The organism is Pilimelia anulata, assembly GCF_014647895.1.
Classification (GTDB): domain Bacteria; phylum Actinomycetota; class Actinomycetes; order Mycobacteriales; family Micromonosporaceae; genus Pilimelia; species Pilimelia anulata.
In genome coordinates, this window is record NZ_BMQB01000002.1 from 400,836 (window position 1) to 516,178 (window position 115,343).

Sequence of the window (115,343 nt, forward strand, 5' to 3'; positions counted from 1 at the left end):
GCCGGGCGACCTGGAGCCGCTCGTCCGCGGCGTTGGCCGCCGTACCCGGCAGGGCCTTGACGTCGATGCGCGCGCGCTTTCTCATGGCCGCTCCCAGAAGCCGGGGCCGATCGCCACCTTGAAGTCGGAGGTGGCCACGAAGTAACCCTCGTTGTCGACGGTGATGTGCAGCATGGGCAGCCGCCGGGTCGCCGGGCCGAAGACCGGCTTGGCGTTGTCCGTGACCAGGAACTGCGACTGGTGGCACGGGCAGAGCAGGCGGTTGGTCTGCTGCTCGAACAGGCTCGCCGGGCAGCCGGCGTGCGTGCAGATCTTCGAGTACGCCACGAAGTCGCCCCAGGTGGCGCCGACGTTCGTGCCGGTGAGGTTGGCGCGCAGGTCGGCCATGTCGTCCGGGCGCAGGTGGATCAGCAGCGTGGGCGAGTCGGCGTGCTTGTTGGTGTGCCCGTCGGGCACGCCGGGGAACACGGTGAGCTGCCCGCCGGCGCTGACCTCCTCGGGACGGATCGGCGTGCCGTCCTCCCGGGTCAGCCGGATGCCCGGCCCCCAGGCGGTCGTCATCAGCGGGCTGCCCTTGCCGTTGCGCGGCTTGTGCGGGTCCTTGATCAGCCCGCCGACCAGCGGCGCCGCCGCGGCCAGGCCGACCGGCGCGACGCCGGCCAGCAGCGACAGGCCGAGCAGCGGCCGCCGCTTCAGCCCCATCTCGTCGCCGATGTACAGCAGGGTGTCGGTCGCCGCCGAGCGGTCGTGCGGGCTGGACGGCCCGTCGTGCCGCTCCTGGATCGCCACCTCGTGCGGGATCAGCTTCTTGCCCCAGATCATGATCCCGAAGCCGGTGGCGACGAGCCCCAGGCCGAGCGTCAGGCCCAGGAACGGGGTGTACAGGTTGTGCAGGAGGCTGTCCCGGTCGTACTCCCAGGGCCACCAGATGTACGCCACCAGGAACGCCGTGCCGAGCGCGCCGGTGCTGAGGAAGCAGCCGGCGACGATCCGCTGGAGCCGGCGCTCGCCCTTGGTGCCGGGCGCCGGGAACGGCGGCTCGTAGTGGACGATCTCGACGCCGTCCTCGCGCGCCGCGGCGACGACCCGCTCGAAGCGCGAGCGCTCCTCCGGGTCGGCCAGGCCGGGCGAGCCGTGCGGATTGTCGATGGTCGTGGTCATGACTTCCCCGCAATCCACAGGGTCGTGAAGATCAGTGCGGTCATCCCGAGCAGGAAGATCGCCAGGCCCTCGGTGACCGGGCCGAGCTTGCCCAGGCCCCAGCCGCCGGGCTCCTGCGCCTTCAGCGTGTGGACGTACGCGATGATCTCCTTCTTCTGCTCCGGCGTGAGCTGGTTGTCACCGAAGACCGGCATGTTCTGCGGGCCGGTGAGCATCGCCGCGTAGAGCTGCCGGTCGGTGGCCGGCTCCAGGTTCGGCGCGAACTTGCCGGAGGACAGCGCCCCGCCGCCGGCGGCGTTGGCGTGGCAGGAGGCGCAGTTGATCCGGAACAGCACGCCGCCGCGGGCCATCGCCGCGGCCTGCTGCTCGTCGGTGCCGGTCAGCTCCATCGAGCCGGCGGGGATCTGCGGCCCGCCGCCCAGCTCCTGGATGTACTGGCCGAGCTGCTGCGTCTGGTCGTACGTGAAGTGCGGCTTCTTCCGCCACGCCTGGGCCTCCTGGCGGGCCATCGGCATCCGGCCGCTGCCCACCTGGAACTCCACCGAGGCCGAGCCCACGCCGATCAGGCTGGGGCCCTTGCCGGCGACGCCCTGGGCGTCCGGGCCGTGGCAGGAGGTGCAGTTCGTGTCGAACAGCGCCTTGCCCTCCTTGGCGGCCGGGCTGAGGCTGGCGGCGTCCTTGGCGGCGTCGGCGGCGGTACCGGGGGCGAAGCCCGCGTAGACCCCGCCGGCCAGGGCGAGCGCCGCGAGGATCCGGAGCACGGTGCCGACCCGGCGCCGCGCGCGGCTCGCGGCCGCCGTCCCGGCGGCGCGCCGCGCCCGCCCCCACCTCGCCGGCGGCGCGACGCCGCGCCCCGGGTTGTCAGAAGTCATCGCCTGGATCTCCTGGGTTGTGGCCGCTGGCGGCCGCTTGATCTCGGACTGCGGGTGGCCCCGGTGGGGCGGGCGCCGGCTACTTCAGCCAATAGATCATGAAGTAGAGGGCGATCCACACGACGTCGACGAAGTGCCAGTAGTAGGACACGACGATCGCCGACGTGGCCTGCGCCGGGGTGAACCGGCCCATGGTCGTCCGGATCATGTAAATGATGAACGCCACGAGGCCGCCGGACACGTGCAGACCGTGGAACCCGGTCGTCAGGTAGAAGACCGACCCGTAGCCGTCCCCGTTGATCTTGATGCCCTCGTGCACCAGGTGGCGGTACTCGTTCGCCTGGCCGAGCACGAAGATCAGACCCATCACGAAGGTGAGGGTGAACCAGCGGCGCAGCGCGTGCACGTCGCCCTTCTCCGCCGCGAAGACCCCGAACTGGCACGTCACGCTGGACGCCACCAGGATGACGGTGAAGGTCGTCGCATACGGGATGTTCAGGACTTCCGTGCGTTCTGCCCACAATTCGGGCGAAGCGCCGCGGATGAAGAAGTACATCGCGAACAGCGCTGCGAAGAACATCAGTTCGCTGGAGAGCCACACAATGGTCCCGACGCTGACCATGTTCGGGCGGGTCAGCGAATGGATCCGGCTCTGATCAATGGTGGTCGAGGCCGCAGTCACGCGGTCATTATTGCCCCCGATCATCCCGTCGCGTCGCCGGGGTCGGAACCCGGCGCGTCATCGAGACCTGATCGTGGGCCATCCGGCCGGCCGGAGTAGCCTCCCCGACGTGTGGAGCCCGGAGCAGGTACCCCCGCCGTTCACGGTCGCCCGGATCGTCACGGGAGCGCGCCCCGACGGGTGGCTCGCGCTGGGCCTCGTGCTCGCCGCCGGGCTGTACCTGTACGGCGTGTACCGACTGCGCGCCCGCGGCGACCGCTGGCCGCCCGGCCGCACGCTGTGCTTCCTCCTGCCGGGCCTCGGTGGCATCGCCGCGGTCACGCTCAGTGGCCTCGGCGCGTACGACACCACGCTGCTCTCGGTGCACATGATCCAGCACATGGTGCTGTCGATGGTCGCGCCGATCTTCCTCGCGCTCGGCGCCCCGGTGACGCTCGCGCTGCGGACCCTGCCCGTGCGGCCGCGCAAGCGGCTGCTCGCGGTCCTGCACAGCCGGGTCGCCCGGGTGCTGACGTTCCCGCTGGTCGCTTTCGCCCTGTTCGTGGTGAATCCGTTCGCGCTGTACTTCTCCGACCTCTACGCGCTCACCCTGCGGAACCCGATCGCGCACGAATTCACCCACGCACACTTCATCCTCACCGGCTGCCTGTTCTTCTGGCCGCTGCTCGGGCTCGACCCGCTGCCCGGCCGCTGGCCGTACCCGGCCCGGGCGCTGCTGATGCTCCTTTCCGTGCCGTTCCACACCGTGCTCGGGCTCACCGTGATGCAGAGCGTGGCGCTGCTCGGCGGCGATTGGTACCCGTCCCTGCGGCTCGGCTGGGCCGACCCGTTCACCGACCAGCGGATCGCCGGCGGCGTCCTCTGGGCCGGCGGCGAGCTGGTCAGCGTGACCATGCTCGCCGTGCTGGTGGCGCAGTGGGTCCGCCAGTCCCGCCGGGAGGAGCGCCGGATCGACCGGGAGCTGGACCGGGCCGAGGCCCGGGCCGCCGCCGCGGCCGGCTGACCGGGGTGCCCGGCCGGGCGGTGCCGGCGGCGGTACGATCGGCGGGCACCGTCACCGAAGCCGGACCGGGGAGCACCGACCGTGACTGATCGCCTGAACACCGTGCTGCTGTACAGCGACGACCCCGCGGTCCGGGAGCAGATGCGCCTGGCGATCGGCGCCCGGCCCGCGCCGGACCTGGCGGTCGAGTTCGTCGAGGCCGGCACGTACGTCGACTGCATCACCCTGATGGACACCTACGAGGTCGACCTCATGCTGCTCGACGGCGAGGCCGCCCCCGCCGGCGGCCTGGGCATCGCCCGGCAGGTCCGGGACGAGTTCCCGGCGCCCCCGCCGATCGTCGTCGCCATCGCCCGGGCCGCCGACAAGTGGCTCGCCGCGTACGCCGAGGTCGACGCGACCCTGCGGCTGCCGCTCGACCCGCTGACCACCGGCCGGACCGTCGCCGCCCTGCTGCGCGGCGAGCCGGCCGCGCTGCCCGACGCCGGGCCGGGCGCCGACCCGGCCGTACCGGGCGCCGGTGGCGCCCTGCCCGCCTGACGCCGATGACCGCGCGCACCTGGCCCGGGCTGCTCACCGCGCTGCTCGCCGGCACGCCGCTGTCCGCGGACGACACCGCGTGGGCGATGGGCGAGATCGTCTCCGGGGCGGCCAGCCCGGCCCGGTTCGCCGCGTTCGCCATGGCCCTGCGGGCCAAGGGCGAGACCGCCGAGGAGCTGGGCGGCCTGGTCGCCGCCATGCTCGCGCACGCGGTCGCCGTCGAGCTGGACGAGCCCGTCCGCGCCGCCGCCGTCGACGTCGTCGGCACCGGCGGCGACCGGGCGCACACCGTCAACATCTCCACGATGGCCGCGATCGTCGCCGCCGGCGCCGGCGCCACCGTGGTCAAGCACGGCAACCGGGCCGCCTCCTCGCTGTGCGGCACCGCCGACGTGCTGGAGTACCTCGGGCTGCCGCTCGACCTCGGCCCGGACGCCGTCCGGCACACCGTCGCCGAGGCCGGGATCGGCTTCTGCATGGCCGCCCGGTTCCACCCCGGCATGCGGCACGTCGCGCCGGTCCGGCGCGAGCTGGGCGTACCGACGGCGTTCAACTTCCTCGGCCCGCTCACCAACCCGGCCCGCCCGCGGTCCGGCGCGATCGGCTGCTTCGACGCCCGGATGGCGCCGCTGATGGCGGCGGTGTTCGCCGCCCGCGGCGACTCGGTCCTGGTGGTCCGCGGCGAGGACGGCCTGGACGAGATCAGCACCGCCGCCCCCACCCGGGTCTGGGCCACCGCCGGCGGCGCGGTCACCCCGCTGCTGCTGGACACCGTCGACCTCGGCCTGGCCCGCAGCGCCGCCGGCGACCTGCGCGGCGGCGACGCCGCGTTCAACGCCGACGTGCTGCGCCGGGTGCTGGCCGGCGAGGCGGGCCCGGTCCGGGACGCGGTCCTGGTCAACGCCGCGGCCGCGCTGGTCGCCCGGGACGGCCTGTCGGACGTGTCCGCGGCCGGGCTGCGCACCGCGCTGGCGCACGCGCTGGCGGTCGCGGCGGAGGCGATCGACTCCGGGTCGGCGACGACCGCGCTGGACCGGTGGCTGGCCGTGGCCCGCACCGCCGCGCCCGCCGGCGCCCCCGCGACCCCCTGACCGGCCGGCGCGCCGCGCGCGGCACGCCGGCGGTCCCTGACTCCGGCGCCCGCGACCCGGCGACGGCCGGACGGTCAGGGGTGCGCCGTGGGCGGTGTCAGGGCGTCGGCGCGGGGGTCAGCGGCGGGGCCGGGACCGTGGCGCCGTCCGGCAGCCGGATCGCGTCGGCGAGCCGCTCGCCCGCCGCCACCTCCGCCCCCGGCCACACCACCACCCGGGTCGCCGTACCCCGGACCGTCGCCCCCGCCCCCACCACGCTGTCGGTCACCGCGCCCGGCACCGCCGCGCCGGCCGCGACGATGCTGCCGCCGGCCCGGGCCACGGCGTCGAGGTTCGCCGCGAGGTAGTCGCGCGGGGTGCCGCAGTCGAGGTACCGCCCGGCGTACGGGACGCAGTCCAGCTCCCCGTCGGCCTCCGCCGGCCGCCACACCTCCCGCCACAGCTCGCCCGGTGTGTCGGGCAGCGCCCGGACCCGGTCCCACGGCAGCAGCGAGAACCCGGCGAACCGCCACGGCCCGAACTCGCCCGCGCCCCCCGCCGGCGCGGGCCGGACGAGCAGCCGCACCCGCCGCCCGTCCCAGCCGTCGAGCAGGGCCGCGACGTCCGCCCCGGCGGGCGCGGCGGCGGCCAGGTACGCGTCGGCGTTGCCGACCAGCACCCCGCGCCCGTCCACCCAGCCGCGCAGCCGGGCCAGCGCCCCGCCGGTGCCCAGCGGCCCGTCCGGCTCGACCGACAGCCGCGCCCGGTCGCCGACGTGCGCGACGACCCGGTCGGCGAGGTACGAGGCGTTCACCGCCACCGCGGCCGGGCCGGCGAGGCCGAGCGCGGCGAGCCGGTCCAGGGCCCGGTCCAGCAGCGGGACGTTGCCGACCGGGCAGAGCGCTTTGGGTACGGTCGCGGTCAGCGGCCGCAGTCGCACGCCGAGGCCGGCGGCGAGGACCACCGCACAGATCACGCGCCCTCCCCGCGCCCGCCGACCCCCGACCCGCCCGCGGCCGGTTCGTCCGCGGCGGGGGCGGCCGGGCCGAGGCCGAAGTGGCCGAGGAGGCGGGCCGTCGCCTTCGTCAGCGGCGGCAGCCGGTCGGTGTGCTGCCAGGCGGCCTCCCACACCTCCGCGCCGTCCACCACCGGCGTGACCCCGGCGGCCCGCACCTCGGCCTCGAACACCAGGTCGATCCAGCCGCGCGGGTGGACCAGCGCGTTCGGTACCGCCTGCCGGAGCTGCTCCGGCCGCAGGTGGATGCCGGTCTCCTCGGCCAGTTCCCGGAGCGCGCCGAGCCGCGGCTCCTCCCGCTTCTCCAGCAGTCCGGCGGGCAGCGTCCAGCCCCGGCCGGGCGGCTGGCGCAGCATCAGCAGCCGGTGCGGGTCGTCGGCGTCGCGCAGCAGCACCACCGCGCCGACGACGTACGTGCGCACCCGCAGCCGGACCAGCCGGTTGCGCAGCGGGACGGGCAGCCGGTAGAAGACGCCGTACAGCGCACCGCGCAGCGCGCGCCGCAGGCCGGACCGGGGCGACGGGGAGGCATCGGACACGCCGCCAGGCTATGCCACCCCACCCACGCCCGGCCGACGCCACCGACCCCGATCACCCGCCGATCGAGGTCCGGAGTGGACACCCACCCACCAAACCATGATCAACAAGAGCCGGTACACCTCCACACGGGTCAGGCGGACTTGCCGTGGAAGACCACCAGGCGTTCGGCGAAGCCGGCGCCGAAGGAGGCCAGGATCAGCAGCGGGAGGGCGTGGGTGCCCGGGAAGGAGAGGATGCCGCCGCGGTGGGCCAGGTACACCGTCAGCGCCGCCACCGCCCCCACGAACAGCCGGGTCACCGTCGCCGTGAACGACCCCAGTTGCAGCACCACCGACGTCTGCGGGTCGACGGCGAGGCGCTGGATGGCGCTGGTCACCGCCCCGAGCATCCCGGCCACCAGCACGCCGCCGATGACCCGCCCGGACACCAGGATGTCGCCGGGCTGGCGGACGTCGCCCCAGGCCACCGCCGCGCCGACGCCGAGCAGCACGATTCCGATGATCAGCAGCCAGACCCGGCGGGTGGCGCTGACCCGCAGCGTGTGGTGGCCGAGGTCGTAGTGGTTGTTGCGCAGGCGCAGCGCCTGGAGCAGCAGGACGCGGTCGCTGGCCCGGGTCGGCATGCCGTACCCCGGCACCGGGTCGCCCGGCGGCGGGACCGCGCCCGGCGGGGTGACGTGGTCGAGCAGGTCGGCGATCGCCTTCTGCCGCCAGCCGCTGATCTCGCCGTGGTCGATCTGCTGACGCAGCACGACGATGGCGGCGTTGACCTCGTCGTCGGTGTACGTGGAGGTGACCAGGTCGTCGGCGGCGTTGAGCAGGGCCCAGCCGATCTCCAGCGAGCGGCTGTCCTCGGCCCGGCTGAGCTGGGCCAGCGCGGCGCTGAGCCGCTCGGCGTCGGCCGGGCCGGGGCCGGGCTCGCCGGGGCCGCCGGGGGTCGGCGGGCCGACCCGCAGCCGTACCTCGACCCGGGCCCGGCTGGCGAGGACGGCGCGGCGCAGCCGCTCCCGGCGGCCGCGCTGCGGGTCGAGGGTCCGCGGTCGGCCGGGGCGTACGCGCGGCGGCTGCTGCTCGACCATCCGGCACCCCGATGCGAGGAAGTCTTGTGTTCGGGTGCACCGAAGATAGCACCGGGGGTGCGGCGCCCGGCCGGATTCGCGGCGGGCCCGCTCAGGCGGCGGGCGGTCCCTGGTCGACCATCGTGATCAGCCGGTCGGCGACGTCCGCCGCGGACCGCTGCTCGTCCACGATCGCCACCAGCAGCGTCTCGTGGTCGGGGTAGCCGAGCTGCCCGGCGAGCTGGCGCAGCGGGTCGTCGTCGACCAGGCCGCGGTCCCGGCGGCGCAGCTCGCGGAACAGCTCGCCGCGCCCCAGCCGGACCTTGTCGGCGATCGCCACCGCCGCGTCGTCGTCGGTGAACCAGCGCTGGATCTGCCGCTGCGCCGCCCCGGACCGGGTGAAGCTCAGCCACTCCCGCCGCGGCCCGCGCGGCACCGGCCGCCCCTGCGGGGCGTCCATCTCGGTGAAGATCTCCACCAGGTCGCCGTCGGCCAGCGGCGAGGACAGCGGCGCCAGCCGGCCGTTGACCCGGGCGGCCAGGCACGACTCGCCGGTCTCGGGGCTCAGCTCGTACGCGACGTCGACCGGCGTGGCGCCCTCCGGCAGGTGCAGCGTCGCGCCGTGCGCGAACACCTTCACCTGCGCCTCGGCGAGGTCGCAGCGCAGCGAGTCGAGGAACTGGCCGGTGTCGGCGGTCTCCTGCTGCCAGTCCAGCACCCGGCGCAGCCAGGCCAGCGCCTCCTCGGCGCCGGCGTCGTGGTCGGCCGGGTTGGGGTACCGGAAGCCGGCGGCGATGCCGTACTCGGCCGTGCGGTGCATCGCGGTGGTCCGGATGAGGATCTCCACCACGTGGTTGTCCGGGCCGATCACGGTGGTGTGCAGCGAGCGGTACAGGTTGTGCTTCGGCGCGGCGATGAAGTCCTTGAACCGGCCCGCCACCGGCCGCCACATCCCGTGCACCGCGCCCAGGGCGGCGTAACAGTCGGCGTCGTCGCCGTCCACCACGACCGCCACCCGGGGCAGCACGTGCGGCTCCCGGTGGCCCTCCTTGCGGGTGTCCTGCCAGATCGAGTACAGGTGCCGCGGCCGCGGCCGCACGTCCGCGGCGAGCCGCTGCCGGCGCAGCGTGCGCCGGGTGCTGGCGATGACCGTCTCCAGCATCGCCGAGCCGTCCTGCCGGGCGGTGGCGTACTCGCCGATCAGCCCGTACGCCTCCGGGTCGAGGTGCTGGAGGACCGCGTCCTCCAGGTCCCGCTTGAGCGCCTGGATGCCGAGCCGCTCGCACAGCGGCACCAGCACGTCCTGGGTGTCCCGGGCGATCCGGGCCCGGGAGGCGGGGGAGCGGACGCCGAGCGTGCGCATGTTGTGCAGCCGGTCGGCCAGCTTGATGATCAGCACCCGGACGTCCCGGCCCGCCGCGATGATCAGCTTCCGGACGGTCTCGCCCTTGGCCGCCTTGCCGTAGAAGACCTTGTCGAACTTCGTCACGCCGTCGACCAGGTGCGCGATCTCCTGGCCGAAGTCGTCGCGCAGCGCGTGCAGCGTGTAGTCGGTGTCCTCGACCGTGTCGTGCAGCAGCGCGGCGACCAGCGTGGTCGTGTCCATGCCCAGCTCGGCGAGGATCTGGGCGACCGCGAGCGGGTGGGTGATGAACGGCTCGCCGCTCTTGCGGAACTGCCCGCGGTGCGCGCTCTCGGCGATCACGTACCCGCGGCGCAGCACGCTCGCGTCCATGTACGGGTGGATCGCCCGGTGCGCCCGTAGCAGCGCGCCGACCGGGTCGACCGGTCGGCGCGGGCGGGCGTGGGCGAGCAGCGAGCGCAGCCGGCGCCCGACCCCCGGCACGAGGGCGCCCGGGTGGGGCATCCGGCCGAGCGGAGTTCCGCTCCCGGCATCGAGGTCCATCGGCGTCACCTCTCTCGCCGCCGGCTTTACCCGCCCGGGGGTGGCCCGGGCGCGCCGGGTGTCCGCGCACAGTGGCACGGACAACACAGTAATTCGGACAAGTCTGTCAGAAGAACACCGTGGTATCAGGGTAATCAGCAGACCGTTAGCCAAACGGCCACAAGCTCGTGCGTGATCGGCTCGGGCCGGATCGCTGCTCGGCGGACTCCGAACCGGGGTGAGCAGCGCATTCAGCTCGCGTCGGCGGACCGGCTGGCCACCTCAGCCTGCGCCAGCAGCGCGGCGAACCGGGCGGCGCCACGCGCGGGCAGCGCCCAAGGGGTGGACACCCGAACGAGTCGGGTGCGCGGCCGTTCCAGCCAGTGCAGGATCCGTTCGGTCTCCTCCGCGGTCGCCGCCGGCACCGGGCCGTCGCCCGGCTCGACCGTCTCGGCGGTGGCCAGCAGCAGGTCGATCGTCGGCTGTGGATGGACCCGCGGCGGCGACCCGCCGGCGGCGGCCAGCCGCCCGTACCGGACCACGGCCAGCTCCCAGCCGCCGCCGGCCGCCGGGTGCGCGGCGACCAGCTCGGCGATGCCGGTGACCGCGGCGAGCCGCTGCAGCCGGGTGGTGGCGCGCAGCAGCGCCGACAGCCGCCCGCGGACGGCCGCGGCCTCCTCGTACCGCTGGGCGGCCGACAGCGTCGCAATCCGGGCCAGCAGCACCTCGACCAGCGGGCCGGGGTCGCCGACGGTCGCCTCGCGCAGCGGCGCCACCGCCGCGGCGGCGTACTGCTCGGGGGTGACCCGGTGCAGGCACGGCGCCGGGCAGCGGCCCAGCTCGGCCAGCGCGCACGCCGCGCTCGGGGTGCGCGCCGACAGCCGCTGCGCGCACGGCCGCAGCGGCAGCGCCTCGCGGACCGCCTCGGCCACCCGCTCGGCGGCCCGGGTCGACGGGAACGGGCCGAGGCAGCTATCGGGCGTGCCGCGGCGCTGCCGGACCACGGACAGCCGCGGGTACGGCTCGTCGGTCACCCGCAGCCACACCGTCCGCTGCGGGTGCTTGGACCGCCGGTTGTACGGCGGCGCGTGCGCGGCGATCAGCCGCAGCTCGCGCACCTCGGCCTCCAGCGCGTGCGCGCACACCACCGCCTCGACCCGGACGGCGGCGGCGAGCATCTCGTCGACCCGCGGCCGCCGCTCGGCGGCGGTGAAGTACGTGCGCACCCGGCCGGCGATGTCCCGGGACGTGCCGACGTACAGCGGGCGGTCGTCGGCGGCCCGGAACAGGTACACGCCGGGGGCGCGGGGCAGGCCGTCGGCGAGGTGCCGCTGCCGCTGCCGGACCGGCGACACGGCGCGCCCGAACGCGATCGCCCCGCCGACGGTGTCGACGCCGAACCCGCCCAGCCGCTCGCACAGCGCGTGCAGCAGGTCCACGGTGGCCTCCGCGTCGGCCAGCGCCCTGTGCGTGGGCTGGTGCGGCAGCCGCAGGTACCGGGCCAGCGTGCCGAGCTTGCGGTCGGGCACCTCGTCGCGGGTGAACACCCGGCGCGACAGCGGCAGCGTGTCGAGCACCGGCGGGGACGGCCAGGCGTACCCGTGCCGGGTGCAGGCCGCCCGCAGATAGCCCAGGTCGTACGGCGCGTTGTGCGCGACCACGACCGCGCCGCGCAGGAACTCCAGCAGGCCGGGCAGCACGGCCGGCAGCCGCGGCGCGGCGGACACCATCGCGGTGGTGATCCCGGTCAGCACGGTCACCAGCGGTGGGATCGGCAGCCCGGGGTCGACCAGCGTGGCGAACGTGCCCAGCCGCTGCCCGCCGCGGATCTTGACCGCGCCGATCTCGGTGACGCCGCCGTCGGCCGCGGTGCCGCCGGTGGTCTCCAGGTCGAGGACGACGAAGGTGGCGTCGCGCAGCGGCAGGGTGCGCGGGTCGGCGTCGCCGTCGGCGAGCGGGCCGCCCAGCGTCGGCTGCTCGTACCGCGGCTGCTGGTACCGCGGCTGCCCGCCGGGGAGCGGATCGGGCCGCGGCGGGTCGGTCGAGGATGGCGGATATGGGCCCGGGACGTGCGCGTTATCCGGCATGCCCGGACGGTACGGGCACGGTACGACATCGACAGCCGCCGGTGCGCGCCGCGGCGATTCGATCTCAGCGCCCGATCCGCCGCGCGGCAACGCCCGCGACGGTGACAGACTGGACGGATGGTGTCGCCGCAGCCCGACGGGACCGCGGACCGGCCGGCGCCGGCCGCGGCGGAGCCGGTGCTGCCCGAACCCGTGCGGCAGCGCACGGTCGCCCTGGTCGCGGCCGTCCTGCCGCACCTGCCGGCCGGCGACCTGCCCGCGCCGCTGCGCCGGGTCGCGCAGTTCGCCGCCGCCCGCCGGGCCAAGCTCGGCGGCGCCGCCATCGCCACGCAGCTCGCCGGCGACGCCGCGTTCCGGACCGCGGTCGCCGAGCCCGTCCGGGAGGCCGGCGGCGAGCTGGCCGCCGCGGTCGCCGGCGGCGCCGCGCCCGGCGCGGCCGACCCGGTCGAGGTGGCCGCGCTGGCGTACCTGCTGCGGCCCGCCGGCTGGCGGGGCATGGTCGCGGCGGCCGGCGTCGCGGTCGACGCCGAGGCGCGCAGCGCCGAGGTGGCCGCCGCGGTCCGCGAGGCCCGGCAGGAGACCGCCCGGGCCCAGCACGAGCGGGCGGTGGCCCGGGTCGAGGCGGACAAGCTGCGCGACGAGCTGGCCCGGCTGCGCGACGAGCTGAACGGGCTGCGCGAGGAGCACCGGCGGGCCGGCCGGGCGCTGCGCGAGGCCGAGCAGGAGCGGCAGCGCGCGGACGGGCTGCTCGCCACCGAGCGGGGCCGGCACGCCCGGTCCGCCGCCGACCACGAGGCGGAGCTGCGCCGGCTGCGCGGGAAGCTGGCCGAGGCGCAGTCCGCCGCCGGTACCGCCCGGCAGGCCGCCCGGGACGCCCGGACGGCGAACGAGGCCCGGCTGTGGCTGCTGCTGGAGACCCTCGGCCAGACCGCCGTCGGCCTGCGCCGCGAGCTGGGCCTCGAACCGCCCGGCCAGCTCCCCGCCGACGCCGTCGCCGAGGCGCACGCCGACCGGCCCGGCGCCGCGGGGGAGCGGGCCAAGGCCCGCGACGCCGACGACCCCGGCCGCCTCGACGAACTGCTCGCGCTGCCCCGGGTGCACCTGGTGGTGGACGGCTACAACGTGACCAAGCGCGGGTACGGCGAGCTGTCCCTGGAGCGGCAGCGGCAGCGGCTGATCACCGGCCTGACCGGCCTGGCCGCCCGCACCCGGGCCGAGGTCACGCTGGTCTTCGACGGCGCCGACCGGGTGCCCGGCCTGGCCACCCCGCCGCGCGGGGTGCGGGTGCTGTTCTCCCGTAAGGGGGAGACCGCCGACGAGCTGATCCGCCGGCTGGTCCGCGCCGAGCCGGCCGGGCGGCCCGTGGTGGTGGTCTCGTCCGACCGGGAGGTCGCCGACGGGATCCGCCGGCACGGCGCGTACCCGGCCGCCGCCGACGCGCTGCTGCGCCTGCTCGGGCGGAGCTGACGGTACGGTCGGGGGCGGTCCCGCGCCGGCGGTGCCGCGGTACCCGGGAGGTGGAATGACGTCGCGCACATGGGCGGTGCTCACCCTGATCGCACTGGTGGTCGGGCTGGCCCTCGCCGTGGCCCTGCTCACCCCGTGGCACCGCGTGCCCGCCCCGCGGGCCGACCAGCTCGCCGCGCTGCGCGACCTGCCGGCCGACCAGGTCGACCGCGGGCGGGCGTTCGCCGCGGCGCTGCGGCCCGGCCGGTACCTGACGATGGGCCTGGGCCTCGCCGTCGCGCTGGTCCTCGGCCTCACCCCGCTCGGCGCGCACCTGGTCGAGCTGCTGGCCCGCCCGTTCGGCGGCGCCTGGTGGGCCCGGGTGCTGTGCGGCGGGCTCGGCGTCCTGCTGGTCGCCGACGTGGTCACCCTGCCGCTGGCGGCGTGGCGGCAGTCGATCCTGGTCCGGTACGGCATCTCCACCCAGGACTGGGGGAGCTGGCTCGTCGACGTGCTCAAGGGGTACGGCGTCGCCGCCGTCCTCGGCCTGGTGGTGCTGTTCGGCTGGTTCGGCCTGCTCCGGCTCGCCCCGCGCTGGTGGTGGGCGTTCGGCGCCGGCGGCGCGGCCGCGCTGGTGGTGGTCTTCTCGTTCGTGCTGCCGGTGCTCGTCGAGCCGGTCTTCAACCGGTTCACCCCGATGCCGGCCTCGCCGCTGCGCACCGAGCTGATGGCGCTCGCCGAGCGGGACGGCGTCCCGGTCCGGGAGGTGCTGGTCGCCGACGCGTCCCGGCGCACCCGGGCGGTCAACGCGTACGTCTCCGGGCTCGGCCCGACCCGCCGGATCGTCGTCTACGACACCCTGCTGCGCGAGGCCCCGCCGGCCGAGATCGTCGCGGTCGCCGCGCACGAGCTGGGCCACGCCGAGGACCGGGACGTGCTGTCCGCGACCGTCACCGGCGCGCTGGCGGCCGCCGCGGGCGTGGTGCTGCTGTACCTGCTCGGGAGCTGGACCGGGCTGCTGCGCGCGGCGGGCGTGGACGGGCTCGGCGACCCGCGCGCGGTCGGCCTGCTGCTCGCCCTGACCGCCGTCGCGGGGCTGCTGCTCGGGCCGGTGCAGGCGTACGCGTCCCGGCGGATCGAGGCCCGGGCCGACGCGCACGCGCTGGCGCTGACCGGCGACCCGGCGGCGTACGAGGCGATGCAGCGCCGGCTGGCCGGGGTGAACCTGTCCGACCCCGACCCGCCGTACTGGGAGCACGCCCTGTTCGGCAGCCACCCGACGACGGTCGAGCGGATCGCCGCCGCCCGCGCGTACGCCCGGGGGCAGCGGTGAGGACGCTGCTGGTCACCAACGACTTCCCGCCGCGGCCCGGCGGCATCCAGGCGTTCGTGCACCAGCTCGCGCTGCGGCAGCCGCCCGGCGACGTGGTCGTGTACGCGTCGACCTCGCCGGGCGCCGCGGCGTTCGACGCCGCCCAGCCGTTCGACGTGGTCCGCGAGCGCACCGGGATGCTGCTGCCCACCCCGGCGGTGGCCCGGCGGGCGGCGGCGCTGGCCCGGGCCCGCGGCTGCACCGCGGTCTGGTTCGGCGCGGCCGCGCCGCTCGGCCTGCTCGCGCACGGCCTGCGCCGGCGCGCCGGCGTCGCGCGGGCCGTTGCGCTCACCCACGGCCACGAGGTCGGCTGGGCGGCGCTGCCGGGCGCCCGGGCGCTGCTGCGCCGGATCGCCCGCGGCGCGGACGTCGTGACGTACCTCGGCGAGTACACCCGCCGCCGGCTCACCCCGGCCATCGGCGACCTGACCGCCCTGCGCCGGCTCGCCCCCGGCGTGGACGTGGACGTGTTCCACCCCGGCGTGGACGGGGAGGCGGTGCGCCGCCGGCACGGGCTGGCCGACCGGCCCGTCGTGGTGTGCGTGTCCCGGCTGGTCCCGCGCAAGGGGCAGGACGCGCTGATCCGCGCGCTGCCGGCCATCCGCCGCCGGGTGCCGGGTGCGGCGCTGCTGCTGGTCGGCGGCGGCCCGTACCGGCCGGCACTGGCGCGGCTGGCCCGCGAGGCCGGGGTGGCCGCCGACGTGGTGTTCACCGGGGCGGTGCCGTGGGTCGAGCTGCCGGCGCACTACCGGGCCGGCGACGTATACGCGATGCCCTGCCGCACCCGCCGCCGCGGCCTGGACGTGGAGGGGCTGGGGATTGTCTACCTGGAGGCGTCCGCGGTCGGCCTGCCCGTGGTGGCCGGCGACTCCGGCGGCGCCCCGGACGCCGTCCGGGAGGGGGAGACCGGGCACGTGGTGAACGGCCGGGACGTGCCCGCGCTGGCCGACCGGGTCGGCGCGCTGCTGGCCGACCCGCCGCTGGCGGGCAAGCTCGGCGCGGCGGGCCGCGACTGGGTCACCCGGGACTGGACGTGGGACGCCCAGGCCGCCCGCCTGCGCACGCTACTGGCGCGCACCCCGGCGACCTGAGCCGCGGCGGATCCGGGCCCCGCCGCCGGGTCCGGGCCGCGGACCGGCGGCGGGGCCGCGACGCGTCAGAACTTCGGCGCGTCGGGCGCTTCCAGCAGCCCCAGCTTCAGGGCGGTCATCAGGGCCTGGGCCCGGTTGGCGGCGCCCAGCTTCTCGTACAGCTTCGAGATGTGCGTCTTCGCCGTCGACTCACTGACGAAGAGCTGCTTGGCGATGCCGGCCACGCTCATGCCGTCGGCCAGCAGCCGGAGCACCTGGCCCTCGCGCGGGGAGAGCTGCGGGCCGGCCGGGGCCAGCCGCCGCTTCATCGCGTCCGCCAGGTCGGCGGCGGTGAACGCGCTCGGCGCCGACGCCGCGTGCCGGGCCGCGGCCACGACCTCGTCGGCCGGGGCGGTCTTCGGCACGAAGGCGCTCGCCCCTGCCTCCAGCGCGCCGAAGAGCTGGTCGTCGCCGGCGTACATGGTCAGCACCACGATGCCCATGGTCGCGCTGTTCTTGCGGAGCTGCCGGGTCGCCTCCAGGCCGCTGCCGTCGGGCAGGCGCAGATCCATGATCACCACATCGGGCTGCAGGGCGCCGGCCTGCCGGACGCCCTCGGCCGCGGTGGCGGCCTCGCCGACCACCTCGAAGTCCTTGTCCCGCTCGAAAGCGTGGCGCAGACCCTTGCGGATCAGGTCGTGGTCGTCGACCAGGAGGATCTTCGTGCGCGTCCCCGGCGGCGGCCCCGGCGGACCCGCGGGCGGGGTTGGGCTCGTCGTCATGCTCCATTACTCCGTTTCTGCTGCGTTCACGCTATCGCGCACGCTATCGCGTCGGGGCGGAGTTCCTACTACTACCGCAACACTTGTGCCGTTCGGGTCGCGCGGGGTGATCTCCAGGCGCCCCCGTACGCGATTCGTCCGCTCCCGCATGATGGTCAGTCCGTACCGGCCGTCGGGGCGGCGCTCCGGCAGCCCCTTGCCGTCATCGGCGATCTCGATCCGCGCGTACGGCGGATCAACCTCGCAGGTCACCCAGAGGTTGCTCGCGGCGGCGTGTTTGCGCGCGTTCGTGATGGCCTCCTGGCCGATCCGCAGCAGCTCGGCCTCCGTCGCCGCGGGGAGGCGGTTGGTCGATTCGTCGAGGGACAGGTGCACCCGCAGGCCGGCCGACGCGCCCACGGTCCGGGCGTACTCCGCCAGCGCCGCCGCGAGGCCCCCGTGCCGGTCCACCTCGCTGCGCAGCTCGAACAGGCTCAACCGTAGCTCGGTGATCACCCGGGTGACCTCGCCGCGCAGCATCCGCAGGGTGTCGGCGGTGTCGTCGCTGTTCGGGCCCTCCGGGAGCGTCGCCAGGGCGTTGTCGATGCCGTACCCGACGATCACCAGCTCCTGCGCCACCCCGTCGTGGATCTCCCGGGCCAGCCGCTGCCGCTCCTCGTTCGTCGCGATCGACCGGACCTCGTCGAACAGCAGCGCCGCCTCCAGCCGCAGCGCGGCCGGCGCGGTGATCGCGGTGACCCGGTCGACGACGTCGCTCGGGTACGCCCCCGACACCGCCGCCTCGATCACCATCAGGCCGACCGTCCGGACGCCGGCGATCAGCGGGACGATCAGCGCCGAGACGTCGCCGCCGGCGTGCGAGCGGGTCTGCGACCGGGCGGAGGTCTGCGGCTGCTGGCTCGCCCACGCCTCGGCCAGCGCCGAGTCGGAGTCGATCGTGGCCTCCCACTCGGCCCGGTCCACCCCGGACTCGGTGAGCACGACCAGCCGGCCGCCGCCGCTCGCGGTGAGCACGGCGGCCCGGTCGGTGCGGGCGACGTTCTTGACGTCGTCGAGCATGTGCTCGGCGATGCTGCCGGGGTCCAGCGTGGCGCCGGGGAGCTGCCGGGCGACGCTGCGGAGCTGGGTGAGCAGCCGGGTCGCCTCCTCGTACGGGGCCGGCTGCGGCGGGGCCGGCGGCTCCGGCGGGGTGCGCCCGGCGGCCACGGTCACGGCCGCGCCGGCCAGCGCGGCCAGCACGATGCCCTCGACGGCGGCGGCGAGGAACCAGCGGTCGCCGAGCAGCCGGCCGCCGTCCAGCGGGGTCAGCGCCCCGGCCAGGCCGAGGGCCAGGACCGCGGTGCCGAGCAGCGCCGCGGTCTCCCGGGTCCGGCCCAGCCGGGCGGCGGTCGAGACGGGCAGGCACAGGTACGGCAGCAGCAGCGCCGCCGCGAACCCCGCGCCCGGCGGCTCGGCCAGCAGTGACTGCCCGGCGAAGCCGGTGGCGGCGAACGCGACGATCAGCACCTCGGCGAACCGGCCGAGCGTGCCGAGCGGCTCCCGGTCCGGGACCACCGCCAGCGCGCCGCAGCCGGCCAGCAGGAGCAGCCAGATCAGCTCGCCGACGTCGGTGACCGCCCAGCCGAGGGCGGTGATCAACAGTAGGAGGACCAGCCGGGCCACGATGGGCAGGGCCGCGCCGGTGGGCGCCCCCGCCGCAGCGGTCGACGGCCGGTCACCGGGGCCGGGAAGTACGCGCACCCGTCGATCGTAGACGGCCGGGTGGTCGCTGCCGCGCACGTGCGGTCGCGCGCCGCGCCGCCCGGCCGCCGCCCGGCCCGTGCCCGGCCGCGCCCGGCGCCCGGGTCGCGCGCCCGCCGGGCGGCGGGGTCAGCGGCGGTACAGGGCGTCGACCTCGTCGGCGTACCGCTCCAGGACCAGGTTGCGCTTGACCTTCAGCGACGGGGTCAGCTCCCCGCCGGCCTCGGTGAAGTCGCGGGGCAGCACCCGGAACGTGCGGATCGACTCGGCCTGGGAGACCGTGGCGTTGACCGCGTCGATGGCCTCCTGCAGCGCGGCCCGCAGGGCCGCGTCCTCGCGCAGCTCGGCCACCGGCGTGCCCTCGGGCCGGCCGGCGGACCGCAGCCACGCCGGCAGCGCCTGCTCGTCGAGGGTGACCAGGGCCGAGATGAACGGCCGCCCGTCGCCGACGACGAGGCACTGGCTGACCAGCGCGTGCGCCCGCAGGCCGTCCTCCAGCGGGGCCGGGGCGACGTTCTTGCCGCCGGCCGTCACGATGATCTCCTTTTTCCGGCCGGTGATCCGCAGGTACCCGTCGGCGTCCAGGCCGCCCAGGTCGCCGGTGTGCAGCCAGCCGTCCGCCGACTTCGCCGCGGCGGTCGCCTCCGGGTTGTTCCAGTAGCCGCGGAACACGATCTCGCCGCCGATCAGGATCTCCCCGTCGTCGGCGATCCGGACGCCCACGCCGGGCAGCGGCCGGCCGACCGTGCCGATCCGGGTCGCCGCCGGCAGGTTCACCGAGGCCGCCGGGGAGGTCTCGGTCAGGCCGTACCCCTCGTAGATGGTCACGCCGACGCCGCGGAAGAAGTGGGCCAGCCGGGCGCCCAGCGGCGCGCCGCCGGACATCGCCGCGGTGCACCGGCCGCCCAGCGCGGCCCGCAGCTTGCCGTACACCAGCTTGTCGAACAGGGCGTGCTCGAGCCTGAGGACCGGGCCGGGGCCGCCGCGGTCGCGGGCCTCGCTGTACGCCACCGCCACCTTCTCGGCCCGGCCGAAGATCGCCGACTTGCCCTCGTCGGCGGCCTTCTGGGTGGCGGTGTTGTACACCTTCTCGAACACCCGCGGCACCGACAGCAGGAACGTCGGCCGGAAGTCGCGCATCGTCGCGGCCAGGTTCAGCAGGTCGGCCGTGTGGCCGAGCTGCGCCCGGGACTGGATGGCGCCGACCTGGATCAGCCGGGCGAACGCGTGCGCCAGCGGCAGGAACAGCAGCGTCCGCGCGTTCTCGTCGAACGTGCCGACCAGCAGCGGCAGGGCGTTGGCGATGTCGGCGTACATGTTGCGGTGGGTCAGCTCGCAGCCCTTGGGCCGCCCGGTGGTGCCGCTGGTGTAGATGATCGTGGCGAGGTCGTCCACGCCGGCCGCCGCCCGCCGCTCGTCCACCGCCCCGGCGGGCGTGTCGGCGCCGCGCCCGGCCAGCGCGACCAGGTCGCCGCCGTCGATCCGCCACACGTCGCGCAGGGCCGGCAGCGCGCCCCGGTCGACCAGGTCGGCGTGCGCGTCGGTCTCCACCACGCAGGCCACCGCGCCGGAGTCGCCGAGGATCCAGCCGACCTGGTCGGCGCTGGACGTCTCGTAGATCGGCACGGTCACCGCGCCGACCGCCCACAGCGCGTAGTCCACCAGCGTCCACTCGTACCGCGTGCGGCTCATCAGCCCCACCCGGTCGCCCGCCGCGACGCCGGCGGCGATCAGGCCGCGGGCCAGCGTCACGACGTCGGCGTGGAACTGGGCGCAGGTCACCGGCGTCCAGCCGCCGGCGGCGGCCGGGCGCAGGAGCTGCGGGTGGTCGGGGTACGCCTCGGCGTGCCGCCACACCGCGTCGGTCAGGTGCTCGTCGGGCCGGAACTCCACCAGCGGCGGAACGACGTACTCGCGCATGGGCCACCTCTCTGCCGGGCGTCCGACCTCGCGTACGCCCCCGACCGCGAGACTTCGCCTACCCCATCGGCGACGCCTGCCCCGACGGTAGCCGGATTCTGCCCCCGCTCGGGGTAGCCTGCCCAGCATGGCGGACTCCTCGACACAGACAATTCAGATCGCCGCCCCGGCGGAGCGGGTCACGAAGATCATCTGCGACTTCGCCGCGTACCCCCAGTGGGTCGGCGCGATGAAGCGGGCCGAGGTGCTCAGCGAGTACGAGGACGGCTACCCGCACGAGGTCCGGTTCGCGGTCGACGCGGGCATGGTCGCCGATGAGTACACCCTGGTGTACGAGTACGCCGAGGACCTGTCCCGGATCGAGTGGCACCTGGCCGCGCCGTCGGCGGTGCAGAAGAAGCAGACCGGCTCGTACGACATCGCCGCCCACCCGGACGGGACGACCAGCGTAACGTACACGCTCGCGGTCGACCTGGCGATGCCGATGCTGTCGATGTTCAAGGCCAAGGCCGAGCGCAAGATCCTGGACACCGCCCTGCGCGAGCTGAAGCGGCGGGCCGAGGCGTGAACGACTCCGCCGTCCGGCACGAGGCGCACCGGCTGGTCGCGACCGCGCTGGCGATGGTGGCCACCGCGGCCCAGCGGGTCGACGGGCTGGCCGAGGGCAACGCCTGCTGCGTCTGCCCGCTGTGCCGGGCGATCGCCGCGCTGCGCGACCCGAGCCCGGAGTTCGCCGAGCGGGTCGCGGGCGGCGCGGCGGACTTCGCGGCCGGGGTGACGAGCCTGCTGCGCAGCCTCGCCGACGCCGCGGACGCGGCGGGCGCGGACGCGGCGGGGGCCGGAGCGGCGGCGGGCGGTGCCGGCAGCGGCGGCGCGGGCGCGGCGCGGGGCGGGCGCGGCGCCGACGACGTCTGGCGCGCCGCCACCCGCCCCGACCCCGAATCACCGGCCGCCGCGGGCCCGGCCGGTACCGACCCGGCCCCGGCCGGCGCCGACCCGGCCGCCGCCGCGGGAGCCACCGATTCCCCGCCCGCCGCCGCTGCCCGCGGCACGGCGAACGGCAGCGGGGCGCCGGCGCGCAAGCCGATGGCGAAGAAGGCCGTGCGCAAGCCGATCCGCCGCCCGAGCGACCCCGGGCCCGCCGCGTGAGCCTCGCGATCGGCATCGACATCGGCGGTACCAAGATCGCCGCCGGCGTCGTCGACACCGCCGGCCGGCTGGTCGCGCGGCACCGCGCCCCCACCAGCACCGACGACCCGGACAAGCTGCGCGCGCAGGTCATCGACATCGCCGCCACGCTCGCCGCCGACCACCCGGTCACCGCGGTCGGCATCGGCGCCGCCGGCTGGATCGACGCGGACCGGTCCGTCGTCCGGTTCGGGCCGCACCTGCCCTGGCGGGACGAGCCGCTGCGGGACGCCGTCGCCGCCGCCCTCGGCCTGCCCGTCGTGGTGGAGAACGACGCGAACGTGGCCGCCTGGGCCGAGTACCGGTTCGGTGCCGGCGACGGCGACAGCATGGTCCTGCTCACCGTCGGCACCGGCGTCGGCGGCGGCCTCGTGCTGGACGGGCGGCTGTACCGCGGCGCCCACGGCATCGCCGCCGAACTGGGCCACGTCCGGGTGGTCCCGGAGGGGCGGGAGTGCCCGTGCGGCCGGCGCGGCTGCCTGGAGCGGTACGTCAGCGGCGGCGCCCTGGTCGCCGCCGCCCGGGCCGGCGCCACCGCCGAGCCCGACCGGGCCGCCGAGCTGCTGCGCCGGGCCGACGGCGCCGCCGCGGCGATCACCGGCCCGATGGTGACCGCGGCCGCGCTCGCCGACGACGACGTCGCCCGGGCGGCGTTCGCCGAGGTCGGCCACTGGCTCGGCCTGGCCTGCGCGGACCTGACCCAGGTCCTCGACCCCGGCCTGTTCGTCATCGGCGGCGGTGTGGTCGAGGCCGGCGACCTGCTGCTCGGCCCGGCCCGGGACGCGTACGCGGCGCAGCTCGGCCGGCGGGCGCAGTACCCGACGGCGCCCATCCGGGCCGCCGTCGCGGGCAACGACGCGGGGGTGATCGGCGCCGCGGACCTGGCCCGCGGCTGACCAGCGCGCACGGGAGGCGAGTCGTGTCCGGTACCGGGATCACCGTCATGTCGTACAACGTGCACACCCAGCGCGACGACCTCGCCGCGCTGGCCGCCACCGTCCGGGCGGTGGCGCCGGACGTCCTCATCATCCAGGAGGGGCCGCGGCGCTGGCGCTGGCGGACCAAGTGCGCCGCGCTCGCCCGCCGGGTCGGGATGGTCGTCGGCGGGGGCGGCCTGGACTCGCTGGGCAACGTCGTGCTGACCGGCCTGCGGGTCCGGGTGCGGGCGACCCGGTGCGTCCGGTACCCGCTCACGCCCGGCCGGCACCTGCGCGGCGCCTGCTTCGCCGAGTGCAGCGTCGGCGCGGCCCGGTTCACCGTCGCCGGCACCCACCTGTCCACCGACCCGGCCGAGCGGCCGGCCCAGGCCCGGCACTTCCTGCGCGCGGCCCGCGCCGTCGACACCCCGCTGATCGTCGGCGCCGACCTCAACGACGACCCGGGCGGGCCGGCGCACGCGCTGCTCACCGAGCGGTACGCCGACACCGCCGCCCGGGCCGGCGACGAGCGGCCCACGTACCCGGCCGCCGGCGCCACCCGCCGGATCGACGTGCTGCTGACCGACGACCGGCCGGCGCTGCTGCGGTACGCGGTCGTCGACACCCCGGACAGCCGGCGGGCCAGCGACCACTTCCCGATCGTGGCGACCTACGACCTGGCCTGACCCGGGCGCTGGACAGGCCGCGGCGGCGTCGGGACAATCCTCTGTGCACCGGCGCCGGCGCGGCGCCCACGAGGAGGACCGGTGAACAACGAGTCCGCGGTCGCCGACCGCGGTGGCGCGGTCTGCGTCGTCGGGGCGGGAGCCGCCGGCCTGGCCGCCGTGAAGAACCTGCGCGAGCACGGCTTCGACGTCGACTGCTACGAGCGGGAGACCGGCGTCGGCGGGCTGTGGAACTGGCGGCACGAGCGCAGCCCCGTCACGGCCGCCACGCACCTCATCTCGTCCCGGCCGATGACCGAGTTCCCCGACTTCCCGATGCCCGACCACTGGCCGGACTACCCGCACCACCGGCAGGCCCGGGAGTACCTGGAGCGGTACGCCACCCACTTCGAGCTGTCCCGCGACATCTGGTTCGGCACCGAGGTCACCTGGGTCAACCCCACGCCCGACCTGCGCTGGGACGTCACCACCGCCAGCACCGGCGGGGACGCGCCGGGCCGGGTCACCCGGTACGACGCCCTGGTGGTCGCCAACGGCCACCACTGGCACCCGGTCCGCCCGCACTACCCCGGCCAGGACGGCTACCCCGGCCGGGTGCTGCACGCCGGCGAGTGCAAGGAGCCGGACCGGCTGCGCGGCCTGCGCGTCCTCGTCGTCGGCGGCGGCAACAGCGCCGCCGACCTCGCCGTCGCGCTGGCCGGGCAGGCGGCGGCGTGCTGGTACTCGACCCGGCGCGGCTACTGGCTGTACCCCAAGTACCTGCACGGCCGCCCGGTCGACCAGGCCGGTGCCCGGCTGCGCGCCGCGCCGTTGCCGCGCCGCTGGCGGCAGCGGATCGCCGCCCGGATCCTGCACCGCGCGGTCGGCCCGCCCGAGCGGTACGGGCTGCCCCGCCCCGACCACCCGCCGCTGGCCGCCCACCCGACCGTGAACAGCCAGCTCCCGCACCACATCGGCCACGGCCTGATCACCCCGGTGCCGGACATCGAGCGGTTCGACGGGAAGGTCGTCCACCTGACCGACGGCCGCACCATCGACCCCGAGGTGGTCGTGCTGGCCACCGGCTACCGGCCCCGGTACGACTTCCTGCCCGGCAGCCTGCTCGGCGACGACGAGCGCCCGCGCCTCGGCCTGCACGTCTTCGCCCCCGAGCAGCCCACCCTCGCCGTCGTCGGGCTGCCGCAGACCGCCGGCGGGATGTGGCCCGGCATGCACTGGCAGAGCGTCGCCGTCGCCCGCTGGCTGCGGCTGTGGCACGCCGACCCGGTCCGCGCCGCGGCCGTCCGGCCGACGCTGTTCGCCGCCGGGGACTTCGCCGCGCCCACCGTGGACACCCCGCGGCACCACGCCGAGGTCGACCCGCACCGGTACCTGCTCGCCCTCCAGGCCCTGCTCGACCGCATGGCCGCCCCGGCGGCCGCCCGATGACCGGCCGCCCGGTCACCGGCCGCACCCGGCTGGTCCGGACCGGCGAGTGGGCCGACCCGGTACCGCCGCACGACCGCGACCTCGCCCACCGCGCCCCGCCCACCGCCGCCCCCGACCGGCCGCCGCTGCTCTGCCTGCCCGACCGCGGCCACGGCGCCGAGAGCTTCGCCGCCCGCTGGCTCGACCACGCGGCCGGGCGCGGCTACCCGGCGTACGCGCTCACCCCGCGCTCGCCCCGGCTGGCCGACGCGCGCGGCCTGCGGGTGCATGTGCACGACGCGGTCCAGGCGGCGGCGGGGCTGCCGCGCCGGGCGGTGCTGTTCGGGTACGGGCAGGGGGCGGTGGTGGCCCGGTACGCGCTCGCCCGGTATCCGGCGGCGGCCGCGGTGCTGCTCGCGCCGGCGCCGGTCGGCCGCTGGCGGCGGTGGCGGCTGGGCCCGCCGGAGGCGGTCGCCGGCCGGCCGGCGGTACTGGTCGCGGGCTGCCCGGACGACCCGGGCGCGTCGGCGGCGGGGCTGGCCGCGGCGGCGGGGGAGTACGGCCACGGCCCGCTGCTGTTCCCGGGGCGCAGCGCGGGCCTGCTGACGAGCGACGCGGGCCTGACGGCCCTGGACGCCATCCTCGACTGGCTCGACCACCACCGCTGACCCGGCGCGAGCGCCGTCCGCGGCGGCGGTCGCGGCGTCAGGCCACCCCGTGAGCCCGCGATCCGGTACCGGGTGTCATGCCGATCCTCGGGAGTCGGGCGACGGGATGCGCCCGCTGCTGTCGAATCAGCCGCTTCGGCGGGTGCCGTACTGGCGAGGGCTCTGCACCGTTCCGGAACGGCCGTGGACGCGGCTTGCGGCACCCCCGGCGCGGTTGGGGGTCGCCTTGCCCTTGGACCGACGTGCCGCCCGGTTCTCGAAGGGCTGGGGCTGATCCTCGGCTCCCGCCTCGGCGTCAGCGGTGGGATCGGCGTCGCCGACAGGGTCGGTCATCGGTGTCTCCTCGTGCCGTTCGGGATCGGACTCCACGCCGCGGATCCTCGGGCGCGACCGCCGCGGTAAGCAGAGGGTAACGCAGACCACCCCAGCCGGGCCGACTGCTCGGCAGCCGATCCCGCCATGGCCGAACCAGCGATGGTGCAGCGTCGAGCCCCATTGCGGCAGATCCCGAGGAGTGGGCCCCCGGTGCCGGCCGGTGGCTGCGGTTCGCGGCCGTACGATCGTGGCAGTGAGCCGGTCGGGTGAGCGGGGGCGTACGTTGAGCAGCATCAGGGTGTTGGTGTCGGGGGCGAGCATCGCGGGGCCGGCACTGGCCCACTGGCTGCGTCGGCGGGGGGCCGAGGTGACCGTGGTGGAGCGGGCACCGGAGCTGCGCCCCGGCGGGCAGGCGGTGGACGCGCGCGGGGTGGCCAGGGAGGTCATCGGCCGGATGGGCCTGGACGCGGCCGTCCGCGCGGCGTGCACCGACACCGCCGGCGCGTACACCGTGGACGTGGACGGGAACGTGCTGGAGACCCACCGCGCGGACGACCACGGCGGCGACGGGTACATCGCGGAGATCGAGATCCTGCGCGGGGACCTGTCGCGGGTGCTGTACGACGACACCCGCGACGGCGTCGAGTACGTCTTCGGCGACCGGATCGCCCAGCTCACCCCGGACACCGACGGGGTCGACGTGGCATTCGCCGGCGGCGACCGGCGGCGCTTCGACCTGGTTGTCGGGGCCGACGGGCTGCACTCGGCGCTGCGCGCGATGGTCTTCGGGCCGCATGACCGGTTCGTCCGCCGCCTCGGGCGGATGATGGCCTTCTACACCGTGCCCAACGAGTTCGGGCTGGACCGCTGGCTGATCGACCATCAGGACTCGGGGACCGGGCGCTCCGCCGGGCTGCGGCCCCTCCGGGACGCCACGCGGGCGATGGCCATGTTCTCGTTCCCGGCCGCCGGCCTCGATGTCGACCACCGCGACATCGCGGCCCAGAAGCGCCTGCTGCGCGAGCAGATGAACGACATGGGCTGGTTGACCCCGCGCCTCCTCGCCCACCTGGACGACACCCCGGACTTCTACCTGGACCAGGTTGCGCAGGTGGTGATGGAGCGCTGGTCGTGCGGCCGGGTCGGGCTGCTCGGGGACGCGGCGTTCAGCTCCTCGCCGCTGTCCGGGCAGGGCACCGGCCTGGCCCTGGTCGGCGCCTACCTGCTGGCCGGCGAGCTGGCCGCCGCCGGCTGGGATCCGGCGGCCGGGTTCGCCGCCCACGAACGGCGGATGCGCCCGTTCGTCGAGGCCAACCAGGAGATCGGCCGGCTGCACGCCCGCAGCCTCGACGTCGCGGGGCCGGAAGCCGCGCCCGATCCGCAGGAGTGGCCCGCCGACCTGATCGACCGCGCGATCAACGGCATCGAGCTGCCCGACTACCCGGGCGTGCCGGACTCCGCGACCCCAGCGGACCGCCGGTGACCCGATCGTTTCGAGCCGGTCAGTGCGTGGCGTCGGCGTAGCAGTCGACGACCCTGGCGTCGGTCGGGAACCGTACCGGCGTCGCGCCGAACAGCAACCCGGCCGCCTGCCGCCCGGCGGCCGACATCGCCGCGGTGACCGCCGCTGCTTCGTCGGCCGGGCAGTGCACGACGACCTCGTCGTGCTGGAAGAACACCAGCCGGGCCCGCATGCCCCACAACGCCGTACGCAGCGTGGCCAGCAGCGTCAGCGCCCACTCCGCGGCCGTGGCCTGGACGACGAAGTTGCGGGTGAACCGGCCCCGGGCCCGCGCCCGCGAGCGCGCGGCAGCACCGTCGGACTCCGACCCGACCGGACCCACCGGCTCGCCCGGGCCCCCGTCGAGCAGGTCCCGCGCGTCGGCCGACGGCGGCGGGCAGGTCCGCCCGAGCCAGGAGCGGACCAGGCCACCGGCCTCCCCGGTGCGCGCCGCGGCCTCCAGGAACTCCCACGCCACCGGATAGCCATGGCGCAGCGCGGCCAGCGCCGGTACCGCGGCCCCGCCGGTCTGGCCGTACATCGCTCCCAGCAGCGCCACCTTCGCCCTCGCCCGGTCCCCGCCGAACGCCCCGTCGGCGAGGGCGGCGTACAGGTCGCCGGACGCGCCCGCCGCGGCCAGCCGCTCGTCGCCGGAGATCGCGGCGAGGACCCGCGGCTCCAACTGCCCCGCGTCGGCCACGACCAGCCTCCAGCCGGGGTCGGCGACCACCGCCCGGCGGATCACCCGCGGGATCTGGAGCGCTCCACCGCCGCGGGTGGCCCACCGGCCCGAGACCACCCCGGCCGGTACGTACTCCGGCCGGAACCGGCCGTCGCGCACCCACGCGTCCAGCCACGACCAGCCGTGCGCCGTCCAGATCCGGTACCGCTCCTTGAAGTCCAGCAGCAGCGGCACCGCCGGGTGGTCGACGCCGCGCAGGACCCACGACCGCGTGTTGGCCACGGGGATACCGGCGCGCGCGAACGCGCGCACCACCTCGGCCGGCCGCTCCGGGTGCAGCGCACGCACCCCGAACGCCGCGGCGATCCGGGCACTCAGCTCGACCAGCCGGGCCGGCGGCCCGCCCACCGGCGACGGCGCGCCGAGCAGCTCCACCAACAGGTCGCGGTGCACGTCGGCCCGCCAGGGCAGCCCCTCGTGGCCCATCTCCGCGGCCACCAGCGCACCCGCCGACTCCGCGGCCGCCAGCAGCCGCAGCCGGCCCGGCTCCGGCCCGGCGGCCAGCCGGGCGACCTGGTCGCCGTACCCGGCAACGACGTCCGGCAAGGACCCGGCCACCGCGGGCGTGAACAGGGCCCCCTGCCCGCCACCCGGCGGCTCGGCCGCCCTGGCCGGCGGGTCGGCCGGTGCCGGGCGGCCGTCGCGCCGGGCCACCACCGCGGCGGCCGAACGCGGCTCGCCCCACCGGCCCGCGCACGCCAGCAGCAACCCCTCGACCAACTCCACATCGTGACAGCGGCCCACCCGGACACCGGCCCGCAGCAGCCCCGGGGCCACACCGGCGGCCGACGCCCACAGCCAGCGCGGCGCCGCGCGCGCCTCCCACTCCGCGACCGCCGCCGCGAGATCGGACACGGCAGCCGGCGACTCGGCAACGGCTCCGTCGGGCCCCAGCGGACACAGCTCACCGCCGCCGGAACCGTCGGGCGCCACCGCGATCAACACCCCACGATCATCCCCGCCGGGTACGACACCGCCGACCCCACGAAACGAGGAGGACCAGCGCCCGCAGTCTCGGCTTCTCCGCTCCGGGCGGGGCACCGTGCCGGCGGCGGCTCCACAGCACCCCGCGAAGCGTGAGCGGACTCACCGGAATGGCCGTTCGTGATGTTTGCCCCGTGCAACGCCGGTGCCGTAACGTTTTGGCTATCTGTTGAGTACGGGGAGTAACCCCACATCATCCCGTCAGCGCGTAGAACTGCGGCACGGGACTGCATGAGTCGCCGCCATCCAGGGCGACAGGGGTGCGACCCGGGCGCGTACCGGGGGTAGTAGCGATGGCGGCCTTCACCCTGATCCGACTCGGCGAGGCGGCCCTGATCTGGGCCGACCGTCCGCTGGACGGCGCCGCGGGTCCACAGCTCGACACCGCCCTACAGAACTTGCTCGACGAGGACGTGTCCACCCTCGTCATCGACCTCCTCCGGGTCTCTTCCCTGGACGCCGCCGCTGTGGAGGCGCTCGGAGAGGCCGCCGAGGACGCCGGCCACCTCGACCTCGCGATGCACTTGCGCCTCCCCGGCGGCCGGCACGCGGTGGTCCGGGAGAAGGCCGGGTTGCGGCAGGCGATCAACCAGGTGTACCCCTGCTTGGCGTGAGGACGCGCCGACGCGGCCGGCCGTCGACCCGCACGGTACCGGCGCGCCGGCCGCACCCGACCCCCACACGCGCGTCACGACCCGGGCCCCGGCCACGAGAACCGCTGGAGCGTGCGGCGTGCGCCCGACCCACCGCGTCGGTCGGGTGGCTCAGGGGAGGACGGCGTGGGCGCGGACCGGGAAGGTGCCCATGCCCGCCACCGCGACCGGGGCCGCCGTGAAGCGGAAGTCCCGCTCCGGCAGGGCCGCCAGGTTGGTCAGGTGCTCGACCACCGGGATGCCCGCGCCGAGCAGGACCGTGTGCGCCGGGCGGGTCCGGTCGGCCAGGTCGTCGATGTTCACCGAGTCGATGCCCACCAGCGCCGGCCGCCGCGCCACCAGCCAGGCCGTCGCCGCCGCGGTCAGGTACGGGTGGTCCGGCGCGCCGTACCCGTCCGTGCCCCAGTGCCGGTCCCAGCCCGTCCGGATCAGCACCGCCCGCCCGGCGATCGCGTCCTCGACCGCGGCGAACGCCGCCGGCGTCACCGCCCGGTCCCCGGTCGCCGACACGGTGAGGCCGGGCAGGTCGGCGAGCGCGGCCACCGGTACCGCGGCCAGGTCGGCGCCGTCGGCGTACCGGTGGAACGGCACGTCGACGTACGTGCCGGTGTTGGCGACCATGGAGATCCGGCCGATCTGGAACTCCGTCCCGGCCGGGTACACCTCCCGCGCCGCCGCCCGGGACAGGTGGTCGGTGATCTCCGGCCCCGGCAGCCCCGGGTGCGTGGTCATGCCCGCGCGGACGGGATGCGACAGGTCCACCACCGTGCGCCGCTGTTCGCTGCTCATCCACCCTCCCGACGCCGGAGCCACCACCACGGGCCGAGGCTACCGGCCGAAACGCGCCGACGGTCAGAAGTGGCGGTGGGTCGCCTCGCGGTGGGCGAACGCCGCGACGTACTCCGCCGCCCGCCGCGCCTGCTCCGCCGTCGGGGTGCGGCGCGGCGGCGCCGGCGGCTTGGCCGTGCTGTACAGCCAGTTGCGGAAGAACGCCGCCAGGTCCTTGCCGGACACCTCGGTGGCCAGCGCGATCAGGTCGGCGCTGGTGGCGTTGGCGTCCTTCTTCCGCTTCGCCCACTCGCGCAGCAGCGTGGAGAACGCGTCCTCGCCGATCGTCCGGCGCAGCGCGTGCAGGGTCATCGCGCCCTTGGTGTACACCGAGGAGCCGAACAGCCCGGCGACCTTCGGGTCGCCGGTGGCCGGGGACCAGTGGTCGGCGCTGGTCGGCTGCCGGTAGTACTGGTCGAACACCGCGTCCGCCGTGGTCCCGCCGTGCGCCTCGGCCCACATCCACTCCGCGTACGTGGCGAAGCCCTCGTTGAGCCAGATGTCCTTCCAGTCGTGCAGGGCGACGCTGTCGCCGTACCACTGGTGGGCGTTCTCGTGCACGACGACGGACAGGTCGTTGGCGCTGCCGGCGTACACCGGCCGGGTCTGGATCTCCAGCGCGAACGACAGGCCGGGGACGTTGCCGCCGGCGATGCCGCCCAGCGAGCCGAACGGGTACGGCCCGAACCGCTCGGCCAGGAAGTCCACCACCTCGGGCGTGCGGCGCAGCCCGGCCGACGGGGCGCCCTTGCTGGCCAGGACGACCGGCTTGCCCTTGTGGTCGCTCACGGTCAGGGTGAAGTCGCCCGCCGTGGCCGTGGTGAGGTACGTGGCCATCGGGCTCTCCTCGGCGTACCGGAAGGTGGTCCACCCGTCCGGCCCGACCTCGGTGCCCTTCGGCACGCCGTTGGCGATCGCGGTCTTGCCCTTCGGCACGGTGATCGCGAACGTGAACGTCGCCTTGTCGCGCGGGTGGTCGTTGCACGGGAACCAGGACGCCGCGCCCTCGGGCTGCCCGGTCACCACCACGCCGTCGCTCGTGCGGAACCAGCCGGACTTGCCGGTGTGCGGCATGTCGTACAGCTTCGGCACCCCGTGGTACCGCACCACCGTGGTGAAGGTCACCCCGCTGGCCAGGGCGGCGGCCGGCGTGACGGTCAGCTCGGCGCCGGTCCGGCTCGACCGCGCCTCCCGGCCGTCCACGGTGACCCCGTCGACGGTCAGGCCGTACAGGTCGAGGTTGAACGCCGACAGGTCCTGCGTCGCCCGGGCGGTGATCGTCGCGGTCGCGGTCAGGTTGTCGGTGGCCGTGTCGTACCGGGTGACCAGGTCGTAGTGGGCGACGTCGTAGCCGCCGTTGCCGTACCCCGGGTAGTAGGAGTCGCCGATGCCGGCGGCGCCCGGGCCGGGCCGGCGCGGGCCGGCGGCGGCCGGCGTGGCGGCGACCGCGGCGAGCAGGACGGCGGCGAGCAGGGCGGTGGGGCGCGGGCGGCGCATCGGGACCTCCGGTGGGTGATGACATCGGTACCGGCCGATCGGATCCTAGGGCCCGCGCCCGGCCGGCGGTAGTGCCGCGGCCGGTCCGGGCGCGCCGGCTCCCGAATCGTCCGATGCGCGCCAAGTCACGGCATGGGAAGCGGCGGCCGGTGCCCCGGCGGGTCCGGCTAGCGTGGCGCCCGTGACCACACCCTCCCTCGCGCGCCGCGCGCTGGCCGCCCTCGCCGGCCTCGCCGCGGCCCTCGCCCCCATCGGTAGCGCCCCGGCGGCCCCGCCCGCCGGCGGCTCCCTCGTCGGCGTGCTCACCGACCACGCGGGCACGCCCACCACCGGCCTGCGGATCTACGCCTTCCCGGAGCGGGATCCGCAGAACTACACCGGCCGCAGCTTCGTCGGCGCCGACGGCGCGTTCGCCGTCACCGACCTGCCGGCCGGCCGGTACAAGCTGATGATCGCTACCGGGTACGGCGTGTCCTGGTCCGACGGGCAGGTCAGCTTCGACGCCGCGACCGCGTACCCGGTGACCGCCGGCGCCGACACCCGGGCCGCCGCCCGGCTGCCCGAGCTGGCCACGGTGGAGGGCATCCTGGCCGACCGCCAGCAGCGCCCGGTCCCGGGCGCCACGGTCACCCTGCTGGACCCGGTGGCCACGTCGCTGACCTCGTCGTTCCCGGCGGCCGGCAGCACCGACGCGCTCGGCCGGTACGCGGTGCGGGCGATCCCCGTGCCGTACCGGGTGCAGTACCGGATCGACCGGCTCACCCAGTACCACCCGCGGCAGGGCGACCCGGCGAAGGCCAGGGTGCACCCGCTCGCGGCCGGGCAGCGGCTCACCCTGGACGAGCGGCTGCTCCAGCACGGCACGGTCGGCGGCCGGCTGCTCGCCGCCGGCGGCGGCCCGGCCCGCTCCGTCGAGGTGCAGTTGCGCGCCGACCGCACGCTGGTCGGCACCGCGCACACCGACGCCGACGGCCGGTACGAGCTGGGCCGCGTCTACACCGGCTCGTACCGCGTGTCGTTCCACTCGCCGACCACCGGCGTCCAGTGGGCGCCCGGCCGGATCGCCGCGGACAGGGCCAAGGGGTACACCGTCCGCGACGGCCAGCGCACCACTGTGGACGACACCCTGCTCACGCCGGGCGCGCTGCGCGGCCGGGTCCGGCTCGCCGACGGCGGCGACGCGGCCGGCGCGCCGGTGGAGCTGTACCGGGAGGGCGACGACGCCCCCGGCGCGGCCAACTTCATCCTGGTCCAGCGGACCCGCACCGACGCCGCCGGCGGGTACCGGTTCGACCCGGCCGTACCGGGCCGCTACTACCTCGCGTTCCCGCGCGGCGAGCGCGGCAGCCAGCTCCAGTGGGCGCCGCGCGGCACCGCCGCCCCGGCCGCGCCGAGCGCGGTGGTCCAGCCGGGCAGCACCACCACCGTGGACGAGCGGCTGCTGCCGATCGGCACGGTCACCGGCGCGCTGGCGTACGCCGACGGCCGCCCGGCCCGGCTGACCACGGTCCGGGTGCACGACGAGCAGAACGCCGTCCGCGCCACCGTGTACGCCGACGGCGACGGCCGGTTCACCGTCGACGCGCTGTTCCCCGGCCGGTACAAGCTGAGCTTCCAGCGGGGCGCCGGACCGGTCCAGTGGGCCGTCGGCAAGGCCACCGCCGAGGAGGCCGACTGGGTCGCCGTCGAGCCCGGCCGCACGGCCACCGTCCGCGACACCCTGCGCGGCTGACCGCGGTGCCCGGGTACGGCACTGCCGTACCCGGGCACCGGCCGGCTCAGACCGCCGCCACCGGCCCGGCCACCTGCGCCGCCCGGACCGCGCCGACCGCCGCCGGCGGGCCCGGCACCAGCGCGTCCAGGAACGCGCCCGCCCACGCCTGCAGGTCGTGCCCGGCGACCTGCGCCCGCAGCCCGGCCATCCGCCGCCGCCGCTCGTCGGCGCCGGCCCGGATCGCGCTGACCACCGTCCGCTTCAGCCCGGCCGTGTCGTGCGGGTTGACCAGGTACGCGTCGGCCAGCTCGGCCGCCGCCCCGGCGAACTCGCTCAGCACCAGCGCGCCGCCGCCGTCGGTGCGCGCGGCGACGAACTCCTTGGCCACCAGGTTCATCCCGTCCCGCAGCGGGGTGACCAGCATGACGTCGGCCGCCCGGTACAGCGCCGTCACCTCGACCCGGTCCAGCGGCCGGCTCAGGTAGTGGATCCGGGCGGCGCCGACCCGGCCGTACGCGCCGTTGATCCGCCCGACCTCGCGCTCGACCCGCTCGCGCAGCCGCTCGTAGTGCTCGACCCGCTCCCGGCTCGGCACGGTGACCTGCACGAACGTCGTGTCCGGCGAGGTGAGCACGCCGTCGGCGACCAGTTCCCGGTACGCCTTCAGCCGGTGCTCGATGCCCTTGGTGTAGTCCATCCGGTCCACGCTGAGCAGCAGCGTCCCCGGCTCGTGCAGGTCCCGGCGGATCTGCGCGGCCCGCTCGACCACCTCGGGCCGGTCGGCCAGCGCCTGCACCGCGGGCACGTCCACCGACACCGGGAACACGCCGGTCCGGACCCGCCGCCCGTCCACGGTCAGCGCGCCGACGCCGGAGTCCAGCCCGCACGCGTCGGCGACGGCGAGCCGGAAGTTGCGCACGGACCGCTCCCGCTGGAACCCGATCAGGTCCGCGCCGAGCAGCCCGTGCAGCAGCTCGGCGCGCCGGGGCAGCCGCATGAACAGCTCCGGCGGCGGGAACGGGATGTGCAGGAAGAAGCCGATCGTCAGGTCCGGCCGGCGCTCGCGCAGCAGCCCCGGTACGAGCTGCAGGTGGTAGTCCTGCACCCAGACCACGGCGTTCGGCTCGGCCACCTCGGCGGTCAGCTCGGCGAACCGCCGGTTCACCCGCTGGTACGCCTCCCACCAGCGCCGGTGGTGCGCGGGGTGCTCGACGGCGTCGTGGTACAGCGGCCACAGGGTCGCGTTGGCGTACCCCTCGTAGTGGTTGCGGAAGTCCTCCTCGGTCAGCGGCACCGGGCGGACCCGCAGCCCGCGGGTGTCCGGCGGGTCGGGGAGCGGCCCGGTGTGCCCGGACCAGCCGACCCAGGTCACCGGCGAGTCGCGCAGCCCGGCATGGCGGGGGGCGACGAGCACGCCGGTGCTGTGCTGCCAGTCGAACGCGCCCTCGGGGGCGACGGCCTCGTCGAACGGTAGCCGGTTGGTGACGACCACCAGGGATCTGCGCTGCACGCGTGCCTCCGTACCGGTCGGCGGCCGCGCGGCGGGGCACCCCCCGGCACCCCGTTCCACGGCCGTTGGTAACCCGAGGTTAGCGAGTCGTCACCGATAGCGCCGGTGCCCGGCGGCACCCTCACCACCACCGCGCTCCGTCCACAAGCCAGCCACCGGTGTGGGGTGGGGAGGCGCGGGTCAGACGACGGCGCCGTCGTCGGGGTCGCGGGGGTCGTCGTCGGTGCCCGCGCGGAGGCGGCTGATCAGGGTGCCGGCGCCCAGCAGGAGCAGGCCCACGCCGATGACCGTGGTGATCAGATCGTCCACCACCGGCAGGACGTTCGGGGCCAGGAACAGCACGAAGCCCACCACGATCGCCGCCACCGCCGCGACCGTGTACTTCGACACCCGGGGCAGCGGCGGGGGCGGCGGGGGCACGTACCGCTCGTCGGCGTCCTCGTCCGGCAGCCCGGCGCCGAACGTGTCGAACGCGTCCAGCAGCGTCGGCTCCTGCGGCTCCCGGCTGTACGGGCCCAGGTCGATCCGGCTGCGCGGCGGCGGCTCCTCCTCGATCGGCCGGACCGGCCGCGGGTCGTGCGGGGTGTCCGCCGAGAGGTGGTACCCGGCGACGATATCGGCGAAGGCCGCGTCGATCTCCGCCCGGCTCGCCCCGTCGCCCGGCGTCTGTACGGTCGCCTCGTTCGTCGGCTCGCCCGCGAACGCCCGCAGCCGGTCGTGGGCCGCGGCCACCCGGGCGTGGTCGACGTACAGCCGGTCGGCCGGCGGGCGCCCGGCCGGGACGGTCGGGTCGTCCGCGCGCGGGGACTGGAGGTACGCCGCGATGCCGGCCGCGGCCAGCAGATCGAGGACGCGCTCGCCCAGGCGTGGATCGACATCCGCCGCCGCGGTGTACGCGGTGGCGATCAGCCCGTTGTCCCGCCGCCCGTGCCGGGCCTCACCCGCAGCCACCTGTGCCTCCCCGCACGCCGTTGCCTCGCCGTCGCCATGGTGACACGCCGACCCCGTCCGACGGGAGTGCGTTGTCCGGTACCGAACAACATCCGTAGGCTAAAACTTAGTCCCGGTTGCGCGCAGGGGCGACCCTCGCGTCGGCGGCCCGATCGGCGGTGCGTGCACACCCATGTCGGGGGAAGCGGAAAGGGACGTCGGTGCTGTACTGGTTGCTCAAGTATGTCCTGCTGGGGCCGCTGCTGCGGCTGATCTTCCTGCCCCGGGTGGAGGGTCGGGCACACATTCCGGCCGCGGGGGCGGCGATCCTGGCCAGCAACCACCTCTCCTTCTCCGACTCGATCTTCCTGCCGCTGGTCGTGCCCCGGAAGGTCACGTTCGTGGCGAAGTCGGAGTACTTCACCGGCCGTGGGCTGAAAGGGTGGCTGACGAGAATGTTCTTCGTCAGCACGGGCACGATCCCGGTCGATCGCTCGGGCGGCCGGGCGGCCCGGGCGGCGCTGGACACCCAGCTCCGGATCCTGCGCGCCGGGGGAGTGGCCGGCATCTATCCGGAGGGCACCCGCTCGCCGGACGGGCGGCTGTACCGGGGCAAGACCGGGGTGGCCCGGCTGGCGCTGGAGAGCGGGGCGCCGGTGATCCCGGTGGCGATGCTGAACCTCGACCGGATCCAGCCGCCGGGGCGGCTGGTCCCGCGGCTGGGCCGGGTCCGGATGCGGTTCGGGCCGCCGCTGGACTTCGCCCGGTACGCCGGGCGGCTCGGCGACCGGGCGGTGGAGCGGGCGGTCACCGACGAGATCATGTACGAGCTGATGCGGCTGTCCGGCCGCGAGTACGTCGACACGTACGCCCAGCAGGTCAAGGCCGCCGCCGCCACCGCCTGACCCGCCGCGCCGCCGGCCGGCGGACCGCGCCCCCGGACCGGCTGCCCCGGACCGCCACCCGGCGGGCGGGGGTCAGGCCGCGTGGGTGGAGCCATTGGGGTCGCCCGGCGTGGCCAGCCGGACGAAGCCCGGCGCCCGGTTCCGGGCCGCGAACGCCGCCACCTCCGCCCGCGCCTGCCGGTGCATCTCCGGCTCGCCGGCCTGCGCGTGCGCCCGGGCGGCCAGCGCCAGCGCCAGCATCCGGTCGGTGGCGTCCGAGATGCCGTCGAAGATCTTCGCCGCCTCCCCGTACGCCGCGCCGGCCCCGGCGTGGTCGCCGTCGTGCGCGGCCAGCGCCCCGGCCACCACCCGCTCCGCGGCGTCGATCCACGGCGTGCGGTACCCGTTGGCGGCCAGCATGCCGCGGACCGCGACCGCCGCCTCCCGGCCGGCCAGCGCGGCGGCCAGCGCCGCCGCCGGCACCCACTCGCCGCTGGCCATGACCCGCTGCGGGGCGAACGCGGCGATCAGCTCGTCGAGCAGCGCCCGCGCCTCGCCGCGGCGGCCCTGCAGCGCCCGGCACAGCGCGCCCAGCGCGACGGCGGTCCAGTGTGGTCGGTGGAAGCCGCAGTCGCGGCCCAGCGCCAGCAGCGGGGCCACGTCGTCGGGGCCCTCGCGCGGGCCGTCGCGCAGCACCCGCAGGAACGCCCGGCTGCCCCGGACCTTGAGGTCCCAGCCCTCGGCCGGGGTGTCGATGAACGCGTCCGCGGCGGTCAGCATCCGGTCCACGTCGCCGTCGAAGAAGCCGCGCATGGACTCGCCCGAGTAGTTCGTGGTCAGGCCCTGGCCGAGGCTCTCGGGCGAGTCGGTCTCGGCGAGCAGCTTCTCCGACTGCACCCAGTCGCCGTGCTCGCGCAGCGCGTGGGCGAGGTTCTGGGCGGCCCGCCGGGTGGCGATCAGGCCGTGCCGCCGGCAGAACTCGTGCACGGCGTGCAGCTCCGCCAGCCCGCGCGGGTCGCCCTCGTGGAACCGGGCGCTGCCCACGGTCACCCGGGCGTTGGCCCGCACCTCCATCAGCCCGAGCCGCTCGGCGATCTCCTGCGCCGCCTCCGCGCTGGCCAGCGCCGGCGCCTGCTCGTAGTTGAGCATGTGCAGGCGGCCCAGCTCGGCGTACGCGGCGGCCTTCTCGGCGCTGTCCGGGAGCTGCTCGAACAGCTCCACCGCCCGGTCCAGGTGGGCCAGCGCGCCGGCCCGGTCGGTGCGCATGACGGCGGCCTGGCCGAGCAGCGTCCAGGCCCGGGCCGAGCCGGCCTGGTCCTCGCACCCGCGCAGGGCGGCGGCCAGGCCGGTGAGCCGGGCCACGCCGCCGCCGGCGAGGAACGCGGTGCCGTCCAGGTAGAAGCTCAGCTCGTCGTTGAGCAGCTCGAGCTGGAGCCGGCCGAGGCTGTCCGGCTCGTCGCCGTACAGGCCCAGGGCCCGGGCCGCGTGGTCGGCGGCCACGTCGACCACGTTGAGCGCGTACGCCCGCCGGGCCGCCCGGTGCAGCGCGTCGCGGGTCTTGCGGATCAGCGCCGCCGGGTCCTGGCCCAGCGAGGTGGCGATCTCGTACGCCGCCCACCGGTGCCGCCCCAACACCTCGGCCAGGTCGGTGTCCCGGCTGCGGGACAGCCCCTCCAGCCAGTCCGCGGTCCGCTCGTGCCGGGCCATCCGCTCGGTCCGCGGCAGCCGCCGGTAGCAGACGTCGCGGACCAGCACGTGCCGGAACCGGTACGCGCCCTGACCGGCCATCGTGGAGCCGATCTGCTCGTACACGAAGTCGCGCTGCTCCAGCCGGCGCAGCGCCCGCTCGACGGCGTCGACCGGGTGGCCCATGGCGGCGGCGACCGCGCCCGGCCAGAACTCCATCCCGACCACGGACGCGGCCAGCAGGACGGTCCGGTCGCCGGGGTCGAGCAGGTCGAGCCGGTTGGCGATGACGGCGTGCACGCTGTCCGGCATCGGCAGGTCCCGGGTGGTGTCCAGGCTCCAGCCGCGGCCGGACTGGCGCAGGGCGCCGCGCTCGATGAGCATCCGGACGTACTCCTGGGCGTACAGCGGGTTGCCGTCGGCCAGCTCCACCAGCGGGCGCAGCATCTCGCTGGCGAACACCGCCTGCCCGAACAGCGAGGCGTACAGCGAGGCGATCGCCGTGTCCCGCAGCGGCGGCAGGGTGATCGTCAGCGAGCCGGGGATGGTGCCCGCCCAGCCCGGCTCGCGGTCGATCAGCTCGGGCCGGGCGGTGCCGAGCAGCAGCAGCGGGATGTCCCGGGCGGCGGCGCCGAGCAGCTCGACGAAGCGCAGCATCGCCTGGTCGGCGCAGTGCAGGTCCTCGATCACCAGGACGGTCGGCCGGCGCCGGGCCATCGCGGTGAGGAACCGCCGCCAGGCCGACTCGGCCTCCTCCTGCGGCAGCTTCGGGCCGGGCAGGCCGACCAGCGGGCGCAGGGCGTCGGTCAGCCGGTCCGCCTCCGCCCGGACCGAGGCGTCCGCCGCCGGGCCGGGGTCGGCCGGCGCGGCCGCCAGCAGCACCGTCACCGCGCCGGACAGCCGGGCGTCGGCGGTCGCCGCGTCGTCGGTGTCCAGGATGCCGGCCTCGGCCTTGACGATGTCGGCCAGCGCGGCGAACGTGACGTTCTCGCCGAACGGCGGGCAGCGGCCGGTCCGCCAGGTGATCGGCTCGTCGAGCAGCCGGTCGCTGTGCCGGTACAGCTCGCGGACCAGCCGGCTCTTGCCGATCCCGGCGTGCCCGAAGATCGTCACGAGCTGCGGCATCCGCTCGCGCAGCGCCCGGTGCAGCGCGTTGACCAGCAGGTTCAGCTCGTGGTCCCGGTCGATCATCGGGGTCGGGTCGGGCTCCTGGTCGGGCAGCCGCCGCTGGACCGCGGCCAGCGCCAGCCACACCTCCGTCGGCGTGGACCGGCCGCGCAGGGTCACCGGGGCCTGCTGGGCGTACCGGATCTCGTCCTGGGTCAGCGCGTACGTCGTGCCGCACACCAGCACCCCGCCCGGCGGCGCGACCGACTGCATCCGGGAGGCGGTGTTCACCACGTCCCCGGCGACGATGGCCTGGCCGCCGTCGCGGGCGGCGAGCACGTCCACCAGCGCCTCGCCGGTGGCCACGCCGACCCGGAAGCGCAGGTCGTCGCGGCCCTCGGGGGCGTACCGGGCGAGCGTGCGCTGGAGGTCCAGCCCGGCCCGCACGCAGCGCAGCGCGTCGGCCTCGGTGGCCACCGGGGCGCCGAACAGCGCCATCACCGCGTCGCCGATGTACTTCTCCACCACCCCGCCGTACCGGATGATCACCTCGCGGGCGGCGGAGAAGAAGCCGGTCTGCAGGTGCCGGACCTGCTCCGGGTCGGCCTGCTCCACGTACGGCGTGAAGTCGATCAGGTCGACGAACTGGACGCTGATCCGCCGCCGGTCCTCCAGCGTGGCGCGCGCGGGCGCCGGCTCCGGCCGGGCGGTGCGGGCCGCGCCGCAGCGGGTGCAGTAGGCACCCTCGGGGGGCAGGCTGACCCCGCAGCCCCCGCAGGCGGCGGTGAGTTCGGCGCCGCAGCCGCCGCAGAACCGGTCCTCGGGTGCGGTGACGCGGCTACACCTCGGGCACTGGCCGATGACGCGTCCTCCATGCGAAGGGGGTGGTCCACCCGCTGCCCACCCGGCGCGCGGTGGTGGTGGCGGCGGAGCCGGAGGCATGTCGATATAGCGATGATTGCTCGTCCCGGCGAGTATGCCGCACGCCCGCGAGCCGGCAAAGTGGCGGCGGCGGCCTCAGCGGTCCGGCATCCCCGCTCGGCGGCGCAGCGCCGGCAGGTCGCTGATCACGATCCGCCGGCCCTCGGTACGCAGCCAGTTGCGGCCGGCGAACGAGCCGATGGCCTGGTTGACGCTCTGCCGCGAGCCGCCGGCCATCTCGGCGAGCTGGCTCTGGTTCAGCTCGATCGTGACGATCGTGGCGGACGTGTCGCCGGCCAGCCGGACCAGCGTCTTGGCGACCCGGCCGGGCAGGTCGAGGAACACGTGGTCGGCGTTCTGCTCGGTGAGCCGGCGGATCAGCCCGCCCAGCGCCCGCATGACCGCGTCCAGGATCCGGGGGTTGGAGTGGACCAGCTCCATGAACGCCCCGCGGGAGAGCGCGAGCGCGTGGGTGTCCTCGATGGCCTCCGCGGACGCCGACCGGGCCGAACCGTCCAGCAGGGACACCTCGCCCAGCACGTCCGGCGGCCGGACCACCGACAGCACCGCCCGCTCGCCGGTGGCCGAGGTCCGGAACACCGCGACGGCGCCGCGCTTGAGCAGGATCAGCGAGTCGCCGGGGTCGTTCTCGACGAACAGCAGCGTGCCCCGCCGGTACGTCCGCGGTACGGCGGTGGCGATGACCCGCTGGCGCACTTCCTGCTCCAGCCCGGCGAACATCGCCACGCCGCTGAGCGAATCGCCGTCCGACAACCGAAACTCCACCACTCGTCCCTCCCCGGTAGGACATCCTGCGACGCACGCTACCTGCGCTGTTGCCACGACAGCATGGCCGGATATGGGTAGCACGAGCAATGCGTTGTGGGCCATTCGTCAGCGTTGGAGCGGCAGCGCACCCCGTCGGGGCACCATGATCGCTGACGGCGGCGGGGCGGTGCCGGCGGGGTCGGGGCGCACGGGAAGAATGACCGCGGTGACGTACCGCTACTTCTACGACTGCGAGTTCATCGAGGACGGCGCGACGATCGACCTGGTGTCGATCGCGGTGGTCGACGAGTCCGGCCGCGAGTTCTACGCGGTCTCGACGGAGTTCGACGACCGCCGGGCCATTCCCTGGGTGCGCCGCAACGTCCTCGACAAGCTCCCGTCCCCGGCGGACCCGGCCTGGCGCTCGCGCGCGCGCATCCGGGACGACCTGCACGCGTTCCTCACCGCGCCGCCGGGCGCCGGCGAGCTGGAGCTGTGGGCCTGGTACGCGGCGTACGACCACGTGGCGCTCGCCCAGCTCTGGGGGCCGATGACGGCGCTGCCGCGGGACATCCCCCGGTTCACCAAGGACCTGCGCCAGCGCTGGGACGACCTGGGCCGCCCGCCGCTGCCGGAGGTCTCCGGGCGGCACGACGCGCTGGTCGACGCCCGGCACAACCTGGCTCGCTGGCGGGTGCTCTCGGCTGCGCCGTTCGGGGCGCCGGGCGGCACGGACGGGTAAATTGCGCCCCGGAGTCGATCGCCGGCCGCCAGAATGGGGCGGTCGGCGCGAGGACACAAGGGGCGGAAAAGATATGCGGATCGGTGTATTGACCGGCGGGGGCGACTGCCCCGGCCTGAACGCGGTCATCCGGGGCGTGGTGCGCAAGGGCGTCACCGAGTACGGGTACGAGTTCGTCGGGTTCCGGGACGGCTGGCGCGGCCCGCTGGACGGCCTCACCCGGCCGCTGGGCGTCGCGGAGGTGCGCGGCATCCTGCCGCGCGGCGGGACGATTCTCGGCACCAGCCGGACCAACCCGTACAAGATCCCGGGGGGTGTGGAGAAGATCGTCACCAACCTCGCCACCCACGGGGTCGACGCGCTGATCGCCATCGGCGGCGAGGACACCCTCGGCGTCGCCACCAAGCTGCACGAGCACGGCGTCAACGTCGTGGGCGTGCCGAAGACCATCGACAACGACCTGGGCGGGACGGACTACACGTTCGGCTTCGACACCGCGGTCAACATCGCGATGGAGGCGATCGACCGGCTGCACACCACGGCCGAGAGCCACCACCGGACGCTGGTCGTCGAGGTGATGGGCCGGCACGCCGGCTGGATCGCCCTGCACGCCGGCCTGGCCGGCGGCGCCAACGTGATCCTGCTGCCCGAGCGCGAGTTCGACGTCGAGCGGGTGGCCGGGTACGTGGAGAAGCGGTTCCAGTTCGAGTACGCGCCGATCGTCGTCGTCGCCGAGGGCGCCCGCCCGCTGGCCGGGCAGATGGTCCTGCAGAACACCGAGACCGACGCGTTCGGCCACGTCCGGCTGGGCGGGATCGGCCAGTGGCTCGCCGGCGAGCTGGAGGAGCGGACCGGCAAGGAGGCCCGCACGGTCGTGCTCGGGCACATCCAGCGCGGCGGCACCCCGAGCGCGTTCGACCGGGTGCTGGCCACCCGGTTCGGGCTGCACGCGATCGACGCGGTCGCCGCGGGCGCGTACGGGACGATGGTGGCGCTGCGCGGCACGGACATCGTCCGGGTGCCGCTGGCGGAGGGCACCGGCGAGCTGAAGACGGTGCCGCTGTCCCGATACGCCGAGGCCGAGGTGTTCTTCGGCAGCTAGGCTGCCCTTTCGGAGCGGGGCCGCCCCGTTCCGGCCGGGCTTCCCGGCGCCCGGCGGCGGACCGCCCCGGGCGCCGGACCGGCACGATCCAGCGGGACCCGGCGGTTCCGGCGCGACACGATTGCGGGGGACGCGGCATGGCCGACCGGCACACCATCGCGGTGATCGGCACCGGCAAGATCGGCGAGCTGATGCTGTCCGGCCTGCTGCGCGCGGGCTGGCCGGCGGAGAAGCTGCTGGCCACCGCCCGCCGGGCCGAGCGGGCGGCGGCGATCACCCAGCGGTACGGCATCGAGACCACCGACAACGCCGGCGCGGTGGCCCGGGCCGACGTGCTGGTGATCGCGGTCAAGCCGCAGGACGCGGCCGCCCTGCTCACCGAGATCGCCCCGGCCCTGCCGCCGGCGAAGCTGGTGGTGTCGATGTGCGCCGGCCTGCCGACGGCGTGGTTCGCCGGCCGGCTGCCGGCGGGCACCCCGATCGTCCGGGTGATGACCAACACCCCGGCCCTGGTGGACGAGGCGATGACGGCGATCTCGGCCGGCGAGCACGCCACCGGCGCGCACCTGGCGCTGGCCGAGGAGCTGTTCCGGCCGCTGGGCCGCACCATCCGGGTGCCGGAGTCGCAGCAGGACGCGGTGACCGCGCTGTCCGGCTCCGGGCCGGCGTACTTCTACCTGCTGGTCGAGGCCATGATCGACGCCGGCATCCTGCTGGGCCTGCCCCGGCAGGTGGCCCGCGACCTGATCGTGCAGACCGCGATCGGCTCGTCGGTGATGCTGCGCGACTCCGGCGACCACCCGGTCGCGCTGCGCGAGGCGGTCACCTCGCCGGCCGGGACGACGATCGCGGCGATCCGGGAGCTGGAGAAGCACGGGGTCCGGGCGGCGCTGCTGGCCGCCCTGGAAGCGGCCCGGGACCGGGCCCGGGAGCTGGCCGCCCGGGCCGACTGACCCCCGGCCGGCGGCCGGGTGGGCGGATGCCGCGGGCTTCCCCGGCGGCCGTAGGCTTGGACCCATGATTGACCAGTGGTACCTGCCCCGGCCCGGCGAGGCCGGGCGGCCCGCCGGCGACGGCCGGCCCGACGTCGACGCCGGGAAGCTCGGGCTCGACGTCTGGCGCGGCCTGCCCCGGGAGCAGATGCCGCCGTGGCCGGACCCGCGGCAGGTCGACGAGGTCTGCGCGGTGCTCGACCAGGTGCCGTCGATCGTGGCGCCGTACGAGGTGGACCAGCTCGCCGACCGGCTCGCGCTGGCCTGCGAGGGCCGGGCGTTCGTCATCATCGGCGGCGACTGCGCCGAGACGTTCGTCGACAACACCGAGCGGCACCTGCTGGCCAACGCGCGCACGCTGTTGCAGATGGCGGTGGTGCTGACGTACGGGGCCTCGGTCCCGGTGATCAAGATCGGCCGGTTCGCCGGCCAGTACACCAAGCCGCGCTCGGCCGCCCTCGACGCGCTGGGCCTGCCGTCGTACCGCGGCGACATGATCAATTCGCTGGAGGCCGACCCGGCCGCCCGGGTGGCCGACCCCCGGCGGATGGTCCGGGCGTACGCCAACGCCGCCGCCGCGCTGAACATGATGCGCGCGTACCTCGGCGGCGGCATGGCCGACCTGCACGCCGTGCACGACTGGAACAAGGACTTCGTCCGGATCTCGGCGGCCGGCGAGCGGTACGAGGCGATCGCCCGGGAGATCGACCGGGCGCTGGCGTTCATCCGCGCCTGCGGGATGACCGAGGACGACGCGCTGCGCAGCGTCACCCTGTACAGCTCGCACGAGGCGCTGGCGTTGGAGTACGAGCGGTCGCTGGCCCGGGTCGTCGACGACCGGGCGTACGGGCTGTCCGGCCACTTCCTGTGGATCGGCGAGCGGACCCGGCAGCTCGACGGCGCGCACGTGGACTTCCTGTCCCGGCTGAGCAACCCGATCGGCGTCAAGATCGGCCCCGGCACCAGCCCGGCCACCGCCCGCGAGCTGTGCGCGAAGCTGAACCCGGCGAACGTCCCCGGCCGGCTCACCATGATCAGCCGGATGGGCAACCACAAGGTCCGCGACGTCCTGCCGGCCATCGTCGAGGAGGTCACCGCCGCCGGGCACAAGGTGGTCTGGCAGTGCGACCCGATGCACGGCAACACGCACGAGGCGTCCAACGGGTACAAGACCCGGCACTTCGACCGGATCGTCGACGAGGTGCTCGGCTACTTCGAGGTGCACCGCGGCACCGGCACCCACCCCGGCGGGCTGCACGTCGAGCTGACCGGCGAGGACGTCACCGAGTGCCTCGGCGGCGCCCAGGCGATCGAGGACGTGGACCTGCCCGGCCGGTACGAGACCGCCTGCGACCCGCGGCTCAACACCCAGCAGTCGCTGGAGCTGGCGTTCCTGGTCGCGGAGATGCTCCGTGGCTGACCCGTACGAGCCCACCACCACCGACCTCGGCCCGGTCGACCTGCGCTCGGACACCGTGACCCGGCCGACGGCCGCGATGCGCCGGGCGATGGCCGCGGCCGAGGTCGGCGACGACGTGTACGGCGAGGACCCGACCGCCCGCCGGCTCGAGGAGCGGGTCGCGGCGCTGTTCGGGCACGAGGCGGCGCTGTTCACCCCGACCGGGTCGATGGCCAACCAGATCGCCCTCCAGCTCCTCGTCCCGCCGGCCAACGAGGTGCTGGTGGACGCCGACGCGCACGTCGTCACGTACGAGGTGGGGGCGGCCGCGGCGTACGGCGCGATCTCGTCCCGGACCTGGCCCGCGGCCGGCGGCGCGATCGACCCGCAGCGGGTCGCGGCGATGATCCGCCCGGACGGCTTCTGGGCCGTGCCCACCCGGGCCATCGCGGTCGAGCAGACGCACAACCTGGCCGGCGGCACTGTCGTCCCGCTGGCGACGCTGGACGCGCTGCGCGCGGTCGCCGACGGCGCCGGCGTGGCCATGCACTGCGACGGCGCCCGGATCTGGCACGCGCACGTCGCCGACGGCGTGCCGCTGGACAGCTACGGCCGGCTGTTCGACACGCTCGCGGTGTGCCTGTCCAAGGGGCTCGGCGCCCCGGTCGGCTCGCTGGTGCTCGGCTCGGCCGAGCGGATCGCCGAGGGGCGCTGGCTGCGCAAGCGGCTGGGCGGCGGGATGCGCCAGGTGGGCATCCTCGCCGCCGCCGGCCTGTACGCGCTGGACCACCACCTCGCCCGGCTCGCCGACGACCACGGCCGGGCGGCCCGGCTGGCCGAGGCGCTGTCGCCGTACGGGGTGGTGGTGGGGGAGCCGCGGACCAACATCGTCCTGCTCGACCTGCACGACGCGCCGGGGTACGCGGCGGCGGCCCGCGAGCGCGGCGTGCTGCTGTCGGTGCTGGGCCAGCGCACGGGCCGGCTGATCACGCACCTGGACGTGGACGACGCGGCCGTCGACCACGCCGCGAAGGTGCTGACGTCCCTGTTGGACTGACCCCCGCTCGGCGCCCGGCGGCGGCTCCGCGGGCGGGGTGCGGCCCGGCCGGGCCCGACGGGCTCGGGTCAGGGGTTGAGGCGGACGCCCGGGAACAGGGCGACCGTGCCGCGGGACAGGGCCGGGGTGTCCCCGTCGGCGCCGTAGCGGGCGAAGGCCGGGGTGCCGAGTGTCGCCCTGAGCGTGTACACGCCCGCCCGCGGGACGGCGAAGTTGTGCGCGTAGTGGTAGTACGAGTCGCGCAGGAACCACAGCCGCCGCTGGTCCACGGGCCGCCCGGCGGCGTCCAGCACCTGCAGCGTCACCGGCACGTCGGGGACGATCCGCCCGGTGGCGGCCTCGATCGGGACCACGGTCAGGTGGTGCGTCTCGCCGGCCGCCGGCTTCCGGAGGGTGTGCGTGCCGCCGGCGACGGTGAACCAGCCGCGCGGCTTCTCCACCACGTACGCCACCCGCCAGTCGCCGACGGTGGTCTCGCCGCCCGCGGCGGCCACCTCGCCGGCGAGCGCGGCGTGCTCGGCGGCGACGCCCGCGGGGACGCCGGGGCCCGGGGCGGCGGCGGCCGCCCTGTTCCGGGTGCAGCAGCCGGCGGCGCCGAGCGTCAGCAGCGCGGCGGTCAGCGCCGTCAGGGGGCCCTTGAGCATGGTCACTCCTCGCTGGTCCGGCGGCGACGATCACCCCGGCCCGGATAACCTGCCGCACCGGCGCCCCATGATCCATCGAGTGTGGCAAATGCCACGCGATCCGGGGGAGGGGTCAGCGGAGGGTGAAGAGGAGTTCGCAGGTGGGGGCGCCGTGGAGCATGCAGCGGGGTTCGGTGATCTCCAGGGCCTCGCCGTAGTGGTCCGCCACCCCGGCCGCGATGCCGCGCGCCACCGCGCACAGCCGCCGCGCCGACGCGTACGTCATCGTCACCGTCCCCGGCGAGATCCGGCGGGTCGCCAGCTCCGGCGGCCGGGCGTTCGGGTCCCGGGCCCGGACGACGGTGTGGATGCGCTGCTCGGTGTGCTCGAACAGGTCCAGCGTCCGCCAGCTCGGGTCGATCGCCGAGCCGTAGATGCGCATCAGCCCCGGCGCCAGGAACCGGCCGAACGCCTCCAGCAGCGCGATCGGCTCCGCGCCGGCCGCGACGGTGACCGCGTCGACCAGCGCGACCAGCTCCCCGTCCGGGTACTCGTCGGTGGTCAGGTAGATCGCCGTCAGCGGCTGCCCGGCCTCCTTGAGCGCGGCATGCCAGACCTCATCGCCGTACCGGTCGGCGATGAACCGCTGGAACTGGCTGAAGATCAGGCCGTGCATGTGACCCCCGTGGTCGCGCGGCTCAGCTCCCGGTCGGGTGGGTGGTGACGTTCTGCAGGTACAACTGCTCGCCCAGCTTCTCCAGCAGGGCGAGCTGCGTCTCCAGGTAGTCGACGTGCGACTCCTCGTCGGCGAGGATGTCCTCGAAGATCCGCGCCGACGTGACGTCGCCGACCGAGCGCATGTACTCGATGCCGCGGCGCAGCCGCTCGACGGCCTCGGCCTCGACCTGCATGTCGCAGCGGAACTGCTCGGCCACCGTCTCGCCGATCCGCAGCGGGAACAGCTTCTGCAGGTTCGGCAGGCCGTCCAGGAAGAGGATCCGGTCGGTGAGCGTCTCGGCGTGCTTCATCTCGTCGATCGATTCGTGCCGGGTGTGCGCGGCGAGTGTGGTGTAGCCCCAGTTCTCCTGCATCTTGGCGTGCAGGAAGTACTGATTGATGGCCGTCAACTCCGCCGTGAGCTGTTCGTTGAGGAACTCGATCACTCGCGCGTCACCCTGCATGGCCAGAGCGTATGAGCAATTCGCCCGATATGCGGTTCAAGCCGCCAGATTCACCGTGGGGAGGACGCCGATCTCCGCGTCGATCAGATCGGCGATCCGGTCCCGGCAGGTGCCGCAGCCCGTACCCGCGCCGCACGCCTCGCCCACGCACGCCTCGGTGCGCGCGCCCGCCCGGATCGCGGCGCGGACCTCGCACTCGCGCACCCGTTCGCAGATGCAGACGAACAACCGCGGACTCCTTCGCAGAGGCTTACCAAACGAAGGTTGCCCTAACTCTGCGATTACGGCAAGTGGGGGTCCGCTAACCGCCCGAGAGTCGCGATGTCCTCCGCGTGTCCGAGATATCCCTTGCTCGGTGTTTCCACGATGATCGGGACGCCCGCGGCCGCCGGATGGGCGAGCAGTTCCGCGAATGCGGCCGCGCCGATCGCGCCGGCGCCGAGCGTCTCGTGCCGGTCCCGCTTCGACCCGCAGGTGTCCTTGGAGTCGTTGGCGTGGACCAGCCAGAGCCGGTCCGGGCCGACGGTCGCCGTCAGCGCGTCCAGCGTCGCCGCCATCCCGCCCGGCGCGGCCAGGTCGTGCCCGGCCGCCCAGGCGTGGCAGGTGTCGAAGCAGACGCCGAGCCACGGGTGCCCGCCGACGGCGTCCAGGTACGGCCCCAGGTCCTCGACCCGGGCCGCGAGCGACCGGCCGCCGCCCGCGCTCGGCTCGACCAGCAGCCGCGGCCAGCCCCGGGCGGCGGCCTCGTCGAGCAGCGGCAGCAGCGCGTCCCGGACCTGATGCAGCGCCGCGGCCCCGTGCGCCTCGTCCACCGCGCTGCCGGCGTGGAAGACCACCCCGGCCGCGCCGATCGCCGCGCCGCGGCGCAGCGCGTGGCCGATCGTCCGGGCCGAGTTGGCGACGGTCGCCGCGGTCGGCGAGCCGAGGTTGACCAGCAGCGAGGCGTGCACGTACGCCGGCACGTCGCGCTCCGCGCAGCCCGCGGCGAACGCCTCGTCCTGCGCCGGGTCGCCGTCCGGCCAGGCCCAGCCGCGCGGGTTGCCGACGTACACCTGGACGGCCGTCGCGGCCGTCGCGTCCAGGTACGGCAGCACCGCCCGCGCCAGCCCGCCCGCGGTCGCCGCGTGCCCGCCGACGGGGCGGGCGCCGTCGCGCCGGGCGGGCAGCGGCGGGCGGTGCGGGGCCGGGGCGGTCACAGGCAGCCGATCGTGACGACGGTCCGGGCCGGGACCTGCGTGCCCTCGGCCGGCTCCTGGAGCCGCACCACGCCGTCGGGGGAGTAGCGGACGCGGACCTGCAGGCCCATCCCCTCCAGCGTCTGCACCGCGCTCCGGCACGGCATGTCCAGCACCCGCGGCACGGCCAGCGACGGCGGGCCGTCGCTGAGCTTGAGCGCGACCCTCGCCCGCTTCTCCACGCCGGTGCCGGGCTCGGGCGTCTGCGCGAGCACCTGCCCGGCCGGCTGGTCGCCCTCGACGGTCTCCTCGGCCACGACCAGGCCGAGCCGGCCCAGCAGCGCCCGGGCCTCCGCGATCGACTTGCCGACCAGCGCCGGGACGCTGACCGGCGGGCGGCCCTTGCTGACCGTCACGGTGATCCTCGTACCGGGCTTGACGGTCGCCCCGACGGCCGGCTCCAGGGCGCTGACCATGCCCTTGGGCAGCGTGTCGTGGTACCGGTCCGGGCCGCGCTCGATCGGCAGTTGCAGGGCGCTCAGCTCGGCGCCGGCCAGTTCGTAGGACATGCCGACGACGTTCGGCACCTGGTACCGCTCCGGCCCCAGCGACAGCACCAGCGTGACCGTGCCGCCGCGGACGATCCGCCCCTCGGCGGGCGGGTCCTGGGCGAGCACCGAGTCCGGCCGGACGATCTCGTCGTGCCGGGCGTCGTTGAAGTTCAGGTCCAGGCCGGCGGCGTCGGCCCGCTGCCGCGCCTCGGACTTGGTCAGGTTCACCAGCTCCGGCACCGCCGTGTACCGGCCGGCGAACAGCCACCAGCCGGCCAGCGACAGCAGCAGCGCCAGCACCGTACCGGCGGCGACCACCGGCACCGGGCCGTACCGCTCGCGCAGCCGGCGCACCCCGGCCACCGCGGCGGCCGAGCCCTCGATGACCAGGTCGCGCCCGCGGTCGAGCAGCCCGGCGGGCCCCGGCCGGGCCGGCGGGCGGACCCGTCGGGCGCGGGCGGGCCGGACCACCGGCAGCACCCGGACCCGCATCGTCGTGGCGTTCGCGGACCGCATCGCGGCGGTGCTCGTGCCGATCCGGTCGCGCAGCGCCGACGTCTCGGCCAGCATCGCCGCGGCGTCGGAGAAGCGCCGCCCCCGGTCCCGCCGGGTGGCCCGCTGGACCAGCCCGTCCAGCGCGGTCGGCAGCGCCGGGACCAGCGTGGACGGTGCCGGCACGTCCCGGTCGACGTGCTGCCAGGCGACGTCGATCGGCTGGCCCCCGTCGTACGGGACCCGGCCGGTCAGCATCTCGAACAGCACGATGCCGACCGAGTAGATGTCGGCCCGCGCGTCGGCGGCACCGTCGGCGACCAGCTCCGGCGCCACGTACGCGACGGTCGCCATGAGCTGGTCCGGCTCGTCGGCGCTGGCCTCGACCGCCCGGGCCAGGCCGAAGTCGGCGACCTTCACCACCGCGTCGACCAGCCGGCCGGGGCCGCCCTGCGGCGCCTCGGCGACGAGGATGTTCTCGGGCTTGACGTCGCGGTGCACCAGCCCGGCCCGGTGCGCGGCGGCGAGCGCCGCGAGGACCTGCTCGGTCACCGCGAGCGCCTCGGCCGGGTCCAGCCGGCGGCGCTGGGCGAGCACCTCGCGCAGCGTGCGGCCGCGGACGTACTCCATCACCAGGTACGGCCGGTCCTCGTACGCGCCCTGGTCGTACACGGCGACGACGTTCGGGTGGGCGAGCCGCGCGATGGCCTTGGCCTCGTGGGTGAACCGGGCGGGGAAGCGCGGGTCGACGGCCCTGGCCGGCTGGATGATCTTCAGCGCGACCGTCCGCTCCAGGCGCTCGTCGACGGCCGTGTAGACGGTCGCCACCCCGCCGCGCGCCACCCGGCCGCGGATGCGGTAGCGCCCGTCCACGACCGCGCCCAGCAGCGGGTCGGCGAGCTGTGTGTCCATCGAGCGGCAATCCCGGTGTCAGCGGGCCCGGGCGGGCGGCGCGTCGGCAAACGCGGGCCCGGCAGCCGGGCGGGGCGTGCCCAGAATGCCACAGCGGTCCGCCGGGGCACATGTCCCGCGCCGCCGTGTCAGACGGACATCCCGGACACGCCGGGTGCCCGCCGGGATCGACGCGCGTGCCCCGAACGCCGCCCCGGCGACCGGCCCCGCGACCCCGGGGCGGCCGTTCGCGCTGGTCCGCCGGCCGGAGCCGGCGCGTTCACCGGCCGGGGCCGGGCGCGGCCGGTGTGCCGCCGCGCCGGACTCCGGCCACCCGGCTCCGGCCGCCGTCCGGCAAGCGGCGCCGGGTGCTGTCCGGCATGCGGGGGCGGCCGCTGCCCGGCATGTGGTGCCGGGTGCTGTCCGGCGTGCGGTATCGGGCGGGACTCTCCGGGATGCGGCGCCGGCCGGTGTCCGGCGGGCGGCGCCGGGTGGGCGATCCGGTCAGCCGGCCGGCGCCGACGGGTCCGCCGTCGGGCGGGGCGACACGTCCGCCCGCGGTGCCTCCGCGTGCGGCCGGGCCGGGGCCGGCTCGGCCGACGGGCGCGGCGCGGCCGTCGGCGCCGCGGCGGGCCGCGGGACGGCCGGCGCGAGCGCGGCGTCCGGCAGGTCCCGGGCGGGCCAGATGGTCAGCGGCGGCGGTTCGGTGGCGGTGTCGCCGCCGGCCGGGCCCGGGTCCGCCGCCCCCGGCGGCGCGTCGGCCGCGGCCGACGCGGTGGGCGACGGCGGTACGGCGGTCGACTCCGACCCGGCCGGCTCGCCGGCCGGCACCGACACCGGCGGCGGCGCCGGGAAGGCCGCCGCCGGCGGGCCGGGCACCGACCAGTCGATGAGCTGGACCACCGCGAGCGCGCCGACCGCGCTCAGCGCCGCCGTACCGCCGACGACGAAGCCGAGCTTGCGCAGCGGCCGCGGCGCCTCCCGGTCGACGCTGTGCTGGTAGAGGTCGTACCGGACCGAGCGCAGCACGCCGGTCAATTCCCGGCAGACGGCCTTCCACATGGGCAGTGGTCCCCTTCGTGTCCCTGGCGCGGTCCTGCCGGGTCGGTGCTCCGGCCGGCTCCGGGCATGGCACGCTGATCGAGTGACTGACAGTGTTTCGGTGGAGCCGACCGAGTGGGTGCCGCTGCCGGACGTGGCCGAGCGGCTGGACCTGACGATCAGCAAGGTGCGCCAGCTCGTCCGCGAGGGCGGGTTACTGGCCGTACGCCGGGACGGGGTGCTGCGGGTACCGGTCGAGCTGATCGCCAACCCGACCGTCCTCAAGCACCTGCCCGGCGTGCTGACCGTGCTCCGTGACGCCGGGTACAACGAGGACGAGTCCCTACGGTGGCTGTTTTTGCCCGATGATTCCCTTTCGGGGGGCTGTCCGGCCCGGGCCCTGAGCGGTCCGGAAGCGACAGAGGTCCGCCGGCGGGCCCAGGCGCTCGGCTTCTGACAAGGGTTTCCGGACCGCGGCCGACCGGCGTCCGCATCGTCCGTCCACACCGCAACCGGCGTGGACGCGACCGCGGCGGGGTCGGCCGCGGCAAACCCACCCGAAACGCCCGCGGGCCGGGTCAGGGCTCACCGCGGGCCGGGCGCCGGCCGGGATGGCGGGCTCAGAAGAGGGCGGTCCAGACCCGGGCCAGGGCCGGGGCGAGGACGATCCCGGCGCCGGCGAGCAGGATCACGGCCAGCGCGATCAGCAGCCAGCGCGGCACGCTGCCGCCGTGCGCCCGGGCCATGGCCCGCTGGCCGAGGTACCAGGTCAGGCCCATGACGGCCAGCACGATCACGATGGCGACGACGTCCTTGCTCACGCCGCCATCCTGCCCGCCGCCCCACCACCCCCGCGACCGGGGGCCGCCCCGCGACCGGCGGGCCGCCGGGTGGGTCGGGCCCGGTCGGGTCGAGCAGGTCCGGCCGGGTGGGTTGACCGGGTGGGTGGGTCGGGTGGGTGGGTCGGGTCAGGCCGGGCGGTGGACGGCCGCCGTGGCCAGGGCGGTCAGCACCGCGACCGCGGCCGGGTCCAGCCCCGGCGCGCCCAGCGCCCGCCGCGCCGCGTCGGCCAGCGCCGCGATCCGCCCCTCGGTCGCCGCCAGCGCCCCGGTCGCCACGATGATCCCGCGCAGCCGCTCCACCCCCGCCGCGTCGAGGTCCGCCGCGCCCAGCCCGGCCTCCAGCGCCGCCCGCTGCGCCGGGTCGGCGCCCTCAAGCGCGGCCGCGATCAGGTACGTCCGCTTGCCCTCGCGCAGGTCGTCGCCCGCGGGCTTGCCGGTGCGGGCCGGGTCGCCGAACACGCCCAGCACGTCGTCGCGGAGCTGGAACGCCTCGCCCAGCGGCAGCCCGTACGCCGACAGCCCCGCCGCCACCGCCGCCGGCGCCCCGGCCAGCGCGGCGCCGAACAGCAGCGGCCGCTCGACGGTGTACTTGGCCGACTTGTACACCGCGATCCGGGTCGCCCGCTCCCGGTCGGCGCCGCCGGTGGCCTGGGCGAGCATGTCCAGGTACTGCCCGGCCATCACCTCGGTGCGCATCTCGTCGAACACCGGTCTGGCCCGGGCGAGCGTTGCCGGGTCGAGCCCGCCCCGGTCCAGCAGCTCGTCGGACCAGGCCAGGCACAGGTCGCCGAGCAGGATCGCCGCCGCCGAGCCGAACCCGTCGGCGCTGCCCCGCCAGCCGGCGTCGGCGTGCCGCCGGGCGAACCGCCGGTGCATCGCCGGCCGGCCGCGCCGGGTGTCGGAGTCGTCCATCACGTCGTCGTGGATCAGCGCGCTGGCCTGGACCAGCTCCAGCGCGGCCAGGGTGGTCACCACGGCGTCCCGGTCGGCACCGCCGGCAGCGCGGTACCCCCAGTAGCCGAACGCCGGCCGCAGCCGCTTGCCGCCGCTGAGTATGAACGAGTCCAGCTCCTCGGCGACCGGCAGCAGCACCGGGTCGATCGTGGCCAGGCGGTCACGCTGCGCAGCGAGGAAGTCGCTCAGCGCCTTCTCGATCCGGGCACGCAGGTCGGCGTACTCCGTGGGTGGCAGGTCTTCCGGGGGTGTCGAGGTCACCCCGGTACGGTAACCGCGCCCGGCTACCGTCCGTGCGGGGTACGGCGAACGCCACAGCGCGCGGCGGGCCCGGCGGTGGCGGACAACGGCGCGCGGGGCCGGTAGAGTGCGGAGCGTGTCCCTGGGGCTTCCTTCCGTACTTGACGATAGTCAACCATCGATCGGTGCGTTGATCCGTTCCGCGGCGCCCACCTTCTCCTTCGAGTTCTTCCCGCCGAAGACCGCCGAGGGCGAGCGGCAGCTCTGGTCCGCGATCCGCGAGCTGGAGCCGCTGCGCCCGTCGTTCGTCTCGATCACCTACGGCGCCGGCGGCAGCTCGCGGGACACCACCGTCGCGGTGACCGAGCGGATCGCCAGCGAGACCACCCTGCTGCCGATGGCCCACCTGACCGCCGTCGACCACTCCATCGCCGAGCTGCGGCACATGATCGGCCGGCTCGCCGACGCCGGCATCCGCAACGTCCTCGCCCTGCGCGGCGACCCGCCGGGGGACCCGATGGGCGAGTGGGTCCGGCACCCCGACGGCCTGCTGTACGCCGACGAGCTGGTCCGGCTGGTCCGCGGCGCCGGGGACTACTGCGTCGGCGTGGCCGCCTTCCCGTACAAGCACCCGCGCTCGCCGGACATCGACAGCGACACCCGGCACTTCGTCGCCAAGTGCCGGGCCGGCGCCGAGTTCGCCATCACCCAGATGTTCTTCGAGGCCGAGGAGTACCTGCGCCTGCGCGACCGGGTCGCCGCGGCCGGCTGCGACACCCCGATCGTCGCCGGCGTCATGCCGGTGACCAGCATGCGCACGATCGAGCGGGCCGCCCAGCTCTCCGGGGCGCCGTTCCCGCCCGCGCTGGGCGCCCGGTTCGCCGAGGTCGCCGACGACCCGGTGGCCGTCCGCCGGCTCGGCATCGAGACCGCCGGCGCGATGTGCCGCCGGCTGCTCGACGAGGGAACCCCGGGCATCCACTTCATCACCCTGAACCGGTCCACGGCGACCCGCGAGGTGTGGGCCGACCTGGGCGTGACCGCCGGTGCCTGACCTCGCCGCGCCGCCCCGGGCGGCCGCGACCGCGGCCCCGGTGAGCTGGGACGCGTACGCCGTCGCCTTCGCCGGCCTGCACGGCGGCCTGGACCCGCGCACCGCGGCCGCGCCGGTGCGGGCCTGGCTGTGGTGGGCGTACCGGCTCGGCCTGGCCGGCGCCCGGCTCGGCCTGCGGCCGCTGACGGTCACGCTGCTCGGCCTCGCGGCCTCGGTCGCGGCGGCGCTGGCCGCCGGCCGTGGCCCGGCCGGCGTGCTCGCCGCCGGCGTCCTGGTTTTCGCGGCCGCCGTCGCCGACAGCGCCGACGGGGCCGTCGCGGTGGTCACCCGCCGGACCTCCCGGCTCGGGTACGTGCACGACGCCCTCGTCGACCGGATCGCCGAACTGTGCTGGGCGGTCGCGTTCTGGGCCGTCGGGGTGCCGTGGCAGCTCTGCGCGGCGGTCGTCGCGGCGGCCTGGCTGTACGAGTACGTCTGCGCCCAGGCGGCCGTGGCCGCGATGAGCTACCGCGGCCGCGCCCCGGTCGCCGGCCGCCCGATCCGGGTGGGCCTGGCGGCGGGCGGCCTGTTCGCGGCGGGCCTGGCCGGCCTGCTGGCCCCCGAACTGGCCATCGGCACGGCGACGCTGGTCATGACGATCGCCGTGCTGCTCGGCGGGTTCGGCCTGGGCCAGTTGCTGACGGTGCTGCGCACCGGCGTCCGGGTCTGATCCCGCCCCGGCTCAGACCCGGGCGGGCGCGGCCGGCAGGGGCAGCGGCCGGCCGAGGATGCCGAACGGCCGCTCGTCGCCGGGGAACCGGAACCCGCGCAGCACGTCCACGAACTCGAACCGCCGGTACAGCCGCCACGCCCGCGAGGTCGCCTCGTCCGCCTCGGGCGTCGACAGCAGCACCGCCCGGCCGGACGCCAGGTTGAGCAGCGCCCGGAGCTGCGCCGCGCCCAGCCCGTGCCCCTGCGCGGCCGGGTGCACGTGCAGCTCGACCAGCTCGAACGACTCCACCAGCCAGCCCCGCTCGGGCCGCGGCAGCGCGGCGCAGACCTGGTCGTGCCACCACTGGCCGGGGCCGGACAGGTAGCCGTACCCGAAGCCGACCAGGTGCCCGTCCGACGCCAGCGACGCCACGGCGCGGAAGCCCGGCCGGTGCGCGTGCGCGGCGATGTACCCGCGCCGGGTGGCGAGCAGGTCGGCGGAGTACCCCATCGCGGTGCCGTAGACGACGATGACGTCGTCGAGGCGGCGGAGCAGGTCGCCGGGTCCCCACGACACCAGCCTCATCCCGCGCCCTCCTCACCCTGGTTGCGGCCCCCTCCAAGGTACGCCGGCAGCGGCCCGCCCGCGGGCGGGGTTGTGCGACGCCCCGATTCATGGAGAGAGCGGGGTGGGGCATCCCCATCCGCCCTCGGCGTGCTCTGATGGGCTCCCCGCGTCCGTGAGGAGAAGCCGTGATTCGCGTGTTACGTGCAGTCGGTGCCAGCGTGCTCGCCAGCGTGGTGCTGCTGAGCGAGTGGAGCCAGCCGACTGCCGTCGACCAGGAGCGACTCAACAGGCCGGGTGTGGTCGGGATTGACCCGGCGACGGGGCGGATGGTGGGTCAGGTCGTCGCTGTCGACCCGGGCACCGGGCGAGTGGTTTCCGTCCGCAATACCTGAGTCGGCCCGGGCTGCGGGCTCAGTCCGGGGCCGGGTCGGTCAGTTCGGTGCGGTAGTGGAGCGTCACGCGGTCCGCGGGGATCACGATGTCGACGCACGCCTCCACGACGCGGTCGCCCGCGTACATCAGGCGGCGCACCGCCAGGACCGGCACGCCGCCGTCGATGCGGAGCGTGCGCGACTCCTCGGGTGTCGGCATCCGGGCGCTGACGACCTCGTCCACCGCGGTCACGCGGACGCCGACCAGGTGGAGCTGCGCCATCGTGCCGCCGGGCCACGGCTCGTTGGCCACGTCCAGCACCGCGGTGCCGTCGAACATGTCGTGGAGCAGGTAGCTGTACGAGCGGCGGTGCGGCTCGCCGTCGAAGACGAACGTGAACGTCCGGCGGAACAGCGGCGTGCCCGCGGCGACGCCGAAGATCCCGGCCAGCTCCTCGTCCGCCGCCACCCGGTCGCCCTGCTTGTCGAGGGTGAACTCGCCGAAGTCGTGGTGGTCGTAGTGGAACGGGGTCGAGTCCCGGTTCTGCGCGGGGCGGGTCACCTGGTCCCACTCCGCCCGGTAGCGGGTCGCGGCCATGCGGTGCACCTCGCGCCGTTCGCGGACATGCCAGCCGCGGCCGTGCCGGGAACTGATCAACCCCTCGTTCTTCAGGAGGGCCAGACCCTGCCGCACCATCGTGCGGGAGGTGTTGTCGTACTCCCGGCCGAGCTGGGCCTCGGACGGAAGTGCGGTGCCCGGCGGGAACTCCCCGGCGCGGATGCGCCGCCGCAGGTCGTCGGCGAGCTGCTTGTAGACCGGACGGTCCGCCCGCCGATCGATGGGCTGACTCATGACCACCTCCGCTCACTGCCCGGACACTGTACTTGTGTGCACAGCACGACGAAATGTCATACGGACGTGTGCCGTCTCTTGTAGACACAAGTGTACGACAAGGTTAATGTTGGACCGCTATCGCACCGCAATGGGGCGCCGGGCTGGGCTCATGGACTCCGGGGGTGCGTCCCTTTGGTTCCGTTTATGCTGGTTGCACAATTGCACCTTACGAAGTGCCCTGTTCGGCTGCCATGCTTCTGCGCGTACCGATCATCCACAGCGGAGAACGGCTCCGTCCGGATCGTTCCCGTGGGATCGGCCTCTCCCGGATCGCCGTGTGCGGTCGTCGCGAACCTGCGGCGGCCGACCTCGTCGTGCCCGGAAGCGGCCGCGGTCGGTGGAGGAGGCCGGGGCGGGTGTCCGGTTGGCGCCAGGCGCGCCCGCCCCGGCCGTACTGTCGAGAAGGGATCCGCGCATGCACGAGAACCTGCCCGACCAGCCCCCTGTCTACCACGGCACCGACCCCGAGCCGCCGGCTCGCGCGCGGCCCGCCCCGCCCGCGACCGATCCGACCCCGGCTGACCCGCCCGCGACCGATCCGACCCCGGCCGTCCCGAGTGCAGCCGACCCGGACGTGGCCGACCCGGACATGGTCGCCCCGCGTGCGGTCGCCCCGGACATGGCCGACCTGGGTGCGGCCGTCGCGGACGCGGTGGGCGCGCCCGCCGTCGGGGGGCCCGCGGCGGCGTCCGGCCCGGCCGCCGAACCGGCGGCGGGGGTTGCCGGCTCCCGCGGCGCCGGCGAGCGGGTGCGCCCGCCGCGACGGGTCCGGTCGCGCCGGGCCGGGGCGCCGGGGGTGCGGCCGCGGGTGTTCGCGCTGACCGACGGGTCCGGGGTCCGGGCGTACGGGCTGGCGCTGCCCGACGGCACCGCGCTCACCGCGCAGTGGACGTCGACCGGCTGCGGCTCGATCGGCCTGTGGTCCACGCCGGAGGTGCCGGCGCGGCTCTGGCTGTGTGCCCTGACCTGGTACGACGCCTGAGGCCGAAATTTTGTCGTACGGAATCGCTAGTCTGTTTGTATTCGAACGCCTGTTCGAATAGATTGGTGGAGCACCCCGCGCCCGTGGCGGGTGGACCGGTCGGCCCCGCTGGCCCGGTCGGACCGTCCGGCGCGTGGCCGGGGTGTCCATACAGCGGTGGCTGCCCCAGCGGGGGTGGTCACCGCGGGAGCTTCGCCGCGTCGGGCGCCTCGCGAGCGCCGGGCCGGCGGCCTCCGCACCGGTGCGGTTTTCGCGGACCGCGTCGTGGGGCAGTCGGGCATTCGCGGGCCCGTACGCCCCGCTCGGGCGGGCCCACGTCCGCTGCCCTCTCGACCCCCGGGCAGCGGGCGTGAGCCCGACCGGCGTCGGCCGGGCGTGGCGAGGGGAAGTGCCCCGCCCGGCCGGCATCACCGCTGCGCCTTCCTCCGCAGCGCCGTGGCCACCCCGGCCCGTCCGGGGCGGTCGCGGTCGACCCGTCGCCGCCGACCCCGCGGGGTCCGGGACCCCTGGAGGAACCGATGTCGCACAGCAGCCCGCCGACCATCGCCGCCCACCTGCTGCCGCACCGCACCCCGCCGGAGCTGCTCACCATCGCCCGGCGCGGGGTGGCCGAGGCGGCCGCCCAGCGGGCCGACGGCCTCCGCTACGCCACCGCCCACCTCGCCGCCCTGCGCGCCGCCACCGCCGTCCTGGCCACCCGGGCCGAGCCGGCGCCGCACCGGCGCAACCAGGTGACGAGCGTCTGGGCGCTGCTCGTCCTGGTGGCCCCCGAGCTGACCGACTGGGCCCGGTACTTCGCCGAGGGCGCGGGCAAGCGCGCCGCCGCCCAGGCCGGGATCCCCCGGGTGGTCACCGCCCGGGAGGCCGACGACCTCCTGCACGCCGTCGAGCAGTTCGTCGCCGTGGTGGAGGTGATCCTGGGGCTCGCGCGCGGCGGCGATCCCGACCACCTGCTCGCCGCCTAGCCGTCCCGCGGCCCCACGGGGGCGCGGCGCACCGGGACCCAGCGTCTGCCGACGCCCGGTGCGCGCCCGCCCGGCGCTCTCACCCGCCGGGTACCGCGGGGCCGCGGGACTTCCCCCGGACCGGCAGCGACCCGCCCGGGGCACCCGATCGGCGATGTCGGCCCACCCGGTCGGCGATGTCGGCCGCGCCGGGTACGGCAGCCACCGCCCGGCCGCACCGCCCGGCCGCCGGCCATCCGGTAGTCGGGCATCCGGCGGTGAACCGCACGTGGTCGCCGCCCGTCCGGCCCCGTCCCGGGCAACGGCCGGAGCGGGCGGACGTAATGGTCGTCGTGCTCACGTACCACGGGGCTGCCGCCCCGCGCACAACCGTAAGGAGCACGTTGATCATGGCTGGCGTGGCGGCTCTCCCCACCGCCGCGCTGACCGGCCTGGTGCGGTCGGCCAGCGCGTGCGCCGTCGGCGCGGACGATCCCCGCGCCCTGCCCGTGGCGCCGGCACTCGGCCGGCTGCTGCCGGGCGGGGTACTGCGCCGCGGCAGCACCGTCGCCGTCGCGGCCGGGGCGTCGCTGGTCATGGCACTGCTCGCCGAGGCGTCCCGCACCGGCTCGTGGTGTGCGGTGGTGGGGGTGCCGGCGTTCGGCGTGGTCGCCGCGGCGGAGCTGGGCATCGCCCTCGACCGGCTGGCCCTGGTGCCGCACCCGGGCGCGGACTGGCCGGCGGTGGTCGCGGCGCTCATCGACGGCGTGGACGTGGTCGTCGTGGCCGCCCCGCCCGCCACGTCGGCCGCGCTGGCGCAGCGGCTCGCCGCGCGGGCGCGGCAGCGCGGGTGCGTGCTGGTGCCGTACGGGAAGTGGGTGGGTGCCGACGTCACGCTGCGGCCGGTCGGCGCCCAGTGGCTGGGGCCGGGCCGCGGGCGCGGGCGGCTGCACCGGCGGCGGCTGGCCGTCGCCGCGTCGGGGCGCGGGTCGGCGGCGCGCGGCCGCGAGGTGACCCTCTGGCTGCCCGACGCCCGGGGCGCCCTCGGGGCGGCGGACGGGGACGGCGGCGCGCCGGGCGCGGCGGGCGGGAGCGGCGCGTGAGCGGGGCGGTGCGGACGATGGTGCTCTGGTGTCCGGACTGGCCGGTCGCCGCCGCCGGGATCGTCGAGGGCGTGGCGGTGCACGAGCCGGTCGCCGTCCTGTACGCGAACCGGGTCGTCGCCTGCTCGCCCGCCGCCGGGGCCGCGGGCGTGCAGCGCGGGCTGCGCCGGCGGGAGGCGCAGTACCGGTGCCCGGAGCTGGCGGTCGTGGCGTACGACGCGGGGCGGGACGCGCGGGCGTTCGAGCCGGTGGTGGCCGCCGTGGAGGACGCCGTCGCCGGGGTGCAGGTGCTGCGGCCGGGGGCCTGCGCGCTCGCCGCCCGCGGCCCGGCCCGGTACTTCGGCGGCGAGGAGGCCGCCGCCGCGCACCTGATCGAGCAGGTCGGCCGGGAGTGCGGGGTGGAGAGCCGGGTCGGCGTCGCCGACGGGACCTTCGCCGCGGGGCTCGCCGCGCGCGCCGACCGGCTGGTGCCGCCCGGCGGTACCGCGGCGTTCCTCGCCGGCCTGGACGTCGGGGCGCTCGGGCGGCCCGCGCTGGTCGAGCTGCTGCGCCGGCTGGGCATCCGGACGCTGGGCGCGTACGCCGCGCTGCCCGCCGCCGACGTGGCCGGGCGGTTCGGCGCCGACGCGGCCTGGGCGCACCGGCTCGCCGCCGGGCGCGACCCGCGGCCGCTGGCGCTGCGCGAGCCGCCGCCGGACCTGTGGGTCAGCGCGACGTACGAGGAGCCGCTCGCCCGGGTCGACGTGGCCGCGTTCGCCGCCCGGGCGCTGGCCGAGCGGCTGCACGAGCGGCTCGGCGCGCACGGGCTGGCCTGTACCCGGCTCGGCATCGAGGCCGTCACCGCCGACGGGGCCGCGCTGCACCGCACCTGGCGGCACGACGGGCTGCTCACCGCCGCCGCCATCGTGGACCGGGTCCGCTGGCAGCTCGACGGCTGGCTCACCCCCGCCCGCGGGCGGCCCCGGCCCGGCTCGGGCATCGCCACCCTGCGGCTGGTCCCGTACGGGGTGCTGCCCCGGGTCGCCCAGCAGCCCGGCCTGTGGGGCGAGGTGGGGGAGGAGCGCGAGCGGGCGCACCGCGCGCTCACCCGGGTCCAGGGCCTGCTCGGGCCGGGGGCGGTGGTGACGCCGGTGCTCGGCGGCGGGCGCTCGCCGGCGGACCGGGCCCGGTACGTGCCGTGGGGCGACGAGCGCCCGGTCGAGCCGGAGCAGCCGTGGCCGGGGCGGCTGCCGGCGCCGTCGCCGGCGGTGGTCCTGCCCGAGCCGCTGCCGGCGACGGTGTACGACGCGGCGGGCGCGCCGGTGACGGTCAGCGCCCGGCTGGACCTGTCGGGGGAGCCGGCGCACCTGACGGTCCACCCGCACCCGGCCGCGGCGGACCTGCCCCCGGCCTGTCCACTCCCGACCGCCCCGCCCCCGCCGAGGGCCCCGCCGCCGAAGCCCCGGCCGGCCGGCGCGACTTCGCCGCCGCCCGGCGCATCCCTTCCCGCCGGTCCTTCACCTCCCGGCTCACCTCCCGGCCCACCTGCCGGTCTTCCACCCGGCGTGCCCCATCCGCCGGGCGGCTCGGGTGGGCGGTCGGGGCGGGAGGGGCGGCGGGCCGGCGCGTGGCTGGCCGCCGTACCGTCGCCCGCCGAGCCGGCCGGCCCCGCCGATCCGATCGGCCCCGCCGGGTCGGGCGGGGTGACCGGGTGGTCGGCGCCGTGGCCGGCGGACGAGCGGTGGTGGTCGGCCGACGCCCGGCGCGGGGTCCGCTTCCAGCTCGTCCTGGCCGACGGCCGCGGCGTCCTGCTCACCCTCTCCGCCGGCCGCTGGCACCTCACGGCCCTCTACGACTGACCCGACCCGAGGCCACCCGAACAGCGAGAGGAGCGGGGAATGGGCTGGAACAACCCGGCGGTCCCCTGGACCGAGTGGGAGCGCCGGCTCGACGGCCGCGTCGTCGACCCGCTGGCCGACGCCGACGGCGGCGACGGCCCGGGCTTCACCCGCAAGCGCGGGGCGTTCGAGCCGCCCCCGGTGACCCGCCCGGCGAATCCGGTGCCGTACGCCGAGCTGCACGCACACAGCAACTTCAGCTTCCTCGACGGCGCCAGCCACCCGCACGAGCTGGCGGTGGGGGCCGAGCGGCTCGGGCTGACCGCGCTGGCCATCACTGACCACGACAGCCTCGCCGGCGTCGTCCGGTTCAGCGAGGCCGCCGAGCGGCTGGTGCTGCGTACGGTGTTCGGCAGCGAGTTGTCCGTCGAGCTGGACGCCCCCCGCGCCGGCCCGGCCGATCCGCCCGGCCGGCACCTGCTCGCGCTGGCCCGCGGCCCGGCCGGGTACGCCAAGCTGGCCGCGTCCATCTCGCTGGCCCAGCTCGCCGGCGGGGAGAAGGGCCGGCCGCGGTACCCGGCGCTGCCCGCGCTGGCCGAGCAGTGGGGCGGCGAGGTGCTGGTGCTGACCGGCTGCCGCAAGGGGCACGTCCCGGCGGCCCTGCGCGCGGGCGGGCCCGCCGCCGCGGCGGCGGCGCTGGACCGGCTGGTCGCCGCGTTCGGCCGCGACGGCGTCGTGGTCGAGCTGACCGCCCCCGGCGACCCGACCGACGACGAGTACAACGACACCCTGGCGGCGCTCGCCGCCGACCGCGGCCTGCGCGCGGTGGCCACCGGCAACGTCCACTACGCGACCCCGGCCGACCGGCGGCTGGCGACGGTGCTCGCGGCGATCCGGGCCCGGCGCAGCCTGGACGAGCTGGACGGCTGGCTGCCCGCCGCGGCGACCGCGCACCTGCGCGACGGCGCGGAGATGGCCCGGCGGTTCGCCGCGTACCCCGGCGCGGTGGCGGGGGCGGCGGCGCTGGGCGCGGAGCTGGCGTTCGACCTGAAGCTGGTGGCGCCGCGGCTGCCCGTCCTGCCGATGCCGCCGGGGTGCACCGAGGCGTCCCGGCTGCGGGAGCTGGCCCGGGCGGGGGTGGCCCGCCGGTACCGGTACGGGCCGCTGCCCCCGCCCGGCCACGAGCGGGACCCGTACGCGCGGGTCGAGGGGGAGCTGGCGCTGATCGAGGAGCTGGGGTTCCCGGGGTACTTCCTCATCGTCCGCGACATCGTCGCCTTCTGCCGCGAGCGGAACATCTACTGCCAGGGCCGCGGCTCGGCCGCCAACTCGGTCCTCTGCTACGCCCTCGGCATCACCAACGTGGACCCGATGCAGTACCGGCTCCTGTTCGAGCGGTTCCTCTCCCGGGACCGGCCGGAGCCGCCGGACATCGACATCGACATCGAGTCCGGCCGCCGGGAGGAGGTCATCCAGTACGTCTACGACACGTACGGGCGGCACCACACCGCGCAGGTGGCCAACGTGATCTCGTACCGGCCGCGCTCCGCCATCCGCGACGTCGCCCGCGCGTTCGGCCACTCGCCCGGCCGGCAGGACGCCTGGAGCAAGCGGATCGACCGCTGGCACGGCATCGACCCGGCCGAGGTCGCCGACGTGCCGGCCGACGTCGTCGCGTACGCCAGCCGGGTGCAGACCTTCCCCCGGCACCTCGGCATCCACTCCGGCGGCATGGTCATCTGCGACCGCCCGGTGATCGAGGTGTGCCCGGTGGAGTGGGCCCGGATGCCCGGCCGCTCGGTGCTCCAGTGGGACAAGGACGACTGCGCCGCCATCAAGCTGATCAAGTTCGACCTGCTCGGGCTGGGGATGCTGGGGGCGCTGCACGACGGGTTCGACCTGATCGGCGGCGGGCTGGACCTCACCGACCTGCAACCCGACGACCCGCAGGTGTACGAGATGCTCTGCCGGGCGGACGCGGTCGGCGTGTTCCAGGTGGAGAGCCGGGCGCAGCTCGCCACGCTGCCGCGGCTGCGGCCGAAGGAGTTCTACGACCTGGTGGTCGAGGTGGCGCTGATCCGGCCGGGGCCGATCCAGGGCGGGTCGGTGCATCCGTACATCAAGCGCCGCAACGGTGCGACGTGGAGCCTGCCGCACGAGTCGATGGGCAACGCGCTGAACCGCACGTACGGGGTGCCGCTGTTCCAGGAGCAGATGATGCAGCTCGCCATCGACACGGCCGGCTTCGACGGCGGCACCGCCGACGAACTGCGCCGGGCGATGGGGTCGAAGCGGTCCAGCGAGCGGATGGAGCGGCTGCGGACCCGCCTGTACGACGGGATGGCCGCCAAGGGGATCCCCACCGCGATCGCCGACGACATCTTCCACAAGCTGCTGGCCTTCGCGAGCTTCGGCTTCCCGGAGAGCCACGCGCTGAGCTTCGCGTTCCTGGTGTACGCGAGCGCCTGGCTGAAGCGGTACCACCCCGCCGCCTTCTGCGCCGCCCTGCTCAACAACCAGCCGATGGGCTTCTACGCCCCGCAGTCGCTGGTCGACGACGCCCGCCGGCACGGCGTCCGGGTCCGCCGCCCGGAGATCAACGCCAGCGGCGCGGGGGCCACCCTGGAGTACGACGCCGCCCGCCGGGTCCGCGCCGGCGGGCCGGCGGAGCCGCCGGAGCGGTGGGGCGCCGGGGGGCCGGTGCTGCGGCAGGGGCTGTCCGGCGTCCGTACGGTCGGCGGGGAGCTGGCCGGGCGGATCGTCGCCGAGCGGGCGGCGCGCGGCCCGTACCGGAGCATCGCCGACCTGGCCCGCCGCACCGCCGCCCCGGCCGCCGCGCTGGAGGCGCTGGCCACCGTGGGCGCGTTCCGCGGCTTCGGCCTGACCCGGCGGGCGGCGCTGTGGCAGGCCGGCGCGGCCGCCGCCGAGCGCCCGGACCGGCTGCCGCTGGCCCCGGCCGCCCCGCCCCCGCTGCCGGGGATGTCCGCGCTGGACGACCTGGTCGCCGACGTCTGGGCGACCGGGCTGTCGCCGGAGACGCACCCGGTGGCGTTCCTGCGCGAGCGGCTGGCCGCGGCCGGCGCGGTGTCGATCGCGGGGCTCGCCGAGCGCCGGCACGGCGAGCGGCTGCTGGTTGGCGGGATGATCACCCACCGGCAGCGCCCGGCCACGGCCGGCGGGATCACGTTCCTGAACCTGGAGGACGAGACCGGCATGCTCAACGTCGTCTGCTCGCCGGGGCTGTGGCTGCGGTACCGTGCGGTCGCCCGCAGCAGCCCCGGCCTGCTGATCCGGGGGACGCTGGAGCGGCAGGGGGAGGTGCTCAACCTGGTCGCGGAGCGGCTCGCCGCGGTCGCCGTACCGGCCCGGATCCCGTCGCGCGACTTCCGCTGACCGGCCCGCCCGCGCACGATCGACGGCCGCGCCGCCCCGCCGGGCGGGCTCGACTACGCTCGCGGGGTGGACAGCATTGGCAGCCGGCACGCCCCGCACACCGCCGTCGTCCGATCCGTGCTCCGCGACGAACTCGACCGGTACCCCGGCCGGGTGCTGCGCGTACTCGACGTCGGCGGCGGGACCGGCGGGTTCGCCGTGCCGCTGGCGGAGCTGGGCCACCGGGTCACCGTGATCGACGCCAGCCCGGACGCGCTCGCCTCCCTGCGCCGCCGCGCCGCCGAGCAGGGCGTCGCCGACCGGATCGAGGCCGTGCAGGCCGACGCCGACGAGATCGGCAAGGTCGCCGAGCCCGAGTCGGTGGACCTCGCCCTCTGCCACGCCGTCCTGGAGGTCGTCGACGACGTCGACGCCGTCGCCGGGGCGCTCGCCACCGCGCTGCGGCCCGGCGGGGTGGCCAGCGTGCTCGTGGCCGGCCGGGCCGGCGCCGTGCTCAGCCGGGCGCTGTCCGGGCAGCTCGCCGACGCCGCCCGGCTGGTCGCCGCGGGCCGGCCGCGGCGGTTCGACGCGGCCGGGGCCCGGGCGGTGCTGGAGCGGGCCGGGCTGCGGGTGGAGGCGATCCACGGCGTGCGGGTGTTCGCGGACCTGGTCGGCGCCGCGGTCGCGGAGGAGGACCCGGCCGCGCTGCTGGAGCTGGAGCTGGCGGTGGCCGCCGAGCCGCCGTACCGGGACATCGCCTCCCAACTGCACCTGCTCGCCCGCCGCCCCGCCTGACCACCCGCTGCCGCCCGCCGGATGTCGGGGGGTGCCGCTAGCCTGCCGGCGTGAACGCCGAGGCCAGCCACCCGCCCGACCGCGACGACGGCTGCGACATCCTGCACGTCGACATGGACGCGTTCTACGCCTCCGTCGAGCTGCGCCGCCGCCCCGAGCTGCGCGGCCGCCCCGTTGTGGTCGGCGGCACCGGCCCGCGCGGCGTCGTCTGCTCGGCCAGCTACCCGGCCCGGGCGTACGGCGTGCGCAACGCCATGCCCGTCGCCCGCGCCCGCGGGCTGTGCCGCGACCTGGTCTGCCTGCCGCCGGACTTCCCCGCGTACCGGGCGGCGTCCGCGGCGGTCATGGCGGCCTTCCGCGAGGTGACCCCGCTGGTCGAGCCGCTGTCGCTGGACGAGGCGTTCCTCGACGTCCGGGGCGCCCGGCGGCTGTTCGGCCGCCCGGCCCGGATCGCCGCGGCGCTGCGCGCCCGGATCGCCGCCGAGCAGGCGCTGACCTGCTCGGTCGGGGTGGCGCCGACGAAGTTCGTGGCCAAGGTCGCCTCCGCCCGGGCCAAGCCCGACGGGCTGCTGGTCGTCCCGGCCGGCGGCGTGCTGGCGTTCCTGCACCCGCTGCCGGTCCGGGCGCTGTGGGGGGTGGGGGAGCGGGCGGCCGACGCACTGGGCCGGCACGGCCTGCGGACCGTCGGCGACCTCGCCGCCGCCCCGGAGGCGCTGCTGCGGCAGACCGTCGGCCGGGCCGCCGGCGCCCACCTGCGCGAGCTGGCGCACGGCCGGGACCCGCGCCCGGTGACGCCCGAGCAGGCCGAGCGGTCGGTGAGCGCCGAGACGACGTTCGACTCCGACATCGGCGAGCCGGCGGCGGTCGGCCGCGCGTTCCTGGCGCTGGCGCACCGGGTGGCCGAGCGGCTGCGCGCCGGCGGGATCGCCGGGCGGACCGTCGCGATCAAGGTGCGGCTGCCGGACTTCACCACGCTGAGCCGCTCCCGCACGCTGCCGTACCCGACCGACGTCGGCCACGAGATCCACGCCGCGGCGCTGGCGCTGTGGTCCGCGCTGCGGGCCAGCGGCCGGCCGCCGGTGCACCTGGTGCGGCTGCTCGGCGTCCGGGTGGAGGGCCTCGCGCCCGCCGCGGCCGCGGCCCGGCAGCCCGAGCTGGGCGCCGCGGACCGCGGGTGGGCCGAGGCCGAGCGGGCCGCCGACGCAGCGTCTGCCCGTTTCGGGCGTTCTGTGGTAGGTCCAGCCAGTCTGCTGCCCCACGAGCGGGGTGGGTCAGCCGAAAATCGGTACTCCCCGTCGGTCGTCCCGCTTTCCGACCCGTCATCCCCCTCGTAGACTGGGTACAGGCGATGCGGTGTCGACCCGTACCGAGCCGGCTGCACCGGAGGTTTGCCCTCCGCGCGGACCGGCAAGTACCGGTTACGGCGATCGGGTCGTTTGCCAGCCCCCGGCCGGACCGGTCCCGAGCGGAAGGAGTGCCGTGCCGCTCTCGGAGCACGAACAGCGACTGTTCGAGCAGATCGAACGGTCGCTCGCCGACGACCCCAAGTTCGCGTCGGCGGTACGCGCCAACGACCCGCGCCTGCACGCCCGGCGCCGGGTGGTCATCGCGATCGTCGTGGTCCTCGCCGGTCTCGGCCTCGTCGTCTACGGCACCGCGGTCAAGAGCATGCCGCTGGGCGTCGCCGGCTTCGTGGTGATGCTGGCCGCCGCGGCCCTGGCCACCCACTCGTACCGGCGCGGCCAGACCCCCCAGCTCCGCGTCGTCGGCGGCACCGCCGCGGCGACCCCCCGGCCCGCCCGCCGCGCCTCCCTGGTGGACCGGCTCGAGGCCCGCTGGCGCGGCCGCCCCGAGGGCAACCGCTGATCCCCAGCGCCTGACGCCCCCGGCACCACCGCACCCGTACCCGAATCCACGTCGCGGCCCCGTCGGCCGCGAGTTCCGCAGCGCGCCCACCGCGGGCGGCATGGCGCGTCCGCCGCGGTGGCGTGGCCCTTTCGCGCCGGTGGCGTGGTGCGTCAGCCGCGGGTCGCGCGGCGCGGGGTCAGCCGCTCCGCCGTCGCCCGCCACGCCGCCGCCGTCGCCCCGGCCCGCTCGCCGTACGCCCGCAGCGCCGCCGCGGCCCGGCGCAGCACCGAGCGCGGCAGCAGCGTCGCCGCCAGCCGCCCCCCTCGCCCCGTCCGCTCCGCGCACGCCGCCCGGACCGCGCCCAGCGCCGCCGCCGTCGCGGCCGGGTCCGCGCCGGTGCCGCTGCGGGCGTACCGGGCGCGCTCCTCGGCGTGCGCCAGCCCCCGCACGGCCTCGGCCATCGGGGCCGGCAGCGCCAGGTCGGTGCCGATCCGGGCGGCCCGCTGCCGCGGGGTGTCGTTGTCCGGGGTCGGCACGCCGTAGTCGACCAGGGTGTCGGTCAGCTCCGCCCACGCCGCGTGCGCCCGGGCCCGCCAGCCGTCCTCGGCCACCATCGCGGGCGCGTCCGCGGCCGGGCCCACGGTCACCGCCGGGGCCCCGGTTGCGGGGGCGGCGCGGCGCCGGCGCAGCCGCCGGCGGTACAGCGCCGGCAGGGCCAGCAGCGCCACGACCAGCAGGACGGCCGGCGGCAGCCACCACCGGTCGGCGGCCGCCGGCACCGGCGCGGCGGCGCCCGGCGCGCCGGCGTCGATGTCCCGGCCGGGCCCGCGGCTCGGCGCGCCGGTCGGCGCCGGCTCGGCCGCGCCGGTCGGGGTGGTGGACGCGCCCGGCGCGGGGCGGTCGGTGTCGACGTCCACGGCGTTCGGCGCGTACGCCGGGTTCAGCGTCCCGGTCACCGCGGCCGGCGGCGTCGACTCGAACAGCACCCAGCCGACGCCGGGGAAGTACACCTCGGTCCAGGCGTGCAGGTTCCGGTTGGTCAGCACCCGGACGCCGTCGCGGTTGTCGTTGCCGAGGGTGAAGCCGATCGCCACCCGGGCCGGGATGCCCGCGGCCCGGACCAGCCAGGCCAGCGCGGCCGCGTACTGCTGGCAGAAGCCCACCTTGCGGTCGAGGAAGTCGGTGATCGCCGCGCCGGTGGTGCTGGGCTCGGTGCGCAGGTCGTACCGGAAGCCGTTGGCCGGGTCGAAGTACCCGCGCAGCCGCTCGACCCGGTCGTAGTCGGTGGTCGCGCCGCGGGTCAGCTCGGCGACGAGCTGCTGCACCCGGGGCAGCGGCGGCACCTCGGTCCACCGGCGGGCCGGGTCGTCCGGCGGCAGCGGGCCGGCCCGGCGCAGCGTCCGGGCGTCCAGCTCGGGGCGGGCGAAGCCGAACCGGTACCGCCGGTCCGCCGCCGACTCCACCGACGAGTACACGGTCTCCCGCTCGGGGTCGAGCAGCCAGTCGTTGTCCAGCGTCGTCCAGGCCAGCCGCGGGTACACCGGCGCCATCCGCATCGCGAACGCCCGGCTGACGCTGACCCGCGCCTCGTACACCGGCCCGTCCGGATCGCCGAGCGCCGGGTCGGGCAGCGCGGCCGGGCGGCCGGGCGCCGGGATGCGCCGGTTGCCGCCGAGCGCCGTCCCGATCGGCGTGCCGGACCAGCCGCCGGCCCGGAAACCCCGCTCGTCGACGATGTCGGCGACCGCGAACCGCAGGTACTCCGGCCGCGGGTCGTTGGTCTCCAGCCGGACCAACTCCTGCACCTGCGGCTGGTTCAGCCGTCCACTGAGGTCGGCGAACAGGTCGACCGGCCGGCCGCCGCCGGGCCGCCCGCCGCCGGGCGCGCCGATGCCCTGCGGGCCGAGCACGCCCGCGCTGACCTCCGGTACGGCCAGCGGCAGCAGCACGGCCAGCACCACCCCGACCAGGCCGAGCCGGCGCGCGGACGCCCCCAGCGGGGACGGCTCGCCGGCGTCGACGCTGCTGCCGTCGCCGCGGAACCGCCGCCCGAACCGGCGGACCCGCTCCAGGTTGTCGGCGACCAGCAGCCACAGGAAGCCGGTCGCGCCGACGGCGAACGGGGCGACCGGGGCGCTGTCGGTGTGGATGGCGACCGGCACCGCGTACACCACCAGCAGCGGCAGCCCGGCCAGCGCCGGCCGGCGGGCGCCGACGGCGAGCACGTCCACCGCGACGGCGACCAGCCCCACCCCGGTGGCGGCCAGGAACAGCAGCGGCCGCAGGTCCGGTACGGGGATCGCGTTGCCCTGCACCGCGGCCGGCGCCTCCCGGACGAGCGCGGCGAAGTTGCCCAGCGTCGCGCCGGTCGGCAGCAGCCCCAGCAGGTCGCCGCCGCTGGGGAACAGGTGGGTCAGCGCCAGCAGCAGCGCGCCGAGCAGCACCGGCACCCGCAGCCAGCGCCCGCCGGGCAGCCGCCCGACCAGCACCGACGCGACCGTGATCAGCGCCACGACGATCAGCGCCTGGACCGCCCAGGCCGGCGTGTCGAACAGGCTCCACAGCGGCGCGGCGCCGAGCAGCGTCGCCACCCCGGCGATCACGCTGAGCCGGCGCGGCGGCTTCACCGGGCACCCACCGGGTCGGCGGCGCCGAGCCGCTCCCACACCGCGGCGACCGACTCGCCGGGGGAGCGGGTGACGACCCGCCAGCCGGCGTCGCGCAGCAACTGCGGCCCCGCGGTCAGCGCGGGCGTGCCGGCGGCGCCGGGCCAGCCGGGGTCGACCACGAGCGCGACGCCGCGGTCGGCGCCGGGCGCGAGGCCGAGCAGGTGCCGGGCGGCGGCGGTGTCACAGGTACCGAGGACGGCGACGACCAGCCCGCGCTCGCCGGCCCGGCGGGCCCGGTCCACGGCCGGGCGCAGGTCGTCGGCCCGGCGCGGGCCGACGTCGGCGAGCCGGTCCATCGCCGCCATCTCGGTCGCGGCGTCGTGCACCGGCTGGTCGATCGGCGGCGCGTCGATGCGTTCCACGTCGGGCGGGGCGCAGACCAGCCGCACCTTGTGGCCGCCCCGGCGCAGGTGCACGATCAGGCTCGCCGCCGCCGACACCGCCCACTCGAACGTCGAGTCGGCGCCGTCGCCGAGGTGCGCGGCGGCGCGGTTGTCCAGCAGTATCGTCGCCCGGCGCTCGCGCGGCTGCTCCTCCCGGCGGACCATCAGCTCGCCGGCCCGGGCGGTGGACCGCCAGTGCACCCGGCGCAGGTCGTCGCCGTGCCGGTACTCGCGGGTGGCGGTGTCGTCCTCGCCGTGCACGGCGACCGCCCGGCCGCGGCTCTCGCCCGTACCGGTGTGCACGCCGGCCAGCCGGACCGCGGGCAGCGCCTCGGTGCGCGGCAGCACGGTCAGCGACGCCACCTCGGCGAACGTCCGGTCCAGCCGGCACAGCCCGAACGGGTCGGTGAGCCGGGCCCGCAGCGGCCCGATCGGGTACCGGCCCCGGTGCGGCGGCCGGACCGTGTACGCCACGTTCGTCGACGCCCCCGCCGCCAGCTTCTCCAGCACCAGCCGCGGCACCCCGCCGAGCGCGACCGGCAGGCCCTCCTCCAGCAGCAGCGTGCCGATCGGCAGCCGGGCGGCGTTGTGCAGGTGCAGCCGCACCCGGGCCGGCTCGCCGGCGGGCAGCCGGGCCGGCTCCAGCTCGCGGTGGGTGCCGAGCCGGTGCCGGCTGCGCCCCACGTACCAGGCGGCGAGCAGCGGCAGCACCGCCAGCAGCACCGCCACCCGCAGCAGGTCGCGCTCGCCGAGCAGGACGGCGCCGAGCGCGGCGGCGACGCCGGCGGCCAGGAACGAGCGGCCCCGCGTGGTCAGCCCGCGCAGCGCCGCCCGCATGTCAGCGCCCCTGCCGGTGGTGCGGCGCCGCCGGTACGGGCACCCGCCGGACCAGGTCGGCGACGATCCGGTCGGCGCCGCGGCTCACGCCGGCCTCGTCGGTCGGGATCACCCGGTGGGCCAGGACCGGGCCGGCGAGCGCCTGCACGTCGTCCGGCGCCACGAAGTCGTGCCCGTGCAGCGCGGCCGCCGCCCGGGCGGTGCGCAGCAGTTGCAGCGTCGCCCGCGGCGAGGCGCCCAGCCGCAGCTCGGGGGAGTGCCGGGTGGCGTGGATCAGGGCGACGGCGTACCGCTTGACCGGCTCGGCCAGGTACACCTGCCGGGCGTGCGCGATCAGCCGGCGGACCCCCTCGGCGTCGGTGACCGGGCTGAGGTCGGCGAGCGGGTCGGCCTCGCCGTGCCCGTCGACCATGGCCAGCTCGGCGTCCGGGTCGGGGTACCCCATGGCGATCCGGGCGGTGAACCGGTCCCGCTGCGCCTCCGGCAGCGGGTACGTGCCGGACATCTCGATCGGGTTCTGGGTGGCGACGACCATGAACGGCGGCGGCAGCAGGTACGTCACGCCGTCGACGGTGACCTGCCGCTCCTCCATGCACTCCAGCAGCGCCGCCTGCGTCTTCGGCGACGCCCGGTTGATCTCGTCGCCGACGACCAGGTTCGCGAAGATCGCGCCGGGCTTGAACTCGAACCCGCGGGTCTCCCGGTTGTACACGCTCACGCCGGTCACGTCGCTGGGCAGCAGGTCGGGGGTGAACTGGATCCGCCGTACCGTGCAGTCGATGGTCCGGGCCAGCGCCTTGGCCAGCGACGTCTTGCCGACGCCGGGCACGTCCTCGATCAGCAGGTGCCCCTCGGCGAGCAGGACGGCCAGCGCGAGCCGGATCGTGTCCGCCTTGCCGGCGATGATCTTCTCGATGTTGGCGACGATCGCGTCGGTCCGCTCCCGGAAACCCTCCTGCCCGATCGCGCCCGCCGCCTCGCCGGGCGGATGGTACGGGTTGTGCGGAGTCGTCACGTAACCTCCTGATACGGCCGGGGTCGACACACCGCGCGGCGCCGGCGATCCACGGCGGCGGATCGGATCCGCCGGCAGTGGGACGGTCACGGCGCGTGGCGGGATCCGCGGTGCGCCATCCCAGGCTAGCCGGACTCCGCGACGAATCCGAGAGCGTCGCGCGTCGGTCCCGGCGCCGACCCGCCGGCGACCGCGTCGCCCGGTGGGGTGATCGCACGCTATGCTGGTGATATGGCATCGGTTGCCCGGCCCACAGCCCGGCCCACCGCCAGCTCCCTGGCGGTTCGGCTTCTTACGCGACCGTGCTGACGACGATCCACCCCGGCCCCACGGCCGGCGCGGTGCGGTGATCGCGGGCAGCACGGTCCCCCCTCCTGTGCGGGGGGCTTTTTTGTGCCCGCAGCACCACCCACCCACGACCGCCCTGAGGAATTGGTGAGACACGATGAGTGAGGCGACCCCGCGGCCGGACGCCACCCCGCCGCACCGGTACACCGCCGCGCTGGCGCAGCGGATCGAGGCGCGCTGGCAGGAGCACTGGGCCCGGCACGGGACCTTCCGGACGCCGAACCCGACCGGCCCGCTCGCCGACCCCGACCACCCCCGGGCCGGCGCGGCGAAGCTGTTCGTCCTGGACATGTTCCCGTACCCGTCCGGCAGGGGCCTGCACGTCGGGCACCCGCTGGGGTACATCGGCACCGACGTGTACGCGCGGTTCCAGCGGATGGCCGGGCGCAATGTGCTGCACGCGATGGGGTACGACGCGTTCGGCCTGCCCGCCGAGCAGTACGCCGTGCAGACCGGCACCCACCCGCGGGTCTCCACCGAGGAGAACATCACCCGGTACGGCGCCCAGCTCCGCCGGCTGGGCCTGGCCCACGACGACCGGCGCGGCGTGCGCACGATCGACCCGGCGTACTACCGCTGGACCCAGTGGATCTTCCTGCAGGTCTTCAACTCCTGGTACGACGCCGCCGCCGGCCGCGCCCGCCCGATCGCCGAGCTGACCGCCGAGTACGCCGCCGGCACCAGGCCCACCCCCGACGGGCGGCCGTGGGCCGAGCTGTCGGACACCGAGCGGCGCACCGCCGTCGACGGGCACCGGCTGGCGTACGTCTCCGACGCGCCCGTCAACTGGTGCCCCGGCCTGGGCACGGTGCTGGCCAACGAGGAGGTCACCGCCGACGGGCGCAGCGAGCGCGGCAACTTCCCCGTCTTCCAGCGCAGCCTGAAGCAGTGGATGATGCGGATCACCGCGTACGCCGACCGGCTGGTCGAGGACCTGGACCTGCTGGAGTGGCCCGAGCCGATCACCGCGATGCAGCGCAACTGGATCGGCCGGTCCACCGGGGCGCACATCGAGTTCGCCACCGACGCCGGCCCGGTCCGGGTGTTCACCACCCGCCCGGACACGATCTTCGGCGCGACGTACCTGGTCCTGGCGCCCGAGCACCCCCTGGTCGACGCGCTGACCGCCGACGCCTGGCCGGCCGGCGTGCCGGGGGCGTGGACCGACGGCCACCCGACCCCGGCCGCCGCCGTGGCGGCGTACCGGGCGTTCGCCGCCGCCAAGACCGACGTCGAGCGGCAGGCCGACGCCAAGGAGAAGACCGGCGTCGCCACCGGCGGGTACGCGGTCAACCCGGCCAACGGCGCCCGGGTCCCGGTGTTCATCGCCGACTACGTGCTGGCCGGGTACGGCACCGGCGCGATCATGGCCGTCCCCGGCCAGGACGAGCGGGACTGGGACTTCGCCGCCGCGTACGGGCTGCCGATCGTCCGGACCGTGCAGCCGCCCGCGGGCCACGACGACGGCCCGTACGTCGGCGAGGGCCCCGCGGTCAACAGCGCCGGCGACCGCGGCCTGACCCTGGACGGCCTGGGCGTCGCCGACGCGAAGGCGGCGGCCGTCGGCTGGCTGGAGTCGACCGGCCACGGCGTCGGCGCGGTCACCTACCGGCTGCGCGACTGGCTGTTCAGCCGGCAGCGGTACTGGGGCGAGCCGTTCCCGATCGTGTACGACGGGACCGGCCTGCCGGTGGCGCTGCCGGAGTCGATGCTGCCCGTGGTGCTGCCCGAGGTGGACGACTTCGCCCCGCGCACCTTCGAGCCGACCGACAGCGCCTCGTCGCCGGAGACGCCGCTGTCCCGCGCCGCCGAGTGGACCGAGGTGACGCTGGACCTGGGCGACGGGCCGAAGCGGTACCGCCGGGAGACCAACGTGATGCCGCAGTGGGCGGGTTCCTGCTGGTACGAGACCCGCTACCTGGACCCCACCAACGACGCGGCGTTCGTCGACCCGGCCATCGAGCGGTACTGGATGGGCGGCGAGCAGCCCGGCGTCGACCTGTACGTCGGCGGGGCCGAGCACGCGGTGCTGCACCTGCTGTACGCGCGGTTCTGGCACAAGGTGCTCTACGACCTGGGGCACGTCTCGCACCCCGAGCCGTTCCGCCGGCTGGTCAACCAGGGCATGATCCAGGCCCCGGCGTACCGGGACGCCCGCGAGCAGTACGTCGAGGCGAGCGAGGTCGTCGAGCGCGACGGCCGGTTCTTCCACGGCGACGCCGAGGTGCGGCGCGAGTTCGGCAAGATCGGCAAGTCGCTGAAGAACGTGATCACGCCGGACGACTTCTGCGCCGAGTACGGCGCCGACACCTTCCGGCTGTACGAGATGTCGATGGGGCCGCTGGAGGCGTCCCGGCCGTGGGAGACCCGGGCGATCGTCGGCTCGTACCGGTTCCTCCAGCGCGCCTGGCGCGCGGTCGTGGACGAGGAGACCGGCGCGCTGCGGGTCACCGACGAGCCGGCCGACCCGGCCCTGCGCAAGCTGCTGCACCGGACGATCGAGGGGGTCCGGGCCGACTACGCCGGCCTGCGCTTCAACACCGCGGCGGCCAAGCTGATCGAGCTGACCAACGGGCTGACCCAGCTCGCGGCGACGCCGCGCGAGGTGGCCGAGCCGCTGGCGCTGATGCTGGCGCCGCTGGCGCCGCACGTGGGCGAGGAGCTGTGGTCCCGGCTGGGGCACGGGGATTCGCTGGCGTACGCGGACTTCCCGGTGGCCGACCCGGCGCAGCTCGTGGAGGACGCGGTCACGTACCCGGTCCAGGTCAACGGCAAGGTGCGCGGCCGGATCGAGGTACCGGCGGACGCCCCGGAGGACGCGGTCCGCGCGGCCGCCCTGGCGGCGGTGGCGGACCAACTGGCCGGCGCGGAGCCCCGCAAGGTCATCGTCGTCCCGGGCCGCATGGTCTCCATCGTCCGCTGACGGCCCGGCGCGGAAGTGAGTGCGTTCGTGGTCGTCCCAGCGACCACGGATGCACCCACCCGCTCGTGGTACGGGTCAGGCGCGGGCCGGGACCGGGACGGCCGGCGGGACCCGGCGCGGGGCCGGGGTCGGGCGGGTCGCGGTGGCCCTGCCGGCGGCGGTCGCCGGGCCGGCGGCCGGCGGGACCGCGTCGGGGGCCGTCAGGGCCGCGGCCGGGGTGCGGGTGAGGGTCGCCGCCGCGCGGTCCGCGCGCGCCGAGCGGCGCCAGTGCCAGGCTGCGAACGTGCTGATCGCCATCCCCGCCACCGCCGGCAGCGCCGCCAGCGGGCTGAGCGCCCCCGGCGCCACCACGGCCGCGCCGAGCGTGGCGTAGCTGACGCTGGACGGCAGCGCGCCGATCAGCGTCCCGAGCAGGTAGTGCCGGGCCCGGACGGTCGTCGTGCCGTACGCGTAGCCGACCAGGCCGAACGGCGACAGCGGCAGCAGCCGGGTCACCACCACGGCGAGGACGCCGCGGCGGGCCAGCCAGCGGTCGAGCCGGTGCAGCCGGCCGCCCAGCCTGGCGGCGAGCAGGCCGCTGCCGGCCCAGCGGCCGAGCAGGTAGGTGCCGACCGCCGCGATCATCGCCGCCGCCACCGCGCACCAGAATCCGGCAAAGGCCCCGAACAGCGCGCCGCAGGCCATCGAGATCGCGGTCCGCGGTACCAGTACGGAGATCAGGGCCGCCCCGAGCGCCACCGCCGCCACGGGCGCCCCGGCGCCCAGCCCCGCTACCGCCTCGCGGATGTGGTGCAGCGGGAGCTGGGTCGCCACGACGGCGAGCGCGGCCACCGCGCCGAGCAGCGGCAGCAGGCGGCGCAGGGCGCGGCGACGGAGGTGGGCGGGCACGCGTGACCCATCGGCGCACGCGGCGCGGATCCGAGCGATCACGGGCGCGCCACCGCCGCCAGCCGCTCGCCGCGCAGCCGATCCGCCCATTCGTCGTCGATGGGGGGCAGTTCGGTGGCGCCGGTGGCCCAGCGCAGGAGCAGGTCGGCGAGCGCCGGGTTGCGGGCCAGGGCGGGGCCGTGGGCGTACGTGCCGAGGACCTTGCCGTGCCAGGCGCCCTCGGTGGCGCCGTCGTTGCCGACGCCGGCGGTGACCCGGGCCAGCGGGGCGCAGCCGGGGCCGAGGGTGGTCCGGCCGCCGTGGTTCTCGAAGCCGGTCAGCGTGGGCAGGCCGAGGGTGGGGTCGACCGTGCCGGCGAGTTCGCCGACCGCCCGCTGGGGGCCGCGGTCCGAGCGCAGGTCGAGCAGGGCGAGGCCGGCGCAGGGGGCGCCCTTGGCGCTGAACGCGTGGCCGAGGATCTGGTACCCGGCGCAGACGGCGAACAGCACCGACCCGCGGTCGACGGCGCGGTGCAGGCCGCCGTCGGCGGTCATCCGGTTCGCGGCGAGCGCCTGCGGGCCGTCCTCGCCGCCGCCGACCAGGTAGATGTCGGCTCCCTCGGGCAGCGGCTGGTCGGAGCGGACCTCGACCGGTTCGACGGCGTACCCGCGGGCGGCGGCGCGGTGGGCCAGGATCAGCAGGTTGCCGCGGTCGCCGTAGGTGGACAGCAGGTCGGGGTAGACCCAGACCAGCCGCAGGGTGCTCTCAGAGGACACGGTCCAGCTCCGCTCGGATGTCCTGGAAGGCGGTGTAGTTCGCGATCACTTCCAGCGGCCCGGCGGGCACCCCCGAAACCGCCTCCGCGAATGAGCGTACGTGGCGGAACGGCACGCGGTTCACCGTCAGCCGCACGGCGAGGTCGTACGCGCGGTCGCCGGTGATCAACAACTCCCGCCCGCGCAGCGGCGCGAAATCGACGTCGAACAGCCAGGACGTGTCCAATCCGTCCGGGTCCCGGGCATTGATGGCGAGCAGCGTCGGCGCCGGCGTGGCCATGTCGAACGCCTCCAGCCAGCTCGCCGGGTTCTTGGCCAGCAGCAGCCGGATCCGGCGGCCGTCCCGCTCGACCACGGCGTACCGGCCGGCGACCGACGCCACCTCGCCGAGCTTGCCGACGGCCAGCTCCGGCGGCACGCCGAAGCCCGCGGCGAGGGCCAGGGCGGTGGCCGCGTTGCCGAGGTTCACCCGGCCGGGAAGCTGGAGGGTCACCTTGTGCCAGCGGCCGTCGGGGCCGGTCACCCCGTCGTCCTCGACGCCCCACTGCGGGTCGGGGCGGCGCAGCGCGCACCCGGTGCAGTACCAGTCGCCGGGCCCGGCCGGCGGCAGGCCGGCGGCGTCGGCGGCCTCGCGGGCGATGTGCGCGCCGCACTCGGGGCAGACCCAGGAGTCGTCGGTCCACCGCTGGCCGGCGCTGAACCAGGTGACGTCGGCGGCGGCGCCGGCGGCCCAGACGACCATCGGGTCGTCGGCGTTGGCGATCACCCGGACGGCCGGGTGGGCGGCGAGCACGTCCCGCCACAGGGCCGCCATCATCGCCACCTCCTTGGCCCGGTCGAGCTGGTCCCGGGACAGGTTGAGCAGCGCCACGACCTCGGCGTTCGTGGCGGCGACGACCTGCGGCAGGTAGTGCTCGTCCACCTCCAGCACCGCGAACGGGGTGCTGCCGGCGCGGGCCAGCGCCGAGGTGTGGCCGGTGGGCAGGTTGGCGCCGTACGAGTTCGTGGCCACCCGCCCGGCGACCGTGACGGCCGCGGCGGCGAGCCGGGTCGTGGTGGTCTTGCCGTTGGTGCCGGAGACCAGCGCGACGCGGCGCCCGGCGGCGAGATGCCGCAGCAGCTCCGGTTCGATCTTGAGGCCGAGCCAGCCGCCGATCACCGATCCGTCGCCCCGGCCGGCCGCGCGGGAGAGCGCAGCGGCGGTCCGGGAGACAGAGGTGGCGACGCGCGCGCGCAGCGGCATGTTCGCATCCGACACGCGAGCGAGGGTACCGGACCGCCGCCGGCGGCCCGGGGCGCGCGGGGGCGGCGCGGCGGCGACGCCCGGGTGAATGTCCGGTGGCGGTTCCTGCCCGCCCGTGTCGATAGCACACCGGTCGTCTGTTTCGGCACTGCTGTCTGATTGTGGACATGACGTGATCCACTTCTCGCCCCACTCTGCTCCCCTGCCTCTGACCTGGGCTTTCGACGCGCGGGCCGGGTCAACCGGACGCATGATTCCGATTGCGGGTGGAGCGAAGTGGAGTAGAGTGGGGCCCGTTGGTGGTGCTCGGGGGACGCTCATCCGCGGGAGGGGTCCGGCGGGTGGGGGGTCCGGCCCCGGACGGCGACGCGCGAGGTCGCCGGCACCCGGTTCCGGCCACGGTCGGGGCACCACCCGGGGGAGCTCGTAACGGCGCGTCGTCCCGGGGGTCCCGGACGCGGTGCGCCGGCACACGTGACGACGGGACGGCCCTGGCGGTCCGCCGGTCGACGCGCGTCGGCTGAGCAAGGGGGGTGCCGCGCCGTGTTTCTCGGTACGCATCACCCACGCCTGGACGACAAGAGCCGGCTGATCCTGCCGGCGAAGTTTCGGGACGGGCTGGCGGGAGGTGTCGTGATCACGAAGGGCCAGGAACGCTGCCTGTACGTGTTCCCGCTGCCGGAGTTCCAGCGCATCGCCGACCAGCTCCACGCCACGCCGATGACGCACCGGGCGGCGCGCGCGTACAGCCGGGTCTTCTTCGCCAGCGCGCACGACGAGACGCCGGACAAGCAGGGCCGGGTCACGCTGCCCGCGCACCTGCGCCAGTACGCCGGACTCGACCGGGAGCTGGCCGTCATCGGCGCGAGCAACCGGGTCGAGATCTGGGACCGGGTGGCGTGGGAGTCCTACCTCGACGCGAGCGAGGACGACTTCGCCGAGATCGGGGAGGGGGTCCTGCCCGGGGGGCTGTAGGGCGGTCGGCCGGGCTCGGCGAGCCCGCGGACCGCACGCCGTACCGCCAAATCTCCACCCGCTCTGCTCCTGAGGCCACTTCCCCGGCGGCAGGCGCGAGTTCAACCCGAGCGATCGGGGGAGCGGTTGGGGATTTGACGGTACGGCGTTCAGCGCCGGTCGCGCGAACGACCGGCGGACAGCACGGCGAAGTGGGGGCGACATGGGGGAGCTGCGCGGCACGCACGTGCCGGTACTCCTGGAGCGGTGCCTGGCGCTGCTCACCCCCGCGCTGCGGGCGGCCCGGGCCGCCGGCCGGACGCCCGTGCACGTCGACGCCACCCTGGGGCTGGGCGGCCACGCCGAGGCGGTACTGGAGGCCGACCCCGACGCGGTCGTCATCGGACTCGACCGGGACACCGAGGCGCTGGCGCACAGCCGGGCGCGGCTGGCGCCGTACGGCGACCGGGTCCGGTTCGCCCACACCGTCTACGACGGACTGCCCGACGTGCTCGCCGACCTCGGCTTCGACCACCTCGACTCGGTGCTGTTCGACCTGGGTGTTTCCTCGCTGCAGCTCGACGCGCCCGACCGCGGGTTCGCCTACGCGCAGGACGCGCCGCTGGACATGCGGATGGACCAGTCGACCGGCCGGACGGCCGAGGAGGTCCTCAACGAATATCCGGAATCCGACCTGATTCGGGTTTTGCGGGTGTACGGCGAGGAGAAGTTCGCCCCGCGGATCGTCGCGGCGATCGGCCGGGAGCGCAGCCGCGGCCGGCTGACCAGCTCGGCCCGCCTGGCTGAGCTGGTCCGGGACGCGATCCCGGCGGCGACCCGCCGCACCGGCGGCCACCCGGCCAAGCGGACGTTCCAGGCGTTGCGGATCGAGGTGAACGGGGAGTTGGCGGCACTGGAGGCGGCGCTGCCGGCGGCGCTGGACGCGCTGGCGGTCGGCGGCCGGGTGGCGGTGCTGTCCTACCACTCGCTGGAGGACCGGATCACCAAGCAGGCCCTGGCCCCGCGGGCGCGCAGCAGCGCGCCGGTGGAGCTGCCCGTCGAGCTGCCGGGCACCGGGCCGACGTTCAAGCTGCTCACCCGCGGGGCCGAGCTGCCGGACGACGAGGAGGTCGCGGCGAACCCGCGGGCCGCCTCGGTCCGGCTGCGCGCGGCCGAGCGGATCGCCGCGGACAGCGCCGCGGCAGGCACACCGGCCGCTGCCGCGGCCGGGCGGGGCGCCGCGGGGAGGCGTCCGTACCGGCGGGTGGGGTCGGCCGCACGCGAGCGGCCGACCGCGGCCCGGCGGGCATCGCCCGCGGGGGCGAGGGGGACAGACGACGAGGCAGGGGAGGCGTAGATGACGGCCGTACCGGGGGGCGCTGCCGAGTGGCGGCGAACCGGTGCACCGCGGTCCGGGGGTCGGACCACGGCGCACCACACCGATCGCGCGGAGCACCGCGCGACACCACGGGTGACGGGCGCCAACGCGCTCGCGCCCGATCCGGCCGCCGCGCCGCGCCGACGCGGCGCGCCGTGGCTCACCGTGGCGCCGCCGGCGCCCGTGTCCGTACCGCGGGCGCCGTTCGTCGCGCTGCTGCTGCTGGTGGTCGTGGGCGGGGTACTCGGCATCCTCATGGTCAACACGAGCGTGATGGAGAACGCGTTCCGGCTGCAGAACCTGCAGCAGCAGTACGCCGACCTGGACCGGGTCGAGGGCGAACTGCGGCGGGACCTGGAGTACACCGAGACGCCCAACAACCTGTACCGGGCGGCCAAGCGTCTCGGCATGGTCGACGGTGGTCAGCCGGCCGTCATCACGCTCCCCAACGGTAGGCAGATCGAGATGCCGAACCCCCTGACCGACCCGGTGAGCGCGCGCTCCACCGGCCAGCCGGGGTCACGTTCGGACGAGCACAACACCAATAGCAACGACCGACGGGCCGGGAGGTAGCGCGTGGCCCGGCCGTCCGACCCGCGCGACGACGCCGACGCGCCCGCCCGCCGCGGCGGGCGCGGCGGCATCTCCGACGCGCGTCGATACACCCCGCGCGGCCGGACGGTCCGGGAGCAGGCGCAGCGCGCCGGCGACCCGGCCCGGCCGGCGCTGCGCGTGGTCGACGGCGCCGGGCCGGACGCGCCGGTGCGCACCCGCCGCCCCGCCCGGCCGGGGTCGGGCCACGACGACGACCCCGGGCCGGCCGACGGCGGGGCCCACGACGAGCGGGCGACGCGGACCGCCGCGCGGGGCGCGCCCCGCCCGCGCCCGGCCGCCGGCCGCCGCGGCCGGGCGGACGACGACGAGGCCGAGGACGCCGGCCCGCGCCGGGCGGCCCCGCGCCGGCCCACCGCCGACCGCGCGGCCCCCCGCGCCACCCCCGCGGACCGCGCCACCGCCGACCGGTCGGCCGCCCGCACCGCCACCGGCGCCCGCACCGGCACCGCCGGCCGCACGGACCCCGCCGGCCGTGCGGGCGCCAAGGGGCGCGCCGCCGGCGCGCGCTCGGGCAGCGCCGCCGCGGCCCGCCAGCGCCTCGCCGCGCACCCCCGCCGCCGCCCGCTGGCCGGGATCGCCCGCAAGCTGCGCGACCGCCGGTCGGCCGCCCCGCCCCGGCTCGGCGACCCGCGCCGCCGGCTGCGCCTGGCCACCGTGCTCGCGCTGGCGATGTTCGTCGTCGTCGGCGTCCGGCTGGTCGGGCTCCAGGTCACCGACGCGTCGGCGTTCGCCCGCGACGGGCTGCGCAGCCGGCTGGACCGGGTCCCGCTGCCGGCCAAGCGCGGCGCGATCATCGACCGGGCCGGCGCCGTGCTCGCCCGCAGCGTCGAGGCCCGGTACGTCTACGCCGACCCGACCCAGGTCGCCGATCCGGCCGCCGCCGGCCGGCTGCTCAGCCCGCTGCTCGGCGTCGCCCAGTCCGAGCTGCTGCCCAAGCTCATCCCGCACGCCCGCGACGACGGGCGGCCGGCGGAGTTCGAGTACCTCCAGCGCGGCGTCAGCCCGGACGTGGCCGCCCGGGTGGCCGACCTGAAGCTCGCCGGGGTGCACACCGCGCACGACGAGCGGCGCGAGGTGCCCGGCCACGACGTCGCCGCGAACCTGATCGGCTTCACCGGCGCGGACCTGGACGGCCTGGAGGGCATGGAGGCCCGGTACGACAACCTGCTGCGCGGCCGCGACGGCGAGTGGGTCTTCGAGCGCGGCGCCGACGGCGGCCAGTACGAGAACCTGGCGATCCCCGGCGGCTACCAGAAGCAGACCCCGGCCCAGCCGGGCAGCGCGCTGCGGCTGACCCTGGACCGGGACGTGCAGTTCCACACCCAGCGCACGCTGTACCAGCACATGAGCCGGGTGCGCGCCACCTGGGCGGCCGCGGTCGTGCTGGACGCCAGCAACGGCGAGGTGGTGGCGCAGGCCAGCTACCCGACGTACGACGCGGCGGACCCGCTGCGCCAGCCCGCCCGGGCCCGCGAGGACCAGGCGACCAGCGCGGTCGTCGACCCCGGCTCGGTGCACAAGGCGCTGGTGCTCGGCGCGGCGCTCCAGGAGGGCGCGATCCGGGCGGACGCGGCGATCGAGATCGGCCCGACGATCAAGAAGGGCGACCAGGTCTTCGCCGACACCCACCCGTACTACCGGCCGCGGCGGGTGTCGCTGGCCGGGATCATGGCGTACTCGTCCAACGTCGGCACCATCAAGATCGCCGACCGGCTGGGGGCGGCGAAGCTGTACGAGTACCAGCGCCGGTTCGGGCTCGGCAGGGCCACCGGCGTCGGCGTCCCCGGCGAGGCGCCGGGCCTGGTGCAGCCGCCGGACCGGTGGAGCGGCTCGGCGTACGGGTCGGTGCCGATCGGGCACGGCGTCGCCGCCACCCCGGTGCAGATCGCCGCGGCGTACGGCGCCATCGCCAACAACGGCACCTGGATCCAGCCGCACCTGATCAAGGAGGTCATCGCCCCGGACGGCACGGTCAAGCCGGGCCCGCGGCCGACGGTCCGGGCGGTGCTGAACCCGGCGAACGCCGCCGTGGTCCGCCGGGCGATGGAGGCGGTGGTGAGCGTGCGCGGCGCCACCGGTACGGCGGCGGCGATCCGCGGCTACCGGGTCGCCGGCAAGACCGGCACCGGCAAGCAGGTGGTGGACAGCAAGTACACGCCCGGCGAGGTGGCCTCGTTCGTGGGCATGGCCCCGGCCAACGCACCCCGGTACGTGGTCGCGGTCTTCGCCCACACCCCCGGCGGCGAGGGCGGCGCGGTGGCCGCGCCCGCGTTCCGCGACATCATGTCCTTCACGCTGAGCCGCAACAAGGTGCCGCCGACGCTCAGCCGCCCGCCGACGTTCGTGTTCTACCCCTGAGGCCGCTGGTCGGCGCCGACCGGGGCGGCGCGCGCGGGGCCGCGGATCGGGTCAGGGTAGGGTCTTTCGGCGTGCCGAGCTATCCGCGCCCCCGCGCCACGCACCCCGTCCGGCTCGCCGACCTCGCCGCCGCTCTCGGCGCCGCGATCGAGCCCGCCGGGGCGACCGCGCGCCTGACCGGGGTGAGCCACGCCAGCGGCGAGGTGGCCGCCGGTGACCTGTACGCGGCGCTGCCCGGCGCCCGCCAGCACGGCGCCCGGTTCGTCGGCGAGGCCGCCGCCCGCGGCGCCGCCGCGGTGCTGACCGACCCGGCCGGCGCCCCGGCCGCCGCCGCCGCGGGCCTGCCCGCGCTGGTGCTGCCGGACCCGCGGGCCGCGCTCGGCGCCGCCGCCGCCGCGGTCTACGGCGACCCGACCGCCGGCATGTCGGTGATCGGCCTGACCGGCACCGCCGGCAAGACCACCACGGCGTACCTGGTCGAGGCGGGCCTGCGGGCCGCCGGCCGGACCACCGGCCTGATCGGCACGGTCGAGACCCGGCTGGGCGACCTGGTGGTGCCCAGCACCCGGACGACGCCGGAGGCCACCGACCTGCAGGCCAGCCTCGCCGCCGCCCGCGAGCGCGGCGTGACCGACGTGGTGATGGAGGTCTCCAGCCACGCGCTCGCCCTGGACCGGGTGGCCGGGGTCCGGTTCGCGGTCGGCGGCTGGACCAACTTCGGCCAGGACCACCTGGATTTCCACGCCGACGCCGCCGACTACTTCGCGGCCAAGGCGCGGCTGTTCGACGGGCGCAGCGCGGTCGAGGTGCTCAACGCCGACGACCCGGCGCTGGCCGGGCTGGTCCGGCCGCACACGGTGACGTACTCCGCGGCCGGGGCGGCGGGCGCGACCTGGCGGGCCGCGGACGTGCGCGGCGTGGGGGAGCAGCGGTTCACCGCGCTCGGCCCGGCCGGCCTGGCGGTGCCGGCGGGGGTGGCCTTCCCCGGCCGGCACAACGTCGCCAACGCGCTGCTCGCGCTGGCCGCCCTCGTCGCGGTCGGGGTCGACCCGGCGGCGGGCGCCGCCGCGGTCGCGGGCGTGCGGCTGATCCCCGGCCGGCTGGAGGAGGTGCCGGCGCCCGGCGCGGTCCGCGGCGTCGTCGACTACGCGCACAAGCCGGACGCGATCGTCGCCGTGCTGCGCGCGCTGCGCGAGCTGGCCACCGCCGCCGGCGGGCGGGTGGTCTGCGTGCTCGGCGCCGGCGGCGACCGGGACGCCGGCAAGCGCCCGCTGATGGGCGCCGCCGCGGCGGCGGGCGCCGACCTGGTCATCGTCACCGACGACAACCCGCGCACCGAGGACCCGGCGGCGATCCGCGCGGCGGTCCTGGCCGGCACCGCGGGCGGTCCGGCGCAGGTCAGCGAGGTACCCGGCCGGCGGACGGCGATCGCCGCGGCGGTCGAGCTGGCCAAGCCCGGCGACGTGGTCGCGCTGCTCGGCAAGGGCCACGAGCGCGGCCAGATCGTCGGCGCGGACGTGCTGCCGTTCGACGACCGGGAGGAGCTGGCCGCCGCGCTGGCCGCCCGACCCGACGGCGGCGCGGGGGGCAGCCGATGATCCCGATGACCCTGGCCGACGTCGCCGCGGCGGTGGGCGGGCGGCTCGCCGGCGCGGACCCGGCGGCCGTCGTCACCGGCGGCGTGGAGTTCGACTCCCGGCGGGCCGGGCCGGGCGGGCTGTTCGTGGCGTTCCCCGGCGAGCGGGTCGACGGGCACGACTTCGCCCCCGCGGCCGTCGCCGCCGGCGCGGTCGCGGTGCTGGCCGGGCGGGAGCTGCCGGGCGTACCGGCGGTGCTGGTCGACGACCCGCTGGCCGCGCTGGCGCGGCTCGCCCGGGCGGTGGTGGACCGGCTGCCGGGGCTGACGATCGTCGGGCTGACCGGCTCGTCCGGCAAGACCACCACCAAGGACCACGTGGCCGCGCTGCTCGCGCCGGTCGGGCCCACCGTGGCGGCGCCGGGCTCGTTCAACAACGAGCTGGGGCACCCGTACACCGTGTGCCGGGCCACCGCCGACACCCGGTACCTGGTGCTGGAGCTGGGCGCGCGCGGGCCGGGCCACATCGCGTACCTGTGCGGGATCGCGCCGCCGCGCATCGGCGTGGTGCTCAACGTCGGCGCCGCGCACGTCGGCGAGTTCGGCTCGGTCGACGCCACCGCCGCCGCGAAGGGCGAGCTGGTGGCCGCGCTGCCCGCCGACGGCCTGGCCGTGCTGAACGCCGACGACCCGCGGGTCCGGGCGATGGCCGCCCGCACGGCCGCGCAGGTGCAGCTCGTCGGCACCGCCGCGGACGCCGACATCGCCGCCCGCGACGTCACCCTCGACGACCGCGGCCGGGCCGCGTTCACCCTGGTCACGCCCGAGGGGTCGGCGCCGGTGCGGCTGGGCGTGGCCGGCGCGCACCAGGTCGGCAACGTGCTCGCCGCCGCGGCGGTCGCCCGCCGGGCCGGGCTGCCGCTGGACCGGCTCGCGCCGGCGCTGGGGGAGCTGCGGCCGGCGTCCAGCCGGCGGATGGACGTCTTCGACCGGGCCGACGGGGTGACCGTGATCGACGACTCGTACAACGCCAACCCCGGCTCGATGGCGGCCGCGCTGCGGGCGCTCGCGGCGCTGGGCGCCGGCCGGCGCACGGTCGCCGTGCTCGGGTACATGGCCGAGCTGGGCCACGCCGAGGCCGACGGCCACGCCGACGTCGGTCGGCTCGCCGCCGAGACCGGCGTGGCCGAGCTGGTGGTGGTCGGCGACGCGGCGGCGCCGCTCGCCGACGCCGCCCGAGCGGCGCCCGGCCGTCCCGGACGGGTGACGGTGGTCACCGACCAGGCCGCGGCGATCGACCACCTGCGAGCCGTGCTGACCCCGCGCGACGTGGTGCTGGTGAAGGGCTCGCGGTACCGCACCTGGGACGTGGCCGACTTCCTCCGGGACGAGCAGATGATCCACAATGAAGCGCCGACGCCGTCGGCCGATGGCACTGCCCGGAGAGGATGACACTGTGCGCGCGGTGATGGTCGCGGCAGCGGTCGCGTTCCTGGTCTCGTTGCTCGGCACCCCGGTGGCGATCAAGATTTTCACCCGGCTGAAGGCCGGGCAGCCGATCCGGTCCGACGGGCCGCAGATGCACCAGGGCAAGCGGGGTACCCCCACGATGGGCGGGGTGGTGTTCATCATCGCCACGCTGGTCGCCTACGTGGCCGGGCACCTGGCCCTGACCACGCTCCCGCCGGAGCAGATCTTCCAGGTGCAGCCGACGGTGACCGGGCTGGTACTGCTCGGCCTGTTCGTGTTCTGCGGCGCGGTCGGCTTCCTGGACGACTTCCTGAAGGTCCGCAAGCGCAACAGCGCCGGCCTGAACAAGCGGGGCAAGCTGGTCGGCCAGCTCCTCGTCGGGGCGGTGTTCGGGCTGGTCTCGCTGGGCTTCCAGTCCAGCATGCTGGACCCGGAGGGCAAGCCGTCCAACTTCGAGACGGTCGGCAGTACGACGCTGTCGTTCGTCCGGGACATCGGCTGGCTGGAGGTCGGCAAGGTCGGCGCGGTGATCATCTTCATCTTCGTGGTGCTGGCCAGCACCAACGGGGTGAACCTCACCGACGGCCTGGACGGCCTGGCCACCGGCACCTCGGTGATGGTGCTGGGCGCGTACGCGCTGATCGCCTTCTGGCAGTACCGGCACTGGTGCGCCGACGCCAGCTACGGCGCCGCCGCCGACTACTGCTACCGGGTCCGGGACCCGCTGGAGATCGCGCTGATCGCCGGGGCGGCGGCCGGGGCCTGCGTGGGCTTCCTGTGGTGGAACACGTCCCCGGCGCGGATCTTCATGGGCGACACCGGCGCGCTCGGCCTGGGCGGGCTGATCGCCGGCCTGGCCATGTCCACCCGGACGATCATGCTGCTGCCGATCCTCGGCGCGCTGTTCGTGATCATCACGATGTCGGTGGTGATCCAGATCATCTCGTTCCGGACCACCGGCAAGCGGGTGTTCAAGATGTCCCCGCTCCAGCACCACTTCGAGCTGTCCGGCTGGAGCGAGGTCAACATCGTCGTCCGGTTCTGGATCGTCGCCGGCCTCGGCGTGGCGATCGGCCTCGGCATCTTCTACGGCGACTTCCTCGCCCACATGGGGTGACGGGCGTGCCACCGGACTGGTCCGACCGCCGGGTCGTCGTCGGCGGCACCGGCGTGGCCGGCGCCGCCGCGGCCGGCGCGCTGCTGCGCCGCGGCGCCGCGGTGACCGTGCTCGACCGCGCCGCCTCCCCGGCGGCCGAGCGGCTGGCCGCCGCCGGCGCGACCGTGATCGTCGCCGAGCCGCCCCCGCCGGACCTGCTGGCCGGCGTCACCGACGTGGTCGTCTCGCCCGGCTTCCCGCCGACCCACCCGCTCGTCCTGGCCGCGCACGCCGCCGGCGTCGAGGTGTACAGCGAGCCCGAGCTGGCCTGGCGGCTGCGCGGCCACGGCGCCCCCGACTGGCTGGCCGTCACCGGCACCAACGGCAAGACCACCACGGTCACCATGCTCGCGGCGATCCTCGCCGCCGCCGGCCGGCGCACCGCCGCGCTGGGCAACATCGGCACGCCGCTGGTCGAGGCGGCCGTCGACCCGGCGTACGACGTGCTGGCCGTCGAGCTGTCCAGCTTCCAGCTCCACTGGTCCCGGCTGCTCGCCCCGCGTGCCGGGGCGCTGCTCAACCTCGCCGACGACCACCTGGACTGGCACGGCTCGTTCGCCGCGTACGCCGACGCGAAGACCGCGATCTGGCGGTCCGCCCCGGCCGGCGGCGTCGCCGTCGGCAACCTGGACGACCCGCGGGTGGCCGCGCTGCTGCGCGCGGTCGGCGGCGACCGGGTCGGGGTGACCCTCGGCGTTCCCGATGTGGGCGACGGGCACGTGTACGGGGTGGTCGACGGCACGCTGGTCGAGTCCGCGCCGTGCGCCGCGCCGGAGCCGCTGGTCGAGGTCGCCGCCGTCCGGCCGGCGGGCGCGCACAACGTGGCCAACGCGCTGCACGCCGCCGCGCTGGCCCGGGCCGCCGGGGTGCCGGCCGCCGCCGTGGCCGCCGGCCTGCGCGGGTACCGCCCCGAGCCGCACCGCAACGCCGCCGTCGGCACGGTCGCCGGGGTCGCGTACGTCGACGACTCCAAGGCCACCAACCCGCACGCGGCGCTGGCCTCGCTCACCTCGTACCCGCGGGTGGTCTGGGTGGCCGGCGGCCAGCTCAAGGGCGTGGACGTCGACCCGCTCGTCGCCGCGGTCGCCGACCGGCTCGTGGGGGCCGTCCTGCTGGGCGTCGACCGGGCCGAGATCGCCGAGGCGCTGCGGCGACACGCCCCGCGCCTGCCGGTCGTGGACATCGCGAGCGTCGATGATGGGGCCATGGACGCAGTCGTACGCGCCGCCGCCGGGCTCGCCGCCGCGGGCGACACGGTGCTGCTGGCGCCGGCCGCGGCCTCGAAGGACATGTACTCGGGCTACCCGGCGCGCGGGCACGCGTTCGCCGCCGCCGTCCGCCGGCTCGGGACCGGCCCGTGACCACCGCCGCCGCCCGGACCGGCAGCCTGGCCGCCCTGCGCGGCCTGCTCGCCCGGCCGCTGGCGTCGTACTACCTGCTCGTCTCCAGCGCCGGCCTGCTGCTGGTGATCGGCCTCACCATGGTCTTCTCGGCCACCAGCGTGAAGGCGTACGCCACCGACGGGAACCCGTTCGCGCTGATCAGCCGCCAGGCCCTGTACGCCCTGGTCGGCCTGCTCGGCTTCTGGCTCTGCCAGCGGCTGCCCGGCCGCACCTTCCGGGTGCTCGGCTTCCCGTTCATGGTGCTGTCGTTCGCCGCGCTCGCCCTGCTCGACACGCTGCTGGCGCTCAAGGCGTTCCACCTGCTCCCGGCGCCCCGGCTCGGCCCGGTGTACGCCGACGCGCTGTGGCTGCACATCGGCCCGGTGCAGGTGCAGCCGGCCGAGTTCGCCAAGCTGTCGCTGGTCCTGTGGGCGGCCGACGTGCTCGCCCGCAAGGGCAGCGCGATCGTCAACTGGCGGGCGCTGACCCGGCCGCTGTTCCTCGCCGTCGGGGCCCTGTTCGTGCTCATCGGGTACAACGACTTCGGCAGCCTGGTGGTGCTGCTCGGCCTGTTCGTCGGCATGCTCTGGGTGGCCGGGGTGCGCGGCCGGGTGTTCGGCGGGATGGCGCTGCTGGCCGGCGCCGGCCTGGCCGGGCTGCTGGCCCTGCCGGGCAAGAGCGGGTACCGGCTCGAGCGGATCACCTCGTACCTCGGCGCCGGCAGCGCCACCTGCGACGCCAACGACTGCTACCAGGCCAACCAGGCCCGGTACGCGCTCGCCGACGGCGGCTGGTTCGGCGTCGGCCTGGGCGACGCGTCGCTCAAGTGGGGCTGGCTGCCCGCGGGCGAGAACGACTTCATCTTCGCCATCATCGGCGAGGAGCTGGGCGTGGTCGGCTGCACGGTGGTGCTGGTGCTGCTCGGCGTGTTCGCGTACACCGGGCTGCGGATCGCCCGCCGGGTCACCGACCCGTTCCGCCGGCTCGCCGCGGCCGGCGCGATGAGCTGGCTGATCGTCCAGGCGGTCATCAACCTGGGCGGCGTGGTCGGCCTGCTGCCGATCACCGGCGTCCCGCTGCCGTTCATCTCCGACGGCGGCAGCGCCCTGGTGGTGACGCTGGCCGCGGTCGGGATGCTGGCCTCGTTCGCCCGGGCCGAGCCCGACGCCGCCCGGGCGCTGCACGCCCGGCCGCCGGCGCGCTGGGCCCGGCTACTCTGGGCGCCGTTGCCGCCGCTGGGCGACGACACCACGCCGCCGCCGCGACCCCGCGGCGCCGGGCGGCCCCCCGCCGCCCGGGCGGCGACCGGGTCCGCGGCGCGGACCGGCCGGGGCCGCGGCCCCGGCGGCGAGAGGGGAGAGCGACGATGAGCGCGCTGCGCTCGGTGGTGCTGGCCGGCGGCGGTACGGGCGGGCACGTGTACCCCCTGCTCGCCTTCGCCGACTGCCTGCGCCGGCACGACCCGGACGTGACGATCACCTGCGTCGGCACGCCGAAGGGCCTGGAGAACGAGCTGATCCCGCCCGCCGGCTACCCGCTGCGGCACATCCCCGCGTACCAGCTCCCCCGCTCGGTCAACCTGGACCTGGCCCGCACCCCGACCCGGATGTGGCGGGCCGCCCGGGCCGCCGGCGCGATCCTCGACGAGGTGGGCGCGCAGGCCGTCGTCGGCTTCGGCGGGTACGTGTCGGTGCCCGCGTACCTGGCCGCGTGGAAGCGCGAGCTGCCCCTGGTCATCCACGAGGTGAACGTGCCGCCGGGCATCGCGAACCGGCTCGGCATGAAGATCACCGAGAACGTCGCCGTCGGGTTCCCGCACCAGCTCGCGCAGGCCGAGTCGCTGGCCGGGGCGCGGCTGGTGGGCGTACCGCTGCGCCGGGAGATCACGAGCCTGGACCGCGACGCCGAGCGGGCCGCCGCCCGGGCCCACTTCGGGCTGGACCCGGACCGGCCGACGCTGTTCGTCTCCGGCGGCTCGCAGGGCGCCCGGTCGATCAACCTGGCCGTCGTCGGCGCCGCCAAGGAGCTGGCCCGGGCCGGCGTGCAGGTGCTGCACGTGATCGGCGCCCGCAACGAGCCGGTCGAGCCGCCGGCCGACCTGGCCACCCCGTACGTCACGCTGCCGTACCTGGACCGGATGGAGCTGGGCTACGCCGCCGCCGACCTCATGCTCGCCCGCGGCGGCGCGCTGACCTGCGCCGAGCTGGCCGCGGTCGGCCTGCCCGCGGTGTACGTGCCGTACCCGCACCACAACCGCGAGCAGTACCGCAACGCCCGCCCGGTGGTCGACGCCGGCGGCGGCCTGATCGTCGACGACGCCGAGCTGACCCCGGCCTGGCTGGAGGCGGAGGCGCTGCCGCTGCTCACCGACCCGGTCCGGCTGGGCACGATGGGCGCCGCGGCCGGCACGTACGGCCGGCGCGACGGCGACGAGGCGCTGCGGGCGTACCTGAACGAGATCGTGCGCTGGTAGGGGAGCGAGTGGACATCACCGGAATGACCCCGACCGGCGCGCTCACCGCCGAGGACCTGGGCACCGTGCACCTGATCGGCGTCGGCGGCGTCGGGATGAGCGGGCTGGCCCGGCTGCTGCTCACCCGCGGCGTGCCGACCACCGGCAGCGAGCTGAAGGACTGGCCGTCGCTGGCCGGGCTGCGCGCGCTCGGCGGCACGGTCCACCGCAGCCACACCGAGGCCAACCTGGACGGCGTGGACACGGTCGTCTACTCCACCGCCATCCCGGCCGACCACGTCGAGCTGGCCGGCGCCCGGGCCCGCGGGCTGCGGGTGCTGCACCGGGCCGAGGCGCTGGCCGCGGCGATGACCGGCCGGCGGACGATCGCGGTGGCCGGCACCCACGGCAAGACGACCACGACGTCGATCACCACGCTGATCCTCCAGCACGCCGGCGCGGACCCGTCGTTCGTCATCGGCGGGGAGATCTCGGCGGCGGCGTCCAACGCCCACCACGGCAGCGGCGACCTGTTCGTGGCCGAGGCCGACGAGAGCGACCGGTCGTTCCTGCTGTACCGGCCGCACGTGGCGATCGTCACGAACATCGAGCCGGATCACCTCAACACGTACGGCGACCTGGCCGGGCTGGAGGCGGGGTTCGCCGCGTTCGCCGACCTGGTCGACCCGGCCGGCTTCACCGTCACCTGCGCCGACGACCCCGGCGCCCGCCGGCTCGCCGCCCGGCTGCGGGCGGCCGGGCGGACGGTTTTCACGTACGGCGAGGCGCCCGACGCCGACCTGCGGGTGGCCGAGCTGAGCTCGACCGCCGGCGGCGTGCGCTACCTGGCGTACCTGGAGGACAAGCCGCTCGGCGAGTTCACCCTCGCCCTGCCGGGCCGGCACATGGGCCTGAACAGCGCCGCCGCCCTGCTGGTCGCCCTGAAGCTGGGGGTGGCGGCCGAGGCGGTCGCCGAGGCGCTCGCCGCGTTCCCCGGCGTGCGCCGGCGGTTCGAGTACAAGGGCAGCGCCGGCGGCGTCCGGGTGTACGACGAGTACGCCTACCACCCCACCTCGATCAGCCTGGCCCTGCGCACGCTGCGCGACGTGGCCGGGGACGGGCGGCTGCTGGTGGTGTTCCAGCCGTACCGGGTGTACCGCACCCGGGAGCTGCGCGCCGAGCTGGCCGCGGCGCTGGCGCTGGCCGACGAGGCGCTGGTGCTGGAGGTGTTCGGCCCGGGCGAGGAGCGCGCCCCCGGCGACGGCGGCGCGGCGCTGACCGCGGCGATCGCCCTGCCGGCGCCGCGCCGGGCGTTCCTGCCGTCCTGGTCGGACGCGGCCGGCGAGGTCCGCCGCCGGGCCCGGGCCGGGGACGTCGTGGTGACGATGGGCGCCCCGCCGATCTCGCTGCTCGGCGACGAGCTGCTCGCGGCCCTGTCCGGCGCCGGCGGGAATCCGGCGGGCGAGCACCCGGCGGGGGCCGGCGAGCGATGAGGGCGGCGGCCGGTCGGCGGTGGCGTCTGGTGCGGGCCCGCACCGGGGCGGTACCCCCGTCGGTCCGCCGGTTCTCCCGCCGCGCCCGCCGCCGCCGGCTGCGCGCCGCCGCGCCGTGGGCCGTGGTCCTCGCGGTCGCGCTGCTGGCCGGGATCGCCTGGTGGGCGGTGCGCAACACCGCGGTGCTGGCGATCCGCGCGGTCCGGGTGACCGGCACGGTCCTGCTGGACCCGTACGACGTGCACACCGCCGCGGCCGTGGCCGTCGGCACCCCGATGGCCCGGCTGGACGCCGCCGCGGTGCGCCGGCGGGTGGCCGCGCTGCCCGCGGCCGGCGCGGTCGAGGTGGAGCGGGACTGGCCGGGCACGGTCCGGATCCGGGTTCGCGAGCGCACCCCGGTCGCCGCCGTACCGCGCGGCCGCGAGTACCTGTGGCTGGACGGTACCGGGGTGACCTTCCACACCGACGGCGACGCCGGCGGGGTGCCCGTGGTGAAGCTCACGGCGCCGGGCCCGGCCGACCCGTCGACCCGGGCGGTGCTGCGGGTGCTGACCGAGCTGCCCGCCGCGCTGGCCGACCGGGTCCGGGCGGTGCTGGTGGCATCCCCGGCCAAGATCACGCTGTCGATGCGCGACGGCCGTACCGTGGTGTGGGGCGACGCGGCCGACAGCGCGACCAAGGCCCGCACGGCGTTGGCCCTGCTCCGGGCCGAGCACCGGCGCATCGACGTCAGCTCACCCGACGTGGTTTCCGTCAAGCCCTGATCGGGCAGCGGTCGACCACGCACCGTCGACGGTGGCCGACCGTCCGTGCTCTCGCGCGTGGCCACTTCGTGGCGCGTCTCTCATGGCGTGGCGACACGCCGACGGGATCCTTGGATCACGGGCGGAGGGCGCTTACGTTGCGAATGGAAGTTAGTGGTTGACAGGACTCTAAGGCTCTAGTAGAGGGTGAGGGTTTTCCCTCGCCCTTCGTGTACATCGTGGTGACCGATCGGGCGTCTGGCGGGCCGCGCGATCCACACCGACCCGATCCGAAGGGAACTTCGCTCCGATGACACCTCCGCACAACTACCTCGCGGTCATCAAGGTCGTGGGCATCGGTGGTGGCGGCGTCAACGCCGTCAACCGGATGATCGAGGTCGGACTCAAGGGCGTTGAGTTCATCGCGATCAACACCGATGCGCAGGCGCTGCTCATGAGTGACGCCGACGTCAAGCTGGACGTCGGCCGCGAACTGACCCGCGGGCTCGGCGCGGGGGCCCAGCCCGAGGTCGGCAAGAACGCGGCCGAGGACCACCGGGACGAGATCGAGGAGGTGCTCAAGGGCGCCGACATGGTCTTCGTCACGTGCGGCGAGGGCGGCGGCACCGGTACCGGCGGCGCCCCGGTCGTCGCGCAGATCGCGCGCAAGCTCGGCGCGCTGACGATCGGCGTGGTCACCCGGCCGTTCTCGTTCGAGGGCAAGCGCCGCCAGGTGCAGGCCGAGTCCGGGATCGAGGAGCTGCGCAACCAGTGCGACACGCTCATCGTGATCCCGAACGACCGGCTGCTCGCCCTCGGCGACCGCGGCATGAGCATGATGGACGCGTTCCGGCAGGCCGACCAGGTGCTGCTCTCCGGCGTCCAGGGCATCACCGACCTGATCACCACGCCGGGTCTGATCAACCTGGACTTCGCCGACGTCAAGAGCGTGATGAGCGGCGCCGGCAGCGCCCTGATGGGCATCGGCAGCGCCCGCGGCGAGAAGCGCGCCGTGGACGCCGCCGAGGCGGCCATCTCCAGCCCGCTGCTGGAGCAGAGCATGGACGGCGCCCGCGGCGTGCTGCTCTCCATCGCCGGCGGCTCCGACCTGGGCCTGTTCGAGATCAACGACGCGGCCCAGCTCGTCACCGACGCGGCCCACCCGGACGCGAACATCATCTTCGGCGCGGTGATCGACGACGCGCTCGGCGACGAGGTGCGGGTCACGGTCATCGCGGCGGGCTTCGACGGGGGTACGCCCGCGTACAAGCCGGCCGAGAGCGCCCGGATCGCGCCGGCCCAGCCGACCGCGGTGAGCCCGCCGCCCGCGCCCGCGGTCGCCCCGGCCCCGGCGCCGGCGCCGGTGACCCCGCCGCCGGCCCAGCCGGCCCGGCGGGTGCTGTTCGACGACGTCGACGTGCCGGACTTCCTCAAGAACGGTTCCTGAACCGGTGCCCGGCCACCCCTCGCCGGCGCTTCGGGACGGAACGGACGGCGCGCTCCGGCGCGCCGCGATCGCCGACGGCCTGGCCCGGGTGCGCGCGCGCATCCGGGCCGCCGCGCTGGCCGCGGGCCGGCCGCCGGAGGACGTGTCGCTCATCGTCGTGACCAAGACCTACCCGGCCGAGGACGTCGCGCACCTGGTGGCGCTCGGCGTCGCCGACGTCGGGGAGAACCGGGACCAGGAGGCCGCGCCGAAGGCCGCCGCGGTCGCGGCGGCCGGGCCCGCGCCGCGCTGGCACTTCATCGGCCGGTTGCAGCGCAACAAGGCCAGGTCGGTGGTCGGGTACGCCGACGCGGTGCACTCCGTGGACAGCGTTCGGCTGGCCGCCGCGCTGGCCGCGGCCGCCGGCCCCGCCCGGCCGGCGCCGCTGGACGTGTTCGTCCAGGTCTCGCTGGACGGCGTCCCCGGCCGCGGCGGCGCGCTGCCGGACGACCCCGACCCCGACGCCGGCCTGGATCCGGTGCTGGCGGCGGTCGCGAGCGCGCCGGCGCTGCGGCTGCGGGGGCTGATGGCGGTGGCGCCGCTCGGGGACGGGGCGGACGTCGCATTCGACCGGTTGCATCGGATCGCGGACCGGGTGCGGTCGGCGTACCCGGGCGCGACCCTGCTCTCGGCCGGGATGAGCGGGGATCTGGAGGCGGCGGTCGCGTGTGGCGCGACACATGTTCGGGTCGGCAGCGCCGTGCTCGGAAAGCGTGCGGTGCCGGGGTAACCTGGCGCCGTTCGCACCTAATTACAACGGTGTTGTTTAGACCGCTACCATCCGGGCATCAAGCCTGAAGATCATCGGCAGGGGGTCGGTCGGTGGCGGGACGCCAGCGGAGCGAGGTGGGCGCGTGAGCGCAATGCGCAAGGCCGGAGTGTGGCTCGGTCTCATCGAGGAGGATGACGACCGCCAGTACGGCGCGCGGGAGTACGACGAGCCCGGCTACCGGGACTCGGGCTACCGCTCGCGGCCGGTCGCGGACAGCTACGACGACGAGGACGACGACGAGGTGGACGAGCCCCCGGTGCCGCGGGCCCGCGAGCGGGCGGAGAGCGCGCGGGAGCGGACCGCGCCGAGCGCGCGGGTGCGGTCGATCACTCGGACCACCCCGGCGGAGCCGGCCGGCTTCGGTGGCGGTGGCGGCGGCCGGGACACCCTGACCCGGGACAACCTGGCGCTGGCCCCGCAGACCGCCCCGCCGGTGCTGCGCGAGCGCCCGGTGGCGGCCGAGGAGCCGGACCGCCGGTACCAGATCACCACGCTGCACCCCACCACCTACAACGAGGCGCGGACGATCGGCGAGCACTTCCGCGACGACGTCCCGGTGATCATGAACCTGACGGAGATGGACGAGGCCGACGCGAAGCGGCTCGTCGATTTCGCGGCCGGTCTGGCGTTCGGCCTGCGCGGTACGATCGAGCGCGTCACCAATCGGGTCTTCCTGCTCTCGCCAGCGAACGTGCAGGTCACGGCTGAGGACAAGGCCAAGATCGCAGAGGGCGGGTTCTTCAATCAGAGCTGACGCCCCGCCCGGGCGCCGCCGCGCGTACGCTGCGGGGGTTCGCGCCGATCGCCGCGGCGGTGCGGAGAGCTTGACAGAAGGAGTTCCGGGCAGTGCTGTCCATCGTCAGCCAGGTTTCGTACCTGGTGGTCTATATCTTCCTGTTGGTGCTGCTCACGAGGTTCGTCCTGGAAGCGGTCCTGCAGTACGGCCGACGGTGGCAGCCGGGGCGTGGGGCCGCCGCGGGCATGGAGGCGGTGTGGAGCGTTACGGATCCGCCACTGCGAGCGTTGAGGCGTGTAATCCCACCGTTGCGGGTTGGTACCGTGAGCTTCGACCTGGCCTCCCTTGTGCTGCTGGTTATCCTGTTCGTGCTGATGAGTTTGCTAGGGCGGCTGATCAACGGGGCCTGACCCCGCTGACCAGCGCGCCTCGCGGCCGCAACTGACCCGAGGAGTTTCGATGCCGCTCACCCCGGCCGACGTGCACAACGTCGCCTTCAAGAAGCCCCCCATCGGCAAACGGGGGTACGACGAGGAAGAGGTCGACGCCTTCCTCGACGAGGTCGAGCGGGAACTCGCCCGCTTGATCGAGGAGAACAACGAGCTGCGCGCCCAGGTGGAGCGCGGCGGCGGCGGGGGCCGGGGTGCCCCGGCGGCGGCGGGTGCCGACCCGCGGGTCGCCGCCGAGATGAACGACCTGAAAGCCCAGCTCGACCGCATCCAGCGGGACAAGGCCGCCGCCGAGCAGGCCGCCCGCGCGATGCAGAACGAGATCGAGCAGCTCCGCGCCCAGGGTCCGACCCCGGTGGCCGCGCCCGCCGCGGCGCCCAACGCCGACGGCGAGCAGCAGGCGCTGCGCGTCCTGATGATGGCCCAGCGGACCGCCGACGACCACGTCAACGACGCCCGCCGCGAGTCCGACAAGCTGCTGTCGGACGCCCGGTCCAAGGCCGAGGAGGTCACCCGCGAGTCGCGGGCCAAGGCCGACGCCCTGGAGCGGGACGCCCGCCAGCGCCACCAGGAGGCCATGGGCGGCCTGGAGGCCAAGCGGTCCGCGCTGCAGAAGCACATCGAGGAGCTGAAGCAGTTCGAGCGGGAGTACCGGACCCGGCTCAAGGCGTACCTGGAGAGCCAGCTCCGCGACCTCGACGGCCGCGGCCAGGGCCTCGAGGCCGAGATGACCCGCGCCGACACCTCGCGCAGCGTGGCCGGCAGCGGCGGGCTCGCCGCGGCCGGGCTGTCCGGCCCGTACGGCCGGACGGGCATCGACGCCGGCGGCCGCTGAGCAGCGACGACATGACGCGCCGCGGTGGGGATGAGTGATGGTGGTCAGCAGCCTGGGGCTCATCCTCGCCGCGGTCGTGCTGTTCGCGTTCGGCGCCGCACAGGGCTCCGGCCCCTACTTCGGCGCGTCCATCGCCGTCAGCCTGCTGGCCGGCGTCGCGCTGATCGCCGGCGTCCGGCAGGGCGTCGCGCCGGCCGGCCCGGCCCCGCGGATCCCGCGGCCCAGCCGCGCCCCGAAGCCGGTCACGCCGGGTAACCTCGCCCGGCTCGCCGCCATGTCCGACACCGTGCACCTCACCGACGGCGGCGCCTCCTTCCACCTGCCGAGCTGCGGCGATCTCGGCGCCGACGGCGGCCGGCAGGTGCCGGTCAGCGCCGCCGTCTCCGCCGGCCTGGCCTCCTGTCGCTGGTGCCGCCCCGCCGAGGCGCTGCTGCGGCCCGTGAGCCGCCGGCTGTGAGCGCCGGCTCCGCGCCGGGGCCGAGCATCGCGGTACCGGCCCGGCCCGGGCGGGCGCGGGTCGCGCGCCACCGCGCCCCGTGAGCGCGGAACTCGACACGGTCCTGCTCGTCGGCGCGGCCGTCCTCCTCGTCGCGGTCGCCGCGGTCCGGCTCTCCAGCCGGGTCGGCCTGCCCAGCCTCCTGGTGTACCTGCTGCTCGGCGTCGCCCTCGGCGAGTACGGCGCGGGGATCCGGTTCGACGACCCCGAGCTGGCCCGGGTGCTCGGCTTCGTCGCGCTCGTCCTGATCATCGCCGAGGGCGGCCTGACCGCCCGCTGGACGACGCTGCGCCCGGTCCTCGGGCTGGCGGTGTCGCTGTCCACGGTCGGGGTGGCCGTCAGCATCGCGGTGGTCGGCGCCGTCGCCCACTTCGCCCTGGGCCTGGACTGGCGGCTGGCCCTGCTGTACGGCGCGGTGCTCTCCTCCACCGACGCCGCCGCCGTGTTCTCCACGCTGCGCCGGCTGCGGCTGCGCCCGCGCGTGGTCGCGGTGCTGGAGGCCGAGTCCGGCATGAACGACGCCCCGGTCGCGCTGCTGGTCATCCTGCTGGCCAGCACCGAGGTCGGCGCCCACCCGTGGTGGTGGGAGGGGCTGCTGATCGGGTACGAGCTGCTCGCCGGCGCGGTGATCGGCCTGGTGGTCGGCTTCGCCGGGCGGTTCGCGCTGCGCCGGGCGGCGCTGCCGTCGGCCGGGCTGTACCCGATCGCCGCCGTCGCCCTGACCGTGCTCGCCTACGCGGTCGGCGTCGCCGCGCACGCCTCCGGCTTCCTCGCCGTGTACGTCGCCGGGGTCGTGCTCGGCAACGCCCGGCTGCCGCACCGGCAGGCGATCCTCGGCTTCGCCGACGGGGTGGCCTGGCTGGCCCAGATCGGCCTGTTCGTCATGCTCGGCCTGCTCGTCTCGCCGACCGAGCTGCCCGCGGCCGTACTGCCGGCGCTGGTGGTGGGGGCGGCGCTGCTGCTGTTCGCCCGGCCGGTGTCGGTGTGGCTGAGCGCGCTGCCGTTCCGGGTACCGCGGCCGCAGCAGCTCTTCCTGTCCTGGGCCGGGCTGCGCGGCGCGGTGCCGATCGTGCTGGCCACGATCCCGCTGTCCACCGGGCTGGCCGGGGCGGACGGGCTGTTCAACGCCGTCTTCGTCCTGGTGGTGGTGTTCACGCTGGCGCAGGTCGGCGGCCTCGGCCCGCTGGCCCGCCGGCTCGGCCTGACCGCCGGGGACGAGACCACGGAGCTGCTGGTGGAGACCGCGCCGCTGGAGCGGATGCGGGCGGACCTGCTCCAGCTCGACGTCCCGCCGGGGTCCCTGCTGGCCGGCGTGTACGTCGACGAGCTGCGGCTGCCGGTCGGCGCCGCGGTGACCCTGGTGGTCCGGGACGACGCCGGGTTCGTCCCGTCGGCCGCCACCCGGCTGCGGACCGGGGACAGCCTGCTCATCGTCGCCACGGCCAGCGTCCGGGACGCGGCCGAGCGGCGGCTGCGGGCGATCAGCCGGCGCGGCCGGCTGGCCCGCTGGCTGGGCGAGGAGGGCCATGCCACGGAGTGATCTCCGGACGTATCCCTTACCGAGGCTTTGATGAACTTTTATGCTGTTCTGACGCCCCGGCGATGGCCCGGGGCGGGCGGGTCGACCGGCGTGGCCGCGGCGGGTTGTCGGGGGAGGGACGCCGCCGTACTGTTGCCAGCCATCGGAGTGCGCGACGGCACGTGGCGCACCGTGGTGTAAATGGGGGACGCCATGGCCGAGCGGGCGGGGACCCGGCGCGGCGCGACGGCGACGACGCGCACGGGTACGCGAACGACCAGCACACAGAGCCGGACACCGGCCGACGAACCCGACACCGGCCGCAGGCCGGCCGGAACCGGCGGTGCGGGGGAGGCCGGCGGGGCGAAGCCGGCGGCCTCGACCGGCGCGAAGTCGGGTGCCGCGAAGCCGGCGGGTGCGGCGAAGCGCGCGCCGACGAAGGCCCCGGCTGTGAAGGCCCCGGCGAAGGCGACGGCGGCGAAGGTCCCGGCCACGGCGGCGGCACCGGCGAAGGCCCCGGCGGCGGAGAAGCCCGCCGCGAAGAAGCCGGCCGGGACGACGGCACCCGCGACGACGGCGGCCGGGAAGTCGGCACCCGCCGAGTCGGCACCCGCGAAGGTGGCGAAGGCGGACGCCGCCAAGGCGGACCCCGCGAAGGTGGCGAAGGCGGCGCGGGCCGCGCCGGCCGGGAGCGCGGCCGCCAAGGCGGCGCCCCGGAAGTCCGCCGCGAAGTCCGCCGCCGCGCCGACCCCCGCCGCCGCGCCCGCCGCTGCCGCCCGGGCCCGGCGGGGAACCGGCGCCGCGGCCGATGCGTCCCTTACCGAAGCGCCCACCGACCGGGCCCGACCCGGTACGTCGGGCGCCGCGGCGGGTAAGGGGGACGGTGCGGCATCCCCGCCGCGCCCCGCGGCCCCCTCCCGGCGCCGCCGGGTCGCCGAGCCGGATCGGCCCGTCGACCCCGTCCGCACGGCCGGCGCGCCCGCCGACCGCCCCGACCGGCCCGCCGAGGAGGCGCAGATGGCCAGTACCGCAGCGACGCGTACCGCGCCGAAGCAGACCCGTACCGCTGCCGAGACCGCGCGCATCCGCGCGGCGCTCCAGGAGCGCCGGGCCGAGCTGAGCGCCGAGTACGACGAGACGCTGACCGAGCTGACCGAACTCCAGCGCGACCGGCTGGCCGACTCGGCCGGCGACGACCAGGCCGACACCGGGACCAAGACCGGCGAGCGGGAGCAGGAGATCACTCTTGCCAACAACCTGGCCGACCGGGTCCTCCAGGTCGAGCGCGCGCTGGAGCGGCTCGACGAGGGCGGGTACGGCTGGTGCGAGCGGTGCGGCAACGCCATCCCGGTCGAGCGGCTGGCCGCGTTCCCGTCGGCGACCCTCTGCGTGACCTGCAAGCAGCTCGCCGAGCGCCGCTGACCCCGCGCGCCGGACCCGCCGGCGGGAACCGGGTGCGCGGTTCGCCGCCCGTACGGTCGCCGATCGCGGCCGGGGTGCGGCGGCGCGCGGCCGTTCCACCCGGCCGACCCGTCGCGGCGGATCGGCGACCGCGCCGCCGACCCGGTAGATTGCGGCGACGGGGTCGAGGGTCCGCGCGGGCCGGGGGAGGGTGTGGCGTTGGGTGAGGCGCGTGGGGACGGGGGCGGGCCGCTGCCCGCCCGGCGGCTGGGGCTGCTGCTCGGACTGGCCGCGGCGGCGTGGGCCGGCGACCTGGCCACCAAGCAGCTCGCGCTGACCCACCTGGCCGACGACCAGCCGGTGCGGCTGCTCGGCGGCGCGGTGTACCTGTCGCTGACCCGCAACAGCGGGGCCGCGTTCAGCCTCGGCGGCGACCACACCTGGATCTTCTCGATCATCGCCTCGACGGCGGTGTGCGTGCTGCTCTGGCTGGCCATCCGGGTGCGGTCGACGCCGTGGGCGGTGGCGCTGGGGCTGATCCTCGGCGGCGTCCTCGGCAACCTGACCGACCGGATTTTCCGCGCCCCCGGCGCGTTCCACGGGCACGTGGTGGACATGGTCTCGCTGTTCGACCCGTACGGCCGGCTGTGGCCGGTCTTCAACGTCGCCGACAGCGCGCTGTTCTGCGGGGTCGGCCTCGCGGTGTACCTGGAGTTCACCGGCCGGACCCGCGACGGCGGCCGCCGGGTCGACGAGCCGCGCGAGGCGGCGGCGTGAGCGGGGGAGCGCGCAGCCTGCCGGTCCCCGACGGCCTCGACGGGCTGCGGGTCGACCAGGCGGTCTCCCGGCTGTTCGGGCTGAGCCGGACGGCCGCCGCCGCGGTCGTGGCGGCCGGCGACGTGCTGCTCGACGGCGCGGTCCGCGACAAGTCCGACCGGGTGCACGCCGGCGGCTGGCTGGAGGTCACGCTGCCCGCCCCGCGCGCGGCGCCCGTCCCGGACCCGACGCCGGTGACCGGCCTGCGCGTGGCGTACAGCGACGACGACATCGTGGTGGTGGACAAGCCGGTCGGCGTGGCCGCGCACGCGAGCCCGGGCTGGACCGGCCCGACCGTCACCGCCGGCCTGGCCGCGCTGGGCCACACGGTCGCCACCGGCGGCGCCGCCGAGCGGCAGGGCGTCGTGCACCGGCTCGACGTCGGCACCACCGGGCTGATGGTGGTGGCCAAGAGCGAGCACGCGTACAGCCAGCTCAAGCGCGCGTTCAGGGAGCGCGAGGTGAGCAAGCGGTACCACGCGCTCGTCCAGGGGCACCCCGACCCGCTGCGCGGCACGATCGACGCGCCGATCGACCGGCACCCCCGGCACGACTACCGGTTCGCGGTGATGTCCGGCGGCAAGCCGAGCGTCACCCACTACGACACGCTGGAGGCGTTCGCCGCGGCCAGCCTGGTCGACATCCGGCTGGAGACCGGGCGCACGCACCAGATCCGGGTGCACTTCGCCGCCCTGCGCCACCCGTGCGTCGGCGACCTGACGTACGGGGCGGACCCGGCCCTCGCGGCGTCACTCGGCGTGACCCGGCAGTGGCTGCACGCGCACCGACTGGGCTTCACCCACCCCGGTACCGGGGAGCCGGTGGAGTTCGTCAGCCCGTACCCCGACGACCTCGCCGCGGCGCTGGCGAAGCTGCGCGGGGCGGGCTGACGATGAGCCTCGGCGACGCCCTGCGCCGGCTCGACCGCTGGGCGCTGCCCCGGCTCGCCGACGGCCTGCGGGCGGGCGCCCGCCGGGCCCGCCGGGTCCGGCTGCCGCTGCTGGGCACCGCGCTGGCCCTGCTGCTCCTGCTCGGCTTCGGCCTGTGGCGGGTCGGCCGGCCCGCCGACCGGGCCGCCGCCGGCCCGCCGGTGCGGGTGGGCGCGGGGCCGGGGGAGAGCGTCGCCGGGTACCGCGCCGCCGCCCGGGCGGAGCTGGCCGGGCTGGGCCGGTCGGCGGTGGGCGAGACGTATGCGCTGGTCACGCTGACCGCGTACCTGGCCCCGGACCGGCTGGCGCCGCTCGCCGGCGGCCTGTCGGTGTCGGCGGCGTACCTGCGGGTACCGCTGCCCGGCGCCGACACCCGGGTGGTCCGGGTGGACGCGTTCCGCGTCCCGGACGATGTCGTGGCCGGGATGAACCAGGTCGCGCTGCGCTTCGACGGCGAGGTGCTGGACTACGAGGAGCTGATCGCCCGGACCGCCGGCACCGACGCGCGCGCCCGCGAGCTGCGCGAGTCGTACCTGGCCCAGCGGCGCGCCGCGAGCGCCGAGGCGGCGGCGCTGCGTTCGGCGTGCTCCTGTGTGTACGCCCTGGTCGTGCGCGCCACGCCGACCGCCCTGAGCCGGGTGGCCCGGCGCGCCGAGGTGCGCATCGTGGACGCCGCGCCGGAGGTGCGCCGGCTCGACCGCACGGTGTTCCTGCCGCCGCTGCCCGAGCACGAGTGCGGCGGCGGAACGGCCAGTGGATGTGTCCCGAAAGTGCCGAATACGCGTTAGGTCGCATCCGTCTATCTTGTGTCGCGTTGAAACTCCCGATGGCGGCATGACCGCCCAACGGACTGCGCGCGCCGCACGCACAGTCCATGTCCGGAGGTCGGAAAAGTCCGTAGCCTCGATGGCGAGACGAGCGGTGCTGGGAGGCAAGCTGTGGAGGGCGCCGAGGTCGATCGGGAGCGCGGGGAGCACCCGGGGCCGCGCTGGCGGGCGCTGCTCGACCGCGCCCGCGGCGGCAGCCGCGCCGAGGACCCCACGCCGGACCCCGGCGACGATTTGTCCTGGTTGGACGAGCACGCCGACGCCCACCGCCCCGACGCCCACCGCCCCGACGCCCACCGCCCCGACGCCCACCGCCCCGACGCCCACCGCCCCGACGCCCACCGCCCCGACGCCCACCGCCCCGACGCCCACCGCCCCGACGCCCACCGCCCCGATGTCCACCGGGTCGACGGCCACCGCTCCGACGCCCCCCGGGCCGACGTGCGGCGGGTCGAGCAGCCGGCCGATCCGCGGCGGCCGGTCCCGCCGGCCCGGCCCGAGCGGCCGCGGTACCCCGACCGGCCGCCGGCCGGGCGCCCCGCGACGTACGGCACCGGCGAGCCGCCGGCCCCCGGCCCGCCGCCCGCCGGACACCGCCCGCCGGAGCCCGGCCGCGACCTGCCGCACCAGCGCCCGCCCGGCGCCGCCGGCGGCTGGCCGGACGAGCGGGCCACCCAGGTCATCCCCGCCGTGCCCCGCCACCCCGGCCCGCCGCCGGGCCGCGGGCCCCACCCCGACCCGCCGCCCGATCCGCGCCACCACCCCGACCGGCCGGGCGCGGTGCCGGAGGAGCCCACCGTCCGGCTGAGCCCGCCCGCTCCCGCCCGCCCGCGCGCCGAGCCCCGCCCCGACCGGCACGGCGACCCCCGCCGCGAGCCGCCGCGCGGTCCCGCCGGCGAGCCGCCCGCGCAGTGGGGGGCCGGCCCGCTGGCCGAGTACGGCGGCGAGTTCTCCTTCCGCGCCACCACCCCCGCCGCCCCCGACGACCCCGCCGTCCTGCTCCGCCGCGACTTCGGCGGCCCGCGCGTCGTCGCGTTCGCCAACCCCAAGGGCGGGGTGCACAAGACCACCGCGACCGTCCTGGCCGCCGCCACCATCGGCGCCGCCCGCGGCCGCGGCGTGGTCGCCTGGGACGACAACGAGCTGCGCGGCACCCTCGGCCTGCGCGCCGGCAGCGCCCGGCACGCCCGGACCGTCCGGCACCTGGTCGCCGCGCTCGGCACGATCGAGCGCGCCCCGGACGCCGCCCTGCGCGCCGAGCTGGACGACTACCTGCGGCACGCCCCCGACGCCTCGTACGACATCCTCGCCGGCGAGGAGAACCCGCGGTTCGCCCAGCAGCTCGACGCGGTCACCGTCCAGCGCGTCCTCGACCTGCTGCGCCGCACCCACGACGTCGTCTGCGTCGACACCGGTAACAACGTGCAGAGCGCCAACTGGCAAACCGTCCTGCGCGGCTGCGACCAGCTCGTCGTCACCACCGTGGCGCGCGAGGACGCGGCGTTCGCCGCCGACTGGATGCTGGACGTCCTGCACGAGAGCGGCCTCGGCGCCCTCGCCGACCGGGCGGTGACGCTGATCTCCGGTACGACGCCACAGCGCTCGCCGCTGGCCGACGACCTGGAGCGGCACTTCGCCTCGCGCACCCGGGCGGTCGTGACCGTCCCCTACGACCCGGCGCTGGAGGCCGGCTCGTCCATCGACCACCACGCCCTGCAGCCGGCCACCCGCCGCGCCTGGCTGCGGGCCGCCGCGGGGATCATGGCGCCGTTCGGGCGGTGAGCCCGCGGGCCGGGCGCGGCGTGGCCCCCGCCGGCCGGCCGGCCGCCTCGGCCTGCCGCTGCGTGTCGCAGATGGCCCGGGCGATCAGCGCCCGGGCCTCGCCGGCGTGCACGGCCCGCTCCTGGAGCGCGGCGAACAGCCGGTCGTACAGCTCGATCTCCTGCGGCCGGGTCACCCGGATCTCGCTGGACGGGATGCCCAGGTGCACCTGCTGGTTGTCGAACATCCAGAACGCCGCCGCCGACACCCCGTACCGCTGCACCGCCGTCGGCACCACGCCCAGCGTGACGTGCGGCAGGTCCATCACCGCGAGCAGGTGGACGAGCTGGCGCTCGTGGTCCTCCGGCCCGCAGTACCGGGCCCGCAGCGCCTCCTCGAACAGCACCACGGCGATCCGCTTGCTCGGCCGCAGCGCCTGCGCCGCCCGCTGCCGGCGCAGCTCCATCGCCTCGTCGAGGTCGTACCCGCCGCCGTGGAACTCGTGCAGGAACGCCAGCGCCCCGCGCATGTACGCGTCGATCTGCAGGATGCCGGGGACGATCAGCGGCTCGTGGATGCGGAACGTCGTGGTCCGCTGGTACAGCGTCCGCGCCCCCGGCCCGCCGGCCCCCTTCATGCCGCCCTTGACCCTGGTCTGCCAGTCGAGGTACTGGCCGTCCACCGCGCGCAGCGCCGCGATCAGCTCGGGGGCGAGCGCCGGCGTGCTGCAGTGCTGGCACCAGTCGCGGATGTTCTGCTCGGTCGGCACCTGGTGCCCGTGCTCCAACCGGGACAGCCGGGTGTAGTGGATGCCGCACAGGGCGGCGAGCGTACGGCCGGTCAGGCCGGCGGAGCGGCGGACCTGCCGCAGCCGGGCGCCCAGGTCGCGGCGCGCCTCGGCAACCGCGCTGAACGGCGCGGGATTCATCGTCCGGGGCGTTGATCGCTGCACCCTGTCCATCCTCGGTGGACATTGCGCGACCGTCAACCGTCCAGCGGGGACGTAGGGTTTCGCTCCGCGGTCAGTCGTCGGCGCCGGCGAGCCGGTCCCGCGCCGGCGCGGGGTCGCGCCGGCCGAGCAGCTCGGACCCCACCACCGGCACCATCGGCGCCAGCATCAGCACCACCAGGCAGATCGCCAGCGGCACGTGCGCCACGGCCAGCAGCACCGCCCCGACCAGCACCGCCGCCGTCCCGGCGAGCAGCAGCACGTGCCCGGCCCCGGCCGTCCGGACCAGGTACGCGTGCAGCCCGTGGATCGCCACCGCGAACACCCCGACCGGCAGCGCGATCGCCAGCGCCGTCCCGCCCGGCCCGAGGTGCGACTCGCCGCTGATCCCGTAGGCCGCCACGTGCATCCCGCCACCGGTCGCGGCGATCGCGCCGAAAATGATCATGTGACCGTACCCCCACACGAACGCCCGCTGCCGGTGCGCGTGCAGGGCCGGCGCCGACGGCAGCAGGTAGTACGTCCACCACATGCCGAAGGTCAGCCCGATCCCGGCGACGACGACGGCCAGCGCGTCGCCGCTCCACCCGTACGTCTCGACGACCGCGCTGAGCGTCGCCACCGTGCCGATCACGCCCTCACCGAGCGTGATGATCGCGAGCAGGCCGTACCGCTCGGCGATGTGGTGGGCGTGCCAGGGCGTGCCGCCGCGGTACCGCTCGGCCAGCACCGGCCCGGCCAGCTCCAGCAGGAACAGGCCGAGCGCGAGCAGCAGCGCCGGCACCGGCCGCAGCCGGACCAGCGCGAGCACCACCCAGCCGACCTGGGCCACGGACAGCGCGGCCGCGTAGGTGCGGCAGGCCCGGCGGTGGGCCGGGTCGTGCCGCCCGGCGCGCAGCCAGAGCGTGAGCATCGAGACCCGCATGATCACGTACCCGAGGACCATGGTCCGCAGGTCCAGGTGGTCCTCGCCGCCGATCGAGTCGAACATCTGCGGCAGGCCCAGCGCCATCACCACGACGCCGACCATCTGGGCCATCGTGGCCAGCCGGAAGCCCCAGTCGTCGTTGTCGAAGGCGCTGGAGAACCAGGAGAAGTTGATCCACGCCCAGCAGATCGCGAACGTGGCGAACGCGAAGCCGACCAGCCCCGCCACGACGTGCGCCTCCGCCACCGCGTGCGCCAGCTTGTCGGCGGCCAGGCCGAAGGCCACCACGAACGTGAGGTCGTACAGCAGCTCCAGCGGCGTGGCGGTGCGGCCCGGCTCGTGCGGGTCCCGCCCGGCCATCCGCCCCAGTCGGTGCGCCATCGTCCGCGCCGCGCTCATCCCGCCCCCTCGACCCGCCCCGACCCGGGCCGCCCGCGGGCCGGGCCCCGGCCGCCCGGGCCGGTCCGCTCGGCTCATTCTGACCCGGGCGGCCCCCCGATCCGGCCCGGACGGCGGTCGTCCGGCCCGGGCGGGGTCGCCGCCATCCCGGCGGCGGCGCCGGCGCGACGCGCCCCGGCCGGGGGACGGCGCCCGAGCCGCTGTGTCGGGGGCGGGGTTTAGGGTGTCGGGGGAGCAAGCCGGGGAAGAGGAGCCGCCGCATGACGGACCCGTTCGTCCACCTGCACGTGCACACCGAGTACTCGATGCTCGACGGCGCGGCCCGCCTCGGCGACCTGTTCGCCGAGGCCGACCGGCTGGGCATGCCGGCGCTCGCGATGAGTGACCACGGCAACATGTTCGGCGCGTACGACTTCTACCAGCAGGCGGTCCGCGCCGGGGTGAAGCCGATCATCGGGGTGGAGAGCTACGTCACGCCGAACTCCCCCCGGCAGGACCGGACCAGGGTCCGCTGGGCCGAGGGCGGCGAGAACGACGTCTCCGGCGGCGGCGCGTACACCCACATGACGATGCTGGCCGCGGACGCCGACGGCCTGCACAACCTGTTCCGCATGCAGTCGCGGGCCAGCATCGAGGGCTACTACTTCAAGCCGCGGGCCGACCGGGAGCTGCTGCACGCGTACGGCAAGGGGCTCATCGCCACCACCGGCTGCCCGTCCGGCGAGATCCAGACCTGGCTGCGGATCGGCAACTTCGAGAAGGCGTGCGAGTCGGCGGGGGAGTTCGCCGACATCTTCGGCCGGGACAACTTCTACCTCGAGCTGATGGACCACGGCCTCGACATCGAGACCCGGGTCCGGGCCGACCTCATCCGGCTGGGCCGCAAGCTCAACCTCAAGCCGGTGGCCACCAACGACCTGCACTACACGTACGCCGACGACGCCGACGCGCACGAGGTGCTGCTGTGCGTCCAGTCCGGCTCGACGATGGCCGACCCGAAGCGGTTCCGGTTCGACGCCCGCGACTTCTACCTCAAGTCCGCCGAGGAGATGCGGGCGCTGTGGGACGCCGAGGTCCCCGGCGCCTGCGACAACACCCTGGAGATCGCCGACAAGATCGGCGACTACGCGTCGGTGTTCGCGTCCCGCAACCTGATGCCGCAGTTCCCGGTGCCGCCCGGCGAGACCGAGGAGTCGGTGCTGCGCCGCGACGTCCTGCGCGGCCTGGCGCACCGCTTCCCCGGCGGGGTGCCGGACGACCGGATGACCCAGGCCGAGTACGAGCTGGACGTCATCATCACGATGGGCTTCCCCGGCTACTTCCTGGTCACCGCCGACCTCGTCGCGTACGCCAAGCGGGAGGGCATCCGGGTCGGCCCGGGCCGCGGCTCGGCCGCGGGCGCGCTGATCGCGTACGCGCTGGGCATCACCGAGCTGGACCCGATGCAGCACGGCCTGCTGTTCGAGCGGTTCCTCAACCCCGACCGGATCTCCATGCCGGACATCGACATGGACTTCGACGAGCGCCGGCGCGGCGACATGATCCGGTACGCCACCGAGAAGTACGGCGACGCCCGGGTGGCGCAGATCATCACGTACGGCACGATCAAGGCGAAGGCCGCGATCAAGGACGCCTCCCGGGTGCTCGGCTACCCGTTCGCGATGGGCGACCGGATCACCAAGGCGATGCCGCCGGCGGTGATGGGCAAGGACATCCCGCTGACCGGCATCTTCGATCCGGCGCACAAGCGGTACCCGGAGGCGGCCGAGTTCCGCCAGCTCTACGAGTCCGACGCCGAGGTCGCCAAGATCGTCGACACGGCGAAGGGCCTGGAGGGCCTGAAGCGGCAGTGGGGCGTGCACGCGGCCGGCGTGATCCTGTCCCGGGACCCGCTGATCGACGTCCTGCCGATCCAGAAGCGCGAGCAGGACGGCGCGATCATCACCCAGTGGGACATGGGTGCGTGCGAGTCCATCGGCCTGCTGAAGATGGACTTCCTCGGCCTGCGCAACCTCACGATCATGGACGACTGCCTGGACGGCATCCGCGACAACAAGGGCATCGACCTGGTCCTGGAGACCCTGCCGCTGGACGACAAGCCCACCTACGAGCTGCTGTCCCGCGGCGACACCCTGGGCGTGTTCCAGTTCGACGGCGGGCCGATGCGGGCGCTGCTGCGCTCGATGGCGCCGGACAACTTCGAGGACATCTCCGCCGTCGGCGCCCTGTACCGGCCGGGTCCGATGGGCGCGAACGCGCACAACGACTACGCCGACCGCAAGAACAAGCGCAAGCCGGTGGTGCCGATCCACCCGGAGCTGGCCGAGGCGCTGGAGGACGTCCTGGGCGACACCTTCGGGTTGATCGTGTACCAGGAGCAGGTCATGGCGATCGCGCAGAAGCTCGCCGGCTACTCCCTCGGCGCCGCGGACCTGCTCCGCCGGGCCATGGGCAAGAAGAAGAAGGAGATCCTCGACAAGGAGTACGTGCCGTTCTCCGGCGGCATGAAGGCCAACGGCTTCTCCGAGGACGCGATCCGGACGCTGTGGGACATCCTGGTCCCGTTCTCCGACTACGCGTTCAACAAGGCCCACTCCGCGGCGTACGGGCTGGTCTCGTACTGGACGGCGTACCTCAAGGCCAACCACCCCGCCGAGTACATGGCCGCGCTGCTCACCTCGGTCGGCGACGACAAGGACAAGTCCGCGATCTACCTGGCCGAGTGCCGCCGGATGGGCATCAAGGTCCTGCCGCCGGACGTCAACGAGTCGGCCGCCCGGTTCACCGCCGTCGGCACCGACATCCGGTTCGGGCTGGCCGCGGTCCGCAACGTCGGCACCAACGTCGTCGAGTCCGTCCGCCGCTGCCGCAAGGACAAGGGCGCCTACACCGACTTCTACGACTACCTGCGCAAGATCGACGCGGTGGCGTGCAACAAGAAGTCGATCGAATCGCTGATCAAGGCCGGCGCCTTCGACTCGATGGAGCACCCGCGGCGCGGCCTGCTGGCCATCCACGCCGACGCCGTCGAGTCGTTCATGGACCTGAAGAAGAACGAGGCGGTCGGCCAGTATGACCTGTTCGGCGACGCGTTCGCCGCAGCCGACGGCGCCGGCGCCCCCGGCCCGATGACCGTCACCCCGACCATCCCCACCGACGAGTGGGACAAGGCCGACCTGCTCGCCTTCGAGCGGGAGATGCTCGGCCTGTACGTCTCGGACCACCCGCTGCTCGGCGTCGAGCACGTCCTCAACGCCGCCGCCGACCTGCCGATCGCCGGGCTCGGCGAGGAGGGCAATGTCGCCGACGGCCAGGTGATCACGCTGGCCGGCATCCTGTCCGGGGTCCAGCGGCGGATCACCAAGCAGGGCCGGGCCTGGGCGTCGGCCACCCTGGAGGACCTCGGCGGGGCGGTCGAGGTCCTGTTCTTCCCGAACACCTACGAGCTGATCGGCCAGTACGTCGCCGAGGACGCCATCGTCGTCGTCAAGGGCCGGGTCGACCGCCGCGACGACCAGCCCCGGCTGATGGCGATGGACCTGTCCATCCCCGACATCACCGCGATCGACGAGGTCCGGCCGCTGGTCCTGACGCTGCCCACCCCCCGCTGCACGCCGCCGGTGGTGGACCGGCTCCGCGAGGTGCTGGTCAGCCACCCCGGCCGCGCCGAGGTGCACGTCAAGCTCGTCAACGGCTCCCGGCACCGGCTGCTCCGGCTGAACCCGCACCGGGTGGCGCCGACGACGGCGCTGAAGGCGGACCTGAAGGCGCTGCTCGGCCCGAGCGCGGTGACCGGATGACCACCCCACCCCCGAACCCCACCGACCCGCCCGACCACCACCGGCCGTTCGCCGCCCCCGCCGATCCACCGGCGCCACCCGCCGCCGGATCGAGCGAGCCGGAGCGGCCGGCCGCCGAGCCGGGCGGGCCGCACGTCGGGACGGCCGACGGCGGCTGGCCCGCGGCCGGGTACGGCGGCGGGCCGTTCGACCCGTCACCGTTCGGGCGGCGGCCGCGCGACCTCGGCCCGCAGCTCTGGCGCGCCGCCGCGGTGCTGGCCGTGCTCGCCGTCCTCGGCGCCCCGCTCGGGCTGCTGTGGCGGGCGCTCGCCCCGGACGTCCCGCTGCGGATGACCGAGGACGGCCCGATCCTCACCTCGCCGCAGCCGGAGCAGTTCGTCGCCGCCGACGGCTGGTTCGCGCTGCTCGGCGTCGCGTTCGGCGTGCTGGCCGCGGTGGTCGTGTGGGCGTGGCTGCGCCGGTACCGGGGCGCGATCCAACTCGCCGCCGTCGTCCTCGGCGCCGTCGCCGCCGGCCTGATCGGCTGGTGGGTCGGCCGGCAGCTCGGCCTGGCCGCGTACCGCGACCTCATCGACACCGCGGCCGCCGGCACCCTGCTGGAGAAGCCGGCGGACCTGCGCGCCAGCGAGATCACCCGCCTCGGCGGCCTGCTCCCGGTGGTCCGCGGCGACGTGCTGGCCCCCGCGCTCGGCGCCGCGGTGGTGTACACCCTGCTGGCCGGCTGGTCCCGCTACCCGGGCCTGCGCCCGCACGAGGAGGCCGAGCAGTCGGCCGCCCTGACCCTGGCCCACGCCGCGGCCACCCGGCCGCCGGCCGAGCCGTGGGCCACCCCCGCCCCTCCGCCGACCCATCCGTGGGCCGGCGCGCCCCTCGCCCCGGACAACCACCCGCAGGCCCCGCCCGCCGACACACCGGCCCCACCCCCGACCGCCACCCCGCCGCCACCCCCCGACAGCGACCCCACCCGGCCGTAGCCGACCCTCGCTCGCAGGCTTGATCCCCCTGCCGGGGCACCCGCCCCTTCCCGCGCCGCGCGCAAGCAGGGCGGCCGGATGGCCGTGGGGTCAGTTCGGCAGGGGCCGGGTGGACCACTGGTCCAGCGGTGTCGGCACCGCCCGGACCCGGCGCAGCAGCGCACACTCCCGCCGCAGCAACTGCCGCCCCGTCCGCAGCCGCGCCGCCGTGTCCGGCGCCGCCAGCAGCAACTGCCGGTCGTCGATGCCCAGCGTCACCGCGGCCCCCACCAGGTACGACACCACCAGCGGATCGGTCGGCAACTGCTCGGCCGCCGCCGCCGGCCCGCGCAGCAGCCCCAGGTACCGCCGCAGCTCGGTCAGCACCCCCGGCGCCAGCGCCGCCGCGGCGGCGTCCGTGTGCTCGGGCAGCCAGCGCACCTCCGCGGTGAGGTACGGCGCGGCGGCGGTGTCCATCCCGGTGACCTCGAACCGGCGGCGGCCGACGGAGACGATGTCGTACCGGCCGTCCGGGTGCGCGGTGATCGAGCGGACCACGGCCGCGCAGCCGATGCCGTGCAGCGTGACCGCGCGGCCGCCGCCGCGCAGCGGCGGGTTCAGCAGGGCGTTGCCGCGGTGGATGGCGACGACCCCGAACTGCCGGGGCGCGGCCGGCGGCAGGGCGATCAGGTCGCGGGCCAGCGCCCGGTACCGGTCCTCGGTGACCGACAGGGGCAGCACGAGCCCGGGGAAGAGCACCGTCGCCAGCGGGAACAGCGC

The 115,343-nt window shown here is 76.2% G+C and carries 99 protein-coding genes and 1 pseudogene (2 of these 100 cut by a window edge); 60 read left to right on the forward strand and 40 right to left on the reverse strand.

The window, feature by feature from the left end:
- The 4 genes from qcrB to ctaE all read right to left on the reverse strand — a co-directional run.
- A protein-coding gene (gene qcrB, locus IEY94_RS06580; protein ID WP_189169138.1) for a cytochrome bc1 complex cytochrome b subunit crosses the window boundary here: on the reverse strand, positions 1-85 show its 5' end (the start). It extends 1,514 nt beyond the left edge of the window; only the first 85 of its 1,599 coding nucleotides appear in the window; its start codon is at positions 83-85; its stop codon lies off the left edge, out of view.
- Entirely contained in the window at positions 82-1,161 is a 1,080-nt protein-coding gene (gene qcrA, locus IEY94_RS06585; RefSeq protein ID WP_189169139.1) for a cytochrome bc1 complex Rieske iron-sulfur subunit, read from the reverse strand. Before qcrA ends, qcrB begins: the two co-directional genes overlap by 4 nt.
- A complete protein-coding gene (gene qcrC, locus IEY94_RS06590; RefSeq protein WP_189169140.1) occupies positions 1,158-2,033 on the reverse strand; it encodes a cytochrome bc1 complex diheme cytochrome c subunit in 876 nt (291 codons plus the stop codon). The genes qcrA and qcrC overlap by 4 nt, the downstream gene beginning before the upstream one ends.
- A 79-nt stretch (positions 2,034-2,112) precedes the next feature.
- Positions 2,113-2,739 (reverse strand): aa3-type cytochrome oxidase subunit III, encoded by a 627-nt coding sequence (ctaE, locus tag IEY94_RS06595; RefSeq protein WP_189169141.1) that lies wholly within the window; start codon positions 2,737-2,739, stop codon positions 2,113-2,115.
- Between the two features lie 85 nt (positions 2,740-2,824).
- Between ctaE and IEY94_RS06600 the strand changes: the two genes are divergently transcribed.
- From IEY94_RS06600 to trpD, 3 genes are all read left to right on the forward strand, one after another.
- Positions 2,825-3,718: a cytochrome c oxidase assembly protein gene (locus tag IEY94_RS06600; protein WP_373291225.1), complete on the forward strand. Its 894-nt coding sequence runs from the start codon at positions 2,825-2,827 to the stop codon at positions 3,716-3,718.
- A gap of 81 nt (positions 3,719-3,799) precedes the next feature.
- Complete coding sequence (locus IEY94_RS06605) at positions 3,800-4,258, forward strand: response regulator (RefSeq protein ID WP_229783376.1); 459 nt, start codon at positions 3,800-3,802, stop codon at positions 4,256-4,258.
- 5 nt (positions 4,259-4,263) lie between these two features.
- Positions 4,264-5,349 carry an anthranilate phosphoribosyltransferase gene (gene trpD / locus IEY94_RS06610; protein ID WP_189169143.1) on the forward strand — a complete coding sequence of 362 codons (1,086 nt, stop codon included), beginning with the start codon at positions 4,264-4,266 and terminating at the stop codon, positions 5,347-5,349.
- Between the two features lie 97 nt (positions 5,350-5,446).
- Here trpD and IEY94_RS06615 read toward each other — a convergent pair whose 3' ends face one another.
- From IEY94_RS06615 to IEY94_RS06635, 5 genes are all read right to left on the reverse strand, one after another.
- The gene (locus tag IEY94_RS06615; RefSeq protein WP_229783377.1) at positions 5,447-6,304 is read right to left on the reverse strand and encodes a sugar phosphate nucleotidyltransferase; all 858 of its coding nucleotides are present in this window, start codon (positions 6,302-6,304) and stop codon (positions 5,447-5,449) included.
- Positions 6,301-6,882, reverse strand: coding sequence for an NUDIX hydrolase (locus IEY94_RS06620; protein WP_373291226.1), 582 nt, complete (start codon positions 6,880-6,882; stop codon positions 6,301-6,303). The genes IEY94_RS06615 and IEY94_RS06620 overlap by 4 nt, the downstream gene beginning before the upstream one ends.
- Before the next feature lie 131 nt (positions 6,883-7,013).
- Complete coding sequence (locus IEY94_RS06625; protein ID WP_189169144.1) at positions 7,014-7,961, reverse strand: hypothetical protein; 948 nt, start codon at positions 7,959-7,961, stop codon at positions 7,014-7,016.
- A gap of 91 nt (positions 7,962-8,052) precedes the next feature.
- Positions 8,053-9,846, reverse strand: a complete 1,794-nt coding sequence (locus IEY94_RS06630) for a RelA/SpoT family protein (RefSeq protein WP_189169145.1) — start codon at positions 9,844-9,846, stop codon at positions 8,053-8,055.
- A gap of 230 nt (positions 9,847-10,076) precedes the next feature.
- Entirely contained in the window at positions 10,077-11,912 is a 1,836-nt protein-coding gene (locus IEY94_RS06635) for a DEDD exonuclease domain-containing protein (RefSeq protein WP_189169146.1), read from the reverse strand.
- 117 nt (positions 11,913-12,029) lie between these two features.
- Between IEY94_RS06635 and IEY94_RS06640 the strand changes: the two genes are divergently transcribed.
- Genes IEY94_RS06640 through IEY94_RS23350 form a run of 3 tightly spaced genes read left to right on the forward strand, consistent with a single transcriptional unit; the run spans position 12,030 to position 15,821 of the window.
- Complete coding sequence (locus tag IEY94_RS06640) at positions 12,030-13,379, forward strand: NYN domain-containing protein (protein WP_189169147.1); 1,350 nt, start codon at positions 12,030-12,032, stop codon at positions 13,377-13,379.
- A gap of 55 nt (positions 13,380-13,434) precedes the next feature.
- Positions 13,435-14,691: a M48 family metallopeptidase gene (locus IEY94_RS23345; RefSeq protein ID WP_229783378.1), complete on the forward strand. Its 1,257-nt coding sequence runs from the start codon at positions 13,435-13,437 to the stop codon at positions 14,689-14,691.
- Positions 14,688-15,821, forward strand: coding sequence for a glycosyltransferase family 4 protein (locus IEY94_RS23350; RefSeq protein WP_229783379.1), 1,134 nt, complete (start codon positions 14,688-14,690; stop codon positions 15,819-15,821). The genes IEY94_RS23345 and IEY94_RS23350 overlap by 4 nt, the downstream gene beginning before the upstream one ends.
- A 65-nt stretch (positions 15,822-15,886) precedes the next feature.
- Here IEY94_RS23350 and IEY94_RS06650 read toward each other — a convergent pair whose 3' ends face one another.
- From IEY94_RS06650 to IEY94_RS06660, 3 genes are all read right to left on the reverse strand, one after another.
- A complete protein-coding gene (locus tag IEY94_RS06650) occupies positions 15,887-16,582 on the reverse strand; it encodes a response regulator transcription factor (RefSeq protein WP_189113846.1) in 696 nt (231 codons plus the stop codon).
- A 6-nt stretch (positions 16,583-16,588) separates the two neighbouring features.
- Complete coding sequence (locus IEY94_RS06655) at positions 16,589-18,322, reverse strand: sensor histidine kinase (protein WP_373291227.1); 1,734 nt, start codon at positions 18,320-18,322, stop codon at positions 16,589-16,591.
- Between the two features lie 129 nt (positions 18,323-18,451).
- Entirely contained in the window at positions 18,452-20,242 is a 1,791-nt protein-coding gene (locus IEY94_RS06660) for an AMP-dependent synthetase/ligase (protein WP_189169148.1), read from the reverse strand.
- Positions 20,243-20,369: 127 nt separating this feature from the next.
- Here IEY94_RS06660 and IEY94_RS06665 point away from each other — a divergent pair, with 127 nt between their 5' ends.
- The 6 genes from IEY94_RS06665 to IEY94_RS06690 all read left to right on the forward strand — a co-directional run bounded on the left by IEY94_RS06665 (position 20,370) and on the right by IEY94_RS06690 (position 25,108).
- Positions 20,370-20,810 carry an SRPBCC family protein gene (locus IEY94_RS06665; RefSeq protein WP_189169149.1) on the forward strand — a complete coding sequence of 147 codons (441 nt, stop codon included), beginning with the start codon at positions 20,370-20,372 and terminating at the stop codon, positions 20,808-20,810.
- A gap of 53 nt (positions 20,811-20,863) precedes the next feature.
- On the forward strand, positions 20,864-21,391 hold the full coding sequence (locus IEY94_RS06670) for a hypothetical protein (RefSeq protein ID WP_373291239.1): 528 nt from the start codon (positions 20,864-20,866) through the stop codon (positions 21,389-21,391).
- A complete protein-coding gene (locus IEY94_RS06675) occupies positions 21,388-22,326 on the forward strand; it encodes an ROK family glucokinase (RefSeq protein WP_189169151.1) in 939 nt (312 codons plus the stop codon). The genes IEY94_RS06670 and IEY94_RS06675 overlap by 4 nt, the downstream gene beginning before the upstream one ends.
- A gap of 47 nt (positions 22,327-22,373) precedes the next feature.
- Positions 22,374-23,033: an endonuclease/exonuclease/phosphatase family protein gene (locus IEY94_RS06680; protein WP_189169375.1), complete on the forward strand. Its 660-nt coding sequence runs from the start codon at positions 22,374-22,376 to the stop codon at positions 23,031-23,033.
- An 81-nt stretch (positions 23,034-23,114) separates the two neighbouring features.
- A complete protein-coding gene (locus tag IEY94_RS06685; protein WP_189169152.1) occupies positions 23,115-24,461 on the forward strand; it encodes a flavin-containing monooxygenase in 1,347 nt (448 codons plus the stop codon).
- Positions 24,458-25,108, forward strand: a complete 651-nt coding sequence (locus IEY94_RS06690) for an alpha/beta hydrolase (protein ID WP_189169153.1) — start codon at positions 24,458-24,460, stop codon at positions 25,106-25,108. Before IEY94_RS06685 ends, IEY94_RS06690 begins: the two co-directional genes overlap by 4 nt.
- A gap of 126 nt (positions 25,109-25,234) precedes the next feature.
- Here IEY94_RS06690 and IEY94_RS06695 read toward each other — a convergent pair whose 3' ends face one another.
- On the reverse strand, positions 25,235-25,477 hold the full coding sequence (locus tag IEY94_RS06695; protein WP_189169154.1) for a hypothetical protein: 243 nt from the start codon (positions 25,475-25,477) through the stop codon (positions 25,235-25,237).
- Between the two features lie 250 nt (positions 25,478-25,727).
- Here IEY94_RS06695 and IEY94_RS06700 point away from each other — a divergent pair, with 250 nt between their 5' ends.
- Positions 25,728-26,906, forward strand: a complete 1,179-nt coding sequence (locus IEY94_RS06700) for an FAD-dependent monooxygenase (RefSeq protein ID WP_229783416.1) — start codon at positions 25,728-25,730, stop codon at positions 26,904-26,906.
- A 19-nt stretch (positions 26,907-26,925) separates the two neighbouring features.
- Here IEY94_RS06700 and IEY94_RS06705 read toward each other — a convergent pair whose 3' ends face one another.
- Positions 26,926-28,611 (reverse strand): bifunctional 3'-5' exonuclease/DNA polymerase, encoded by a 1,686-nt coding sequence (locus IEY94_RS06705; protein ID WP_189169156.1) that lies wholly within the window; start codon positions 28,609-28,611, stop codon positions 26,926-26,928.
- Positions 28,612-28,943: 332 nt separating this feature from the next.
- Here IEY94_RS06705 and IEY94_RS06710 point away from each other — a divergent pair, with 332 nt between their 5' ends.
- Complete coding sequence (locus IEY94_RS06710; RefSeq protein WP_189169157.1) at positions 28,944-29,264, forward strand: STAS domain-containing protein; 321 nt, start codon at positions 28,944-28,946, stop codon at positions 29,262-29,264.
- 150 nt (positions 29,265-29,414) lie between these two features.
- Here IEY94_RS06710 and IEY94_RS06715 read toward each other — a convergent pair whose 3' ends face one another.
- Both IEY94_RS06715 and IEY94_RS06720 read right to left on the reverse strand, forming a co-directional pair.
- Positions 29,415-30,092, reverse strand: coding sequence for a cyclase family protein (locus IEY94_RS06715; RefSeq protein WP_189169158.1), 678 nt, complete (start codon positions 30,090-30,092; stop codon positions 29,415-29,417).
- 63 nt (positions 30,093-30,155) lie between these two features.
- Complete coding sequence (locus tag IEY94_RS06720; RefSeq protein ID WP_189169159.1) at positions 30,156-31,628, reverse strand: M1 family metallopeptidase; 1,473 nt, start codon at positions 31,626-31,628, stop codon at positions 30,156-30,158.
- Positions 31,629-31,809: 181 nt separating this feature from the next.
- Between IEY94_RS06720 and IEY94_RS06725 the strand changes: the two genes are divergently transcribed.
- Entirely contained in the window at positions 31,810-33,360 is a 1,551-nt protein-coding gene (locus IEY94_RS06725) for a hypothetical protein (RefSeq protein ID WP_189169160.1), read from the forward strand.
- A 46-nt stretch (positions 33,361-33,406) separates the two neighbouring features.
- Here the strand turns inward: IEY94_RS06725 and IEY94_RS06730 are convergent, their stop codons facing one another.
- Positions 33,407-34,852, reverse strand: a complete 1,446-nt coding sequence (locus IEY94_RS06730) for an alpha,alpha-trehalose-phosphate synthase (UDP-forming) (RefSeq protein ID WP_189169161.1) — start codon at positions 34,850-34,852, stop codon at positions 33,407-33,409.
- 180 nt (positions 34,853-35,032) lie between these two features.
- Positions 35,033-35,803, reverse strand: a complete 771-nt coding sequence (locus tag IEY94_RS06735) for a DUF308 domain-containing protein (RefSeq protein ID WP_189169162.1) — start codon at positions 35,801-35,803, stop codon at positions 35,033-35,035.
- A 200-nt stretch (positions 35,804-36,003) separates the two neighbouring features.
- Here IEY94_RS06735 and IEY94_RS06740 point away from each other — a divergent pair, with 200 nt between their 5' ends.
- On the forward strand, positions 36,004-36,687 hold the full coding sequence (locus tag IEY94_RS06740) for a lysophospholipid acyltransferase family protein (protein WP_189169163.1): 684 nt from the start codon (positions 36,004-36,006) through the stop codon (positions 36,685-36,687).
- 72 nt (positions 36,688-36,759) lie between these two features.
- Here IEY94_RS06740 and IEY94_RS06745 read toward each other — a convergent pair whose 3' ends face one another.
- Entirely contained in the window at positions 36,760-40,401 is a 3,642-nt protein-coding gene (locus tag IEY94_RS06745) for an ATP-binding protein (protein WP_189169164.1), read from the reverse strand.
- 75 nt (positions 40,402-40,476) lie between these two features.
- Positions 40,477-41,166 carry a Crp/Fnr family transcriptional regulator gene (locus tag IEY94_RS06750; RefSeq protein ID WP_189169165.1) on the reverse strand — a complete coding sequence of 230 codons (690 nt, stop codon included), beginning with the start codon at positions 41,164-41,166 and terminating at the stop codon, positions 40,477-40,479.
- Between the two features lie 208 nt (positions 41,167-41,374).
- Between IEY94_RS06750 and IEY94_RS06755 the strand changes: the two genes are divergently transcribed.
- The 5 genes from IEY94_RS06755 (at position 41,375) to IEY94_RS06775 (ending at position 46,440) form a co-directional block, all read left to right on the forward strand.
- On the forward strand, positions 41,375-41,890 hold the full coding sequence (locus IEY94_RS06755) for a polyadenylate-specific 3'-exoribonuclease AS (protein WP_189169166.1): 516 nt from the start codon (positions 41,375-41,377) through the stop codon (positions 41,888-41,890).
- 73 nt (positions 41,891-41,963) lie between these two features.
- Positions 41,964-42,992, forward strand: coding sequence for a 6-phosphofructokinase (locus IEY94_RS06760; protein ID WP_189169167.1), 1,029 nt, complete (start codon positions 41,964-41,966; stop codon positions 42,990-42,992).
- Positions 42,993-43,129: 137 nt separating this feature from the next.
- The gene (gene proC, locus IEY94_RS06765) at positions 43,130-43,945 is read left to right on the forward strand and encodes a pyrroline-5-carboxylate reductase (protein ID WP_189169168.1); all 816 of its coding nucleotides are present in this window, start codon (positions 43,130-43,132) and stop codon (positions 43,943-43,945) included.
- A gap of 64 nt (positions 43,946-44,009) precedes the next feature.
- Positions 44,010-45,404, forward strand: a complete 1,395-nt coding sequence (locus IEY94_RS06770) for a class II 3-deoxy-7-phosphoheptulonate synthase (protein ID WP_189169169.1) — start codon at positions 44,010-44,012, stop codon at positions 45,402-45,404.
- The gene (locus tag IEY94_RS06775; protein ID WP_268244822.1) at positions 45,397-46,440 is read left to right on the forward strand and encodes a threonine aldolase family protein; all 1,044 of its coding nucleotides are present in this window, start codon (positions 45,397-45,399) and stop codon (positions 46,438-46,440) included. Before IEY94_RS06770 ends, IEY94_RS06775 begins: the two co-directional genes overlap by 8 nt.
- Before the next feature lie 68 nt (positions 46,441-46,508).
- Here IEY94_RS06775 and IEY94_RS06780 read toward each other — a convergent pair whose 3' ends face one another.
- The 7 genes from IEY94_RS06780 to IEY94_RS06810 form a co-directional block, all read right to left on the reverse strand.
- Complete coding sequence (locus IEY94_RS06780; protein ID WP_189169170.1) at positions 46,509-47,084, reverse strand: hypothetical protein; 576 nt, start codon at positions 47,082-47,084, stop codon at positions 46,509-46,511.
- A 112-nt stretch (positions 47,085-47,196) separates the two neighbouring features.
- Entirely contained in the window at positions 47,197-47,739 is a 543-nt protein-coding gene (locus IEY94_RS06785) for a heme NO-binding domain-containing protein (RefSeq protein WP_189169171.1), read from the reverse strand.
- 22 nt (positions 47,740-47,761) lie between these two features.
- Positions 47,762-48,244 carry a bacterioferritin gene (gene bfr, locus IEY94_RS06790; protein ID WP_189169172.1) on the reverse strand — a complete coding sequence of 161 codons (483 nt, stop codon included), beginning with the start codon at positions 48,242-48,244 and terminating at the stop codon, positions 47,762-47,764.
- A gap of 36 nt (positions 48,245-48,280) precedes the next feature.
- The gene (locus IEY94_RS06795; RefSeq protein WP_189169173.1) at positions 48,281-48,472 is read right to left on the reverse strand and encodes a (2Fe-2S)-binding protein; all 192 of its coding nucleotides are present in this window, start codon (positions 48,470-48,472) and stop codon (positions 48,281-48,283) included.
- Positions 48,473-48,525: 53 nt separating this feature from the next.
- The gene (locus tag IEY94_RS06800) at positions 48,526-49,440 is read right to left on the reverse strand and encodes a deoxyribonuclease IV (RefSeq protein ID WP_229783380.1); all 915 of its coding nucleotides are present in this window, start codon (positions 49,438-49,440) and stop codon (positions 48,526-48,528) included.
- A complete protein-coding gene (pknB, locus tag IEY94_RS06805) occupies positions 49,437-51,374 on the reverse strand; it encodes a Stk1 family PASTA domain-containing Ser/Thr kinase (RefSeq protein ID WP_189169174.1) in 1,938 nt (645 codons plus the stop codon). Before pknB ends, IEY94_RS06800 begins: the two co-directional genes overlap by 4 nt.
- Before the next feature lie 483 nt (positions 51,375-51,857).
- The gene (locus IEY94_RS06810) at positions 51,858-52,415 is read right to left on the reverse strand and encodes a hypothetical protein (RefSeq protein WP_189169175.1); all 558 of its coding nucleotides are present in this window, start codon (positions 52,413-52,415) and stop codon (positions 51,858-51,860) included.
- Positions 52,416-52,497: 82 nt separating this feature from the next.
- Here IEY94_RS06810 and IEY94_RS06815 point away from each other — a divergent pair, with 82 nt between their 5' ends.
- The gene (locus IEY94_RS06815; RefSeq protein ID WP_229783381.1) at positions 52,498-52,851 is read left to right on the forward strand and encodes an Rv2175c family DNA-binding protein; all 354 of its coding nucleotides are present in this window, start codon (positions 52,498-52,500) and stop codon (positions 52,849-52,851) included.
- A gap of 163 nt (positions 52,852-53,014) precedes the next feature.
- On the opposite strand, the gene IEY94_RS06820 is transcribed toward IEY94_RS06815, so the two are convergent.
- Both IEY94_RS06820 and IEY94_RS06825 read right to left on the reverse strand, forming a co-directional pair.
- A complete protein-coding gene (locus IEY94_RS06820) occupies positions 53,015-53,215 on the reverse strand; it encodes a hypothetical protein (RefSeq protein ID WP_189169177.1) in 201 nt (66 codons plus the stop codon).
- 147 nt (positions 53,216-53,362) lie between these two features.
- A complete protein-coding gene (locus IEY94_RS06825) occupies positions 53,363-54,451 on the reverse strand; it encodes a polyprenyl synthetase family protein (protein WP_189169178.1) in 1,089 nt (362 codons plus the stop codon).
- Positions 54,452-54,566: 115 nt separating this feature from the next.
- On the opposite strand from IEY94_RS06825, the gene metF reads away from it, so the two are divergent.
- The gene (metF, locus tag IEY94_RS06830; RefSeq protein WP_189169179.1) at positions 54,567-55,484 is read left to right on the forward strand and encodes a methylenetetrahydrofolate reductase [NAD(P)H]; all 918 of its coding nucleotides are present in this window, start codon (positions 54,567-54,569) and stop codon (positions 55,482-55,484) included.
- Positions 55,477-56,193 (forward strand): CDP-alcohol phosphatidyltransferase family protein, encoded by a 717-nt coding sequence (locus tag IEY94_RS06835; protein WP_229783382.1) that lies wholly within the window; start codon positions 55,477-55,479, stop codon positions 56,191-56,193. Before metF ends, IEY94_RS06835 begins: the two co-directional genes overlap by 8 nt.
- A gap of 12 nt (positions 56,194-56,205) precedes the next feature.
- On the opposite strand, the gene IEY94_RS06840 is transcribed toward IEY94_RS06835, so the two are convergent.
- The gene (locus tag IEY94_RS06840; protein ID WP_189169180.1) at positions 56,206-56,760 is read right to left on the reverse strand and encodes a GNAT family N-acetyltransferase; all 555 of its coding nucleotides are present in this window, start codon (positions 56,758-56,760) and stop codon (positions 56,206-56,208) included.
- Positions 56,761-56,927: 167 nt separating this feature from the next.
- Here IEY94_RS06840 and IEY94_RS06845 point away from each other — a divergent pair, with 167 nt between their 5' ends.
- The gene (locus IEY94_RS06845) at positions 56,928-57,134 is read left to right on the forward strand and encodes a hypothetical protein (RefSeq protein WP_189169181.1); all 207 of its coding nucleotides are present in this window, start codon (positions 56,928-56,930) and stop codon (positions 57,132-57,134) included.
- Between the two features lie 19 nt (positions 57,135-57,153).
- On the opposite strand, the gene IEY94_RS06850 is transcribed toward IEY94_RS06845, so the two are convergent.
- Positions 57,154-57,966, reverse strand: a complete 813-nt coding sequence (locus IEY94_RS06850; RefSeq protein WP_189169182.1) for a GntR family transcriptional regulator — start codon at positions 57,964-57,966, stop codon at positions 57,154-57,156.
- 457 nt (positions 57,967-58,423) lie between these two features.
- On the opposite strand from IEY94_RS06850, the gene IEY94_RS06855 reads away from it, so the two are divergent.
- From IEY94_RS06855 to IEY94_RS06890, 8 genes and pseudogenes are all read left to right on the forward strand, one after another.
- Positions 58,424-58,990 (forward strand): hypothetical protein, encoded by a 567-nt coding sequence (locus IEY94_RS06855; protein ID WP_189169183.1) that lies wholly within the window; start codon positions 58,424-58,426, stop codon positions 58,988-58,990.
- Between the two features lie 518 nt (positions 58,991-59,508).
- Positions 59,509-59,955 (forward strand): SAV_6107 family HEPN domain-containing protein, encoded by a 447-nt coding sequence (locus IEY94_RS06860; RefSeq protein WP_189169184.1) that lies wholly within the window; start codon positions 59,509-59,511, stop codon positions 59,953-59,955.
- 389 nt (positions 59,956-60,344) lie between these two features.
- On the forward strand, positions 60,345-61,037 hold the full coding sequence (gene imuA' / locus IEY94_RS06865) for a DnaE2-dependent mutagenesis accessory factor ImuA' (RefSeq protein ID WP_189169185.1): 693 nt from the start codon (positions 60,345-60,347) through the stop codon (positions 61,035-61,037).
- 17 nt (positions 61,038-61,054) lie between these two features.
- Positions 61,055-62,392, forward strand: a pseudogene (locus IEY94_RS06870) (DNA polymerase Y family protein); the annotation flags it as partial.
- A 522-nt stretch (positions 62,393-62,914) separates the two neighbouring features.
- The gene (locus IEY94_RS06875; protein ID WP_189169186.1) at positions 62,915-66,247 is read left to right on the forward strand and encodes an error-prone DNA polymerase; all 3,333 of its coding nucleotides are present in this window, start codon (positions 62,915-62,917) and stop codon (positions 66,245-66,247) included.
- A gap of 66 nt (positions 66,248-66,313) precedes the next feature.
- Positions 66,314-67,021 carry a methyltransferase domain-containing protein gene (locus tag IEY94_RS06880; protein WP_189169187.1) on the forward strand — a complete coding sequence of 236 codons (708 nt, stop codon included), beginning with the start codon at positions 66,314-66,316 and terminating at the stop codon, positions 67,019-67,021.
- 50 nt (positions 67,022-67,071) lie between these two features.
- A complete protein-coding gene (dinB, locus tag IEY94_RS06885) occupies positions 67,072-68,355 on the forward strand; it encodes a DNA polymerase IV (RefSeq protein ID WP_373291229.1) in 1,284 nt (427 codons plus the stop codon).
- A gap of 145 nt (positions 68,356-68,500) precedes the next feature.
- Entirely contained in the window at positions 68,501-68,887 is a 387-nt protein-coding gene (locus IEY94_RS06890; RefSeq protein ID WP_189169188.1) for an SCO2097 family morphological protein, read from the forward strand.
- Positions 68,888-69,039: 152 nt separating this feature from the next.
- Here the strand turns inward: IEY94_RS06890 and IEY94_RS06895 are convergent, their stop codons facing one another.
- Genes IEY94_RS06895 through IEY94_RS06905 form a run of 3 tightly spaced genes read right to left on the reverse strand, consistent with a single transcriptional unit; the run spans position 69,040 to position 73,722 of the window.
- Complete coding sequence (locus tag IEY94_RS06895; RefSeq protein WP_189169189.1) at positions 69,040-71,496, reverse strand: transglutaminase domain-containing protein; 2,457 nt, start codon at positions 71,494-71,496, stop codon at positions 69,040-69,042.
- The gene (locus IEY94_RS06900) at positions 71,493-72,758 is read right to left on the reverse strand and encodes a DUF58 domain-containing protein (protein ID WP_189169190.1); all 1,266 of its coding nucleotides are present in this window, start codon (positions 72,756-72,758) and stop codon (positions 71,493-71,495) included. The genes IEY94_RS06895 and IEY94_RS06900 overlap by 4 nt, the downstream gene beginning before the upstream one ends.
- 1 nt (position 72,759) lies before the next feature.
- Positions 72,760-73,722: an AAA family ATPase gene (locus IEY94_RS06905; RefSeq protein WP_189169381.1), complete on the reverse strand. Its 963-nt coding sequence runs from the start codon at positions 73,720-73,722 to the stop codon at positions 72,760-72,762.
- Positions 73,723-74,218: 496 nt separating this feature from the next.
- Between IEY94_RS06905 and leuS the strand changes: the two genes are divergently transcribed.
- Positions 74,219-77,044: a leucine--tRNA ligase gene (gene leuS / locus IEY94_RS06910; protein ID WP_189169191.1), complete on the forward strand. Its 2,826-nt coding sequence runs from the start codon at positions 74,219-74,221 to the stop codon at positions 77,042-77,044.
- Positions 77,045-77,119: 75 nt separating this feature from the next.
- Here the strand turns inward: leuS and IEY94_RS06915 are convergent, their stop codons facing one another.
- The 3 genes from IEY94_RS06915 to IEY94_RS06925 are packed head-to-tail and all read right to left on the reverse strand — an operon-like array spanning position 77,120 to position 79,930.
- Positions 77,120-77,932, reverse strand: a complete 813-nt coding sequence (locus IEY94_RS06915; RefSeq protein ID WP_189169192.1) for a TVP38/TMEM64 family protein — start codon at positions 77,930-77,932, stop codon at positions 77,120-77,122.
- Positions 77,933-77,970: 38 nt separating this feature from the next.
- Positions 77,971-78,687 carry a type 1 glutamine amidotransferase gene (locus IEY94_RS06920; protein ID WP_189169193.1) on the reverse strand — a complete coding sequence of 239 codons (717 nt, stop codon included), beginning with the start codon at positions 78,685-78,687 and terminating at the stop codon, positions 77,971-77,973.
- Complete coding sequence (locus IEY94_RS06925) at positions 78,677-79,930, reverse strand: Mur ligase family protein (RefSeq protein ID WP_189169382.1); 1,254 nt, start codon at positions 79,928-79,930, stop codon at positions 78,677-78,679. The genes IEY94_RS06920 and IEY94_RS06925 overlap by 11 nt, the downstream gene beginning before the upstream one ends.
- Before the next feature lie 543 nt (positions 79,931-80,473).
- Between IEY94_RS06925 and mraZ the strand changes: the two genes are divergently transcribed.
- The 24 genes from mraZ (at position 80,474) to IEY94_RS07045 (ending at position 107,555) form a co-directional block, all read left to right on the forward strand.
- Positions 80,474-80,905 (forward strand): division/cell wall cluster transcriptional repressor MraZ, encoded by a 432-nt coding sequence (gene mraZ, locus IEY94_RS06930; protein WP_189169194.1) that lies wholly within the window; start codon positions 80,474-80,476, stop codon positions 80,903-80,905.
- 202 nt (positions 80,906-81,107) lie between these two features.
- Positions 81,108-82,241 carry a 16S rRNA (cytosine(1402)-N(4))-methyltransferase RsmH gene (gene rsmH / locus IEY94_RS06935; RefSeq protein WP_189169195.1) on the forward strand — a complete coding sequence of 378 codons (1,134 nt, stop codon included), beginning with the start codon at positions 81,108-81,110 and terminating at the stop codon, positions 82,239-82,241.
- Between the two features lie 114 nt (positions 82,242-82,355).
- Positions 82,356-82,835: a cell division protein FtsL gene (gene ftsL / locus IEY94_RS06940; protein ID WP_189169196.1), complete on the forward strand. Its 480-nt coding sequence runs from the start codon at positions 82,356-82,358 to the stop codon at positions 82,833-82,835.
- Positions 82,836-82,838: 3 nt separating this feature from the next.
- Positions 82,839-85,235, forward strand: coding sequence for a peptidoglycan D,D-transpeptidase FtsI family protein (locus IEY94_RS06945; RefSeq protein ID WP_229783383.1), 2,397 nt, complete (start codon positions 82,839-82,841; stop codon positions 85,233-85,235).
- 71 nt (positions 85,236-85,306) lie between these two features.
- Positions 85,307-86,833 (forward strand): UDP-N-acetylmuramoyl-L-alanyl-D-glutamate--2,6-diaminopimelate ligase, encoded by a 1,527-nt coding sequence (locus IEY94_RS06950; protein ID WP_189169197.1) that lies wholly within the window; start codon positions 85,307-85,309, stop codon positions 86,831-86,833.
- Positions 86,830-88,263: a UDP-N-acetylmuramoyl-tripeptide--D-alanyl-D-alanine ligase gene (locus IEY94_RS06955; RefSeq protein WP_189169198.1), complete on the forward strand. Its 1,434-nt coding sequence runs from the start codon at positions 86,830-86,832 to the stop codon at positions 88,261-88,263. Before IEY94_RS06950 ends, IEY94_RS06955 begins: the two co-directional genes overlap by 4 nt.
- Before the next feature lie 4 nt (positions 88,264-88,267).
- On the forward strand, positions 88,268-89,398 hold the full coding sequence (mraY, locus tag IEY94_RS06960; protein ID WP_189169199.1) for a phospho-N-acetylmuramoyl-pentapeptide-transferase: 1,131 nt from the start codon (positions 88,268-88,270) through the stop codon (positions 89,396-89,398).
- A 5-nt stretch (positions 89,399-89,403) separates the two neighbouring features.
- Positions 89,404-90,798, forward strand: coding sequence for a UDP-N-acetylmuramoyl-L-alanine--D-glutamate ligase (gene murD / locus IEY94_RS06965; RefSeq protein WP_189169200.1), 1,395 nt, complete (start codon positions 89,404-89,406; stop codon positions 90,796-90,798).
- On the forward strand, positions 90,795-92,189 hold the full coding sequence (locus IEY94_RS06970; RefSeq protein WP_189169201.1) for an FtsW/RodA/SpoVE family cell cycle protein: 1,395 nt from the start codon (positions 90,795-90,797) through the stop codon (positions 92,187-92,189). Before murD ends, IEY94_RS06970 begins: the two co-directional genes overlap by 4 nt.
- Positions 92,186-93,292, forward strand: a complete 1,107-nt coding sequence (gene murG / locus IEY94_RS06975) for an undecaprenyldiphospho-muramoylpentapeptide beta-N-acetylglucosaminyltransferase (protein ID WP_189169202.1) — start codon at positions 92,186-92,188, stop codon at positions 93,290-93,292. The genes IEY94_RS06970 and murG overlap by 4 nt, the downstream gene beginning before the upstream one ends.
- A 23-nt stretch (positions 93,293-93,315) precedes the next feature.
- Positions 93,316-94,764, forward strand: a complete 1,449-nt coding sequence (gene murC / locus IEY94_RS06980) for a UDP-N-acetylmuramate--L-alanine ligase (protein WP_189169384.1) — start codon at positions 93,316-93,318, stop codon at positions 94,762-94,764.
- A 29-nt stretch (positions 94,765-94,793) separates the two neighbouring features.
- Entirely contained in the window at positions 94,794-95,528 is a 735-nt protein-coding gene (locus tag IEY94_RS06985; RefSeq protein ID WP_229783384.1) for a cell division protein FtsQ/DivIB, read from the forward strand.
- 289 nt (positions 95,529-95,817) lie between these two features.
- A complete protein-coding gene (gene ftsZ / locus IEY94_RS06990) occupies positions 95,818-96,954 on the forward strand; it encodes a cell division protein FtsZ (RefSeq protein WP_189169204.1) in 1,137 nt (378 codons plus the stop codon).
- 67 nt (positions 96,955-97,021) lie between these two features.
- Positions 97,022-97,723: a YggS family pyridoxal phosphate-dependent enzyme gene (locus IEY94_RS06995; protein ID WP_229783419.1), complete on the forward strand. Its 702-nt coding sequence runs from the start codon at positions 97,022-97,024 to the stop codon at positions 97,721-97,723.
- A 124-nt stretch (positions 97,724-97,847) separates the two neighbouring features.
- Positions 97,848-98,519 (forward strand): cell division protein SepF, encoded by a 672-nt coding sequence (locus tag IEY94_RS07000; protein ID WP_229783385.1) that lies wholly within the window; start codon positions 97,848-97,850, stop codon positions 98,517-98,519.
- A gap of 92 nt (positions 98,520-98,611) precedes the next feature.
- Positions 98,612-98,911 carry a YggT family protein gene (locus tag IEY94_RS07005; protein WP_189169206.1) on the forward strand — a complete coding sequence of 100 codons (300 nt, stop codon included), beginning with the start codon at positions 98,612-98,614 and terminating at the stop codon, positions 98,909-98,911.
- A 49-nt stretch (positions 98,912-98,960) separates the two neighbouring features.
- Entirely contained in the window at positions 98,961-99,785 is an 825-nt protein-coding gene (locus tag IEY94_RS07010; protein ID WP_189169207.1) for a DivIVA domain-containing protein, read from the forward strand.
- A 37-nt stretch (positions 99,786-99,822) separates the two neighbouring features.
- Positions 99,823-100,242, forward strand: coding sequence for a hypothetical protein (locus IEY94_RS07015; protein ID WP_189169208.1), 420 nt, complete (start codon positions 99,823-99,825; stop codon positions 100,240-100,242).
- Positions 100,243-100,321: 79 nt separating this feature from the next.
- Entirely contained in the window at positions 100,322-101,821 is a 1,500-nt protein-coding gene (locus tag IEY94_RS07020; RefSeq protein ID WP_189169209.1) for a potassium/proton antiporter, read from the forward strand.
- Positions 101,822-102,817: 996 nt separating this feature from the next.
- Entirely contained in the window at positions 102,818-103,222 is a 405-nt protein-coding gene (locus IEY94_RS07025; protein WP_189169386.1) for a TraR/DksA family transcriptional regulator, read from the forward strand.
- A gap of 120 nt (positions 103,223-103,342) precedes the next feature.
- Positions 103,343-103,978 carry a signal peptidase II gene (locus IEY94_RS07030; RefSeq protein ID WP_189169387.1) on the forward strand — a complete coding sequence of 212 codons (636 nt, stop codon included), beginning with the start codon at positions 103,343-103,345 and terminating at the stop codon, positions 103,976-103,978.
- Positions 103,975-104,907 carry an RluA family pseudouridine synthase gene (locus tag IEY94_RS07035; RefSeq protein WP_189169210.1) on the forward strand — a complete coding sequence of 311 codons (933 nt, stop codon included), beginning with the start codon at positions 103,975-103,977 and terminating at the stop codon, positions 104,905-104,907. The genes IEY94_RS07030 and IEY94_RS07035 overlap by 4 nt, the downstream gene beginning before the upstream one ends.
- Positions 104,908-104,909: 2 nt before the next feature.
- A complete protein-coding gene (locus tag IEY94_RS07040; RefSeq protein ID WP_189169211.1) occupies positions 104,910-105,734 on the forward strand; it encodes a hypothetical protein in 825 nt (274 codons plus the stop codon).
- Positions 105,735-105,884: 150 nt separating this feature from the next.
- Complete coding sequence (locus tag IEY94_RS07045) at positions 105,885-107,555, forward strand: MinD/ParA family ATP-binding protein (RefSeq protein WP_189169212.1); 1,671 nt, start codon at positions 105,885-105,887, stop codon at positions 107,553-107,555.
- On the opposite strand, the gene IEY94_RS07050 is transcribed toward IEY94_RS07045, so the two are convergent.
- Positions 107,533-108,486, reverse strand: a complete 954-nt coding sequence (locus IEY94_RS07050; RefSeq protein ID WP_189169213.1) for a helix-turn-helix domain-containing protein — start codon at positions 108,484-108,486, stop codon at positions 107,533-107,535. The two genes, IEY94_RS07045 and IEY94_RS07050, sit on opposite strands and share 23 nt — an antisense overlap.
- A 70-nt stretch (positions 108,487-108,556) precedes the next feature.
- Complete coding sequence (locus IEY94_RS07055) at positions 108,557-109,810, reverse strand: low temperature requirement protein A (protein ID WP_189169214.1); 1,254 nt, start codon at positions 109,808-109,810, stop codon at positions 108,557-108,559.
- 260 nt (positions 109,811-110,070) lie between these two features.
- Here IEY94_RS07055 and dnaE point away from each other — a divergent pair, with 260 nt between their 5' ends.
- Entirely contained in the window at positions 110,071-113,610 is a 3,540-nt protein-coding gene (dnaE, locus tag IEY94_RS07060; RefSeq protein ID WP_189169215.1) for a DNA polymerase III subunit alpha, read from the forward strand.
- Complete coding sequence (locus IEY94_RS07065) at positions 113,607-114,584, forward strand: DUF2567 domain-containing protein (RefSeq protein ID WP_189169216.1); 978 nt, start codon at positions 113,607-113,609, stop codon at positions 114,582-114,584. The genes dnaE and IEY94_RS07065 overlap by 4 nt, the downstream gene beginning before the upstream one ends.
- A gap of 90 nt (positions 114,585-114,674) precedes the next feature.
- Here IEY94_RS07065 and IEY94_RS07070 read toward each other — a convergent pair whose 3' ends face one another.
- On the reverse strand, positions 114,675-115,343 hold the 3' portion of the coding sequence (locus IEY94_RS07070) for an LON peptidase substrate-binding domain-containing protein (protein WP_189169217.1). It continues 15 nt past the right edge of the window; the window shows 669 of its 684 coding nt (coding positions 16-684); the start codon falls outside the window, past its right edge; the stop codon is at positions 114,675-114,677.

Bases quoted from the DNA above. Each gene is read 5' to 3' on its own strand.
- qcrA (WP_189169139.1), bottom strand. From the start codon at position 1,161: ATGACCACGACCATCGACAATCCGCACGGCTCGCCCGGCCTGGCCGAC.
- qcrC (WP_189169140.1), bottom strand. From the start codon at position 2,033: ATGACTTCTGACAACCCGGGGCGCGGCGTCGCGCCGCCGGCGAGGTGG.
- ctaE (WP_189169141.1), bottom strand. From the start codon at position 2,739: ATGATCGGGGGCAATAATGACCGCGTGACTGCGGCCTCGACCACCATT.
- trpD (WP_189169143.1), top strand. From the start codon at position 4,264: ATGACCGCGCGCACCTGGCCCGGGCTGCTCACCGCGCTGCTCGCCGGC.
- IEY94_RS06625 (WP_189169144.1), bottom strand. From the start codon at position 7,961: ATGGTCGAGCAGCAGCCGCCGCGCGTACGCCCCGGCCGACCGCGGACC.
- IEY94_RS06630 (WP_189169145.1), bottom strand. From the start codon at position 9,846: ATGGACCTCGATGCCGGGAGCGGAACTCCGCTCGGCCGGATGCCCCAC.
- IEY94_RS06635 (WP_189169146.1), bottom strand. From the start codon at position 11,912: ATGCCGGATAACGCGCACGTCCCGGGCCCATATCCGCCATCCTCGACC.
- IEY94_RS06640 (WP_189169147.1), top strand. From the start codon at position 12,030: ATGGTGTCGCCGCAGCCCGACGGGACCGCGGACCGGCCGGCGCCGGCC.
- IEY94_RS23345 (WP_229783378.1), top strand. From the start codon at position 13,435: ATGACGTCGCGCACATGGGCGGTGCTCACCCTGATCGCACTGGTGGTC.
- IEY94_RS06650 (WP_189113846.1), bottom strand. From the start codon at position 16,582: ATGACGACGAGCCCAACCCCGCCCGCGGGTCCGCCGGGGCCGCCGCCG.
- IEY94_RS06660 (WP_189169148.1), bottom strand. From the start codon at position 20,242: ATGCGCGAGTACGTCGTTCCGCCGCTGGTGGAGTTCCGGCCCGACGAG.
- IEY94_RS06665 (WP_189169149.1), top strand. From the start codon at position 20,370: ATGGCGGACTCCTCGACACAGACAATTCAGATCGCCGCCCCGGCGGAG.
- IEY94_RS06670 (WP_373291239.1), top strand. From the start codon at position 20,864: ATGGTGGCCACCGCGGCCCAGCGGGTCGACGGGCTGGCCGAGGGCAAC.
- IEY94_RS06680 (WP_189169375.1), top strand. From the start codon at position 22,374: ATGTCGTACAACGTGCACACCCAGCGCGACGACCTCGCCGCGCTGGCC.
- IEY94_RS06690 (WP_189169153.1), top strand. From the start codon at position 24,458: ATGACCGGCCGCCCGGTCACCGGCCGCACCCGGCTGGTCCGGACCGGC.
- IEY94_RS06710 (WP_189169157.1), top strand. From the start codon at position 28,944: ATGGCGGCCTTCACCCTGATCCGACTCGGCGAGGCGGCCCTGATCTGG.
- IEY94_RS06715 (WP_189169158.1), bottom strand. From the start codon at position 30,092: ATGAGCAGCGAACAGCGGCGCACGGTGGTGGACCTGTCGCATCCCGTC.
- IEY94_RS06720 (WP_189169159.1), bottom strand. From the start codon at position 31,628: ATGCGCCGCCCGCGCCCCACCGCCCTGCTCGCCGCCGTCCTGCTCGCC.
- IEY94_RS06745 (WP_189169164.1), bottom strand. From the start codon at position 40,401: ATGCCTCCGGCTCCGCCGCCACCACCACCGCGCGCCGGGTGGGCAGCG.
- IEY94_RS06760 (WP_189169167.1), top strand. From the start codon at position 41,964: ATGCGGATCGGTGTATTGACCGGCGGGGGCGACTGCCCCGGCCTGAAC.
- proC (WP_189169168.1), top strand. From the start codon at position 43,130: ATGGCCGACCGGCACACCATCGCGGTGATCGGCACCGGCAAGATCGGC.
- IEY94_RS06770 (WP_189169169.1), top strand. From the start codon at position 44,010: ATGATTGACCAGTGGTACCTGCCCCGGCCCGGCGAGGCCGGGCGGCCC.
- IEY94_RS06780 (WP_189169170.1), bottom strand. From the start codon at position 47,084: ATGCTCAAGGGCCCCCTGACGGCGCTGACCGCCGCGCTGCTGACGCTC.
- IEY94_RS06785 (WP_189169171.1), bottom strand. From the start codon at position 47,739: ATGCACGGCCTGATCTTCAGCCAGTTCCAGCGGTTCATCGCCGACCGG.
- bfr (WP_189169172.1), bottom strand. From the start codon at position 48,244: ATGCAGGGTGACGCGCGAGTGATCGAGTTCCTCAACGAACAGCTCACG.
- pknB (WP_189169174.1), bottom strand. From the start codon at position 51,374: ATGGACACACAGCTCGCCGACCCGCTGCTGGGCGCGGTCGTGGACGGG.
- IEY94_RS06810 (WP_189169175.1), bottom strand. From the start codon at position 52,415: ATGTGGAAGGCCGTCTGCCGGGAATTGACCGGCGTGCTGCGCTCGGTC.
- IEY94_RS06840 (WP_189169180.1), bottom strand. From the start codon at position 56,760: ATGAGGCTGGTGTCGTGGGGACCCGGCGACCTGCTCCGCCGCCTCGAC.
- IEY94_RS06850 (WP_189169182.1), bottom strand. From the start codon at position 57,966: ATGAGTCAGCCCATCGATCGGCGGGCGGACCGTCCGGTCTACAAGCAG.
- IEY94_RS06855 (WP_189169183.1), top strand. From the start codon at position 58,424: ATGCACGAGAACCTGCCCGACCAGCCCCCTGTCTACCACGGCACCGAC.
- IEY94_RS06860 (WP_189169184.1), top strand. From the start codon at position 59,509: ATGTCGCACAGCAGCCCGCCGACCATCGCCGCCCACCTGCTGCCGCAC.
- imuA' (WP_189169185.1), top strand. From the start codon at position 60,345: ATGGCTGGCGTGGCGGCTCTCCCCACCGCCGCGCTGACCGGCCTGGTG.
- IEY94_RS06875 (WP_189169186.1), top strand. From the start codon at position 62,915: ATGGGCTGGAACAACCCGGCGGTCCCCTGGACCGAGTGGGAGCGCCGG.
- IEY94_RS06900 (WP_189169190.1), bottom strand. From the start codon at position 72,758: ATGCGGGCGGCGCTGCGCGGGCTGACCACGCGGGGCCGCTCGTTCCTG.
- leuS (WP_189169191.1), top strand. From the start codon at position 74,219: ATGAGTGAGGCGACCCCGCGGCCGGACGCCACCCCGCCGCACCGGTAC.
- IEY94_RS06925 (WP_189169382.1), bottom strand. From the start codon at position 79,930: ATGCCGCTGCGCGCGCGCGTCGCCACCTCTGTCTCCCGGACCGCCGCT.
- rsmH (WP_189169195.1), top strand. From the start codon at position 81,108: ATGGGGGAGCTGCGCGGCACGCACGTGCCGGTACTCCTGGAGCGGTGC.
- IEY94_RS06955 (WP_189169198.1), top strand. From the start codon at position 86,830: ATGATCCCGATGACCCTGGCCGACGTCGCCGCGGCGGTGGGCGGGCGG.
- murG (WP_189169202.1), top strand. From the start codon at position 92,186: ATGAGCGCGCTGCGCTCGGTGGTGCTGGCCGGCGGCGGTACGGGCGGG.
- murC (WP_189169384.1), top strand. From the start codon at position 93,316: ATGACCCCGACCGGCGCGCTCACCGCCGAGGACCTGGGCACCGTGCAC.
- ftsZ (WP_189169204.1), top strand. From the start codon at position 95,818: ATGACACCTCCGCACAACTACCTCGCGGTCATCAAGGTCGTGGGCATC.
- IEY94_RS07010 (WP_189169207.1), top strand. From the start codon at position 98,961: ATGCCGCTCACCCCGGCCGACGTGCACAACGTCGCCTTCAAGAAGCCC.
- IEY94_RS07015 (WP_189169208.1), top strand. From the start codon at position 99,823: ATGGTGGTCAGCAGCCTGGGGCTCATCCTCGCCGCGGTCGTGCTGTTC.
- IEY94_RS07025 (WP_189169386.1), top strand. From the start codon at position 102,818: ATGGCCAGTACCGCAGCGACGCGTACCGCGCCGAAGCAGACCCGTACC.
- IEY94_RS07040 (WP_189169211.1), top strand. From the start codon at position 104,910: ATGAGCCTCGGCGACGCCCTGCGCCGGCTCGACCGCTGGGCGCTGCCC.
- IEY94_RS07055 (WP_189169214.1), bottom strand. From the start codon at position 109,810: ATGAGCGCGGCGCGGACGATGGCGCACCGACTGGGGCGGATGGCCGGG.
- dnaE (WP_189169215.1), top strand. From the start codon at position 110,071: ATGACGGACCCGTTCGTCCACCTGCACGTGCACACCGAGTACTCGATG.
- IEY94_RS07065 (WP_189169216.1), top strand. From the start codon at position 113,607: ATGACCACCCCACCCCCGAACCCCACCGACCCGCCCGACCACCACCGG.